We start from the raw sequence: 111,069 nt of genomic DNA, 5'->3' as shown, positions 1-111,069 counted from the left end.
GATGCAGGGAATACAGAATGGGGCAACGGAATCTCGGCCGTGCGCTGCCTACACGGCGCTGATGCACGAACGGTGGGATGTTTTTCCAAGGCAGCCGACCCCGACAAGCGTTGACGGGTGGCCACGCCAGCACCGGGCCTGTGTCTTCACGGAGTCGCCTGTCGAAAGGTCTTGTGTGCTCGCCAGGGGTGTGACGGCCACACGGGTCTCGCCCACCGCAGATCCGGCAGGTATGCCAATCAGCATGAAAGTCTCCTCACTCGAACGTTTGTTTCCAACGGTGAGGCAGCTTAACCGATCGAACGCAGCCACCCGATAGGCGTAACCCCTTGTCAGCACTGGCCTTTTCCCGAATGATCGTCCAGCCGCGCGACCCTTCGCACCGCATTTTTTTCACGATGTGGCAAAACCTCCCGTTTCAAGGAACGTCCGACCGGTTGGACGGGATAATGCCGGCATGAACACCCGATGGAAACCCAGCGTCACCGTGGCCGCGATCATCGAGCACGACGGACGCTACTTGCTGGTCGAAGAACACACCCCCGAGGGTCTGCGGCTGAACAATCCGGCCGGCCATCTGGACCCGGGCGAAAGCCCGCTGCAGGGGGTTGCGCGTGAAACGCTGGAGGAAACGGCCCACGCTTTCACGCCCACGGCCCTGGTCGGCGTGTACCTCTCGCGCTTCCAGCGCCCCGCCACCGGTGAAGACATCACCTACCTGCGTTTCGCCTACTGCGGTGAGCTGGGCAATTTCGATCCGCAACGCGAGCTGGACACCGGCATCGTGCGCACGCTGTGGATGACGCCGGACGAGATCCGCGCCAGCACCGGGCGGCACCGCAGCCCGCTGGTGCAACGCTGCATCGAAGACCACCTGACTGGGCAGCGCTTCCCCCTGGACCTGGTGTTCACCGACCCCTCCGTGTTGCATCGACCGGTCTGAGGACCGCGCCGCGCTTGGCTGCGCGCGATGGGCTGGCTATCATGCGGGGCGCCGACATGGAGCCCCACACACCGTGGAAACACCCGCCGTCCCACCGCTGCTGACACCAGACCACCTCGCCATGATGGCGCGCGGGGTGTCGGTCATCGTCAGTTCCTGCGGCCACGACCTCACACCCAGCCTGATGCGCGCGGTGGGCAGCCAGATCAGCCCGCAGGGCGACCGCATCACGGTGTTCCTCAACCGCCAGCAGTCCACCCAGCTGCTGCGCGACGTCGCCAGCACCGGGCGCGTCGCCGTCGTGTTCAGCGAACCGCACAGCCACCGCACGGTGCAGCTCAAGTCCCGCGAGGCGCGCCTGCGTGAGGTCACACCGGACGACGTGCCCGCCCTGCAGCGTTACCTGCGGGCGATGCAGGGCGAGCTGGGCCGCATCGGCCTCGCGCCCGACTTTGCCGCCGCCATGCTGGCGCATCGCTTCGACGACCTGAGCGCGATCGAGTTCACGCCAGCGCAGGCCTTCGACCAGACGCCCGGCCCGAACGCCGGCCAGCCGCTGCGGGGGAAGCCGTGAGGGCCGCATGGCCGCTCCGAAGGCGCTCGGCCCCAAGGTGCGCAGCACGGAGGGCAGCCCCATGAACGTTGTCACGCTGGGCGAGGTGCGCCCCTGCCTGGAGGGTGCCATACCGGCCATCATGGCCACCTGCGCGGCCGACGGCACGCCCAACGTGGCCTACATCTCGCAGGTGTTCTACGTGGACGAGCGGCACGTGGCACTGTCGTTCCAGTTCTTCAACAAGACACGCCAGAACATCCTGGCCCACCCGCGCGCCACCGTGCTGGTGCTGCACCCGGTGACCGCGCAGTTCTACCGCCTGCACCTGGGCTACCTGCGCACCGAAACCGGCGGCCCGGTGTTCGAGAGCATGAAGGCGCAGCTCGCGGGCATCGCCTCGCATGGCGGCATGGCCAGCGTGTTCGTGTTGCGCGGCGCCGATGTCTATGAGGTGCTCGACATCGAGCGCGTGGACGGCCAGCCCTTGCCGGCGGCCGCCCCGCGCTGCAGCCTGCTGGGCGCGCTGCGCCGCGGCAGCACGCGCCTGGCCCAGGCCACCACACTCGCCGCCGCGCTGGAGGCCACGCTGCAGACGCTGGAGCAGGACATGGAGATTCCGCACGCCATGGTGCTGATCCTCGACCCCGCCACGCAACGGCTTTACACCGTGGCCAGCCGCGGCTACGCCACCTCGGGCGTGGGTTCGGAGATCGCGCTGGGTGACGGCGTGATCGGCGTGGCCGCGCGCGAGGGAACGCCGGTGCGCATCATGCACATGACCAGCGCCTACCTCTACAGCAAGGCAGTGCGCAGCGGCCTGGAAGACCGGGGCCTGCTGGACGCACCCGCCTGCACCGAGATCCCCTACCCCGGCCTGCCCGAGCCACACAGCCAGCTCGCCGTGCCGCTGCGCTCGGCCGGCCGCGTGCTGGGCGTGCTGTTCGTGGAAAGTCCGCAGGACCTGCGCTTCAGTTTCGAGGACGAAGACCTGCTGGTCACGCTGGGCGGCCAGCTGGCCGCGGCGATCGACCTGATGCAGGAAGAGCCGGAGGCCGCCGCAGCCACCGGGGACGGCGAAGCCACACTCGCCGCCCTGCCCCAGGGACCGGTGCTGCAGGTGCGCTATTACCCGGCCAACGGCAGCGTCTTCATCGACAACGCCTACCTCATCAAGGGCGTGGCCGGCGCCATTTTGTGGAAGCTGCTGCGGGACCACCAGCGCAGCGGCCGCAGCGAGTTCAGCAACCGCGAGCTGCGGCTCGACACCTCGCTGGGCCTGCCCGACGTGGCCGACAACCTCGAAGCGCGCCTGCTGCTGCTCTCGCGCCGCCTGCAGGAGCAGTGCCCCACGCTCTGCATTGAAAAGACCGGCCGCGGGCGCTTCCGCCTGTGTGTGGGCGGTCCGGTCGAACTCCAGGCTGTGGCCTGAAGTCCGACCGCCCGCGCCTTACACCGCCGTCGCCAGCCCCGGCACCGCGGGCAGCCCCAGGCCCTGCGTGAGCTTGGCCCAGTCGCGCGGGCTCAGGTGCGGCTGAACGACATCGAGCACCGCCTGGAACACCGGCGCCGGTGCGCCCTGGCGCATGCCACCGAGCACCTGCATGCGCTCCAGCGCGTGCATCTGCGGCAGCATCCAGCGCATCACCTGCATCATGTCGGCCGGCTCGATCGTGGCCACCAGCGCGTCGTGGATGGCGCGCAGCTCGGCGTCGGTGTAGGCGGTCCATAGTGCGGCGTTGTGCCGCGTCTCCTCCACGTGCATGTGCTGCAGGTTGTCGGCGACGAAGAGCGAGAGCTCCAGGTACAGCGCGTGCAGGGCACCTGCCTGCAACGTGGCGTCAAGCCCCGGCAGTTGCTGCGCCGCCGCCCGCAGGCGCTGAATGTGGTGCAGGTGCTCGGCGTGGTCCTGCGCCACTTCGCCGCAGACGCCCGGGGTGCGCGCCTCGATCGCCGGGTGCACGAAGTTGTTCTCGTGCTGCACGTGCGCTTCGCACAGCGCCATGAGCGCGATCACGCGCCCGCTGGCGTCGGCCACATCCTGCGGGTCCGACGGATCGGCGCGACCGACCGCGAGCAGGGCGTCGGTCATCACGGCGCGCAGCGCCTTGTGGATGCCGGCGTAGAGGTTTTCGCGCGAGCTGCTGGTGCTGGCCGCGGCCAGCTGGTTCATTTCCTGATGGGTGAACTGCATGAAGACTTCCTTGGGCGGAACGGGTCCGCGTTTGCTGCCTGGCGGCAACGCCCCATGCGTCACCTGCCATGGGAGAAAGTCTAAAAATCCGGTCGCGGGTGCGCTGCTAAATAGCGCTTAAGAACATCCTAAAAAATACTTAAACGGCGCGCCGGGCATTCAATCGATGCCGCGCACCCGTCCGCGCTGCTGCTTCACCTGCGAGCGCGTGGCCTTGCCTTCGAGCCGGCGCTGTTTGGAACCGTAAGTGGGCTTGGTGGGCTTGCGCGCCTTGGGCAGCGTGGCCACGCTGTCCACCAGCGCCTGCAGCCGCTCCAGCGCCTCGACCTTGTTCTGCTCCAGGCTGCGGCTGGTCTGCGCCTTGATCACCACCACGCCCTCGGTGGTGATGCGCTGGTCGCTCAGGGCCAGCAGGCGTTCCTTGATGGCCTCGGGCAGCGACGAGGCGTGGATGGCGAAACGCAGGTGCACCGCGTTGGAGACCTTGTTGACGTTCTGCCCACCCGCGCCTTGCGCGCGGATGGCGGTGAAGTCCACTTCGGCGGGGTTGACGGTGGCGGGCATGGGGTCAGTGTGCCATGGGCCCGGCGTCCCAGGCACAGGCTGAGGTGTGAGGCTCAAGCGATCCACCGCCGGGCCGCCCCAAGGAGGATCAGCCCCCTGGGGGGCAGCGATCCGCGCAGCGGCGGAGCCCCGGTCCACGCCGATGCAGGCGTGGGAGGCAAGGGGGGCATTTCAGTACGTTTCCTTGATCCCCGTGACCATGGCCTTGACCAGGCGCGTGCGCTCCAGCCGTCCCATCACGATCGCCGCAGCACCGTGCAGACCGGCCGACAGCAGCAGCAGATCACCGGCCTGCTCGTGCAGATCCTGCAGCCATTCTTCACCCCAGAAAGCGTCGAGCGACTGCATCCAGCCCGTGACGCCCAGCGTGAGCACCAGCGCCATGAGCACCAGCATCATCACGGCGCCCAGCGGGTTGTGGCCCCAGTGCCGCTCGGGCTGACCCGAGAACATCCCGCGCAGGTGCCGCGCCAGGCGGCCCGGCGTGGGAAAAAAGTCGGCAAACCGGGCGTGCTTCGAACCGATGAAGCCCCAGACGATGCGGGTCACGACCAGCGCGCTGGCGAGATAGCCCAGCCACTGGTGCAGGTTTTCGCCGTCGTCCACCACAAAGCTGTTGAGCAGCACGCAGGACACCAGCGTCCAGTGGAAGACCCGCACGAAGCGGTCCCACACGGGGCGCGCCATGACCGGCGATGCGGGGAGGTTCATCGTTGCATGCATACGGTCTGCCTCACAGGCTTATTTGGTTTCCAGAACGGCGGCGGTGACCGGGTCGAAATAGATCTCGACCTTCTTGCCGGTCTTGTCAAAGCCGTAGATCTCGTAGCACTGGCCCTTGCTGACCTTGAAAGTCTTGATCTGGTAGCCCTGGTCTTCCAGGCCCTTTTTGAAGCTGGCTTCGGGCATCCATTTTTCCTTGGGGGCATTGCACGCAGGACCTGCCAGCGCCACACCAGAAACAGCCAGAAGAACAGCGGAGAGAACAACCGATTTCATGAAAGTGATCCTTTTTCAATAGCAACCCAGCAAGTGCTGGTGGGTGTATTGAAAGGGCTCAAGATGAAGTGGAACTTAAGAGGTCCGGTAACAGATGTGTGCGCGCGTGGACTCAGGTAACAGGGCGTTGACCACGCCCCGTTGATCGACCGGCACCGGTTCTCAGGCCAGGGGCCGACCCGTGATCAAGCTCACCTGCGGGCCATGCCCCGGCAAGGCAACCGCCTCGTCGGTTTCATCCTTGAGCGCCACACCGGTGAGGCCCTGCAGGCGCGCCTGCTGCAGCAGGGTCAGCAGTTTCACCGCCGCGCGCTCGGGCGGCAGGCCAGCGTTGCGCACGTTCGAAATGCAGTTCCGCTGCGCATCGTTCAGGCCCACGCGCGGCGCCCAGCTGAGGTAGATGCCCAGACTGTCGGGCGAGCTCAGCCCCGGCCGCTCGCCGATCAGCACCACCACGCAGCGCGCGCCCAGGACCTGCCCGATCTCGTCGCCAATGGCGACACGGCCCTGCTCCACCAGCACCAGGGGCGCGAGCGTCCAGCGCTGCCCGGCGTCCGCGTGCAGGCGCTCCAGCAGGTGCGCGAGCAAGGGCACGGCGTTCTGCATCACGCCGAGCGCCGACAGGCCATCGGCCACGACAAAGGCCAGGTCCACCGGCCCGGCCCCGGGCTGCGTCTGGCGCCAGCGGAGCAGGCGCTCGCGCGACGCGGCGTCGAGACGGCGGCCCCAGTCGGGTCGCTGCAGGTAGGCCTCGCGGTCGGGCGCTGCGCTGTGCAGCGGCAGCACGTCCATCCCCAGCGCCTGCAACTCAGGGGACAAGGTGGCCGCGTCCAGCGGCAGGTGCACGGCGTCGCGCGCTTGCGCATGCGCGAGCTGGAACGCCAGATGGGCGGCGGTGGTCTGGCTGTGGCCGGCGCGGCCGAGCGCGATGCGCGCGTCGGTGAAGCGCTTCAGGCTTTCCCACGGCGCGGGTGTGACGGGTGCAACGGGCCGATGGTTCACTGGACCACCCTCCGCGCCGCGCACTGCGGGGCTGAGCACCTTCGGAACGGCCGGACGGCGCTCACGACCCCTCCAGCCGCCGGATCGCCGGCACGAAGGCAGCGGCCAGCGCGGGCGCGAGCCGCAGGGCGCCACCCGCTTCGCTGATGCCCATACGCAGCAGCCAGGTTTCGAACTCGAGCGCGGGTTTCAGGCCCAGCAGCTGGCGCATCGCCAGCGCGTCGTGGAACGAGGTGCTCTGGTAATTGAGCATGATGTCGTCCGCGCCGGGCACGCCCATGATGAAGTTGACACCCGCGGTGCAGAGCAGCGTGAGCAGCGCATCCATGTCGTCGCTGTCGGCCTCAGCGTGGTTGGTGTAGCAGACGTCGCAACCCATGGGAAGGCCGAGCAGCTTGCCGCAAAAATGGTCTTCCAGGCCGGCGCGCAGGATCTGTTTGCCGTCGTACAAATACTCGGGGCCGATGAAGCCGACCACGGTGTTGACCAGCAACGGCTGGAAGTGGCGCGCCACCGCGTAGGCGCGTGCTTCGATGGTCTGCTGGTCGCAGCCGTGGTTCGCGTTGGCCGACAGCGCACTGCCTTGGCCGGTCTCGAAATACATCACATGCTGGCCGCGCTGGCCATCTTCAAAAAGCGCGCCTCGCTGCAGCGACAGCGCCGCCGCGCGCGCTTCGGCCAGCAGCGCGAGGTCGATGCCGAAGCTGCGGTTGGCGGCTTCGGTGCCGGCGATGGACTGGAACACCAGGTCCACTGGCGCGCCGCGTTCGATGGCCTGCAGCGTGTTGGTGACGTGGGTGAGTACGCAGCTCTGCGTGGGTATGCCGTAGTGGCCGATCACCTCGTCGAGCATGCCGAGCAGGCGCATCACCTGCGGCACGTTGTCGGTGACCGGGTTGATGCCGATCACCGCATCGCCGCTGCCCATGAGCAAGCCGTCGATCAGGCTGGCGGCGATGCCGGCGAGGTCGTCGGTCGGGTGGTTGGGCTGCAGGCGCGTGGACAACCGGCCGGGCAGACCGATGGTGTCGCGAAAGCGCGTGACCACGCGGCACTTGCTCGCGATCAGCGCGAGATCCTGCAGGCGGCAGAGCTTGCTCACCGCGGCCACCATCTCGGGCGTGAGGCCGGGCGCCAGCGCGCGCAGTGCCGCGGTGTCGGCGGCGTCGCCCAGCAGCCAGTCGCGGAAGTCGCCCACCGTCAGGTGCGCCACCGGGGCGAAGGCCGCGGCGTCGTGCGTGTCGACGATCAGGCGCGTGACCTCGTCGTTTTCATAAGGCACGACCGACTCGTTGAGAAAGTGCGCCAGCGGCAGCTCGGCCAGCGCCAGCTGCGCCGCCACGCGCTCCTGGCTGTCGGCGGCGGCCACGCCCGCGAGCCGGTCGCCCGAGCGCGCGGGCGTGGCGCGCGCCATCAGCGTGCGCAGGTCATCAAAGACGTAGCGGTGGTGGCCGACGGTGTGGCTGAAGCTCACTGGACTTCCCTGCGCGCTGCGCCCTGCGGGCTGCGGTGCGCGCTTGCTTGGCAGCGGTCCGGCGCGGCGCTCATGCATCGCCCGCGTTCTGCGGCTTGCGCCAGAGCAGCATCAGCGCCAGCAGGGCCGAGGCCACCATGAGGAAAAGACTGATCGCGTTGAGCACCGGCGTGGCGCCCTCGCGCATGCGGCTGTACATCAGCACAGTGAGCGGTGAGTCCGAGCCCACCAGCATCAGCGTGGTGTTGAAGTTCTCGAACGACATCAGGAAGGCCATGGCCGCGGCGCCGATCATGCTCGGCCGCAGGTAGGGCAAGGTGATGGTCCAGAGCACCGCGAGGCGGCTCGCGCCGAGGTTGTAGGCGGCTTCTTCGAGCGTGCGGTCGAAGCGGCGCAGGCTGGCCGAGATGGTGAGCGTGGCGATGGTCACGATGTAGCAGAACTGCCCGAGGATCACCAGCGGCAGGCCGGGTCGCAAAAAGTCCAGCTCAAGGCCCCAGGTTTCGTCGGCGAAGTTGGCGATGCGGCTGGCGAAGGCCAGGATGGAAATGCCCAGGATCACACCCGGGATCACCAGCGGCAGCATGGCCAGCAGCGCGATCGCGCTCTTGCCCGGGAACTCGAAGCGCTCCAGCAGAAAGGCGTTGCAGGTGCCGACACCGACCGACAGCAGCGTCACCCACAGCGCCACCCAGGCACTCACGCCCAGGCTGCGCAGCAGGTCGCCGTCGTGCAGCAGGCCGGTGCGGGCGTCGTTGCTGGCGGTGAACCAGTCGAGCGTGAAACCCATCCAGGGTGGCGTCGGGTAGGCGGCGTTGTTGAAGGCGAAGACAGCCACCACCAGCAACGGCACGAACAGGAACACGAAGAAGCAGGCCACGAACGTGCCGAGGCCGAAGCGCTGGATGGCCGGGCGAGGCAGTGACGGAATCATGTCTTCATCACCGCGCCAAAGCGCTGGCCCGTGAGTTTCAGCCCGGCCCACACCAGCAGGCTGGAGAGGAACAGCAGCAGGAAACCAAACGCCGCGCCCTGGTTCCAGTTGAAGCGGGTGATGAACTGGGTGTAGATCTGTTCGGTGAACCACAGCGAGTTCTTGCCGCCCAGCAGCGTCGGTGTGAGGTAGTTGCCCAGGCAGAGCATGAAGACCACGATGCTGCCAGCAGCGATGCCGGGCGCAGCGTGCGGGATGACGATGCGGCGCACGATGTTGGCCGTGCTGCCACCGAGGTCGTAAGCGGCCTCGATCAGGCTGTCGTCCAGGCTCTCCAGGCTGTTCACGAGGGGGATCACCATGAACAGCAGCGAGGCGTAGACCAGGCCGACCAGGATGGTCGCGTCGTGGTACAGCAGCTCCACCGGCTGGTCCGCCAGGCCAACCGCCTGCAGCAGGCTGGAGACCACGCCGGTCTCGCGCAGCAGGATCAGCCAGCCCAGGGTGCGCACCATTTCGCTGACCCAGAACGGCAACAGGCACAGCACCAGCAGCACCATCTTCAGCCGCCCGCGCGCCACCTTGGCGATGTACCACGCGGCGGGAAAAGCCAGCAGCAAGGTGAGTCCGGTGGCCAGCACCGAGATCACCGCTGTGCGCACAAAGGTGTTCCAGTACAGCGGCTCGTCGACGAAGGTGCGGTACTGGTCGAGGCTGGCGGCATACTCCCCCGGCCCCACGCGCGCCTGCAGCGACAGCAGCAGCAGCTCCACGTGCGGCAGGATCACCAGCCCCACCAGCCACAGCAGCGCCGGCGCCAGCAGCAGGCCCAGCATCCAGCGGCGGTGCGTGGCGACGTCGCTCATGGCCTCAAGCCGAGAAACACCAGGCCTGCGCGGGCTGGTAGCCGAAGTGCACGGTCTCGCCAGACTTCAGATCGGCCAGGCGGCCGGTGAGGGGCAGTGCGATGTGCAGCGGCGTCTGGCTCTTGTCTTCGAGCACCAGCACGGTGGAATTGCCGCCATCAAACAGCACGCTCTGCACGCTCGCGCTCCAGACGGGTTCGCCCGCGGGCAGTTCGCGCGGGCTGCGCCCGATCTCGATGGCTTCGGGCCGGATGAACAAGGTGGCCGTCTGGCCCACGTCCAGCGCGCCCACCCGCTGCGACCACAGACCCAGGCCGCTGGCCGTGCGCAGCAGCACCTGCTCGCCGTTGCGTGATTCGATGCGGCCTTCGAAGCGGTTGTTGTTGCCCACGAAACCCGCCACGAACGCGGTCTGCGGCTGGTAATACAGCTGCTGCGGGGTGCCCAGCTGCTCGAAGCGGCCGTGGTTCATCACCGCGACCTGGTCCGACATGACCAGCGCCTCGCTCTGGTCGTGCGTGATGTAGACGAAGGTGGTGCCCACCTCGGCCTGCAGTTGCTTGAGCTCCACCTTCATGTGTTCGCGCAGCTTGAGATCGAGCGCGCCCAGCGGCTCGTCCAGCAGCAGCAACGCGGGCTCCAGCACCAGCGAGCGCGCGATCGCCACGCGCTGTTTCTGGCCACCCGAGAGCTGGTCGATGCGCTTGCCTTCGCTGCCTGGCAGACCGACGCGCTGGAGCATGTCGGTGACCTTGGCCCTGGCGACGGCGCCCTTCATGCCGCGCCGCTCCAGACCGTAGGCGATGTTTTCGCCCACGCTCATCATGGGGAACAGCGCCAGGTGCTGGAACACCATGTTCACCGGGCGCTTGTTGGGCGCGACGCCGCGCATGGACGCCCCCTTGATCACGATGTCGCCGGCATCGGGGGCGATGAAGCCCGCCACCATGCGCAGCAGTGTGGTCTTGCCGCAGCCCGAGGGGCCGAGAATGGAAAAGAACGAACCCCGCCGCACCTGGAAACTCAGGTCATCCACCGCCGCGAACGCACCATAGCGTTTGCGAACGGACCGGATGTCGAGATCGTGGGTGGCGGGGCTGCCCGCGGCCGGCGTCGGCACCGCCACGGCTTACTGGGCGGCCTTGACGCGGTCGAGCACGCGGCCTTCGATGTCCTCGATGCCGGCCGGCACAGCGGGGTACCACTTGATGTTCTTCAACGCGGCTTCAGGGAAGCTGTCGGCGAACTGCTTCTTGAGCACCGGGTCCATCATCTGGTCGGCGCCCTTGCTGGCGGTGAAGTTGCCGGCCGAAGACGCCACCTTGGCGGCGATCTCGGGGCGCATGTTGAAGTTGATCCAGGCGTAGGCGGCGGCGTCGTTCTTGCCCTTGGCGGGGATGGCGAAGGTGTCCACCCAGCCCAGCGCGCCCGACTTCGGCGCCACGAACTTCACGTCGGGGTTGGCCTTGTTCAACTCCCAGCCGCCGGTGTCCCACATCATGGCCGTCGTCAGTTCACCCGAGCGGATGCCGGCGAGCAGCTGGTCCTTGCCGTCCCAGTAGAACTTCACGTTCTTCTTGCACTCGGTGAGCTTCTTGCCCATCTCGTCCATCAGCGCGCTGTAGGCCTTGGCGTCGCCGTAGAGCGCAAACGGGTCCTTGCCGGAGGCGAAGGCCATGGCGATCAGCGTGGGGCGCTTCAGGCGCATGCTGACCTTGCCGGCGTTTTCAGCCGCGCACAGGTCGGCGTAGTCGGTGGCCTTGGAGGTCTTGGTGTTGACCACCAGGCCATCGGTGCCCCAGATGTGCGGCAGGCCGTAGACCTTGCCGCCGACCGTGGTGTTTTTCTTGGTCGCGTCGAGCATGGACGGGATGAACAGGTCGGCCTTGACCTTCGAAAGATCCAGCGGCTTGTAGATCTTGAACTCGGTCTGCGGGCCGGCGATGCGGTCCTGGCTGGGCTGGGCGAGGTCAAAGCCGGCGCCCGCGGTGGCGCGCAGCTTGGAGATCATCTCTTCGTTGTTGGAGGTGGTCACCTCGACCTTGAAACCGGTCTCCTTGGTGAACTGCTCGATCACGTCCTTGGGCGCATAACCGCCCCAGGTCAGCAGGCGCAGGGTCTTGTCTTGCGCCTGCGCGGCGCCAGCGGCCAGCAACAGCGTGGCCAGAACGATACGGGACAACTTGCTCTTCATGGAGGAACTCGCTTTCAGAGTGGGTGTGACAGATCGGGGCGCCCGCTGGCCATCCCTCGGGTTTGACTGGATTCGAACCATCGCAGAATCCGGCAAAGGCCACAATAAGTCAAGACTGTGAAAGACACGTGACACCGCGCCCCGCGGCGGCCCCGCTCAAGCCGTCAGGTGAACGGCGTCGAAGCCCAGGTGGTGCAGGCACTCGCGCAGGATCAGCACCAGCGCATCCCCGGCGGGGTGCTCAAAACCACTGCCACGCGCCGATGGTGCGCCCATGGCCCGCGCGGCCAGTTGCTGGTATTCGTGTTCGATGTCCGCCAGGCCAATGGCTCCATTCACCAGGCCGCGAATGGCCCCGGCGCGTTGCAGCGGCGCCAGGGTTTCAGCGCTCACCACCAGCCGGCCACCCTTGGGCACGCGCGGCACGAGGCGCTCGATCTGGTCTTCCACCATCTGGATGGCGTTCTCGATCGCGAACGCCGAGGGCCCGGCTGCACCCGCCGGCCAGAGCACGGCCGTGCCCACGGGCAGGCTGCTGCGGCCATCGTCACCCCACTCGGCCAGGGTCTCGCGCGGCCCGACCGACAGATGCAGCGTGGCCGTGGGCGTGTTCATGCCCCGGCCCCTTCGTCCAGCGCTGCGACCAGTCGGGCCAGCGCGCGCGGGTCGATGCCATGACCCAGGCCGGGCAGCACATCGGCGCGCGCGTCCGCGCCCAGCGCCCGCAGCTGCGCCGCGGCCTGTGTGCTGTGCGCGGCGTCGATCACCGGGTCGTGGTCGCCGTGGATGAAGCGCCAGACCACACCCGCGGGCGCGTGCCGCGGCGCCACCGCAAAACGGCCCGACATCGCCACCACGCGCGCAGCCAGCGGCTCGCCCGCCTGCGTCGATTCGAGCGACATGATCGCGCCCTGCGAGAAGCCCGCGAGCACGGTGTGCGCGGCCGCCAGGCCGGTGTGCGCCTGCCAGCGCCGCACGGTCCCGGCAAAGCGCGGCATGACCTCGCCGATGCGGCCGGCGCGGTTGGTCTCGGTCACGCCCTGCACCGAAAACCACTGCCAGCCCGCCCCGACATCGGAAGCGAACGGCGAACGCACCGCGACCACCCAGCGGTCGTCGCGCGCCAGCGCCGGCCCCAGCGGCTGGAAGCCTTCCGGACCCGCGCCCACACCGTGGAACAGCAGCACCAACTGGCGCGCAGGCACCGTGGGCCGGTGCAGGACGATGTCGCCCGTGGGGGCTTCGGTACGTGGTGTGTCCATGTTCAGGCCCCCGCCGCCTCAGGAACCGCACCGAATCGGTAGGCGTCCATCGACAGCACACCGTGCGTGATGCCGCCATCGATGCGCACGCCCGTTGCGGTCTCGCCGGCCACCCCGGCCGCCACCATCAGCGGCCACAGGTGTTCGGCCGTCGGGTGGGCGCGCTGCGCGTGCGGCGCGATCGCCATGGTCTGCTGCAGGCGTGCGTGGTCGCCGCGGATCACCGCGTTGCCGACCCAGTGCGCGAACTCGATCGCGTAATCGTCGGCCGGCGCGTCGGGGTCATCGAAACGCACGTCGTGGAGGTTGTGGGTCAGGCTGCCCGAGCCGATCACCAGCACGCCTTCATCGGCCAGCGGCGCCAGCGCCTGGCCGTAGGCGTAGGCCTTTGCGCCGTCCAGGCGCGCGGGCAGCGAGACCTGGAACACGGGAATGTCGGCACCGGGGAACAGGTGCCTCAGCGGCACCCAGGCGCCGTGGTCCAGGCCCCATTGCGTATCGGCCGCGGCGGCATAGCCGGCGGCGCGCAACACCTCGATCGCCCGCTGCGCGACGTCGGGCGCGCCGGGCGCGGGGTATTCGAGCTGGTAGAGCGCGGGCGGGAAGCCGCCGAAGTCGTGGATGGTCTGCGGGCGCGGCGTGGTCGCCACGCGCGGCTCGCGCGTCATCCAGTGCGGCGACACCACCAGCACCGCCTTCGGTCGCGGCAGCGTCTGGCCCAGCGCGGTCAGCGCGGGTCCGGCCAGGCCGGGTTCGAGCGCGAACATCGGCGATCCGTGGGAAATGAACAGGGAGGGCCAGCGGGTGGACATGGTGGATTCCTTGGAAGGGGTGAAAGGCGGCGTGGGCTGCACACCCCACAAACTGTAAGAGCGGGCCCGGCGGCGACCGTTCGCCAGGCACGGTCGCCGCGGTCAAATTTCTTGAAGGGTCGGCGGGCTCACTGGCCCAGGCCGAGCTGCTTCATGGAGGTGGCGTTGTCCCGGAACAGGTACCCGGCGTCCATGGTCGCACCTGTCCAGTGGCCAATGGTGGCCAATGGTGGCCAATGGTGGCCATGGTCAGTTTGAAGGCCTTGCCCGTGGGCCGGATGAACTGGCCCTCGCCAATCGGCACGGGCTTCGTGAAGGTGCCTTCCATCACGCCGATGACACCGGTCCATTCACCCTGGTCGAACCTGACCGGGTGGGTCAGGCCTTGTGGATCCAGGTCGGGGCGATGGCGGTGCCCAGGCCGGCGCCGTAGCCGAGGTAGATGTTCAGACCGGCCAGCGGCTCCAGGTAACGGGCGTTCTTCAGCCCACCGGCGTCCACCGTGGCGAAGCCGAGGCTCTGGGCCAGGGCCGTGACGGTGGCCTTGGCGGTCGTGCTGTCGCTGGCGACGAACACGCTGGCGGTCTGGCCGTTGCCGAAATCGGCGCCACCGGCCAGCACTTGCGCGAACAGGGTGTTGAACGCCTTGACGACCAGCGCCTCGGGCACGGCCCGGGCGATCTCTTCGGACGCGGAGGTGCTGTGGCCCAGGGTCAGGCCCATGTAGTCGGCGGTCAGCGGGTTGGTGATGTCGACCACCACCTTGCCGGCCAGGCCGCCCACGCCCTGCAGCGCGGCGACCGCGTCGGCGTAGCCGGTGGCGAGGATCACCACGTCCGCGCCGGCGGCGGCACCGGCCGGTGCCACGGCTTGCACGCCGGGGTACTGGGCGGCCAGCGCGGCGGCCTTGTCGGCCTGGCGGGCGGTGACGCTGACGTCGTGGCCGGCGGCGTGCAGTTGTTTGACGAAGGCCGAGCCCATGTTGCCGGCACCGATGACGAGGGTTTTCATGACGGGACTCCTGAGGTGTGGGCCATCTGGCCCGGGGTGGGGCCCTGCAAGGTGCAGGGCATGGGTTGAACTTTATTGATCAATCAACAAAAGATAAACTGCCTGAAAGTTCATTGACTGTTCCGAAATTTGAAACAAAACCCCACTGGAGGCCGCCGTGGACAAATTCCTGGAGATGCGCACTTTTGCCGCCGTGGTGGACGCGGGCAGCTTCGTCGGTGCGGCCGACGCCCTGGCGCTGTCCAAGCCGGCGGTCTCGCGCCATGTGAACGAGCTGGAGGCGCGGTTGGGCGTGCGCCTGCTGCAGCGCACCACGCGCCGGCTCTCGCTCACCAGCGAGGGCGAGGTGTTCCATGCGCGGTGCAAGGAGCTGCTGGCGCAGGTGGACGAGGCTGAGGCCGAGGTCAGTTCGCGCAGCGGCGAGGCCACCGGCCTGCTCAAGCTCAGCGTGCCGGTCACCTTCGGCGAACGCCACCTGGCGCCGCTGTGGCCGGTGTTCATGGCGCGGCATCCGAAGGTGGCGCTGGACGTGTCGCTGTCCGACCGCACCGTGGACCTGGTCGAAGAAGGTTTTGACCTGGCCATCCGCATCGCGCGGCTCCAGGCCTCGTCCCTGGTCAGCCGCCGCATCGCCACCAGCCGGCTGCATCTCTGTGCTTCACCCGGCTACCTGGCGCGCCAGGGCACGCCGCAGCACCCGGGCGAACTGGCACGGCACGCGGTGCTGGCCTACACCCTGCTTTCCACCGGCGAACACTGGAGCTTCACCGGCCCCGAGGGCGAGGTCTCGGTGAACGTGAACCCGCGCTTCCGCAGCAACAGCGGCGAGACCTGCCGCAGCGGCGCACTGGCGCACCAGGGCATCATCCTGCAGCCCGACATCCTGGTCGGCCCAGACCTGGCGGCAGGAACCCTGGTGGAGCTGATGCCGCAGTACCGCTCGCTGGAGTTCGGCATCTACGCCGTCTACCCCACGCGCAAGCACGTCGCGCCCAAGGTGCGGCGGCTGATCGACTTCCTCGTCGAGTCGTTCGAGACACCCCACTGGCCGACCTGGGCAGGCCCGCGCGGGATAATCCCCGGATGGCCAACAAACAACGAGTCGTCGTCGGATTGAGCGGGGGTGTGGACTCCGCAGTGAGCGCGTACCTGCTCAAGCAGCAGGGTTACGAGGTCATCGGGATCTTCATGAAGAACTGGGAAGACGATGACGACAGCGAATACTGCTCGTCCAACATCGACTTCGTCGACGCGGCGTCGGTCGCCGACGTGATCGGCATCGAGATCGAACACGTCAACTTCGCCGCCGAGTACAAGGACCGCGTGTTCGCCGAGTTCCTGCGCGAATACCAGGCCGGGCGCACGCCCAATCCCGACATCCTCTGCAACGCCGAGATCAAGTTCAAGGCCTTCCTCGACCACGCCATGCGCCTGGGCGCCGAGAAGATCGCGACCGGCCACTACGCGCGCGTTCGCCTGAACGATGCGACCGGCATACACGAGCTGCTCAAGGGCCTGGACCCGCTGAAGGACCAGAGCTACTTCCTGCACCGCCTGAACCAGGCGCAATTGAGCAAGACGCTGTTCCCGGTGGGCGAGCTGCCGAAGACCGAGGTGCGCCGCATCGCCGCCGAAATCGGCCTGCCGAACGCGAAGAAGAAAGACAGCACCGGCATCTGCTTCATCGGCGAGCGGCCGTTCCGCGATTTCCTGAACCGCTACATCGCCAAAGAACCGGGCCCGATCAAGGACCCAAGCGGCCGCACCATCGGAAAACACGTGGGCCTGAGCTTCTACACGCTCGGCCAACGACAGGGTTTGGGCATCGGCGGCATCAAGGAAAAGGGCGCGCAGAAGGGTGGCAACGAACACGAGCCCTGGTTCGTCGCGCGCAAGGACATGGAAAAGAACATCCTCTGGGTGGTGCAGGGCCACGACCACCCCTGGCTGCTCTCGCCCGCTCTGCGCGCGCAGGACGCGAGCTGGGTCGCGGGCCATGCGCCCGCCGCGGGCGACCTGGCCGCGAAAACCCGCTACCGCCAGGCCGATGCGGCCTGCCGCTTCGAGGCCGAAGGCGACGCGGGCTTCACGCTGCGCTTCACCGACCCGCAATGGGCCGTGACACCCGGCCAGAGCGCTGTGGTGTACGACGGTGAGGTCTGCCTGGGCGGCGGCGTCATCACCACCGACGCCTTCAACCTGCCCTGACGGGCGCAGCCGGCCTCAATCGGCCGTGATCTTGCGTTCCTTGACGATGGCCGCCCACTGGGCGGATTCTTTCTTCATGAAGGCAACGAACTCGGCGCGCGTGGTGGGCTGGGGCGTCAGCCCGTGGTGTTTCAACGCGTCCTTCACACCCGCGTCGTTCAGCGCCTTCACGATCTCCTGGTTCCAGCGATCGAGCATCGGCACAGGGGTTTTGCCCGGCGCCACGAAGGCGTACCAGTTCAGCGCCTCGAACCCCGGGTAGCCCGCCTCGGCCACGGTGGGGATGTGGGGCAGGTAGGCCGGGCGCGTGAGGCCGGTGGTGGCCAGCGGCACCAGCTTGCCGCTCTCGATGTGCGGCATGGCCGTGGGCGGGGCCGAGAAGTACGCGGCGATGCGTTCGCCCAGCAGGTCCTGCAGCGCGGGCGCGCCGCCCTTGTAGGGCACGTGGACCATGTCGATGCCGGCGCGCTGGTTGAACAGCTCGCCCGCCAGGTGCGAGGCCGAGCCCGCACCGGTGGAAGCGAAATCCACGCTGCCGGGCTTTTTCTTCTCCAGCTGCACGAACTCGGCCAGCGTCTTCACGCCCACGCCCTTGTGCACCACGAGCACATTGGGAAAGTACACGCCGCCGGAGATGGGGGTGAGGTCCACAAAGGGGTCGTAGGGCAGCTTCATCAGGTGCGGCGCGATGGTGAGCGGGCCCACGGACCCGAACAGCAGCACCGAGCCATCGGGCGCCGCCTTGGCGACCAACTGGTGCGCGATGTTGCCGCCCGCGCCGCCCTTGTTCTCCACGATCACGGACTGGCCGATGTTCTCACCCAGCTTCTTGGCGATCAGGCGCGCGGCTGCGTCGGCCGCACCACCGGCGGCAAAGCCGACCACCAGGGTGACGGGTTTTTTGGGCGGGAAGTCCTGGGCCTGGGCTTGGGCGTGTGTCAGCCCCCCCAGAAGAAGGGTGGAAAGGGCGAGCGTGGTGGCGCGCAGGACGTGTCGTTTGTGCATGGTGATGTCTCCTCGGTGAGGTTCGTGGGGTGGAAAAAGCGGACGAGAAAAAGGACGGGGCGCGGCGCAGGCTCAGTCGGTGCCCAGGCCGATGGGGTTGGGCTGGCGCTGTTCCACCGCGTGGCGCAGCAGCGCGGCGGTGCGGAAGATGCCGTGGCCAAACTTGCCGTAGGGCATGGTGGCGAACAGCGCCATCACCGCGCCGAGGTGCAGGCACAGCGTCAGCGCCAGGGCGGGCGTGCCGCGCGCGGACCACAGGGCCAGGCCGCTGGTGGCGGTGAGGAACAGCAGCGCGATGAAGCCGCGGTCCATGGGCTTCTGCGCCACGTCGCCGTGCTGCGGGTGGCGTTTGAGGTTCAGGCGCCACAGGCCCGCCGTGCCCAGCGCCAGGCTGACGCCGCCCACCGCGCCCAGCAGCTTGGGCAGGCTGGGCAGGTCGTAGGGCGCGGGCTGGCCCAGCAGGTAGTGGTAGAGCGTGGCCACGCTGGTGGCGGCGAAACACAGCAGGAAGCCGTAGAAGGTGAGGTGGTGAAAGCGCCGGCGCGAGAGCGTGTAGGCGTCGTCTTCGTTGTGGCAGCCCTCGCCGTGGCCGCCGTCCAGGTACTTCAGGCGCAGCACGGCATCGGCCGCCTCGGCGGTGGCGGGCGCCGACAGCGCCGCACCGCTGGTGGCGGGCGTCAGGTCGCGCCAGAAGCGCCGCACGCCCAGGGCCAGCGCCAGCGTGGCGAACAGGAACACCGGCGCGAACAGGCCCACCAGCAGGTTGTGCGGAAAGATCCCGTAGAAGTTGCTACCCGGTGCGCTCCACAGCGCGCCCAGGCCCTGCCCCTGCAGCACCACGGCCAGCACCAGGAACAGCGCGAGGCCAGCGGCCAGCGCCAGCGACAGCGTGAGCCCCTGGCGCTGGTAGAGCCGGCCCAGCGCTGGCGGCCAGGCGTAGTCGACATAGGTCTGGCCGCGCACCTGCGCCATGGCCTGCGGCACGTTCACCGCGAATGCATGCGGCGGCGCGTACTGGCAGGCGTGCAAACAGGCACCGCAGTTGTGGCACAGGTTGGCCAGGAAGTGGATGTCGGCCTGGCCGAATTCGAGCCGGCGCGTCATGGCCGGAAACACGGCGCAGAAGCCTTCGCAGTAGCGGCAGGCGTTGCAGATCTGCATCTGGCGCGCCACTTCGGTTTCGGGGGCGGACAGCACGGTCTCGCCGTTGGCCAGCGCGCTGGCGTCGCGCGCGAGGGCTTCAAGCGTTTGCATGGTGGGCTCCTGATGGGGTGGCGCGGGCGGCCCTTGCCGCATTCGTGCCGGCGATGCGGCCGAATGCCGTGCCGATGCTCATGCCCACGCCCGCCGTGTAGCCCTGGCCCAGCACGTTGCCGGCCATCATTTCGCCGGCGACGAAGAGGTTGTCGCTGGGCACACCGTTGAAGCGCACGGCGGCCGTGTCGTCGGTGCGCAGGCCGAGGTAGGTGAAGGTCACGCCGGGCTTGAGGGCGTAGCCATAGAACGGCGCGGTGTCGATGGGGCGGGCCCAGTGGGTCTTGGCCGGGGTGATGCCTTCGGTGTGGCAGTCGTCGAGCGTGGTGTGGTCAAACGTGCCCACGCGGCAGGCGGCGTTGTAGCCGTCCAGCGTGCGCATGAAGGTGTCCACATCCAGGCCGAGCTTGTGCGCCAGCTCGGGCAGGCTGTCGGCTTTCACGCCCGGGAACACCGGCGGCATGAAGCGGCCGATGGCCTTGCTGTCGATGATCGAGTAGCCGATCTGCCTCGGCTGCTGCGCCACCAGGCGGCCCCAGATGGCGTAGCGCTTGGGCCAGAAGTCTTCGCCCTCGTCGTAGAAGCGCTCGGCGTCGCGGTTCACCACCACGCCCAGCGACACGCAGTCGATGCGGGTGCAGATGCCGCCGTCGTACAGCGGCGCGCGCGCGTCGATCGCCACCATGTGCGCCTGCGTCGGGTCGCCGATGCGGTCGGCGCCGTGGTCGTCGAGCAGGTGGCGCAACAGCACGCCCTGGTTGAAGGCCGTGCCGCGGATCAGGAAGTTGTCCGACGGCCATTCGCCGCGCTGGTTCTGGCCCCAGGCCTCGCGCAGCCAGTCGCGGTTGGACTCGAAGCCGCCGGCCGCCAGCACGCAGGCCCTGGCGGTGATGCGTTCGCCGTTCACGTGGGCGGCGACGAAGCGACCCTGCTCCATCTCGATGCGGTCCACCGGCGACCCGTAGCGCACCTGCACACCCAGCGCCTCGGCGCTGCGGAAGTAGGCATTCACCAGCGCCTTGCCACCCCCCATGAAGAAGGCGTTGGTGCGCGCCACATGCAGCGTGCCGGCCAGCGCGGGCTGAAAGTGCACACCATGGCGGCGCATCCAGTCGCGGCAGTTCGACGAGGCACGGATCACCAGCCGGGCCAGCGCCTCGTTGGTCTTGCCGCCGGTGACCTTCAGCAGGTCCTGCCAGAACTCTTCTTCGGGGTAGGCGTCGACCAGCACGTCCTGCGGCGCATCGTGCATGCAGCGCAGGTTGCGGGTGTGGGCGGAGTTGCCACCGCGCCACTCGCGCGGTGCGGCTTCGAGCAGCAGCACACTGGCGCCGGCCTCGCGCGCCATGAGGGCGGCGCACAGGGCGGCGTTGCCGCCACCGATCACCAGGACGTCGGGGTCCGTTGACATGGGTCTCCTTCTGCTTTCTCTCGTGGGGCGCAGGAACGCATCCGGCGCATGAGGGAATGTAGAAAGACCAGCGCCCGCTGTGCAGCGGGCTCACGTCATGGGGGTATCACGAAGTGTGATGGGTGTCGGGCACGGCGGCGAGGGCGGTGGCGCCGAACCACCGGCCGTCGCTCAGCAGCGAGCGCACGCAGTCCAGCAGCACCACGCGCGCGGCCAGCGCGGCGGGCGACAGCTCGTCGTCCGACAAGGTGCACAGCAGGTTCACGCGGCGCGCGGGGGCGTCGGTGAGGCGCGCGCACTGGAAACGCTGCGCGGCGTCCGGGTAGCGGCCCAGGGCCGCCCAGGGCTGCAGCGAGGAACCGAGGCCGGCGTCGACAGCGGCCATCACCATGGCGAGCGAGTCCACCTCCAGCACCACGCGCGGGGCGATGCCGGCGCCGGCGAATGCCGTGTCCAGCGTGCTGCGCAGACCGTGCGGCCCGGTGGGCAGGATCAGCGGCTCGTCGGCCAGGTCGGCGATGGCGATCTCGGCGGGCAGGCGCGGCGCGGCGGCGCGGTGCACGAGGAACAGGTCTTCCTCCAGCAGCGGCTGCACGCCCCAGCGCCGCCCGCCCCCGGCCTGCCGGGCCTGGTGCAGCCGGGTGTCGAAGAGCACCGCCAGGTCGAGCTGGCGGGCGTTGAGCATGGCGGTGAGGTGGCCCGACATGCTCTCCACCATGTGCAGGCGCACGTCCGGGTAACGCTCGCGCATGGCCTGCATGAGCGGCAGCCCGAGCACCGCCGAGGTGGTGGGCGCCAGCCCCACGCTGACGGTGCCCGACAGGCGCGCCTGCTGCGCGACGCGCATGGCCTGCTCGGCATGGCGCAGGGTGAGCTGCGCCTCGCGGAAGAACGCCACGCCCGCTTCGGTGGGCGACACGCCGCGCGGCGTGCGGTGGAGCAGGCGCGTGGACAGCTCGCCCTCCAGCCGCGTGATCTGCTGGCTGAGCGCGGACTGCACCATGTCAAGGTCCAGCGCTGCCCGGCTCATCGAGCCGAGCTCGACGATGCGAACGAAGTAGCGCAACTGCCGCAGTTCCATGAAGCGTCCTTGTCTCGGGTGGCACGACCGGCGCCCCGCTGCGGGGCGCCGGTCGATGTTCTACCCGGTGGATTATTGGCCGACGCCGGACACTTCGCGCAAGGGGACTCACCCGGTCATGGGTGTACCGTCAACCTTTGCGGCGCAGCAAGCGGATGTGCATGGGGCGCACAAAGTGCGCGCCGTCGGGGCCGCAGTGCGGATTGAACGCGGCGCGCACACGCGCCACCAACGCGGGTGTGATGTGGTGATCGGCGAAGCTGGGGTAGAGCATGCGCTGCTCGAACTCGTCCCAGTCCTTGAAGTGCGCGGGCTGCGCGAAACGCCGCGCATCCGAGGCCTCCCAGTGGGTGCCGGCAGCCAGCGCGCGGTCCAGTGCGGCCTGCGCGGCCCGCCGCACGGTGTTCTCGTCGTTGTAGAGGCGCACGATCTCGTTGAGCGCACCGCCGAAGATCGGCTCGCTCACGTAGAACCAGCCGCCGGTTTTGACGACGCGCGCGACCTCGACCAACGCCGCATCCATGCCGTCAAGCGGCACGTGGTGCAGGCTCTTGAGCATCATCGCGCCGTCAAAGACCGCATCGGGGAATGGCACGGCTTCGGCGCTGCCGGCCACGAACAACAGCCGCTCCTGCGGACTCGAGACGTTTTTGGTGTGCTGCACGGCATCCACCTCCAGCCCCACCACCTGGCTGCCCGCATGGCGCTGCACCAGGCTGCGCGCCAGCCGCGCGTTGCCACAGCCCAGTTCGATGATGCGTTGCCCGGCCAGCGGCACCAGGTCGCCCAGCACATCGAGTTCGTCACGCACGAGCGGCAGTTGATCGGGATCGGTTTTGTGTTCGTTCATTTGGTTGTTCTTGAATCCGCAGCATTCACAGGGGCTTGCGTTTTCTCATGGATACCCTGATGAGTATAGAAAGAAGGGCGGCATCCACTGCAGTCGCGGTGGAACACCAGTCGTATTCTCAAGGAGTTCCTGCATCAAGCACCTGATCGCCCTGCTGACCACCGGCACTGTCCACGCCGAAGAGCTGTTCGTCAACATCCACAGCGGCAGCGTCATGGCACAAGGCGCAGGCTTGGTGCTCGCCCGCCAAGCCGGCCGACGTGGCCGCCCACCTGCTCCAGCCCGGTGTGAACAGCCTGACCTCCTGATCGGCTTCGACCCGGAAGAGACGGCGCCCTGTGGGGCACCGCTTTGATTTGGTTTGCGGAGCGACGGGCCGCCACCCGGAGATGCCTCGGAACCGGCTTCGCCGGGCCGCTGGCCTCGCCTCCCTGGAGGCGGCGGGCGCGGCGCGGCGGGGGTGTCACCCGAAGCTCTCTGGCATTTGAACGGCCACCACCTCGCCACGCGCGGTGGCCACATCACCCGCATACACCGTGGTCTCGACAACCACCTTGCGGCCCTTGATCTCTTTCACGCGTCCGCGGATCACCAGCTCGCCGGCCAGGGGCGTGGGCTTCAGAAAATCCACGTGCAACGAACCCGTGACGAAGCGGAACGCGGGCAGCGAGTCCATGTCGCGCCCGGCCTGCCGGTACATGGCGGCCGCGGCGGTGCCGGTGCTGTGGCAGTCGATCAGCGAGGCGATCAGCCCGCCGTAGGCGTAGCCGGGCACCGAGGTGTGGTACGGCTCGGGCATGAACCGGGTGACGGTCTCGTCGCCGTCCCACACGGTCTTGATCTGGTGGCCGTGCGTGTTCTGGCTGCCGCAGCCGTAGCAGTGCGCGACGTTGTCGGGGTAGTGGTCCTGAAAGGCGTCGATGGCGTCCATGGGGGTCTCCTCTTGGGCTCGTTGTTGGGTGAATGGGATCAAGGCGCGAGGTCGAGCGCGGTGCGCAGCTGCGCCTCGCTGCTGGCGTACTGGAAGTGGGTCACACGCCCGGCTTCGAGGCCGATGAGGGTCACCGCGTCGGTCTGCCGCGGCCAGCCGGCGAGCAGGGTTTCATCGAGCGACACGCCCACCTCGAAGGGCTGCTCGCGCAACGAGGGCAAGGCGAAGGTGCGCGTGATGAGGCCGGGCATCTGGCTCATGTCGGCCAGGTAGACCGCGTGGCGGCTGGCCAGAAAGCCCTGGTGCAGCGGCCCGAGCACCGTCATGACCAGGTTCGAGGCCTTGCGACCGGCCGCGAACACCACGAGGCGCGTGCTGGCCGGCACCTGCCACGCCTGGCCGTGCTGGTTCTTGAGGCGCAGCGCCGGCAGGGGCCGCCCGGGTTCGATGGGGCCGGCGAGTGCGCACAGGGGCAGCGCAAAGGCCAGCGTCAGGGCGATGAGGGCCTTTTTCATGCGGTCTCGCACGGCTGGCCCTGCGCCTGACCGTGGCCGCAACCGGCGCGCTCGCCGGTGTTGACCATGTGATCGGCCATCTGCGTGAAGGCCTTGAGCAGGCCGGCACGCAGGGGCTCGTCGGCCACCTGTTCGGTCAGCACGGTCCGCATGCACAGCACCCACTCGTCGCGCTCGGTGGGGCCGATGGCGTAAGGCACGTGGCGCATGCGCAGGCGCGGATGGCCTTTCTTTTCGGTGTAGAGCGGCGGGCCGCCGAACCAGCCGGAGAGAAATTCGAACAGGGCCTCGTTGGCGCCGGCCAGACTCTCGGGGTGGATGCGGCGCGCGGCGTAAGCCTCGGGCAGCTCGTCCATCAGCGCGTAGAAACGGTCGACAAGGCGGTGCAGGCCTTCGGCGCCGCCGAGGGCGTCGTAGGGTGTGACCGCGCCACGATGGGTTGGCATGGGGTTTCCTTTCACGCGGTTTTGGAAGCCGCTGGGGGTGGCGCCACGGGTGGGGCGCCAAAGAGCTGGTCGGTGAGCTTGACGTACCAGGCGGCGGCCTGCACCTGGACGATGTAGGCGAGCGCGATCAGCAGGGCGGCGTCTGCGCCCTGCTCGCCGAACACGCCCATGGCAATCGCCAGCGCGATCGAGAGGTTGCGCATGACGGTGCCATAGACCAGAGCGATGGCGTCACCGCGCTGGAAGAAGGTCTTGCCGATCAGTGTGCTGATGGCGAAGTTGAGCGCGTAGACCAGCACCAGCGGCAGCAGCAGGCTCGGCAGCAAGGCCGGGTGGGCAAAGATGTCCCGGGACTTGAGCGCCATGGACACGAAGACGATGCCCAGCACGCCGAGGGTGGAGATCGGTGGAAACTTGGGTTTGAGTTTCTGGTTGAAGTGCGCTTCGCCGTGCTTGCCGATCAGCCAGCGCTGCGTGAGCGTGCCCAGCACCAGCGGCAGGAACACGATCAGCGCGATCTGCCCGAACACCCGCAGCACCGGAATTTCGACCACCGCGCCAAGCAGGGCTTTGAGGTAGACCGGCGCCAGCAGCGAACCGGCGATCAGGCCGACCACGGTCATCTTCACCGCCGCCGGCACATTGCCCTTGGCGAAGCCGGTCCACGAGATCGTCATGCCCGAGGTGGGCAGCAGCGCGGTCAGCAGCAGCGCCAACCGCACCATGGGCTGGTCGGCGAAAAACAGCAGGCCCATGGCGTAACCCACGGCGGGCATGAGCACGAAGTTGACGGCCAGCGTCGTGCCCTGCAGCCGGTTGCCCCCGGACTTGAGCAGATCGCGCACGTTCATCGTAACCATCATGGGATAGACCATGAGGAAGGTCAGCGGCAGGATGCCCCAGCGCAGGAAGGCCGGGTCGGCCACCTGCCCGAACAGCAGACCCACCACCATGGCGATCGGGATGCTCCAGACCAGATGCTTCTGCGCCCAGTTGAGGACTTTCCACATGATCGTTTTCCTTCGCAACCGCTCAAACGTTGCGTAAAGCCAAGGCCCAGGCCTGCATGGCGTCGTTCGCGGGTTTCATGGGCGCGTCCATGAAGCTGATGACGAAATGCTCGCCCAGGTCGGCGATGCCGATGGAGCGCGGGCGCACGGCCAGCACCTGCGGGTTGGGCAGCGCATGGCCAAAGCAGAACACCACGTTGAGCGCCGCTGCTATGCCGGGCGCGATGTCGCCGCCGATGGCCTGGGTGTGGGCCAGGTGGTCGAAGGTGGCGATGTAGCTCACGCGCGGCGTCGCGGCGATGCAGGCCTTGAAGTACTCGGCGATGGCGTCCACGGTCTTGCAGGTCGTCTCGGTCTTGGCGATGTCCACCACGGTGATGGGGTACTTTTCCTGGAAATGCAGTTGCTTCATGAAAACTCCGGAGTGAAAAAAGAGGGGCAAACAGGGCGCCGCCGCCCGTTCAGGCGGACGGGGTGTTGTGGCCGGGTGCAATGGTCGCGGCAGCGGCTGCGTGTGTTGGCAACGCGGCGACACGGGCCAGGAAGGCGTCGCGCGTCTGCCGGGCAAAGAAGGGGTGCCAGCGGCGCTGCTCCAGCACGGTGCTCACGGCACGCGCGCGCGGCTCGTGGCCGGCGAACAGCAGGGTCTCGTCGGGCAGGGTGAAGAGGCGCAGGTTGATGCTGTCCCACAGCGCCGCAGGGTCCGCCGGGTGCGGCTGGTGCGGGCAGGCGTCCACAGCCAGCAGGCCGCCGCAGAACACGCGGTCGCGCCAGGCGAAGCTCAGGCAGCCGGCGGTGTGGCCCGGCGTGGTGATCACTCGCAGGGTCTCGTGCCCCACGGGCAGGCGCTCGCCATCGGCCACGGTGTGCGTGCCCTCACGGGTTTCGCCCTGCACCACGGGCGCGCCCAGGCTGCGCAGGCGTTCGAATTCGTGGGTCAACAGGTGGTCGTGCTGGTGGGTGCGCAGCACCCAGCGCAGGCGCAGGTCGCGCTCACCCAGCAACGCCTGCAGCACCGGCAGATCGCGGCTGCGCGGATCGACCACGACGGCCTCGCGCGCATCGTTGTCGGCCAGCACATAGCTCAGCTCGCCGCTGCGTTCGTCGTGCAGGATGCGGAACAACACCTCAGGCTCCCTCTCGCAGCCGTGCACAGGACCTCATGCCGAGCTCCACTCGAAAGGCATCAGGCAGCGCCGCTGTCGTCCTCGCCGATCAGCAGGCTGCCGTCGGCGAGGTATTTGTGCGGCGGCACGACCAGGTTGGTGGGTGCGGGCTTGTTCCTGAACACGCGGCCCGCGAAATCGAAGGTGGAGCCGTGGCAGGGGCAGAAGAACCCGCCCTTCCAGTCGGCCGGCACGCTCGGGTTGACCGTGCCTTGCGGCAGGGTCACGGGCGAGCAGCCCAGGTGCGTGCAGATGCCCACCGTCACAAACAGCTCTGGCTTGATGGAGCGGTGGGTGTTGGTGGCGTAGTCGGGCTGCTGCTCTTTTTCGGAGGCCGGGTCGGCCAGGTCGGTGGTGCCCTCCAGGCTGGCGAGCATCTCCGGCGTGCGCCGCAACACCCACACCGGCTGGCCACGCCATTCGACGGTCTTCAGCTCGCCGGGTTCGACGACCGAGGGGTCCATGGTCACGGCCGCCCCCTGCGCCTTGGCCCGCTCGCTGGGGGCGAAGCTGGACACGAAGGGTACCGCGACGGCGGCGGTGGCCGCCACACCCATGGCGCTGGTGGCCAGCAGCCAGGTGCGGCGCTCCGGATTCATGCCGGGCTGGGGTGGCAGGGGGTATGCAGGGGCGTGTGACATGGTGAACTCCTCAGCCTCGCGGCGTGGCGGACGGGGTGTCCGCGGAATGGGTGTCGTCGTGCAGCTCCTCCCAGCCGGTCACCATGGACCTGATGTGCGCGGTGGGGGTGTGGCCGGTGGTGGTCAGATAGACGTGCACGATGAAGAAGCTGAGCATCAGGAAGGCCCCCGCCGTGTGCGCCCAGGCCACCCACGCCAGCGTGAGCCACTGATCGATGCCAAGCGAGGGCCAGAAGGCGCGGAACAGGTAGAGCAGGCCCGAACCCCAGATCAGCGGTGAGATCATGGCCAGCAGGCCGAGATAAGCCAGGCGCTGCAGCGGGTTGTGCTTCTTCTGCACCGTCTTGTGGAACGGGTTGGGCTCGCCTCGGAACATGCCCCAGCTGTAGTAGGTCGCCATGGCCATCACGCGCTTGTGCGTTGGCAGGTACTGGCGCCATTCGCCGGTGGTGAACTGCCAGAAGATGGTGAAGGCCCAGAGGATGAGCAGCAGCCAGGCCGCCAGCGTGTGCAGGCGCACGGCGGGCTCGAAGCCCAGCAGCGCATAGCTGCCGTGCACCTCGAAGCCGCTGATGAGCATGGTGATGATCAGCAGCGCCTGCGACCAGTGCCAGAAGCGCTCGTAGCGCTTGTAGATGTAGATGCGGGCCGGCGGTGCGTCGCCGGCGGGCTGGGCGATGGTTGCGTGTTCCATGTCAGTGGCCTCCGGTGGTTGAACGACGGCGGGTAACGATGCGAGCGATGGCGTGCACGAGCACACCACCCAGAGCGCCCGCCACGGCGAGCCAACCGAGGCGGTCGATCCAGGGCTGGCTGTCGCGCCCGGGCAGGTAGACGCCGGGCAGGTCGCCCAGGCGGCTCTTGGCTGGGCCGGTGTGGCACGAGGCGCAGGCCACGGCGTTCTTCGATGGCGCGACCATGTGGGTGATGGGCCAGAGCATCTCGGTCTTCACGAAGCCGTGCTGACCGCTGTAGGGCTGGCCGGTGGCGGTGGCGCCGGTCTGCAAGGCCTTGTTCCAGTCGAAGTTGAACCAGAACGCGGTGTCGTCGGGCACGGCGGTGTGCGGCACCAGCAGCTGCAGGTGCACCTTGTCGTAGGGCTGTTTGCCCTCGAAACGCTTGATCGGCCAGATGCGCGCCTTCGGGTCGTGGGGGCTGCCCATGAAGCTGTTGATCTTGACCACCTGGGTTGGTTCGATCTTCATGTCCTGCGTCGTGTAGTTCACCTGGCCGTTGAACCACAGGTACTCGGGCACCACGTTTTCTGCGAGCTTGAAGTCGCCCTTCTTGCTGTCGTAGATGACGTAGCCGTGCTCGTCCTTCTTCTGGATCGGCTTGCCTTCGGGCGTGAGCTGGCCGGCGGTGGACCAGTCCCAGGCCATCTTGGTGGCCACACCGCCGCGCGCGAACTCGGGGATGTGGCAGCTCTGGCAGGCGAGCTTGTTGGTGTGGTTGTTGAGCAGCTCCACGCTCAGCGAGGGCTGCTTGTGCGGCTTGTCGCCATGGCAGCTCTGGCAGGTGGCGGCGTTGCGACCGGCGTGCACCGTGTCGCCGCGCAGCATCGGGCCGTGCGGGTCGGAGGCGGTCATGCTGATGCGGCTGCCCGCAATCTGGTGGCCGTCGGACTGGTGGCAGGTGGCGCAGGTGAAGCCGGCGCCACCGCTGGCTTTGCTGGCGAGGTGAACGTCAAGTGCTTTGCTCGCCTTGTTGAGCGAGGAGTCGAGGTCGCCGTGTTTCACGCCGTCGCCGCCGCCGCCGTTGTAGTGGCAGGTGCCGCAGCTGGCGGTGCTGGTCTTGCCCACATGTTTGGCCACCATGGCCAGGTCCACCGGGTCGATGAACTTGCCCGACCCCGGCGGCAGTTCGGTGCGCTCGGTGGGCACCTCACCCGCCATGCCCGCGGGCTTCTTGTAGCCGCCGCTGTTGTGGCAGACCAGGCAGTCCACCTTGCTTTCGTTGTGGAAGTCGAACTTGTCGTCCTTCCAGCCGTAGCCGACGTGGCAGGCCTGGCAGAAGGCTTCGTTGGAGCGGTCGCCGATGCAGAAACTGTTGAGCATGGTCTTTTTGCCCAGCTTCTGCCCGGTGTCGGGGTTGGTGTATTCCCAGGTCCAGTGGCGCGTACCCATGACCTGCTTGCCGGCTTCGGTGTGGCAGCTCAGGCAGGCCTTGGTGACTTCGGAACCGCTCGCAAACGGGCCCTGCAGTTCCTTGAACTTGCTGTGGTCGGCGGTGGATCTGGACTTCTTCGGTGCCGCGGCCAGGACGGCTGCGGCGCTGGGTTCGGCCGCTGGAACGACCGGTGCCGGGTCGGCCAGCGCAGCGCTGCCGGCGAGCACCCCGCTCAACAGCGCGGCCAGCAGCCGCCAGGTGGCGCGCCGCAGTCGCGGCGGTGGAGGGTGCTTCCTGGTGGGGCTTTTCATGTCTTGTCTCCTGCTCTGGGGTGGATGGAATCAGACCCCCTCGCGTCCAAGAACCGTGCCACCCTCTGTCATTTGAAAAAACCTCTACGCATCAATGACTTAGCCGTTTCAGCCACCCGATCACAGGTTCACCATACCCCGGCGCATGCCAGAAATGACAGACAATGGCAGTTGCCACTGCCGGCGCCGTCGCGCCTGGGAGCCCACATGAAACCCCTGCCCGAACTCACGGCCTTTCTCGAAGGTCTGCCCGAGCCCCACATCCTGTTCGACGCTCAGTACCGCATCCTGGCGGCCAACGCGGCCTACCGGCGCCAGTACAGCCCGGAGCGCAGCGTGGTCGGCCGGTGTTGCTACGAGGTTTCGCACCACTTCGCCGTGCCCTGCGACCAGGCCGGGGAATCCTGCCCGCTGGCGCAATCGCGCACCTCCGGCCAGCGTGAGCGTGTGCTGCACCTGCACCACACACCCCAGGGCGAGGCGTACGTGAACATCGAGCTCTCGCCCCTGCCCGGACCGGACGGGCAACCCGCGTTTTACGTCGAGAAGATGGAGCCGCTGCGCGTGGCGCAGGGCCAGCCCTCGGCCCAGGGGCTGATCGGTCGCTCCGAAGCCTTCCAGCGCATGCTCGCGCTGGTGGCGCGGGTGGCGCCCTCGCGCGCCACGGTGCTGCTGCTGGGCGAATCGGGCACCGGCAAGGAGCTGGTGGCGCGCGCAGTGCACGAAGCCAGCCCGCGCGCGGGCAAGCCGCTGGTGGCGGTGGACTGCTCCAGCCTACCGGAAAACCTGTTCGAGTCCGAGCTGTTCGGCCACGAACGCGGTGCCTTCACGGGCGCCAGCACGGCCAAGGGCGGTCTGGTCGAGGCGGCCAGCGGCGGCACGCTGTTCCTCGACGAGGTGGGCGACATCCCCCTGCCCATGCAGGTGAAGCTGTTGCGGCTGCTGGAAACCGGTACCTACCGCCGCGTCGGCAGCACCGAGCTGCGCCACGCCGACATCCGCGTGGTCTCGGCCACGCACCGCGATCTGGAGCGCATGGTGGCCGAGGGCCGCTTCCGAGAAGACCTGTATTACCGCCTGTGCACCTTCCCGATCCAGCTGCCCTCGCTGCGCGATCGCAACGGCGACGTGGCACTGCTCGCGCCCGCCCTGCTGGAACGCGTGGCCGCGCCGCGCCGCCTGCAGCTCAGCCCGGCCGCGCTCGCCGTGCTGGAGGCGCAGGACTTCCCTGGCAACGTGCGCGAGCTGCGCAACCTGCTGGAGCGCACCGCCCTGCTCTGCGACGGCGAGCGCATCGAAGCCGAACACGTGCGCGAGGCGATCGCCACCGGGCGCCGTCCGGCGCTTCGCCCCGCCCCACCACCCGGCCTGCCGGCCCAGACCGGCGGACCGGGCGGGGCACCCGACGGACGACCCACCGATCTCAAGACGCTGGAACGCGCCGCCCTGCGCGAGATGGTGGAGCGCCACACCGGCAGCCGCTCCGAACTGGCCGAACGTCTCGGCATCAGTGAGCGCTCGCTATACCGAAAGCTCAAAACGCTCACCTGAGGGGCTGAGGGCCTTTCGCGAAGGCCCGGGTAACGCTCAGCCGCCGGGCCGGGAATCGCGCGCATGCGGGAATTTCCCCACGACAGCGGACTCAGATCTCGATACCATAACCATTCGAATATTCGGAGGCAACAATGGACAAACTTTTCCAGTTTGGCGAGGCCGTCGAGGGCTATCCGGTGCGCGTGGTCAACGAGCGCACCGTGCGCGCCGCCGCCGGCCTGCTGTTTTTCCCGGCGGTGGTGTCGTTCATGAACGCGCTGCTGACGGCCAACTACCAGCCCACGCGCCTGTTCGTGATCGTGTTCCTGATCGACATGACACTGCGCATGCTCAACCCGCGCTGGGCGCCGAGCATGATCGTCGGCGGCTGGATCGTGCGCAAGCAAACGCCCGACTGGGTGGGCGCGCCGCAAAAGCGCTTTGCCTGGGGCCTGGGCCTGCTGCTGGGCCTGGCCATGCTCTACCTGATGGTGCTCAACCGCTTCATGGGCCCGGTGAACATGCTGGTCTGCGCGAGCTGCCTGACGCTGATGTTCTTCGAGACCGCGTTCGGCATCTGCCTGGGCTGCAAGCTCTACAACGTGTTCAAACGGGAAAAGGCCCAGTTCTGCCCAGGCGGCGTGTGCGAGATGCCGGCGCAAAAAGGCTGGGGCGTTTCATTGCCGCAGACGGCCGTGCTGGTGCTGTTCGTGGGCACCCTCACCATGGCCAAAGCCTGGGTGGATGAAACCGGTCCGCTGGGTGGCTTTGACGACATGGCGACGCTGGAGGACATGGGCCTCAAGCCCACACCCGGCAAAGCCAGCGTAGCCGACGCCGAACGCTGCCAGGTGCCCGCCTTCGCCAAGGCTATCGGCCACGAAGAGACGTGGAAGCAGCACAACGGGTGCAGCTGACCCACCCCGCGTCGCTAGTTCGCTTCGCGTTACCGCTCCGCCCCTCGAGGGGCGATGCGGGTGGCCCGGCAAAGCCGCTTCCATCGCATCCTCGGAACAAGACATTTCACGCCGGAAGGGGCGTTGATTCCAGGGCACCGCGGAACCGGCACTGCCGGGCCGCCAGTGCCGTCCCCCAGAGGGGTCGCGCGCAGTGCGGCGAGGGGAAACGCATCCTGCGACGCGGAGGGGGTCACTTCATCCTGGCCAGCTCTTCCTCGGAAATGATCTCGAACAAGCGAACCACGCGTTGCGCGCCCTTGGTCGTGCGCGCCACTTCCGTGGCCTGATCGGCCTCGCGCTGGGTCACCCGGCCCATCAGGAACACCGAACCACGTTCGCTCACCACCTTGAAGGAGTTGGTCGAGAGGTTCTTGGTGTCCACCAGGCCCGCCTTCACGCGCCCGGTCAGCAGCGCGTCTTCTGCCTTTTCCTTGAGCGTGGGGCTGTTGGTGATGTCCAGTTCGTTGAACACCGACGCCACGTTGTCCGTCTTGGCGACGATCTCGTACGCCAGGGCTTTGTCGCGCTCGTTGGCCACCTCGCCGGTCAGCAACGCGCGGCGGTTGTAGCTGGTCACGCTGATGCGGGCGCGGCTGCCCATCGAATCACGCAGGCGGTTGGCGGCACGCAGTTCAATGCCCTGATCGTCCAGTTGTGCGCCCGAGCTGCGCCGGTCGGTGGCGACGACGGCACCGGTCATGGCGGCGCCACCCACCATCAGCGGTGCGCAGGCAGACACGGTGGCCGCCAGTGCAGCCACTCCCAGGATGCTGGCCGCCAGGCGGCCAGTCGACGGGAAACGTTTCATGCGAGGTTCTCCTGTTCGTTGATCAAAGTGTCGGGCAGGCCCAGCAGCTGGGCATCCACACCGTCGCAAATGCAGTGCAACACCAGGTGATGCACTTCGAGAATCCGGGCCGGCAACTCATGCGGCACGCACACGTGCACATCGGTGTCGCGCAACAGCTGCGCCAGGCGTCCGCCGCGCGCACCCGTGAGCGCCACCACCGACATGTCACGCTCGTGGGCCGCTTCGATGGCCGCGATCATGTTGGCCGAATTGCCGCTGGTGGACAGCGCCAGCAGCACGTCACCCGCCTGGCCCAGGGCCCGTACCTGGCGGGAAAAGATCGCGCGGGCATCAAAATCGTTGGCGATGCCGGTCAGCACCGCCGCGTCGGCGGACAGCGAAAACGCCGCCAGCTCAGGGCGCTCACGGTCGTAACGACCCACAAAGCTGGCCGCAAATTGCTGGGCCGCCGCGGCCGAGGGCCCGTTGCCGCAGCTCAGCACCTTGCCGCCACCGGTCACGCAGGCCAGCACCGCGCCGATCGCCGCTTCCACCACCGGCGCGAGCGACTGCGCACACTGGTACTTCAGATCGGCGCTGTCGATGAACTGTTGTTGTATCCGTTGCAAAAGCATGAGGGGATCATAGCGGTGAGAGGCGTATCAAAAAGTTGCGCTCGCATCAAATGCCGCACGCAGCCATTCGATGTGCACCGGCGCACCGCGCTCGCCTTCCGGGACACCCGTGCGCCCCTGGATCAGCACCACATCGAAGCGGCATGGGGGCTCTGAGCCGAGCCGCTGCAAAAAGTGCCGCGCTGCGAAAACGATGCGGCGCTGCTTGAACGCGGTGATGCTGCCACCGGCCCCGCCGCGGGAGGCGCTGGCGCGCTGGCGCACCTCGACAAACACCAGCGTGCCGTCACGGTCGCGCATAATCAAATCGACCTCGCCACCGCCACGCCCGGGCGTCCTGAAGTTGCGCTGCACCAGGCGCAGGCCGTGGCGCTGCAGGTGCGCAAGCGCGGCGTCCTCGGCCGCGTCGCCGCGCTGCTTGGTGGTGACGTTCGGGCCGCTTTCGGCCGCACCCGATGGCCCCTGTTTTCTGGAAAACCACATTGTCTGCAAGCACTCCATCCCTGTTGGCCGCCGCGCGCGAAGCGGCCGCTCACCAGCATTATCCGCAAGGCGCGCTCTACATGGTGGCCACACCGATCGGCAACCTGGCCGACATCGGGCTGCGTGCGTTGCAGGTGCTGTCGCTGGTCGACACCGTGGCCTGCGAGGACAAACGCCACACCGCCGCCCTGCTGCAGGGCTATGGCCTGCACAAGCCGCTGCTGGCGCTGCACGAGCACAACGAGACCGAAGCCGCGCAGACCGTGTTGCAGCGCCTGCGGGAAGGCCAGCGCGTGGCCTATGTGAGCGACGCGGGCACGCCGGGCGTGAGCGATCCCGGTGCCCGGCTGACCGCTGCCGTGACTGCGGCCGGGCTTCGCTGCGTGCCGATCCCCGGCGCCAGCAGCATCACGGCGCTGCTCAGCGTGGCGGGCTTCACCCACCAGGCGGGTGGCTGGAACGGTCGTTTCGTGTTCGCCGGTTTTCTCTCGCCCAAGGCGGCCGAACGCCAGCGCGAGGTGCAGCAGATCGGCGCCGATGCGCGCGCCTGCGTGCTGCTGGAGGCACCGCACCGCATCGAAGCCCTGGCCAAAGAATTGGCCAGCCTGGGCGAGCGTCCGCTCACCGTGGGTCGCGAGCTGACCAAACAATTTGAAGAAGTGGCGCAGTTGCCGGCGCGCGAGTTCCCCGCCTGGCTGCTGGCCGGCGCACACCGCACACGCGGCGAATTCGTGCTGATGGTGCACCCGCAAGCCGCAGCCAGCGGCGAAGAAACGACCCTGGATGCCGCGGCCTTGCGCACGCTCGACCTGCTGCTGGCCGAGCTGCCGGTGAAAACCGCCGTGCGCCTGTGCGCCGAGATCACCGGCCAGCCGCGCAACGCGCTCTACGACGCAGCCCTGGCCCGGCGCAAGACCGCCCCCGAAACCGAAACCGACACCGACTGATCCGGGCCGCGGCGCATTGCCGCCGACCGTTCAGCGCAGAACGCGATCCGGTCCCGGCGATGCCGCACCGTCCGGGTCTGGTGATCCGCCGGCCGCGGCCTCAGGTACCTCGGTGGCCTGCACATCGACCACATCGCCCGCCGGCGCGCCCGCCTGACCGGGCCAGACGCCACGGGTGTAGCGCTGCGACTGCTCGCGCATGCGGCTGAACATCACCACCGGGGCCGGTTTGCGCCCGGTGATCAGCGTCCACAGCGACACCCCCGCCACCACCACGAGGGCCGCCAGCAGGAAGCTCACCACAAACACCAGGGCGGCGAGCACCAGCACGAGCTTGAGGAGCCCACGCAGCACGCGCTCCAGAAAGTCAGAAAATCCATTCATGAGGGAAAGAGCCATCGGGCGGTTGGGAGTTCCGGGAGTATGAAGTGCTTCGGCGCGCGGGTCACGCCATGACGGTGGCCATGGAACAGCTTGGCACAAGAAAAAGGCAAATGGGGCCGCTTTCGGGTTTTGCAAGCCACGCCCCGGGGCAACCCCCTGGCGTCACACCGTTCCGCATGCCGGCTGCTATGCTGGAAACATGACGCCACCCGCCCTCCCCGAGCCCGCCATGAAGCGCCTCTCGCAGTACTTCTTTCGCGGCCTGATCACCTTTCTGCCCCTCGCCATCACGGTGTATCTGCTGGTGCTGTTCGTCACCTGGACCGAGCGCACGGCCATCTGGCTGCTGAGCCCCTTCATCGGCGACTTCTACCTGCCCGGGCTGGGCATTGCGCTCGGGGCGGCGGTGATCCTGGCACTGGGCTTTTTCATGTCGCTGAGTGCCACCGGCAAGCTGCTCTCGTACATCGAACTGCCGTTCACCAACCTGCCGGTGGTGAAAAGCATCTACTCGTCGCTGAAGAACTTCGCCGACTACTTCGCGCCGCACGAGCAGGACGCGCAGCAGGTCGTGTTGCTCAAGATGCCCGGCCACGAGCTGAGCATCGTCGGCCTGGTCACGCGCCAGAGCATGAAAGGCCTGCCCAAGGGCATCGGCGAGCTGGAAGACCAGGTCGCCGTCTACCTGCCCATGGGCTACATGATCGGCGGCTACACCGTGTTCGTGCCGCGCAGCTGGACGGTGCCGGTGGACATGTCGGTCGAAGAAGCCATGCGCATGGCGTTGATCGCGTTCATGTCCTCGAACAAGAACGGCAAAACCGAGACCTCCCCATGAGCATCCGCCACCTCGACGCGCTCTTCGCCCCCGCCTCGGTGGCGGTGTTCGGTGCATCGCAGCGCCCGTCCAGTGTGGGCGCCACGGTCTGGCGCAACCTGCACGGCAGCTTCCCCGGCCGACTCTACCCGGTCAACCCCAAACACGCGGCGCTCGATGGCGTGAAGGTCTACGCCACCGTGGCAGCCCTGCCCGAGGCGCCCGACCTCGCCGTGATCTGCACACCCGCGACCACCGTGGTGCCGCTGATCCAGGCGCTCGGCGAGCGCGGCACGCGCGCGGCCATCGTCGTCACCGCCGGGCTCGACAAGGCCACCAGGCAGGCCATGCTCGACGCTGCGAAGGTGCACACGCTGCGCATCCTCGGCCCCAACTGCATCGGTCTGCTGGTGCCGCACCTGGGCCTGAACGCCAGCTTCGCGCACATCGGCGCGCTGCCGGGCGATCTGGCTTTCGTGTCGCAGTCGGGTGCACTGGTCACCGCCATGCTCGACTGGGCCGGCTCGCGCGGCATCGGTTTCTCGAACTTCGTTTCGCTCGGCGAACGCGCCGACGTGGACTTCGGCGACATGCTGGACTACCTCGGCAGCGATCCCAAAACCCGCGCCATCCTGCTCTACATCGAAAGCGTGGACGAGGGCCACAAGTTCATGTCGGCGGCGCGCGCCGCCGCGCGCAACAAGCCGGTGATCGTGGTCAAGGCGGGTCGCTCGGCCGCTGGCCAGGCAGCCGCCGCTTCACACACCGGTGCGCTCGCGGGCTCCGACGCGGTGTTCGACGCGGCCATCGCCCGCGCCGGCATGCTGCGCGTGGACACCCTGCACGACCTGTTCCTCGCCGCCGAAACGCTGGCGCGTTTCCGCGACGGCCCTTCGGGCCCGCTCATCGTGCTCACCAACGGCGGCGGCGCCGGCGTGATGGCGGCCGACGCCGCGGCGGCCGAAGGCGTGCCGATGGCCACGCTGGACGACGCCCTGCGCGCGCGGCTCAACGCGGTGCTGCCCGCCAACTGGTCGCATGCCAACCCGGTGGACATCATCGGCGACGCACCCGCCGAGCGCTACGTGGCCGCGCTCGAAGCACTGTCGCACGACACGACCAACGCCGTGCTCTTCATCCACGCGCCGACCGCCATCGTGCCGAGCCGCGAGATCGCACAGGCCATGCTGCCGCAGGTGACGGCCGAGCCCCGGCGCGTGCTGGGCTGCTGGCTCGGCGACGGCGCCGTGGCGCAGGCGCGCCAGACCTTTCGCCAAGCCGGCGTTCCAGACTACAACACGCCCGAAGAAGCGGTGCGCGCCTTCAACTTCCTGCGCACCTACCGCCTGCACCAGGAAGAACTGTTGCAGACGCCGCCCGCGCGCGGCGCCGCGCACGCCCCCGACCTGCCCGCCATCCGCGCCATCGTGCACACCGCGCTGGCCGATGGCCGCGAGCTGCTCACCGAGCCCGAAGCCAAGGCCCTGCTCGGCGCCGCCGGCCTGCCGGTGGTGCCCACGCGCGTGGTCGGCGCCAGCGCGGACGCAGCGCAGGCCGCTGCCGATGCCCTGGGTTATCCCGTCGTGGTCAAGATCCTGTCGCACGCCATCAGCCACAAGAGCGACGTCGGCGGCGTGCGCCTCAACATCGGCAGCGCCAGCGAGCTGCGCGAGGTCTGCACCAGCATGCTGATGCGCGTGCGCGAGCTGCGGCCCGACGCCGACGTGCAGGGTTTCACCGTGCAGCCCATGGTGCGCAAGAAGCACGCGCACGAGCTCATCATCGGCGCCAGCGTCGATCCGGTGTTCGGCCCGGTCATCCTGTTCGGTGCCGGTGGCACGGCGGTGGAGGTGCTGGCGGACCGCGCGCTGTCGCTGCCGCCGCTCAACACGCCGCTGGCGCTGGCGCAGATCCAGCGCACCCGCATCGCGAAGCTGCTCAAGGGCTACCGCGACGAACCCGCCGCCGACATCGATGCCATCGCCCAGGTGCTGGTGAGCGTGTCGCAGCTGCTGGCCGACGTGCCCGAACTGGCCGAGCTCGACATCAACCCGCTGCTCGCCAACCACGAGGGCGCGGTGGCACTCGATGCGCGCGTGCGGTTGTCGGCGAGCCAGCCGGCCGGCGCGGCGAGCTTCGCCATCCGGCCCTACCCGGCCGAGCTGATCGAGACCTGGGACTGGAACGGGCAGTCGGTCACGCTGCGTCCCATCCGCCCGGAAGACGAAGCGCAACACCGCGCCTTCCTGGAAAAGCTGGACCCGGAAGACATCCGCCTGCGCGTCTTCTACAGCCGCCGCAGCATCGAACACAGCGAGCTCGCGCGGCTGACGCAGATCGACTACGCGCGCGAAATGGCCTTCATCGCCACGCGCCACATCGAAGGCGATGGCGAAGAAACCCTGGGCACCGTGCGCGCCACAGTGGACCCGGACAACCACACCGCCGAATTCGGCGTCATCGTGCGCTCCGACCTCAAGGGCTCGGGCCTGGGCCACCGGCTCATGGACCAGATGATTGAGCACCTGCGCGCGCGCGGCACGCAGCGGCTGGTGGGCACGGTGCTGGCCATCAACCGCGGCATGCTGGAACTTGCGGCCCACCTGGGCTTCCAAGAAACGGACGACCCCGGCGACCCGGACGACCACAGCCTCCGTTTCGTGTCGCTCAATCTGCAGCCCAGCCCCGACGCCCGTTCGGGCTGAGCCGGTGATGGCCCCGGCGCCAGCGGCAACCACCGGCCCAGCCCAAACGGAAACCATCCCCCCGTTCCAGGAGCCAGCCATGCCGTCGAACCGCCCACCCTCGCGCCGCGCCCTGCTCACCCGCGGCGCCGGCCTGCTCGCCGCCACCGCCGCCCCGGCCTGGCTCACGCCCGCCCTCGCGCAAACGGCCCTGCACCCCACCCCGGGCCAGACCGAAGGCCCGTTCTACCCGGTGGCCCTGCCAGCCGACACCGACTTCGACCTGCTGCGCAGCGGCAGCGTGGTCTACGGCAAGGGCCAGCCAGCCTGGGTCGAAGGCGTGGTCACCGACACACGCGGCGTGCCGGTGGCGGGCGCCGTGGTCGAAATCTGGCAATGCGACCAGGCCGGCCACTACCACCACCCAGGCGACGGCGGCAAAGCCGACCCGGCCTTCCAGGGCTTCGGCCAGGTGACCGTCGGGCGCGACGGCCGCTACCGGTTCCGCACCCTCAAGCCCGCGCCCTACAGCGGCCGCACACCGCACATCCACGTGAAGGTCAAGCTGGATCGGCAGGAATTGCTGACCACGCAGATGTACGTGGCGGGTGACCCGGGCAATGAGCGCGACTTCCTGTGGCGGCGGCTGGGTGAACAAGGGCAGGCCGCGCTGACAAGGCCTTTCGTGGCGGGCACCGACGGCCTGCGCGCCGAATTCCCCATCGTGGTGATGGCGTAACCCCCCGCGCCGCCTGCGGCGTAACCCCCCAGGGGACAACGCGAGGGGCCCGGCGAAGCCGGTTCCACCGCGTTCCGGCTTCTGACATGGCACGCCGGAAAGTTGTTTGGTCTGAGGCTCCAGCTTTTCCGTCATGTCCCTCATTCCCATCGACCTTCCGTCAACCACTAAGCTCTTTGCATGGATTCCTTGACTCAGATCGCCCTCGGCTCCGCCGTCGGCGTGGCCGTGATGGGCCGACGCACCGCTGTGTGGAAGGCCGCGCTGTGGGGCGCTGTCGCCGGCACCCTGCCCGATCTCGACGCCCTCATCGACCACGGCGACCCCATCCTCAACATGACGCGGCACCGCGCCGAGAGCCACGCGCTGTTTTTCCTGACGCTGGCCGCGCCGCTGCTCGCGGGGATCGTCTCGCGCCTGCACGGCGAGGCAACCCTGTTCAGGAGATGGTGGCTGGCGCTCTGGCTGGTGCTCATCACCCACCCGCTGCTCGACGCCATGACGGTCTACGGCACACAGCTGTTGCTGCCCTTCACCGACCACCCCTACGGGGTCGGCAGCATCTTCATCATCGACCTCGCCTACACCGTGCCGCTCGTCGTGGGCGTGGTCGCGGCGCTGCGGCTGAAAAATCCACTTGGCCAGCGCTGGAACGCTGCGGGCCTGGTGCTCAGCACGCTCTACCTCGCCTGGAGCTTCGGCGCGCAGCAACACGTGGACCGCATCGCCCGCGCTTCGTTGCAGCAGGCTGGCATCGAAACGCAAGGTCTGCTCGTCACGCCCGCGCCCTTCAACACCGTGCTCTGGCGCCTGGTGGCGACCACGCCCACGCAGTACCACGAGGGCTACTACTCGCTGCTGGACGACCAGGCCGAAGTGCGCTGGACCGCGTACCCGCGCGGTGGCGATCTCATCGAGCGACACGGCCACACCGAACCGGTGGCGCGCATCGCCGCCTTCAGCCACGGCTTCTTCAGCCTGCACAACGGCGGGGACCGCCTGCTGCTGACCGATCTGCGCATGGGCCTTGAACCCACCTACACCTTCCGCTTCGACCTCGGCTCGCCGACGGCCGTCGGCCACGTGCCGGTGACCCAGCTCGGCATGCGCCCGGACCTGGGACGGGCGCTGCCCTGGTTGTGGCAGCGGCTCCAGGGCAATACGCTCTCGACGCTCGGCGTGGCCACCCCGTAGCGGCGACGCACCGCCGGCCCGCCTTCAGTCAACCCATCGCACATCGGCCGTTGCCACGGCCGTGGTGCGCAGGCCGACGCTGCTGCTGTTGGTCAACGTGGCGTTGTGGTGGTCGATCACCAGCAAAGCCTGTGGCCCATGGAGAACTCCCAAAAAAAGCGAACCTGACCCGGACCTCGACCCGTCACCGAAGGTGTTGCCGGAAACGGCACAAAAGCGCACGATGGCGGACTTCCGCACTTTCCCCCCACCCAGCAGGAGACAAACCATGATCAAGGTCAGCGTGATGTACCCCAACACCCCCGGTACGCACTTCAACCACGACTACTACCGCGACAAACACATGCCGCTGGTGAAAGCACGGCTCGGTGCACCGCTCAAGTACTACACCGTGGACAAAGGCCTGGCGGGCGGTGCGCCCGGCTCGGCACCCACCTACGCCGCCAGCGGCCACCTGTTCTTCGACAGCGTCGAAGACTTCCAGACCTCGTTTGGGCCGCACACCACAGAGATCATGGGCGACATTCCGAACTACACCGACATCGCGCCGCTGATCCAGATCAGCGAAGTGGTGGTCGGCAAGCCTTAAGAAGGTGTGAATGAACCCGGCCAACCCGCTCGGGCTCGCCGGATTCATTCGCACCTTCTGAGGCTCAGCGCTCCTGCAGCGCCAGCTGGGCGCCCAGCCCGGCGAAAGCCGCGGCAAAGCCCCGGCGCAGCCAGGCCTGCACGCGGGCCGATTCGATCACCGCTTTGCGGAAGGCGTGGGCCAGCAGGCCATAGACCACGAACACCGCAAACGTCATGGCCATGAACACGCCGCTTAGCAGCAGCAACTGCCCCAGCGGCGATGCAGCGGCCGGGTCCACGAACTGCGGCAGAAAGGCCAGGAAGAAGATCGTCAGCTTGGGGTTGAGGATGTTCAGCAGCAGTGCCTTGACCACGATGCCGCGGCCCGAGCGCTGCGCCGCCTGGCTGTCCACCGCGAAGGCGCTGCGGTCCTTCCAGGTCGCCCAGGCCACGTAGAACAGGTAGGCCACGCCCGCGTAACGCAACACCTCGAACGCGAGCGCGCTGGTGTGCATCACCGCCGCCAGGCCGAAGATCGTCGCCAGCAGGTGTGGCACGATGCCCAGCGTGCAGCCCACCGAAGCGAGCACAGCGGCCTTTCGGCCCTGCAGCAGCGCGGTGGACACGGTGAAGATCACCCCGGTGCCGGGAATGAGCACCACGATGAGCGAGGTGACGAGGAATTCGAGGGAGAGCATGGTGGACTCCTGCGGCAATGTTCAAACCATCAGCAGCGTCAGCACGATGATCACCAACCCGATGGCGAGGTTGATGCCCACCCAGATCCGGATCGAAGCCAGCGCCGCGCCGCCGGCCGGCCAGTCGCTCGCCGCCACCGCCTGGCTCAGGCGCTTGAACAGCGCAAAGCGGATGTGGCCGAAGATGGCCATCATCACGATGCCGAGCGTGGCCATGATGGTCCAGTCCAGCGGCATGTTGAAGGCCAGGCCGGCCTGCACCGTCTCCTTGGCCAGGCGGCCGATCATCCACAGCCCCGACACGAGCACGGTGGCGATGGACACCAGCACGGCGGCAAAGAAGCGCTGCAGCGCGCCGTGCATGAGCGGCACGCGTTGCGGCGGCGGCAGCTGCAAGGCGGCCGGGCGCAGGAAGAAGTGGGCGAAGACCATGCCGCCGATCCAGACGACGATGGCAAGGATGTGCAGCAGCTTGAGGATGGCGTAGATCATGGTCGCTTTCGTGAGAGGGTCGGGTACGGAAGGTGACAGGCTATCAGTTCATTGCAACACCAGCGGCTGGCCATCGGTGGCACGCACCGAACTGAGCCGCCCCGCCAGCCGGGCTTGCAGCGAGATGGGCAGGGGCACGAAGCCGGTGTCATGCACCAGCCGGTCGCCCTGCTGGAACGCCCAGTAGGCAAAGCGCAGCGCTTCCAGGGTGCGGGTATCGCTGCGTGCCGGTGCGGCGTCGAACAGCAGGAAGGTGACCACGGTGATCGGCCAGCTGCTGCCGCCCGGCATGTTCAGCGTGGAGGCCGTGTCCTCGCCTTTGCGGTGCACGTTGCTGGCGCGCAAAGCCTCGGTGATGCTGCGTTCGTTGGCATCGGCCCACTGGCCGGCGGCGTTTTTCAGACGCGCCATGGTCAGATGGTCCTTCTTCGCCCGGTCGTAGCTGGTGTAGGTGATGCCGCCCGGGGTGGTCCCGAGCAGCTTGACCACGCCGCCGTTGCCGTCGGCCGCCAGCACCTGGCCCGGCCATTGGGGCAACTGGCTGGCGCCGACTTCGCTGGCAAAGGCCGGGCTGAGCAGCGACAGGTAGCTGCTGAACGCGTCGGTGGTGCCCGATTTGTCGGCGCGCACGATGCGGCGCACCGCCAGGTCGGGCAGGCGCAGGCCGGGGTTGAGCGCGGCCACGCGCGGATCGTTCCAGCGCCCGATGTGGCCCGCGAACAGGTCGGCCAGCACCTCGCCGGTCAACTGCAGCGGACGGTCCACCCCCGCCCCCAGGTTGACCACGGGCACCACGGCACCGGCCACGGTCGGCACCTGCAACAGGCGGCGCTTCGCCAGTTCAGCGGGCGACAGTGGCGAATCGGTGCCCGCCAGCGCCACCTTGCGCTCGCTGATCTGGCGGATGCCGTCACCCGAGCCCGTGGGCTGGTAACGCAGTTCCACGCCCCGGGCCTGCCGGTAGTGCTCGGACCACTGCAGGTAGATCTGGGCCGGGAAGGTGGCCCCGGCGCCCGCCACCAGAGGGACCGCGGCCCCCTGCGCGTGCACCAGGGGCAGGGTCAGCGGGCACAACAGCGCCGCCAGCGCCAGACGGCGCAGTGTGTTCACAACGACATTCATGTTTGGTTCTCAGCTGGGAAAAGAAAACGGACTGCAGGCGTTCCAGCGCCACCCCGGCGCATGAAACAGTGCCGCCCCCTTACGGGGTATTTCATTTCAAGCCCTGCATCGGACCTACATCGCTCAGCACGCCGTCGGCGCGGCGTTGCAGGCGGTAGGGCGGCAGGCCTTTGAGCATGCGCCGACCGTAGGACTGGCGCAGCAGGCGCGCATCGTAGCAAACCACCACCGCTTCGTCGGTCTCGCTGCGCAAGGCCCTGCCGGTCCACTGCAGCAGGCGCGCGCCGGTGGCCGGCACCACCAGTTCGCTGAACGGATCGCGCCCCTGCGCCTTCAGCCAGTCGGCGCGCGCCTGGCCCACCGGGTCGCTGGGTGAAGCAAACGGCAGCTTGGTGATGAACACCCATTCGCAGAGCTCGCCCGGCAGGTCCAGCCCTTCGCCGAACGACTGCAAACCGAACAGGATGGACGCGCCGCCGGCTTCCACGCGCTCGGCGTGCTGGCGCAGCAGCTGGGTGCGCGAGGCGTCGCCCTGCACCAGCACCTTGTCGCGCAGCTCGCGGTGCAGGCCGCGCTCCAGCAGCTCCTGCGCGCGCCGCATCAGCGCTTTCGAGGTGAACAGCACCAGTGCGCCGCGCTGCACACTGGCCAGGTCGTCCATCAGCGCGTCGAGCATCTCTCGGCTGTAGGACTCCACGTCTTTCGGATCGGCCTGCGTCTGCACGACGACCAGGCGGCCCTGGCGCGCGTGGTCGAACGGGCTCTGCACCTCGCGCGCCACCACGGCGTCGTCAAACGCCAGGCCGGACTCGTGCAGGAAATGGTCAAAGCCGCCGCAGGTGACGAGCGAGGCCGAGGTGACCACCGCCGCGCGCACCTTGCTCCAGAGCTGGTGGCGCAGCAGGCTGCCGGGCTGCAGCGGGCAGGCGTGGGCGGTGAGCGTGACCAGCCCGTGCTGGATGCCGGCTTCGAGCCACTTGGCCAGCGGCGGCTGGCCCGCGGCCGGGTCTTGCAGCCAGAGCTCGGCCGTGGCCTGCGCGTGCTGCAGGCGCGGCGCGAGCACGCCGAGGCGGCTGTAGAGCCGGGCACAGCGTGCGGCGTCGCCCGGGTTGTCGCGCGCGTTGGCCTTGAGCTGCGTGGCCATTGCTTCCATCACCTTCAGCAAGACGCTGGCGCGGCCGTGCAGCAACGACACGCTTTCCATCCATTCGGGCGGCAGTGCGCCGCCTTCGAAGCGCTCCACCACCGGCGCGCCCGCGGCGTCGAAACCGCCACGCGCCGGCGTGCGGCCGGGCGCGCGGCCGGTGAGCGCCGCCCACGCCGGCAGGGCGCCGATGCGCGCCATCGCCAGCCGCGCCAGCTCACCCTGCGCGCCCTTCATCTCGCGCGCGAGCAACGCCACATCCACGCCCGGCGTGTGCTGCAGCGCGCCGGCCACCTCGTCCACCGCGCGCGGCAGGCGGTCCAGCCACTGGCTGCGCATCAGGTCCATGCTCTCGCTGAACTGGCCTTGCGCCACCGCGCCCAGGTGGTGCGCCTCGTCGAACACGAGGTAGCAGTCTTCCGGCGCGGGCAACGCGTGCAGGCCCAGCGTGGAAAGCAGCAGGTCGTGGTTCACCACGATCACCTGCGACTGCGCCAGCTTGGCGCGCGCCTGGTAGTAGCTGCAGCTGTTGTAACTCGGGCAGTGGCGCGCGGTGCAGCTGTGGCGCTCGGCGGCCACCGGGCTCCAGAGTTCGCCTTCGGGCGGCTCGTCGAGCCGGTCGCGATCACCATCCCAGGCGCCGCCGTCCAATTGCCCGGTCCATTTCGCATAGACCTTGGCGCGTTCGCCCCAGCGTTCGGCGGCGCGCGCGCTGGCCGCGGCCGAGGCCACGGTGTGCGCCGCGATGCCGGAGGCCGAGGCGTCGGTGGTTTCGCTGGCGTCGTCGCTCTCGAACAGGTCGGCGCTCGCCGCGTCGCCGCCACTGAGCTGGTCCAGCTTCAGGCGGCAGACGTAGCGGCCGCGCCCTTTGGCGAGCGAATAGGTGAAAGGCTCGGGCAGCGCCGCGGCCAGCGCCGGCAGGTCTTTCGCGATCAGCTGCTCCTGCAGCGCCACGGTGGCGGTGGAGATGATCACGCGCTTCTGCTGCGCCAGCGCGAGCGGGATCACGGTGGACACATAGGCCGCCGACTTGCCCACGCCCGTGCCGGCCTGCACCACCGCGATGCCGCGCTCCGGCAGACCGGCCTCGCCGCTCACCGAACCATCGCCGAGCGAGACGCCGCTCAGCGTGTGCGCGATCAGCGCCGCCATTTCGCGCTGGCCGGGGCGCGAGCGAAAGCCCGGCGCGTGTGACACCACGTGGTCGAACGCGGCCAGGGCCAGCGCCTCGCGCGCCAGCGGACCCGCCGGCAGGGCACCGGCATCGGCATCGGCATCGGCTGTGGAATCGTCGGGGGTATCGGTGGGAATGGACATGCGGGACCGGAATCAAAAGACGATTGTCCCAGACAGGCACCGCCCGGCGCGGCGGCGGGCCATGCCCGGTTGCACTGCACAATGCCCGAGCCCCCGACACAGAGAGAAGATTGCATGGCCACCCGACGCACCCCCGCCGCCGCCCGGCGCCCCGCCCGCTCCACCGGCGGCCACCAGCTGATCGACCTTGCCCTGCAAGGCGGCGGCTCCCACGGTGCTTTCACCTGGGGCGTGCTCGACCGCCTGCTGGAAGACGAGACGCTGGAGATCGCCGGCATCAGCGGCACCAGCGCCGGCGCCATGAACGCGGTGGCGCTGGCCGCCGGGCTGATGGAAGGCGGCCGCGAAGGCGCCCGCACGGGCCTGCGCCGCTTCTGGAAACGGGTCGCCGAGTCCTCGCCGTTCCACGCCCTGGCGGCGGGACCGATGGGCCAGTTGCTGGGCCTGGGCCATCCGTGGCTGCAGGCGGTGGTCGCGCCCTGGCAGAACCTCGCGCAAGCCGTCGGCAGCCAGTTCTCGCCCTACCAGTTCAACCCGCTGAACCTGAACCCGCTGCGCGACATCCTGACCGAGACGGTGGACTTCGAGCGCGTGCGCGCCTGCAACCGCACCCAGCTCTTCGTCGCCGCCACGCACGTGGCCACCGGCGACCTGCGCATCTTTCGCCAGGACGAACTCACCGCCGACATGGTGCTGGCCTCGGCCTGCCTGCCGCTGCTGTTCCAGGCGGTGGAGATCGACGGCGAGGCCTACTGGGACGGTGGTTACGCCGGCAACCCCTCGCTGCTGCCGCTGATCAGCGAGACCGCGGCCGACGACCTGCTGCTGGTGCAGATCAACCCCAGCCGGCGCGAGGCCGTGCCCACCCAGGCCAGCGACATCCTCGACCGCGCCAGCGAAGTCACTTTCAACGCCAGCCTGCTCAAGGAGCTGCGCACCATCGGCCTGCTCAAGGAACTGCTGCAGGACGCCGGTCGCCCCGACAGCGCCTACCGGCGCCCGCTGTTCCAGCGCGTGGACGACCTGCGCCTGCACCGGCTCGACGCCGAAGTCCAGCTCGCGCAGTTCAGCGCCACCAGCAAGACGCAGACCGACTGGGCCTTTCTGTCCCAGTTGCACGACATCGGCCGCGCCACGACCGACGCCTGGCTGCGCACGAACCGCCAGCACCTGGGCCAGCGCTCCACCTTCGAGCTGCCACCGGCCTGCACCGGCTGAACACCCCGACCCTCCCCACACACCATGACCCTGCTGTCCCCCTGGTTCGGGCTTGCCCTGTTCGCCGCCGCACTCCTCAGTGCCCGCTACCTGCTGCACCGGGGCTTGGCCCCGGCCGCCAGCACCGATGGCCCGATCCCCGCCGAACTCGGCCTGCGCGCGCACGAGGTACAGATCCCCGGCGCCGCGGGCCAGCATCTGTTCGCCTGGTACCTGCCCGCGCCCGCATCGGCCCCGCACCCCACGCCCGCCGTCGTGCTGCTGCACGGCTGGGGCGGCAACGCCAGCACCCTGCTACCGGCCGCGCAGGCGCTGCACGCGGCGGGCTTCGCCGTGCTGCTGCCCGAATCGCGCAACCACGGCCGCAGCAGCCGCGCCGGCCACAGCTCCCTGCCCCGCTTCGCCGAAGACCTGGAGGCCGCGCTCGACTGGCTCGCCGCGCAACCCGACGTGGACCCGCAGCGCCTCGCCGCGCTCGGCCATTCGGTGGGCGCTGCGGCCGTGCTGCTGGTGGCCTCGCGCCGCCCCGGCCTGGCCGCCGCGGTGAGCGTGAGCGCCTTCGCGCACCCCGAGTGGGTCATGCGGCGCTGGCTCGCGCAACGCCATGTGCCCTACTGGCCGCTGGGCTGGCTGATCAACCGCTACGTGGAACGCGTCATCGGTGCGCGCTTCGACCACATCGCCCCGCTGGCCACGCTGGGCCAGGCCCGATGCCCGGTGCTGCTGCTGCACGGCGCGCAAGACGACACCGTGCCGCTGGCCGATGCGCAACAACTCATCCAGCACAAGGGCCGTGCGCGCGCCACCCTGCTGGCGCTGGACGGCACTCACGAAGGTTTTGCCGACCCGGCGCAGGCCAGTCGGTCCGTGCTGGACTTTCTGCGGCAGGCCTTGCGGGCCGCTCACGGCTGAACGCAAGGCCCCACGCCATCACCAGGTGGACTGGGGCGCGGCCTCCGGCGCCTCCTTGGGCAGGCTGAAATAGAACGCCGCGCCCTGCCCCACCACACCCTCGGCGCTCACCTTGCCGCCGTGGCGCTGCACCACGCGCTGCACCGTCGCCAGACCCACGCCCGTGCCTTCGAACTCGTTCTGGCCATGCAGGCGCTTGAACGGCTGGAACAGCTGGCTGGCGTAGGCCATGTCGAAACCCGCGCCGTTGTCGCGCACGCAGAAGGTCTGCAAGCCATCGGCGACGCCCGACCGCGAGAGGGAGATGCGCGCCCGCGGTTCGCGCCCGGTGTACTTGCAGGCGTTGCCCAGCAGGTTCTGCAACACCACGCGCATGAGCGTGGGATCGGCCTCGACCAGCAGATCGTCTTCGATCGCCCATTCGATCTGGCGCGTGCTTCCCCCCCGCTCCAGTTCCGCAGCGAGCCCGCGCGCCAGCTCGCTGAGGTTCACCTTCTCGTGGCGCACCGGCGCGCGCCCGTGGTGCGCCAGGGACAGCAGGTCGGTGATGAGCTCGCCCATGCGCCGCGTCGACTCCTGGATCTTGTGCAGAAACACCCGCCCTTCGACCGACAGGCGCTCCGATTCCTCGGCCAGCAGGCTGGCAAAGCCGTCGATGGCGCGCAACGGGGTTCGAAGATCGTGGGACACGCTGTAGGAAAAGGTGTCGAGCTCCCGGTTGAGCACCGCCATCTCGCGCGTGCGCTCGCTCACCCGTTTCTCCAGCTCCTCGTTGAGCTGCTGCAGCGCCAGCTCGGCCCGCCGCGTTTCGGTGATGTCCTGGATGGTGCCCTTGCTGTGCACCAGGCGGTCACCATCGAACGCGTTGATGGCCATTTCCCGCACGTGTTTGACGGCACCGCCGGGCAGCAGCAATCGGTGTTCCAGCTGGTAGGTCTGGCGGGCCTTGCGGACTTCCCCGAACGCGGCCCGCACCCGCTCGCGATCCTCCGGGTGCACCATCTGCAGAAAGCTGTCGAGCGTGGGGCTGCCTTCGCCGGGGCTGAGTTCAAAGATCCGGAACACCTCGTCCGACCAGAGCAGGCGACCGGAAGCGATGTCGAGGTCCCAGTTGCCCATCCGGGCCATGTGCTGCGCCTCTTTCAGGCGAACCTCGCTGGCGCCCACGGCCTGGCGCCCGCGCTCCACGGACCAGAGCAGACCGGCGATGGTGGCGCCCCCCGCCAGCAGCAGCAAGGACACCAGGGCGGTGAACAACTGGCCACGGTGCAGCGTCGGCTCCAGCGGCCCGAGCACCGAATCGTCCGCCAGCCCCACCAGCACCACGGAGCTGCCCCCTGGCAACCGGAACCAGCCATAGGTTCGCGACACCTGGTCCAGCGAGCCGACCGCGCGATACGTCCCCTTGCCCAAGGACGCGTCGGCCATGAAAGGCCGGGAGACCTCAACCCGTCGACCCATGGCCACCCCGTTGTCGCGGCTGCGTGCCAGGTAGGTGCCATCGCCCTGCACCAGCGCCACCACATCCAGCGCCGACAGGTGCAGCGCCGCCAGCCGCTGCGCCAACACATCCGTGGGCACCATCAGATAGACCGCCCCCACGAACCGCCCCTCGTGCTGGATCGGCCGCCCCACCGCGAACTGCCAGCGCTCGGTCACCCGCCCGAACACCGGCGCCCCGATGACCATGCGATCGACCCCGTTGCTGATATCCCGGAAAAACGCGCGGTCCCCGATGAACAGGCCTTCCCCCTTGCCCAGGCTGTTGAACACTAGGTGGCCCTGCGCATTGACCACCAGAACGTGCGACACGAAGCCCGCGGGCAGCGCCTTCAGGTGGTCATCGGCCACGGGCGAAAACCGCTCGGGCGCCTCGACCCAGCGCTGCCGCAGGTCGTGCAGGACCAGGTCCATGGCGCTGAACACGCTGCCCACCTGCCCCGCCATCGCATCGGCCAGGTGCAGGCTGCGTTGCTCGGACTGTTGCAACACCTGCTCGCGCAGCGCCGCCTGCGAGCGCAGACCCTGCCCCCACAGCACCGCCACCGCCACCACGCTGAACAACAGCACGAGGACCAGCAGAAAACGAAAACGCGCACCGTTGCCCAAAACGAACCCTTCGACATCCTGTCCATCGACCCGCCACGGCCAGCACGGCCGGGCGCACCCGACGCCAGCCATGCGCCGGGCACGAAGGCGCATTCCATACGGCGCACGCCCTCATCGGGTTGACAAAGCTCAAAAGCTCAGGGATATGGTCGCCACCGCGGCACAAAGTGTGTATTCCTGAACACAGATGCCCGCGGGCGATTGGTGCCTCACGCCCGTTTTGACCGCAGCCAGCCGCGTTCTCGCCTCAGCCGGTCAGCAACTGCGGCAGAGCACCCCGGTGTGCCGCGGGACCAACAGCACCACAACGGCGAGCACGCGGCAATTCAAAAGCCGAAGCAGGGCGCTGCGCTGCGGCGGGAAACAAAAAGCCTGTCACACCGGGCGCAAAAAATCATCGCGCAGTTGCAGCAGGATTTTCTTGCCGTTGGAGCCCTTGCCCGCGTTGACCAGACCATCGCTCAGCACACCTTCATAGCCAGGGCGATCACGCAGCGCCGCTTCATCGGGCGAAACAAAGCCCATCGCCCAGTGATCGAAGCTGAGCGTCTGCACCGGCCCTTCCCACATCGCGTACACCTGCTGGTGCCGCGGATCGCGGCAGATGGTGGCGTACAGCGCCTCCACCTCGTCGCGCTCGCCTTCCAGCAACTGCAGGAATTCCTGCCGGTGGTACATCAGCAGCCCGGTGATGCCGTGTGCCTCGTTGTGTGCGCGCGCCTGGTCCAGCAAAGCCAGCAGCTCCGCCTGCTTCATCTCGTGCGTGGCGAGACTGACGTAAATGATTTCGTGAAGTGCCATAGGGAGAGAGCAAAAAAAATGACGGCATGGCCATGCCCAGATCCTTGTACTTGCTTCTATCGGCCGGCTTTTGCCCGAGTTGAGCCCGGCCAATTCGGTACAGCACCGCGAACTGCTTGTTCAGCGGTGTTGGTCCGGCCAGGATCAGGGTGGATGCAAAGCCTCAGCCTCGCCGACCGTCGCCCACCCAGCACGTCCCGCGAGGGGCGGGCGTCAGATCGCTGCGGCCTGGCGCATCAGCCCCAGCAGCAGCTCGCTCGCCCCATCCCACACGATCTGCACCCCCAGGCACAGCAGGATGAATGCCGACAGGCGCAGAAAGATCACCGTGCCGGCTTCGCCCAGCGGCCGCAGCAGGCGCTGCGCATAGCGGAACGCCAGGTACAGCAACACGCCCACCGCCAGCAGCGCCAGCACGCCGCCGCCCATGCGCACGAGCGAGAGCAGCGCCCGGTCGTCCTGCAACGACACGCCCACCGTGATGGCCGCCGCGATCGAACCCGGCCCGCAGCTGATCGGGAAGGTGAGCGGGTAGAACGCCTGCCGCCGCGCCATCTCGGGGGTGAACGACTCGGCCAGCTCGGTGCGGCTGTCCACCGTGGCTTGGGTGGCGGTGAGCAGGCGCCAGGCCGTGGCCGCCAGGATCAGGCCGCCGCCCACCCGCACGATCGGCAGCGAAATGCCGAAGAAGCTCAGCACATACGAACCCACCAGCATCGAGCCCAGCATCAACCCGAACATGTTGCGCGCGATGCGCCGCGCCAGCAGTGCCCGGGTGCTGGCCGACGCACCCTCGGTGAGCCCGAGAAAAATCGGCGCTGTGGCCGCCGGGTTCAGGATCGGCAGCAGTGCCGCGAAGACGAAGAGAAAGCTCTTGCCCAGCGCCAGCAGCAGTTCGATCGTCATGTGTGCTGGACGCCGCGCTCAGGGGCGGGCGCGTGGTCCACCATGTCGCGCATGCGCCGGCGCATCACCCGGTCGCGCCGCTGCTCCTCGTTCCAGTCCTCGCGCACGCCGCGCCACAGCGCCAGTGCCATGAGCAGGATCACCAGCGTGAACGGCAGCGCAAACACGATCGTCGCCGTCTGCACCGCCTTCACGCCGCCGGCCAGCAGCAGGCTGATGGCAATGCCCGAGACCAGCAGACCCCAGACGATCTTCACCCGCGCACCGGGGTTTTCATGGCCACCCGTGCTCATCATGCCCAGCACCAGCGTGGCCGAGTCGCCCGAGGTCACGAAGAACACCAGCACCAGCACCGTGGCCACGCCGCTCATCAGCCCGCCCATGGGCAGGTGGTCGAACATGGCGAACAGGCCGGTGGACACATCGGCGCTCACCGCCTCGGCGATCGGCAGTCCCTGCATGATCTGCAGGTGCAGCGCCGTGCCGCCGAACACCGAGAACCACACGAACGCCGCCAGCGTGGGCGCCAGCACCGTGCCCAGCAGGAACTCGCGGATGGTCCGGCCGCGCGAGACGCGCGCGATGAACAGGCCCACGAACGGCGACCAGCTCACCCACCAGGCCCAGTAAAACACCGTCCAGCCGCCCACCCAGCCGCTGTCCCGGAAGGGCGTCATGCGCAGGCTCATGCGCACGAAGTCGCTCAGGTAGCTGCCCAGCGTGTTGGTGAACGTGTCGATGATCGCCACCGTCGGCCCGACCAGAAACACCGCCAGCGCGAGCAGGCCCGCCACGATCAGGTTGAAGGTCGAGAGCCACTTGATGCCCCTGGTCACCCCGGTCACGGCCGAGGTCAGGAACAGCACCGTCGTCACCAGGATGATCGCCACCTGCGAGGTGCTGTTCACCGGCAGCCCCATCACCGAGGCCAGACCGCTGTTGATCTGCAGCGCCCCCATGCCCAGCGACGCCGCCACGCCAAAGGCCGTGGCGATCACCGCCAGCACGTTCACCACCGGGCCCAGCTTCTTCATCGGGGCCCAGGGCAGGGCCTCCACCGCCGTGCTCACCAGCGCCGAGCCGCCCCGGCGGAACTGGAAGAACGCAATCGCCAGCGCCACGATGCTGTACACCGCCCAGGGGTGCAGCCCCCAGTGGAAAAAGCTGTAGCGCATGGCCGCGTTGGCGGCCTCCGGCGTGTGGGCGGCAATGCCCGGGGACGGCGCGCCGTAGTGCGAGATCGGCTCGGCCACGCCCCAGAACACCAGGCCAATGCCCATGCCCGCGGCAAACAGCATGGCGAACCAGGCCCCGATGGAAAACTCCGGCTCGTCGTCCTCGCCGCCGAGCTTGAGGTCGCCATAGCGGCTGACCGCCAGGATCAGCGCCATCACCACCAGGCCCAGCACCACCCACAGGTAGAACCAGCCGAAGTTGCGCGTGATGCTCGCCAGCGCGGTGTCGAAGACCACGCCCAGTGAAGCCGGGGCGACAACGCCCCACAGAACCATGGCCAGGATCAAACCGGCCGACACGATGAGTTGCATGAGATGCCTCCTCCAGGAAAAGGTCGTCCCGCTCGGCTGCGCAGGAAAAAAAAGGTACTCCGCCGCTCAGGTGCGAGCCTGGGCGATGCGGGTACCGGCGCAGCCGGGGAATCAAGCCAGAAGACGGCGGCGGCCCGGTCCGATGTAACGGTGAATCCCGGCCCGCCGGGCCCATGCAGGGCGCTTCAGGGGGTGGCAGCGGCGCCAGGAAAAGCGCGCTGTGCCGGGGCTGTCAGCAAGGACCGGCACCGCCAGCGCAAGTGTGTGCGCCGGCCATGCCGTCATGAACGAAGGCGACATTGTGCCCGCATGAGCCGCACCGTGTGAGCCCGCGCTCACATACCCAGGCGGCGGGCGCGGAGATGCTTCCCTCAACGGGCCACGGACCACCTGGCCATCTGCCGCAGCAACTGCGCTGATTCCGTCTCAGCTGGTCGTCGGCGGCTTCGGCTTCGATGCTGTCGTGGGCACTTGCATAAGGCCGTCGACCAAGGTTTGGGGGTCCGGCTTTTCAGGCCGCAGGATCGTCCGCTGGCGGGCCCACCCGACCGGGGATACCGCTGGCATGATCTTGGCGGTGAAGGACGTGCTTGCGTTCCTGCCCCGTGCCAACAGACCGTCCGATCCCATTTGCCATGAACAAGCCCCTTGTTTCCGCACCCCGTCTGCCCACCGCCATCTGGGTGCTGGGCTTCGTGAGCCTGCTGATGGACATTTCGTCCGAGATGGTGCACAGCCTGCTGCCGCTGTTCATGGTGGGCACACTGGGCGCGAGCGCCCTGGTGGTCGGGCTGGTCGAGGGGCTGGCCGAGGCGACCGCACTGATCGTCAAGGTGTTCTCGGGTGTGCTGAGCGACTGGTGGGGGAAACGCAAGTGGCTGGCGGTGTTCGGCTACGCCCTGGGCGCGCTGACCAAGCCGCTGTTCGCGCTGGCGCCGGGCATCGGCACCGTGCTGACGGCGCGCCTGCTCGACCGCGTGGGCAAGGGCGTGCGCGGTGCGCCGCGCGATGCGCTGGTGGCCGACATCGCGCCACCCGACATGCGCGGCGCGGCCTTCGGCCTGCGGCAGTCGCTCGACACGGTGGGCGCATTTCTCGGCCCGCTGCTGGCGGTGGGCCTGATGCTGCTCTGGGCCAACGACTTCCGGGCGGTGTTCTGGGTGGCGGTGGTGCCGGGGCTGCTGGCGGTGGCGCTGCTGATGGCGGGCGTGCGCGAACCCGAACGGCCCGCGGGTGAACGGCGCAGCAACCCGATCCGGCGCGAGAACCTGCGCCGCCTGGGCGGCGCCTACTGGTGGGTGGTGGGCCTGGGCGCGGTGTTCACGCTGGCGCGCTTCAGCGAAGCGTTTCTGGTGCTGCGCGCCGAGCAGAGCGGGGTGCCGCTGGCCCTGGTCCCACTGGTGATGGTGGCGATGAACCTGGTGTACGCGGCGTCGGCCTACCCCTTTGGCCGCCTGTCGGACAGCATGGACCACCGCACGTTGCTGGCGCTGGGCCTGGTGGTGCTGATCGCGGCCGATCTGGTGCTGGCGGTCAACGCCCACTGGGTCACGGTGCTGGCCGGCGTGGCCTTGTGGGGTGTGCACATGGGCATGACGCAGGGCCTGCTGGCGACCATGGTGGCCGACACGGCGCCGGCCGATCTGCGCGGCACGGCCTACGGTTTCTTCAACCTGGTCAGCGGTGTGGCCCTCCTGCTGTCCAGCGCCATCGCCGGCCTGCTGTGGGACCAGCTGGGAGCGTCGTTCACCTTCTACGCGGGGGCCGCGTTCAGCGGCCTGGCCTTGCTGGGGCTGGCACTGCGGCGGCGCTGAGCGGCGGCCCGCTCAGTGCGGGTGCCGGTGGTGCACGTCGGGCGCGTGCGGGTGGCTGTGCTGCAGCGAGCCGTGGTGGTGCGCGTGGCTGTGCGGGCCGGCCGGCATGGGACTGTGGCTGTGCAGGTGGTGGCCGTCGTCGTGGGTGTGGGCGTGTTCGTGGTCGAGCACCTCATGGCGGTGTTCGTGGGCGTGGTTTTCGGCCAGGTGCAGCACGATGCCGACGGCCATGAGCAGACCGCCCAGCAACATGAGCGCGCTGCCCGAGCGCTCGCCCAGGGCAAAGGCACCGAGGGCGCCCACGAAGGGCGCAAACGCGAACACCGAGCCGGTGCGCGCGGCGCCAAAGCGGCGCTGCGCGAGCAGGTAGAAACGCAGGCTGAGCCCGTAGCCGGTGGCGCCCACGGCCAGCAGCGCCAACGTGGCCCACAGCGTGGGCAGCGATTCGCCCCAGGCCAGCGCCAGCGCGCCGGTGACGCTGGCGCCCAGCGCGGTCTTCGCGAGCACGACCTGCCCGGGGTCGCGCTCGGCCACACCGCGCGAGAGCGTGTTGTCCACGCCCCAGGCGACGGTGGCCACGGCCACGGCGAGCAGGCCGAGCAGCTGCACCTGGCCCGAGAGGCCCTGGTCGATCACCAGCAGGGCGCCACCGGCCAGCAGCAGCGCCACGGCGGTCTTGACCCGCCCGTCCAGCACCTCGCCATACCAGCGCCAGGCCAGCACGGCCGTGAACACGGCTTCGAGCGTGAGCAGCAGCGAGGCGCTGGCACCGCTGGTGCGCTGCAGGCCCCAGGCCAGCGCCACCGGGCCGACCACCGCGCCCGCCGCCACCATGGCCAGCAGGCGCGGTGCGTCGCTGCGGCGCAGCGGCGCTTCGGATGCCGCGGCGCGGCGCTGGAACAGGGCCACCAGCGCCGCGCCGGCGTAGAGCAGCGCGGCGGTGCTGAACGGACCGAGGCCCTGGCCGAAACGCTGCACCAGCGGCGTGCTCAGGCCAAACAGGGCAGCGGCCAGCAAGGCGAGCAGGCCACCGCGGAGGGAGGGGTTCCCGGAGGTGGGGTTGTGGTGCGGCATGGCCCGGATGGTAGACGCCGGCAGCGTCGGATTCTTCGCTTGAATATAAGTAATCACTCAATTACATTAATTGCCCATGCCCACCAAACAATCCACCCACACCCGCCAGGCCGAACTGGTGGCCGCTGCGCTGGCGCTGGCCGCCGAGCGCAGCCCGGCCGAGGTGACCACCGCTGCGCTGGCGCAGGCGGTGGGCATCACGCAGGGTGCGGTGTTCCGCCATTTCGAGAGCAAGGAAGCGATCTGGCTGGCGGTGATCGACTTCGCGCACCAGGACCTGCTGGCCCGCCTGCACGCGGCGGCCGCCACGCAGACGCAGCCGCTGGCGGCGCTGCGCGCGGTGTTCATGGCGCACGTGGATTTCGTGGTCGAGCAGCCGGGCGTGCCACGGGTGATTTTTCAGGAGTTGCAGCACCCCGAGGACACGCCGCTCAAGGCGCGCGTGCGCGGGCTGATGCAGGCCTACCGCACGCTGCTCACCGGCCTGCTGCAGCGGGCGCAGACGGCGCGGCTGCTGGCGCCGGGCACCGACCTGCAGGCGGCGGCGGTGCTGTTCATCGGCTCGGTGCAGGGGCTGGTGATGCAGTCGCTGCTGAGTGGCCAGGTGGGCGCGATGCACACTTTGGCGCCGGCCGTGTTCAAACTTTTTCAACAAGCCATTGCCGCGCCGCCCACCCGGGCCCGGCGCACCCAGGAGACCACCGCATGAAGATGAACCCCCAACTCTCGCGCCGGCTGCTGCTGGGCGGTCTGGCCGTGATGCTGCTGGCGGCGCTGGCCTGGGTGGCGCTGCGCACCGGGCCGCTGGCACCCACCAAGGTGCAGGTGACCGAGGTGAAAAAAGGCAGCGTGAGCACGGCCATCTTCGGCATTGGCCAGGTGGAGGCGCAGCGCAGCTGGATGGTCGGGCCGACGGTGGCCGGGCGCGTGCGGAGCGTGCAGGTGGACGTGGGCCAGACGGTGCAACCGGGCCAGTCCCTGGCCGAGATGGACCCGGTGGACCTGGACCAGCGGCTGGCGGCACTGGACGCCTCACTCGCCCGCGCGCAGAGCACGCAGCAGGCGGCGGGCGCGCAGGTGAGCGACGCGCAGGCGCGGCGCGCGCTGGCGGCGGCGAACCTGAAACGCAACGAAGACCTGGCGCGTCAGAACTTCATCAGCGCCGGGGCGCTGGAAGCGCGCTCGCAAGAGATGGCCTCGGCCAACGCGGGCGTGGCGGCGGCGCAGGCCAACCTGGGCGGCAGCGCACAAGACATCACCCGCTTGCGCGCCGAACGTGCGGCGCTGGCGCAGCAGCGCGGCAACCTCAAGCTGGTGGCGCCCGCCGCGGCGGTGGTGACCGCGCGCGACGCCGAAGCCGGCACCACGGTGGTGGCGGGCCAGGCGGTGCTGCGGCTGATGGACCCGGCCAGCCTGTGGGTGAAGCTGCGCGTGGACCAGGGCCGGTCCGCCGGGCTGGCGCCGGGTCTGGCGGCGCGCATCACGCTGCGTTCGCGTCCCGGCGAAGCACTGGCCGGCAAGGTGGTGCGCGTGGAGCCGCTGGCCGACAGCGTGACCGAGGAGCGGCTGGCGATGGTGGCGTTTGATGCGCTGCCCGCAGGCGTGTCGGTGGGCGAGATGGCCGAGGTGACTTTGCAGTTGCCGGCCACGGCCGAGAGCCTGCTGCTGCCGAACGCGGCGGTGGTGCAGCACGAGGGCCAGACCGGCGTGTGGCGGCTGATGAACGGTGAGCTGGCCTTCGCGCCGGTGACGCTGGGCGTGCAGGGCCTGGACGGCACGGTGCAGGTAATCACCGGCCTCGATGAAGGCGACACGGTGGTGCGGTACAGCCAGACCGCGCTGAAAGCCAACGCACGCATCGCGGTGGTGGAGCAGCTGCTGCCCGCGGGAGCCAAAAAGTGATCAGCCTGGCGGGTCGCGACATCCTGCACGGCTGGAGCAAGTACGTGCTGACCGGGCTGGGCCTGGGGCTGCTGATTGGCGTGACGCTGACGATGGCCGGTGTGTACCGCGGCATGGTGGACGACGCGCACGCGCTGCTCGCCAACAGCCGCGCCGACCTGTGGGTGGTGCAGAAAGACACGCAGGGACCCTACGCCGAATCGTCGAGCATCAAGGACGACGTGGTGCGCAGCGTGCGCGGCATGCCGGGCGTGGCCGCGGCGGCCAACGTGGCCTACCTGACCATGCAGGTGCAGAAAGGCGGGCGGGACCAGCGGGTGATGGTGGTGGGCATGGAACCGGGCATGCCCGGCGCGCCGGGCTACCTGGTGGCGGGCCGTCACATCACGCGCAGCCACTACGAGGCCGTGGCCGATGTGAAGACCGGCTTTGCGCTGGGCGAGACGGTGCGCATCCGCCGCCACGACTACACCGTGGTGGGGTTGACGCGGCGCATGGTGTCGTCGGGCGGCGACCCGATGCTGTTCGTGCCGATGAAGGATGCGCAGGAAACCCAGTTCCTGAAGGACAACGACGCCATCGTCAACGACCGCGCGCGCACCGCCGCCAACCCGGCCTTCAACCGCCCGGGCAGCCCCGGCCTGCTGGAGGCGGTGCAGGCCCTGCAGACCAGCAGCCGCAATGTGAACGCGGTGCTGGTGCAGGTCGCGCCGGGGTTCAACCCCGAGCAGGTGGCCGGGCCGATCCGCCGCTGGAAGCACCTGAACGTGTTCACCCGTGACCAGATGGAGGACATCCTGGTGGTGAAGCTGATCGCCAACTCGGCGAAGCAGATCGGCATGTTCCTCGTGATCCTGGCCATCGTGAGCGCGGCCATCGTGGCCTTCATCATCTACACCATGACCATGGGCAAGCTGCGCGAGATCGCGGTGCTCAAGCTCATCGGCACGCGCGACCGCACCATCGCCGGCATGATCCTGCAACAGGCGCTGGGCCTGGGCCTGATCGGTTTTGCGGTGGGCAAGGTGGCGGCCACGGTGTGGGGACCGGCGTTCCCCAAATACGTGCTGCTGCTGCCGGGCGACGCGGTCACCGGCCTGATCGTCACCTTGATCATCTGCGCGCTGGCCAGCACGCTGGCGATCCGCGTGGCGCTCAAGGTGGACCCCGGCGCAGCGATCGGATGAACAACATGAACAACCCCATGCACACCGCAGCCCTGGGCGGCATCCTGATCGAAGGCCTGCGCAAGGTCTATGGACACGGCGACACGGCCGTGGAGGCGCTGAAACACGTGAACATGCAGGTGGCACCCGGCGAGGTGGTGGGCCTGGTCGGGCCTTCGGGCTCGGGCAAGAGCACGCTGCTCAAATGCCTGGGCGCGATCATCGAACCCACCAGCGGCAAGATGACGCTGGGCAACGAAGTGATCTACGACAACGGCTGGAAAGTGAAAGACCTGCGCGCGCTGCGGCGCGACCGCATCGGCTTCGTGTTCCAGGCGCCGTACCTCATCCCCTTTCTGGACGTGACGGACAACGTGGCGCTGCTGCCGATGCTGGCGGGTCTGCCCAACGCACCATCGCGCGAGCGGGCGCTGGAGCTGCTGACGGCGCTGGACGTGCAGCACCGCGCCAGGGCCGAGCCCTCGCAGCTCTCGGGCGGCGAGCAGCAGCGCGTGTCGATTGCGCGGGCGCTGGCCAACAAACCGCCCGTGATCCTGGCCGACGAACCCACCGCGCCGCTGGACAGCGAGCGCGCGCTCGCCGTGATGCGCATCCTCAACCAGATGGCGCGTCAGGCGCAAACAGCGATCATCGTGGTGACGCACGACGAGAAGATCATCCCGACCTTCAAACGCATTTACCACATCCGCGACGGGCAGACGGTGGAAGAAGCCGGCGAAGGCCGCGCGCTGGAAGAGGAAGGCGCCCGCGCCTGACCGGTGTGCAGGGCGCACCGATGAGCAACCCGGCCGGGCGCTACCATCGCAGCATGCAATTCTTTGATTCCAGAACCACGCGCGCTGCCCTGCCCTTTGACCGCCTGATCGCCACGCTGCGCGAGCGCTTCGCGGGCGGCAGCGAAGTGCCGCCCCGCCATGTGCACGAGATCACCAGCCCGGCCGGCGAAGGCGCGGGCGACCTCGCCAGCCGGCGCATGACCTCGCTGATCATGCCGGCCTGGCTGCCCGGCAAGTACTACGGCGTGAAGATCGTCAACATCGCGCCCGGCAACGCCAAACGCGGCCTGCCCGGCCTGCACAGCAGCTACCTGCTGTTCGACGCGCGCACCGGTGTGCCGCTGGCGCAGGTGGACGGCGACGAGATCACGCAACGCCGCACGGCGGCGGCTTCGGCGCTGGCGGCGTCCTACCTGGCGCGCGCCGACGCCAAGCACCTGCTGGTGGTGGGCGCGGGCCGCGTGGCGCAGCTGCTGCCCGCCGCCTTCCGCGCGGTGCGCCCGATCGAACGCGTGACGGTGTGGGCGCGCCGCCCCGCCGAGGCGCAGGCCATGGCCGCGCGGGTGCGCGAGGCGGGTCTGCCAGCCTTTGCCAGCACCGACCTGGCCGCCGCCTGCGGCGAGGCCGACATCGTGAGCTGCGCGACACTGTCCACCGAGCCGCTGGTGCGCGGCGCCTGGCTCGCACCGGGCTCGCACCTGGACCTGATCGGTGGTTTCACGCCCGCCATGCGCGAGGCCGACGACGCCTGCTTCGAGGACGCCCGCGTATTCGTCGACACCGACGAGGCGCTACAGAAAAGCGGCGACCTGCTGGTGCCGATGCAGCACGGCGTGTTGCGCGCCGACGATGTGCGCGGCACGCTGACCACGCTGTCCAAGGGCGTGGCCACCGGCCGCAAGACCGAGCAGGAGCGCACGGTGTTCAAGTCGGTCGGCACGGCGCTGGAAGACCTGGCCGCGGCGGTGCTGGTCTACGAATCAACGCAGGGCTGAACCTCAGTCGCCGCTGTCCAGCGGTGCCAGCGGTACTTTCGACGCCGCCAGCATGCGGCCGGCCTGCGCCTGCAAGGCCTCGATCACCTCGTCGAGTTGCTGGCGCTGCAGCGCCGTGAGGCTGGACACCAGTTCACGGTTAATCGCCATCACGCGCGGCAGGATCTGCCCGTACACGCGCCGGCCTTCGTCGGTCAGGAACACGTGCACCTCGCGCCGGTCGGACGGACGGGGCTGGCGCGTGACCAGTTTCTTGGCCGCCAGCGAGGTGAGCGCACGCGAGGTGCGGGCACGGTCCAGCATGGCGTGCTCGGCCAGCACGGAAGACAACACGCCTTCGTGCTCGTTCAGCACCGACAGCACGCGCCACTCGCGCCGCGTGATGCCGAATTCGCTCTCGCACAGCTGCACCACCAGCCGGCCGGCGGTGCTCTGGATGCGGTGGAGCCGGTACAGCAGCAGATCGCCCTGCCGCTGCGGATCGCTGACCCGGTCGGAAAGATGCATGGTCACAGTCTCAGGGAAAACACCGGGAATGATTGATTTCTGCAATTGATTGTGAATGCCTAGCATGCGGCTCTACAGCGGGAAAACACCGCCCAACCCCGGAGACAACCATGTTCAGACGCACCCTCGTGGCCAGCACGCTGGCCCTCGCCGCGACCGCCGCCCTGCTGCCCGCCCAGGCACAGACCCCCGAAAAACCCCCGTTGAAGATCGTGGTGGGCTTCCCGCCCGGCGGCTCGGCCGACCTGCTGGCGCGACTCATGGCCGAGGGGCTGAAGAACGATTTCTCTTCGGTGATCGTGGAGAACAAACCCGGCGCAGGCGGGCGCATCGCGCTCGGCCACGTCAAGCGCGCCCCGGCCGACGGCCAGACCGTGGTGCTGCTGCCGAGCGGGCCGATGGTGCTGTTCCCGCACGTCTACAAGAAGCTGGACTACGACGCGGTGACGGACTTCACGCCGATCTCGCTGCTGGCGCATTTCCAGTTCAGCGTGGTGGCCGGTCCGGCATCGGGCGCGAAGAACGTGGCCGAGATGCTGGCCAAGGCCAAGGCGGCGCCGGGCAAGAGCACCTACGGCACACCCGGCCAGGGCACGCTGCCGCACTTCATGGGCGTGATGTTCGGCCAGAAGGCGAACGCCGAGCTGACGCACGTGCCGTTCCAGGGCGGAGGCCCCGCCAACACCGCGCTGCTGGGCGGGCACATCGACTACAAGTTCGACGTGGTGACCGAAACCGCCGAGCTGCACCGCGCGGGCAAGGTGCGCATCATCGGCGTGACCGGCACCCAGCGCGATCCGCAGGTGCCCGAGGTGCCCACGCTCAAGGAACAGGGCGTGGACATGGAAGCCACCGCCTGGTTCGCCATGTACGGACCGGCCGGACTGAAGCCCGAGGTGCGCGACATGCTGAGCGCCGCCGTCGCCAAGGCCGTGCGCACGCCTGCACTGAAAGCCAGGCTGCTGGAACAGGGCTACGAACCGGTGGGCTCCACGCCCGCCGAGCTGGCCGCTGCCCAGAAAACCGACCTGCAGCGCTGGGCCGGCCCGATCAAGGCCACCGGCATCCAGCTGGACTGAACCGCCTGCAAATCTGAGAAGAGACCCGCATGACCATGAACCGCATCCGTCGCCACACCCTGGCCGCCCTGGCCTGCGCCGCCGTCGCCGCCTTCGGCACTTCCGCCGCCCTGGCCCAAACCTGGCCGTCCAGGCCCGTCACCTTCGTCAACAATTTCCCGCCCGGCGGGCCGTCGGATTTGTTGGCGCGCTCGGTGGCCGCCGTGCTGGCGGAAACGCTCAAACAGCCCTTCGTGGTGGAAAACAAGGCCGGTGCCGGTGGCAACGTCGGTGCGGCCGCCGTGGCCAAAGCCGCGCCCGATGGCCACACGGTGCTGTTCGGCATCGATACCGCGTTCACCGTGAACCCGCACCTCTACGCGAGCATGCCCTTCAAGCCCGACGATCTCAAGCCGGTGATCATCATGGCCTCTTCGGGCCTGCTGATCGGCGTCAACCCGGGCACGGGCATCAAGAGCTTTGGTGACCTGCTCGCCCAGGGGCGCGCCAGGACCCTGAACTTCAGCTCCGGCGGCAACGGCAGCCCCGGTCACCTGGCCGCCGCCGTGCTGGGCAGCAGCACACCCGTCAAGACCACCCACATTCCGTACCGTGGCAACACGCCCGCCGTGACCGCCGTGCTCAGCGGCGAGGTGGACGGCGGCATCCTGGCCACGCCGGGCATGCTGCCGCATGTGCAGAGCGGCAAGATCACGCCCCTGGCGGTGACCAGCGCCCAGCGTTCGCAACTGGCGCCGCAACTGCCCACCGTTGCCGAGCTGGGTCTGAAGGCGCTGGAAACCCAGGTGCTGTACCTCGTGATGGTGCCGGCCGCCACGCCCGACGCCGTGGTTCAGACGCTGTCCAGGGGCATCGCCGAGGCATTGCAGCGTCCCGACGTGAAGGAGCGCCTGAAAAACCTGGACCTGTTTTTCGAAGGGCTGACGGGCGCTGCCGCGACCCAGCGTCTGACCGGCATGAACGCGCGCTACGGCGAGATCGTGCGCAACACCGGCATGAAAGCGAACTGAGCGATTCATGAAACGCCCCAACATCATCTACATCGTCAGCGACGACCTGGGCTATGCCGACCTCGGCTGCTACGGCGGCCGCGAAGGGCCGGACGGCCCGGTGTCGCCGAACATCGACGCGCTCGCCGCCGGTGGCCTGAAGCTCACCGAGGGCTACGCCAACTCGCCGGTGTGTTCGCCCACGCGTTTTGCCATGATCACCATGCGCTACCAGTACCGCCTGCGCGGCGCGCTGGAAGAGCCCATCAACAGCCGCAGCAAGGGCAGCGCCACGCTGGGCCTGCCGCCCGAGATGCCCACCCTGCCCTCGTTGCTGAAGGACGCGGGCTACCGCACCGCGCTGATCGGCAAATGGCACCTGGGCTACCCGCCGCACTTCGGTCCGCTGCGCTCGGGCTACGAAGAATTTTTCGGCATCATGGCCGGCGGCGTGGACTACTTCACCCACTGCTCGTCCAGCGGCGACCACGACCTGTACATCGGCGAAGACACCCACAAGGAAGTGGGCTACCTGACCGACGTGTTCTCCAACAAGGCGGTGGAGCATGTGAAGGCCCGAGCCGACGAGGCGAGAAGCGGGACGCCCTTCTTCCTGAGCCTGCACTACACCGCGCCGCACTGGCCCTGGGAGACACGCGACGACGCGCACGTGGCGCCCGAAGTGGCGGCCAACCTGTTCCATCTGGACGGCGGCAACGTGAACGCCTACCGCCGCATGATCCACCACATGGACGAAGGCATCGGCTGGATCACGGCTGCACTGCGCGAAGAAGGCCTGCTGGAGAACACGCTGATCGTCTTCACCAGCGACAACGGCGGCGAACGCTTTTCGGACAACTGGCCGCTGGTGGGCGGCAAGATGGACCTGACCGAAGGCGGCATCCGCGTGCCCTGGGTCGCGCACTGGCCCGCGGCCATCCCCGCCGGCAGCGTGAGCGCGCAACACGCCATGACCATGGACTGGTCGGCCACCCTGCTCGCGCTCGGTGATGGCCAGCCGCACCCGGCGTACCCGCTCGACGGTGTCTCGCTCGAAGCCCTGCTGCGCGATCCGGCACAGCGTTTCGAGCGGCCGATGCACTGGCGCATGAACCACCGGGGCCAGCGCGCGCTGCGCGAGGGCGACTGGAAGTACCTGATGGTGGATGGCCACGAGTACCTGTTCAACATCCCGGCCGACGCACGCGAGCGCGCCAACCTCGCCAGGCGCGAGCCCGGGCGGCTCGCGCGCATGCGCGAACAGTGGCTGGCCTGGGACGCGACCATGCCGCCGATCCCGCCCGACGCAACGGTGAGTCTGGGCTACGGCGCGAAAGACATGCCCCAGCGCTGAGGCCCCTCCGCCAGCACGCAGTCTGCGTGCTGGCCCCGACCCGTGGCACCACGGGGAAAACCACATCACCCATATGGGCTACCCGTCATCACCCTTTGCGGTGATAGACGGGCCGAGCGTCCTCTTGAAGAATCAAGCTCCATGCGGTGCCCAAAGGCCGTCAAAAAACACTGGAGACAATGATGGATTTCAACAAGGAATTTGACGCCTCTGGCCTGGCCTGCCCGATGCCGATCGTCAAGACCAAGAAGGCGCTGGCCGACATGGTCAGCGGTCAGATCCTGCGCGTGGTGGCGACCGACCCCGGCTCGGTGTGCGACATGGCCGCGTTTGCCGAACAGACGGGCAATGCCCTGCTCGAACAGAGCAGCGAAAACAGCAAGTTCGTGTTCTACCTCAAGAAGGCCTGAACCCCTCGCGCCTTTTCACCACGCCGGAGACACGCAACGTGGCAAGCAAAAAAATGGCGTTGATCGCCACCAAGGGCACGCTGGACATGGCCTACCCGCCGTTCATCCTGGCGTCCACAGCAGCGTCGCTGGGTTGGGACGTGCAAATCTTCTTCACCTTCTACGGCCTGCAACTGCTGCGCAAGAGCCTCGATGGCGTGCAGATCAGCCCGCTGGCGAACCCCGCCATGCCGATGCCGGTGCCCATGCCGGTGATGGTGCAGATGCTGCCGGGCATGGAAGCGATGGCCACGATGATGATGAAGAAAAAGATGAAGTCCAAAGGTGTGGCTTCGCTGCAGGAGCTGCGCGACGTTTGCCTGGAGGTTGACGTCAAGTTCGTTGCCTGCCAGATGACGGTGGACCTGTTTGAGTTCGAGACCAGCGAATTCATCGACAACGTCGAATACGGCGGCGCCGCGACTTTCATGAAGTTCGCCGGTGAATCGGACGTCTGCCTGTTCATCTGACCGTCCCCTGCCGGCAAGGCGACCAACACGGCGCGGTGGTTGCCCGCTACCGCCAAGCGCTGCCGCGGCCGGTGATCTTTGCCTGAAATGGAGTCCTGCACATGAGCGAAGGAATGAACCCGTCGATGCTGGTGGTCTGGGGCGGTTTTGTCCTGGCCTTCATTTTTGGCGTGGTCGCCAACAAGACCAATTTCTGCACCATGGGCGCGATCTCGGACGTGGTCAACATGGCGCACTGGGGGCGCATGCGCATGTGGCTGCTGACCATCGCCGTGGCGATGATCGGGGCCAACCTGCTCTATTACTTCGGCCAGATCGACCTGTCCAGATCGGTCTACCAGCGGCCCATGCTGCCCTGGCTGTCGCTGCTGCTGGGCGGCGCCCTGTTCGGCGTGGGCATGACGATCGCCGCCGGCTGCACCAACAAGAACCTGGTGCGCGTGGGTGGGGGCAGCCTGCGCTCGGTGGTGGTGCTGACGGTGCTGGCGATCTCGGCCTACATGACGCTCAAGGGCCTGTTTGGCCAGTGGCGCACCAGCTTCCTCGACCCGGTCGCTGTGGACCTGTCGCAATGGGGCTTCAGCGCCCAGGGCCTGCCGCAGGTGCTGGCCAAACTGACGGGGCTGCCGGACAAGACGGCGCTGCTGGTCACGCTGAGCGTGGTGGGGCTGGGCCTGCTGGTGTTCGTGTTCAAGGACAAGCGCTTCCGCAGCAACCCGTCGCACGTGTTCGGCGCGGTGGTGCTGGGCCTGCTGGTCGTGGCGGCCTGGTACCTGACCGGCCATCTCGGCTACGGCGAAGACCCCGAAACCATGGAGACGGTGTACTTCGCCACCAACACCCGCACGCTGGAGTCCATGAGCTTCGTCGCCCCGGTGGCCTACAACCTGGAGATGCTGATGCTGTGGACCGACAAGTCGCTGCGCATGACCTTTGGCATTGCCTCGGCCATCGGCGTGGTGCTCGGCTCGTTCGCCTACGCCGTCAGCACGCGGCAGTTTCGCTGGGAAGGTTTTGCCTCGATGGAGGACCTGCGCACCCAGCTCATCGGCGCGGTGCTGATGGGCTTTGGTGGTGTCACGGCGATGGGCTGCACGATCGGGCAGGGCCTGTCGGGTATCTCCACACTGGCCATCGGGTCCTTCCTGGCGCTGACGGGCATTGTGGGCGGGGCCGTGGCCACGATGAAGTGGCAGCAGCGCTGAATCCAGCGTGCCCCCGAGCGTCCCGCGCCTCTTGAGTCAGGCGCGGACCGGGGCTCCGCCGCTGCGCGGGTCGCTGCCCCCCGAGGGGGCTGACCTTGCTCGGGGCGGCCCTTCGCTGCGGTCGTTCATCCCCACGCTCCGCCGCTTCACGCGTCTGGCGCCGAGGCGCGCCGCCGCGGTTGCCAGGCCACGATCTGCGCGACGATGTGCTCCCAGGGCAGTTGCACCAGACTGCCATGTTCCACCTGGGCCTGCATCACCAGGCGGTGCACATCGGGTTGCGGGGCGTCCAGCACCTGCTGCAGTCCTCGCAGGCCCCCGCAGTGCAGGCGCATGACGGTGCCGTGGGTGAGCGGCGCGCCCGGTGGCAGCTTCAGCGGAAAGGTGGCCCGCTCCACAAACAGGCGCTCCAGCGTTTCACAGTTCAGGTGGGCCGGGGCCTGGCCGCAAGCCAGCACCTCGCGCTCTGCCACGGAGTGCCGCACCGCCAGCTCGCACACGGCCTGACGCGCCAGCAACGCCGCCTTGAACACACAGGGCAGGCGGTTGACCTCGGCCTGGGTGCGGCGGTAGGCGGCCTCGTCGACCATGACCGGCCCCGTGTGGCTATTCTTCGCCCGGGTGCCCGGGTTCGCGCACCTGGCACAGCAGCTCTTCGGCCTGCCATTCGTTCTCCGCAAAGATCACCTTCACCTTGTCGGAGGAGTCGGTCGGCAGCGCGGCGCGCAGCGCCTTGGCCTGTCCGGAGGCTGCGGCGAAGGCGCCGTGCTCTTCCAGTTTGTCGAGCTGGCCGAAGGGTTTGACGCGGTAGATGTAGTACGGCACAGCGGTTCCTCAGACGTAGCGTTTGCTGGCGCGGCGCCGACCGGGCAGCGCCTTCTGGATGATCACGCCGCGCACGGCCGCCAGATCCGGCAACGGCCGGTCGGTGAAGGCCGGGTTCAGCGCGTGCAGCGTCCAGCCGTTCGCCCGCTGGCAAAGCTGACGGAAGATCCACTCGCCGCCGTGCTGGGCCAGCACGAAACTGCCGTCGCGCAGCAGGCCATCGGGTTCGATGAGGATGATCTCGCCCTCCATGAACTCGGGCTCCATGCTGGTGCCGAGCACGCGCAGGGCAAAGACTTCGCTTCCGCTGCAGGCGGATGCCGCGGGCATGTCATCGAGCTGAGCCGTCATGCCATCTCCCCAACCGGCTCGGCCAGCATCAGGGCATGGATCTGCGCCGCCGGCACGCCGGCAGCACGCAGCTCGGCGTCGAGCGATTGCACGAAGGCCGCCGGTCCGGCGAGGTAGAAGTCGCAGTCGATCTCGAACAGATCGGCGCGCATGGCCTGCGCCAGTTGCAGCGCGCCAAAGGTCACATCGGGCTCGGCCAGCAACTCGTATTCGAACGGGTCCAGGGCTTCCGACCAGGCGCGGCACTGGTTGGTCAGGAAGTGCCCATCGGGCCGCGTGGCGAGCCAGAACAGCGAAAGCGAGGGCGCGTTGTCGAGCGCCAGGGCGTGTTCGATCAGGCTCTTGACCGGCGCAAAGCCGGTGTCGCAGGCGGCGAAGACCAGCGGCCGGGCGCTGTCGGCCAGCACGAAGTCCCCCACCGGTCCCCACACCGTGACGCTGTCGCCGGCCTGGATGCCGTCGGAAAACAGCTGGCGCGCAAACGGGTCCTGTGCATGGCGCTCGATGAAGAAGTGCAGGTTGCGGTCATCGCACGGGCAGCTGGCGATGGGGTAGAGGGCGTGCGCGTCGCTGCCGTCCGCGCGGTTCAGGCCCAGCGTGACCGACTGGCCCGCCAGAAAGCGCAGGCGGTGACTGCGTGGCGTCTGCAGGTGCAACAGGCGCGTGCCGGGCGCGAGCTGCGTGACGGCACGCACGGTGGTCACGATCTGCTGCTGCGGGATGTCTTGCGGGCCGCTGGCCTCCAGCAGCTCCAGCGTCAGCTCGCTGCTGGCCGCGGTGTGGGCACACGCCAGCGTATAGCCCTGGGCGCGCTCGGCTTCGGACAGCGGGTAGTCACAAGGCTGGGTGCGCGTCACCTCGCCCGAGATCACGCGCACCTTGCACATGCCGCAGGTGCCGTTGCCGCAGCCGTAGTTGAGCTTGAGCCCGGCGAGCAGGCCGGCCTGCAACAGGGAGGCGTGCCCTTCGACACAGAACTGGTGGCCGCTGGGGCGCACCGTCACCTGGGCTGTCATCACTTTGAGCATGTCGTCCATCACCGTGAGCAGGTCGGCCTGTTCGGTCGCGAGCGCCTGCGCCAGACCCTGGTCGACAAAATCCTGCAGCTCCGACAGCGCCAGCGGCGTGGCACCGTCGTCCTGCAGGGCATGGATGCGCGCCTGCAACGCAATGACCAGCGCGTGGTAGCGCTGCAGCCAGCGCCGCACGTCGGCCAGCTCCTGCGTCTGGTGGAACAGCCGCTGCGCCAGCACCTCCTGGCTGGGCAGCAGGCGCTCGCGCAAGCGCCTGCCAAAGGCCTCGTCGCGGATGTGCGCCACCCGCTCCAGCAGGCCGGTCTCTTCGAGCTGCACGCCGGGGTAGAGCCGCAGCAGCTCGTCGGTGGACACCAGGCCTTCGGTCAGCACCAGCGCGCCCGAGCGCACCTGCTGCTGCAGCGTGCCCCGCGACACGCCCACGAGCTGGGCCGCCCGCCAGATGGTCAGCCAGTGGCTCACAGCTGGAGCTCCGCCAGCGCCCCTTGCGGCGCGCGGTGATCGGCCGTGGGCGGCGCGGCGACGCGGTCGAGGTAGCGCGCGCGGTACAGCAGGCGCGGGCGCTGCGGGTCGTCGGTGAAGGCGCTGCGTTCGTGCGGCACGTTGTTGCAGACCAGGCCCATGCCCGGTTGCAGCAGCAGGCGAAAGATCCACGGCGCGTCGCTGGACAGCAACTGCTCCAGGAAGGCGACCGCCGCGCGTGTGTCGGGTTCGTCCTTCCAGGCGATGCTGCGCGTGCGCGCGGTGTAGCGCATGTGCAGCGCGGGGTCGCCGTCCAGGCCCGGCAACACGCTGAACACCGGGCCGCTCTGCGCGGGGCGGGCCACGCCGTGGTCGTCGGCCCGCTCGGGGATGGTCATGGCGTCGGGCGCCATGAGCGCGTGCACCCAGGCGGGATTGGCGTCGCGCAGCGCGATGTAGAGCCGGTCATGGTCCACCAGTCCGCTGAGGCCGCCAAAGCCTGCCGCGCGCACGCAATGCAGCACCATGCCTTCGATGCGGCGCGAGAGCGGGTGGTAGTAACCGTCGGTGTGCCAGCGGATGGGTTTGTCGGTGTAGGGGATGAAGTCGGGGCGGGCGCCAGGCCGCTGTGTGGACACCGCGATCGGCGAGATGCCGTCTTCATCGGCCAGCCAGTTGGCGTCGAGCCGGTGCAGGCCGAGCTGTGCCCCGAGCAGGCGCGGCAGCGATTTGTCTTCTTCGATCACCGGACTGCGGTAGACCACCATGTTGGCGCGCGCGCAGGTGTGCAGCAGCGCCGCGCGCTCGTCCACCCTCAGGCAGCGCGGGTCGGCCACGTCGACGATCAGGTCTTCCACCCTCTGCGGCATGGCGGCCAGCCGGGCGGCGCGCCACTGCGCATACGCCTGCGGCTGGTCGAGGTCGAACGGATTGGGTGTGCTGGCTGCCATGTCTAGTCTCCGCTCATCGAGGCGCGGCGTTTGGGGCGAGGCTCGGTGGACAGCGCGCCCTGCATGCCCCGGCGCACCATCTCCAGCGCCTCCGGTACCTCATAGGCCATCAGCTGGTCCTTGACCCAGTGCCGGTCCTTCGCGGGCAGCACGGCCTCGACGCGGCTGCCCAGGTAGCGCACGAAGCCAAAGTCCGGCCCGTCGGGGCCGTGTCCGAAGTCGGCATAGGCCTCGCCAAGCTGATTGCAGAAGTCGATGAACTGGTTGCGCCAGCTGTCCGCGCCTTCGGGCGGATGGCCCAGCCATTCCTGCTCGCTCTCCTCCAGGATTTCGGCCACGCGGCGCACCAGCGCACCGGTGAATGCCGCGCGCTGTTCGGCGTCCATGCGTTCGAACGCCATGCGGTCCACCACCTGGAGCAGAAAGCCCAGGATCTCGCGCATGAAGGCGAAGTACTGCGGGCCGACGTCGATGTCGAACCGGGCCTCGCGCATCTGCTTCACCATGTTCTGCGTCACGCGCCAGACGATGAAGGCCACGACGCTCGCGGTCTCCTTCGCGGACTTCGGTCGCCCGTTGTCAAACCACTGGTTCTTGATGCGCAGGGCCATGTTCAAGCAGGCGCCAAGAGTCTCACCCGTGGTGCAGTGCCCCAGCCGGGAAACGCCGTGGAACGGGCTTTGCCCGGCCACTGGCGTTGTCCCCCTTGGGGGGAAGGCGGCGAAGCTGACGCAGGGGGGGTCATTTCAATACCCGCCCTTGCCGAGTGGCTGGGGAAGCCCGGCCACTTTCGCCGCCTGCTTGGCCGGCCCGAGCGGAAACAGGTCGTACAGGTACTTGCTGTCCACGCCCTGGCGGATCTCGCCGTAGCCCTTGAGCATGTTGCGGAAGTTGGGCGTGTGGCCGTGCTCACGGTACTGGTCGCGCATGTAGTTGATGACTTCCCAGTGCTCGGCCGTCAGCACGATGCCGTCGGCCGCCGCGATCACCTGCACCACCTCTTCGCTGTAGTCGGGTTCGAGCAGATAGCCCTCGGCATCGGTTTCGATTTCAACGCCATTGATCTGGTAGCCCATGCTGGTGTCTCCGTGTTGTGGGGGTTGAAGGAAGTGAACTATTCGCCGACCGCCGCGGCCGACTTGTGCGGCACGAAAATGCCGCAACCCAGCAGGCGGTGGCGACCGAGTCCAAGCTCCTGCAGCCGCAGCGAATCGCTCGCGGTGAGGCCGTGCAGCATCAGGCTGAAGGTGGTCAGCGCGCCCGCGGGCCAGTCGCGCTGCTGGCGCTTGCCGCAGACCACCTGCGAACGCACGGCCAGCGTCTGCAGTTCGTCGTTCATGGCCTGCATGAAGGCAATCTCGTCGTCCCCATCCGCGGCCACCGCATACGCGTACAGGGTGCGGTGCGGCAGCAGCTCGCGCGGGTGCGGGTGGCCCAGGGTCACCGTCTGTTCACCGATCTGCAGGGTGCGCCCGGCGAGTTCGGTGGCGGCGCCAATGCGCTCGCGCGGCAGCCGCAGCAGCAGGCGCGTGCGCTGCGACAGCAGGGCGTCCGGGTCGGTGCCGGGCACCAGCTTGAGCGGGTGGATGCCGGCCAGCGGCTCTTCGGCCAGCCACGTCATTTCACGCTCCAGAGCGGCCCGCAAGGCGGGCGCGGCATCGCGCGGCAGGCTGTGCCCTTCCAGCGGAAAGACCATGTCGACCAGGGTGGCCAGCAGCGGTTCGTCCGGACTCATGAGGCCTCCGCCCTGCTGGCTTGTTCCCGCGCCCAGCGCAGCAGCGCCTGGCCCCAGTGCTCGGCGGTCTGGGGGTCGATGTCGAAGATTGTGAAGCGGCTGCCTTCGCGGATGCGGGTGCGCAGCAGGCTCATGCCGCCGCCGTCGTGGTCGTGCTGCTGCAGCTCGATCTCCTGTCCACCGAGGGGCACCCGGAATCGGTCTAGCGGGGTGATCTGGCTCATGTCTCCGTCACTCTTGGGGCCGACGCCGACGGGCGGGCATCGGCCGTTTCTGGGTTCATGCGCTATTGGCGCAATTCCGGGGCCGGCAGTCTATAGCCGGGACGGGTGGGACCGCATAACCCATCTGGGTAGTCCCGCCTAGCCAACGAGGGGGATAGCAAGAAGGCCACCCCGGCTCCTACGATGCACCCCACACCGGAAGACGGGCCGAAAGAGCCCCCGCAATGCCCACGATGCGAGACCGCCGTTGTCACAAACGGCACCCCGACAGGAGACATGACATGGCCAAGAAAATGCACGACACGCCGATGCTCGACGAGCTCGAGAGCGGCCCCTGGCCCAGCTTCGTGACCGGCCTCAAGCGGCTGGCCGGCGAGAAGGACTACATGGTTGACCTCATGGGTCAGCTCGAAACCTCCTACCGCACCCGCAAGGGCTACTGGAAGGGCGGCACGGTGGGTGTGTTCGGCTATGGCGGCGGTGTGATCCCGCGCTTCACCGAACTCAAGGACGCCGACGGCAAGCCCCAGTTCCCCGACGCCGCCGAGTTCCACACGCTGCGCGTGCAGCCGCCTCCCGGCATGCACTACGACACCGACGTGCTGCGCAAGATGTGCGACATCTGGGAGCGCCACGGCTCGGGCCTGATCGCCTTCCACGGCCAGTCGGGCGACATCATGTTCCAGGGCGCCAGGACCGACAAGGTGCAGGACGCCTTCGACGAACTCAACGAACTCGGCTTCGACCTCGGCGGCGCCGGTCCGGCCGTGCGCACCTCGATGAGCTGCGTCGGCGCGGCGCGCTGCGAGCAGAGCTGCTACGACGAGGCCAAGGCCCACCGCCAGGTGCTCAACACCTTCCTGGACGACATCCACCGCCCGGCGCTGCCCTACAAGTTCAAGTTCAAGTTCTCGGGCTGCTCCAACGACTGCATGAACTCGATCCAGCGCTCCGACATGGCCGTCATCGGCACGTGGCGCGACAACATGCGCACCGACGAAACCCTGGCGCGCAAGTGGTTCGACAAACACGGCATGAACGAGCTGGTGAACGACGTCATCAACCGTTGCCCGACCAAGACCATCCTGCTCAAGGAGGTCAAGGACGTGGCCCAGGGCCCGAAGATCTCGAGCGTGAAGATCAACGACACGCAGTGCCTGGAGATCGACAACGGCAACTGCGTGCGCTGCATGCACTGCATCAACGTCATGACCGGCGCGCTGGCCCATGGCACCGACACCGGCGCCACGATCCTGGTCGGCGGCAAACGCACGCTCAAGATCGGTGACCTGATGGGCACGGTGGTGGTGCCCTTCATGCCGCTCAAGACCGAAGAGGACTACAAGGGCCTGGTCCAGCTGGCGCAGAAGATCATCGATTTCTTCGCCGAGAACGCGCTCGAACACGAGCGCACCGGCGAGATGATCGAGCGCATCGGCCTGGTCAATTTCCTCGAAGGCATCGAGCTGGAGGTGGACCCCAACATGGTGTCCACCCCGCGCACCAACCCCTACGTGCGCACCGACGACTGGGACGAAGAAGCCGCCAAGTACATGGCGCGCAAGCAGGCTGCGGCCTGAGCGGCGCAGCGCTCTCTTTTCCCGCCCGATTTCTTCTCAACCGTCCAACCCGGGAAGGCAACCCATGGCCCAAATGCGTACCCCCATCGAGAGCGGCGTGCCGGACAACAAGCAGTACCTGCATCCGACCCTGCTCAAGAATTACGGCAACTGGCGCTACCACGACCGGCCGCGGCCCGGCGTGCTGCACCACGTCTCGCACAGCGGCGACGAGGTCTGGTCGGTGCGCGCCGGCACCCAGCGCCAGATGGACGTGCACACGATCCGCAAGCTCTGCGACATCGCCGACACCTACGCCGAGGGCCATGTGCGCTTCACCATCCGCTCGAACATCGAGTTCATGGTGGCCGACCCGAACAAGGTGGCGCCGCTGATCTCGGCCCTCACCGAAAGCGGCTTCCCGGTGGGTGGCACCGGCAATTCGGTGTCGATGATCGCGCACACCCAGGGCTGGCTGCACTGCGACATCCCGGGCACCGACGCCTCGGGCGCGGTGAAGGCCCTGATGGACGAGCTCTACACCGAGTTCATCCGCGAGGACATGCCCAACCGCGTGCACCTGTCCACCAGCTGCTGCGAGATCAACTGCGGTGGCCAGGCCGACATCGCGATCGTGATCCAGCACACCAAGCCACCCAAGATCAACCACGACCTGGTGGCCAATGCCTGCGAACGCCCGGCGGTGGTGGCGCGCTGCCCGGTGGCCGCGATCCGTCCGGCGCTGGTCAACGGCAAACCTTCGCTGGAGGTGGACGAGAAGAAATGCATCTGCTGCGGCGCCTGCTTCCCGCCCTGCCCGCCGATGCAGATCAACGACCCGGAGCACTCCAAATTCGCCATCTGGGTCGGTGGCAAGAACTCCAACGCGCGCGGCAAGCCGACCTTCATGAAGATGGTCGCCTCGGGCATCCCGAACAACCCGCCGCGCTGGCCCGAGGTGTCGGAGATCGTCAAGAAGATCCTCTACACCTACAAGGCCGACGCCCGCCCTTGGGAGCGCCTGTCGGACTGGGTGGAACGCATCGGCTGGCCCAACTTCTTCGAGAAATGCGAGTTGCCGTTCACCAAGTACCTGATCGACGACTGGCGCGGTTCGCGCTCCAGCCTGAACGCATCGACCCACATCCGTTTCTGACCAACGCCCGCGGACCCAGCCCATGAAATTCGGACTACTCGTCAGCGAGGGGCCCTACACCCACCAGGCCTCCGACAGCGCCTACCAGTTCTGCCTGGCGGCGATCGCCAAGGGACATGAGATCCAGCGCGTCTTTTTCTACCACGACGGTGTCAACAACGCCACGCGGCTGACCGAGCCGCCGCAGGACGACCGCCACATCGTCAACCGCTGGTCGTCGCTGAAGGCCGAGCACAACGTCGACTTGGTGGTCTGCGTGGCGGCCGCGCTGCGCCGCGGCATCAAGGACGAGGTGCTGGCCCCGGGCTTTCGCATTTCGGGCCTGGGCCAGCTGGTGGACAGCGGCATCAAGGCCGACCGCCTCGTGACCTTCGGCGATTGAACGGAAAGCACGATGAAAAAATTCATGTTCGTCAACCGCAAGGCCCCCTACGGCACGATCTACGCGCTGGAGAGCCTGGAGGTGGTGCTGATCACCGCCACGCTCGACCAGGACGTCAGCCTGGTGTTCATGGACGACGGTGTCTACGAGCTGGTCAAGGGCCAGCAGACCAAGGACATCGGCATCAAGAACTTCTCGCCCAGCTACCGGGCGCTGGAGGGTTACGACGTGGAGAAGCTCTACGTCGACCAGGCCTCGCTGGCGCAGCGCGGCCTGAGCGAGGCCGATCTGCTGGTGCCGGTGGAGGTGCTGGACACGGCGCAGATGGCCGAGCTGATGGCGCAGCAGGACGTGGTCCTGAGTTTCTGAGGAGAACCCCATGCTGCACATCGTCAACAAATCCCCCCACCAGACCGGCTCGCTGGAGAGCTGCCTGCGCATGACCCAGCCCGGCCACGCCGTGCTGCTGATCGAAGACGGCGTCTACGCCGCCACCGCCGGCAGCCCGCTGGAAGAGCGCCTGAAAGACGCCGGCCACACGGTCCGGTTCTACGCCCTCAAACCCGACCTGGACGCGCGTGGCATGACCGCCCGGACGCTGGGCAACGTGACGCTGGTGGACTACGCCGGCTTCGTCGACCTGGTGGCCGAACACAGCGTCTCGAACAGCTGGCTCTGAAGCCGGCATTCCACCCCTTTTCATTCCGACAACCTGAGGACATCACCATGAGCATCGCAATCAATGGCGCCACCTACGAAACCGACGAAGAGGGCTACCTGATCAACCTGGCCGACTGGAACAAGGAGATCGCCGAGCACATCGCCGAAGAAGAGAAAGTCCCGCTGACCGACAACCACTGGGAAGTCATCAACTTCCTGCGCGAGTACTACAACGAGTACCAGATCGCCCCCGCCGTGCGCGTGCTCACCAAGGCCATCGGCAAGCAGTTCGGCGAAGAAAAGGGCAACAGCAAGTACCTGTACGACCTGTTCCCCTATGGCCCCGCCAAGCAGGCCTGCAAGATCGCCGGCCTGCCCAAGCCGACCGGCTGCGTCTGAAGCTGCAGCATCCACCCGGCTTGCCGGGTCGGCCCGACTTCCTGACCCCTTCGCCACCCCGACCCAGGTCCATGTGATGAGCGCTCTCTCGATCTTCTTCGCTGCGCTGTTTTACCTGGCCACCGCCATCTTCGTGGTCGGCCTGGCGATGAAGATCCGCCAGTACGCGGTCACGCCCGCGCCGCTGAAGATCGCCGTCACGCCCGCGCCGCTCACGCCCACCGGCGTGGGCTTTCGCCTGACGCGCGAGGTGGTGTTTTTCGAGAGCCTGTTCCGCTCCAGCAAATGGACCTGGTTGTTCGGTTGGATGTTCCATGCCGCGCTGCTGCTGGTGGTGCTGCGCCATGTGCGCTATTTTCAGGAGCCGGTCTGGCTGCCCATTGCGATGGTGCAACCCTTCGGCACCTACGCGGGTTTTGCCATGGTGGCCGGCCTGGCCGGTCTGTGGGCGCGGCGCTTCCTGGTGGACCGCGTGCGCTACATCTCCACCCCCTCGGACCACCTGATGCTGGCGCTGCTGATCGCCATCGGCCTGACCGGCCTGGCGATGCGCTTCGTCGCGCACACCGACATCGTGGCGGTCAAGGTGTTCATGCTGGGCCTGATGCGCCTGAGCGTGCAGCCCTTGCCCGCCGACCCGGTGCTGCTGGTGCACCTGTCGCTGGTGGCCCTGCTGATGATCATCTTTCCCATCAGCAAGCTGCTGCATGCGCCCGGCCTGTTCTTCAGCCCCACGCGCACCATGACCGACAACCCGCGTGAAGCCCGCCACCTGGCCACCTGGGCCGCGGCCCTGGACAAATAAACGGAGCACCCATCCGCCATGGCCACCGCCGCATTCACCACCCCCAAGCTGAAGCCCTACCCGGTCATCCCGCTGGTGCAGGTGGGTGCCACGTCGCACCTCAAGCCCTTCGTGGCGTCGGAGGCGATCCAGAAGAACCTGGGCTTTCCGGGTGAGCTGGTGGAGGACTGGCAAGCCAAGGCGATCGCCAAGATGGGCGAGCTGCTGGGCAAGTACCGCTCGCTGCGCGTCTACATGGACGCCTGCGTGCACTGCGGCGCCTGCTCCGACAAATGCCACTACTTCCTCGGCACCGAAGACCCGAAGAACATGCCGGTGGCGCGCCAGGACCTGATGCGGCAGGTCTACCGCCGCTACTTCACCTTTGCCGGCAAACACTTCCCCCGGCTGGTCGGCGCCAAGGACCTGACGCGCGGGGTGCTGGACGACTGGTACAGCTACTACCACCAGTGCTCCGAATGCCGCCGCTGCTCGGTGTTCTGCCCCTACGGCATCGACACCGCCGAAGTCACCATGGCCGCGCGCGAGATCATGGCTTCCATCGGCATGGGCCAGAAATATTCCAACGAGATCATCGGCAAGGTGCACCGCATCGGCAACAACCTGGGCATCCCCGGACCGGCGCTTGAAGACACCCTGCTGGGCCTCGAAGAAGACACCAAGGACGAGACCGGCGTGGATGTGCGCTTCCCGCTGAATGTGAAGGGCGCCGAGGTGCTGCTGATCACGCCCTCGGCCGATTTCTTCAGCGAGCCGCACGTGGACAGCCTGATCGGCTACGCCAAGGTGTTCCACGCCGCGGGCGTCAGCTGGACGCTCTCCAGCATGGCCAGCGAAGCGGCCAACTTCGGCTTGTTCATCGGCAACTACGAGCAGTTGCGCAAAGTCGCGTTGCGCATCCGCGAAGTCGCGCTGGAGCTGGGCGTCAAGCGCATCGTGGTGGGCGAATGCGGCCACGCCTGGCGTGTGGCCTACAGCTTCTGGAACACGCTGGTGGGCATCGGCGCCGGCGGCAAGGACCCGTTTGCCATCGAGCTGCAGAACCAGCTGGACCACCGCTACAAGCAGCCCATGCACATCTGCGAGTTCACGCACGACCTGATCGTGCGCGGCGCGCTGCGGTTCGACAAAGAGCAGAACGACAACCGCATCATCACGTTCCACGACTCGTGCAACGTGGCGCGCGCCTCCCGCATGGGGGACTTCGCCGGCGGCCAGTTCACCATCCCGCGCGACATCATCAAGGCGGTGGCCAACAACTTCCACGACATGGCGGCCGGGACCATCCATGAAAGCACCTTCTGCTGCGGCGGTGGCGGCGGCCTGCTGACCGACGACCTGCTGGAGCTGCGCATCAAGGGAGCCCTGCCGCGCATGGAGGCGCTGAAGAACGTGGTGGACGAACACGGCGTGAACTTCATGGCCACCATCTGCGCCATCTGCAAGGCGCAGTTCAGCAAGGTGCTGCCGCAGTACGGCTTTGACATGAGCATGGTCGGTGGTGTGCACCAGCTCGTGAGCAAGGCCATCCGGCTCGGCGACAAGTAGGCGCCCGCCCCGACGTCCCGCGACCACACAACGATCCCAGGAGACATCTCATGTCAGCCAACCCCGAATCCATCAGCGTCCAGCCCCTCAATTTCCGGCGCTACAAGGACGGCGACCACAAGCCGGGGCCGTGGCAGAAGCAGATTTTCAACGCCGACCACTCGCACAAGTGCCCGACCTACATCCAGAGCACACCGCCCTGCCAGGGCAGTTGCCCCTCGGGTGAAGACATCCGCGGTTACCTCAACATCGTGCGCGGCGTCGAGAAACCCCCGGCCGGCATGCCCTGGCAGGAATACGCCTTCCGCCGCCTGACCGAAGCCAACCCCTTCCCCTCCGTCATGGGCCGGGTCTGCCCGGCGCCCTGCGAGTCGGGCTGCAACCGCAACCAGGTGGAGGACTTCGTCGGCATCAATTCGGTCGAGCACTTCCTGGGCGAGTACGCCATCGCCAACAATCTGGCGTTCAAGAAGCCGGATTTTTCCAGCGGCAAAAAGGTCGCCGTGATCGGTGGCGGACCGGCCGGTTTGTCAACGGCCTACCAGCTCGCGCTGCGCGGCCACGCTGTCACGCTGTTTGACGAACGCGCCGAACTCGGCGGCATGATGCGCTACGGCATTCCGGGTTTTCGCACACCGCGCCAGGTGCTCGACGCCGAGATCCAGCGCATCCTGGACCTGGGTGTGGTGGCGCGCACGAACTGCCGCATCGGCACCGACATCACGATGGAACAGATCCGCGCCGATTTCGACGCCGTGTTCCTCGGACTCGGCGCCCAGTCCGGCCGCAGCCTGCCGGTGGAAGGGGCGGACGCACCCAACTGCGTGACGGCCACTTCGTTCCTCAAGGCTTTCAACGATGGGCGCCTGCGCCATGTGGGCAAGCGCGTGGTGGTGGTGGGTGGTGGTGACACCTCGATCGACGTCGCCACCGTGGCGCGCCGCCTCGGCCACATCGACCAGATCCACGAGAGCGACCGCCCCGAGTTCGCCATCGCCGGCCACGTGGCGCACGACGTGGCCTCGGTCTCGGCCAAGCAGGGCGCGGACGTGACGCTGACCTCGATCTTCGCGGTGGACAAGATGCAGGCCTCGAAGCACGAGGTCGAGCACGCCCTGTCCGAAGGCATCGCCATCCGCGGCGGCCTGGCGCCGGTGGGCGTGGTGCGCGGGCCGGACGGGCGCGCCACCGCGCTGCGCGTGATCCGCTGCGAGGCGAAGATCGTGGGCGGCAAGCTGGAGATCAAGAACATCGAAGGCACGGAGGAGGACCTGCCTGCCGACCTGATCGTCTCGGCGATCGGCCAGGCGGTGGACTTCACCGGGCTGGAGGAGTTCAACAACGGCAAGGGCGCGGTGCCGGCCGACAAGAACTACCAGGTGCAACCGGGCGTGTTCGCCGGCGGTGACATCATCCGCCCGCACCTGCTGACCACGGCCATCGGCCACGGCGCCATCGCGGCCGAGGGCATTGACCGATTCCTGCAGGGCGAGGCGCTGGAAAAACGGCCCAAGATCGATGTGCACGTCTTTGATCTCCAGCGCAAGATGATCGAGAAAGGGCTGAGCTTCAGCGAGGTGCACGGGCCGATCCACGGCACCGACAAAAGCAACGTGGCGATCCACAACTTCGACAACCGCTCCGACCGCTACGTGATCTCGCACAAGGAGCTGTTCCTCGGCCACTTTGCGTACACGCCACGCAACCGGCGCACCATCGTCAGCCTCACGGCAGAGGAGGCGCTGGGCAACTTCGACGAGCGCCTTCAGGCGCTCGTCGAAGCCCAGGCGCAGGCCGAGGCCAAGCGCTGCATGAGTTGCGGCCAGTGCTTCGAGTGCGACAACTGTGTGGTCTATTGCCCGCAGACCGCCGTGTTCAAGGTGCCCAAGTCCAAGTCCACCACCGGACGTTATGTGGACACCGACTACAGCAAGTGCATCGGCTGCCACATCTGCCAGGACGTCTGCCCGACCGGCTATATCCAGATGGGCCTGGGAGAGTAGAGATGGCACACCCCCAGGTTGCGCGCGCTGCGCCTCCCCCCTTGCAGGGGGCGACACCAGCGGCCAGGCAAAGCCGGTTCCGCAGTGTCCCCTGGCTTGGCGTCCTGGCACTCGCTGCTGGGTGGCTGATGGCTGGCGCTGCCCATGCGGTGGAGCCACCGTCTGGCCGCGTGCCCAAGCCCGTCATCGAGGCGGCGCGCGGTGGCCAGTGCGTGGAAGACCCGGCCACCATGCGGCGCGACCACATGAAATACCTCAAGCACCAGCGCGACGAGACCGTGCACGGCGGCCTGCGCGGTGCAAAGTACAGCCTGAAGACCTGCATCGAGTGCCATGCCAGCCAGACCACCCAGAGTGTGGCGGCCACCCAAACCAACTTCTGCGTCAGCTGCCACAGCTTTGCCGCGGTGAAGATCGACTGCTTCGAGTGCCACGCCACCCAGCCGGCGGCGGCGTCGGTCTTCCACCCGCTGGTCCATCCATCCGGCACCACCGCCCAGCTGGCCCGGCTGGTGCGCACGCTCGGCATCGAGACCCCCTCTGCGAGGTCCCAGCCATGAAGCCGGAAACCCCAATCCCTTCAAAAGACCTTGTCCAGCCCGAGCGCCGCGGCTTCTTGGGCATGGCCGCCGCGGGCCTGGCCGGCATCCTGCTGGCGCCCGGCGTGCGCCTGATCGAGATCGCGCAGGCTGCGCCCGCCACCGGCGCGCCCACGGCCGGTGCCGACCCCCAGGTGCGCTGGGGCATGCTGATCGACAGCACCAAATGCAGCAGCGGGTGCACCGACTGCGTGACCGCCTGCAAAACGGAAAACGGTTTGCCACAGAACCCCGGACCGACGGACGCGCAGTGGATCCGCAAGATCGAGATCAAGGAAATCCGCACCGGCCGCACGCAGTCGCTGCCGGTGATGTGCCAGCACTGTGCCGAGCCACCCTGCGTGGACGTGTGCCCGACCGGCGCCTCGTTCAAACGCGCCGACGGCATCGTGCTGGTGGACAAACACATCTGCATCGGTTGCCGTTATTGCGTGATGGCCTGCCCCTACAAGGCACGCTCTTTCGTCCACGAACCCCAGACGAACCAGAAGCCCGACGTGCCGCGCGGCATGGGCACGGTGGAGGGTTGCACGATGTGCGTGCACAAGGTCGACCGGGGCGAACAGCCCGCCTGCGTGCAGGCCTGCAGCGCCGCCGGACATGGCGCCATCGTCTTCGGCAACCTCAACGACCCGACCAGCGAGATTTCGAAGCGCGTGCGCGAGATCCAGACCGCGCAGCTGCGCGCCGACCTGAAGCTGGACCCGGGTGTGCGCTACCACGGCATCTCGTCCTAGAGAACCAGACCATGAGAACCCGCGAAGACACCCGCAACTTCTGGCTGGTCGCCATTCTGGCCGGTGCGATCACGGCCGTCGGCCTGGGCGCGGCGCACTACATGGAACTGCACGGCCACATCGTCACCGGCATGAACAACCAGGTCGTCTGGGGCCTGCCCCACGTGTTCGCGATCTTCATGATCGTCGCGGCCTCGGGGGTGCTCAACGTCGCTTCGATCGGATCGGTCTTCGGCCAGACGGTCTACAAGCCGCGCGCGCCGCTCTCGGGCCTGCTGTGCATCGCCCTGCTGATGGGCGGCCTGATGGTGCTGATGCTGGACCTGGGTCGGCCCGACCGCGTGATCGTCGCAGCCACCCACTACAACTTCAAATCGGTCTTCGCCTGGAACGTTTTCCTCTACTCGGGCATGACGGCCATCGTCGCGGTCTACCTGTGGACCATGTTCGAGCGGCGCATGAACGGGTATTCGAAGCCAGCCGGCCTGGCGGCCCTGGTCTGGCGCTTCGTGCTGACCACCGGCACCGGCTCGATCTTCGGCTTTCTCGTGGCACGTCAGGCCTACCAGTCGGCGCTGCTGGCGCCGCTGTTCATCGTGCTGAGCTTCGGCTGGGGCCTGGCGGTCTTTCTGGTCACCCAGTCCACCATGTATGTATGGGAGGGCCGTGTGCTCGACAGCGCGATCCGGCGCCGAATGGCCCGCCTGCTGGGGGTGTTCATCGCTGCCTCGCTGTACCTGGTGGCGGTCTACCACCTGACCAACCTGTACTACGCCAGGCAGGCCGCCTTCGAGCGCTTCCTGCTCGTCGACGGCGGCCTCTACCCGCTGCTGTTCTGGGCCGGCTATGTGCTGGTCGGCTCGGTGCTGCCGCTGGTGCTGCTGTTCCACCCGAAGCTCTCGGGCGCGCGCACCACCTTCGCCGCCTCGGTGCTGGTCGTGGCCGGTGCGTTTGCCTTCCTCTATGTCTTCATCGTCGGCGGCCAAGCCTTCCCGCTGGAGATATTCCCCGGCCACGCCGTGAGCAGCAGCTTCGGTGACGGTGTGATCGCACACTATGTGCCCTCGCTGCCGGAGTTCCTGCTCGGTGCCGGTGGTCTGGGGGCGGCCTTGCTGCTGACGGTCGTGGGCGTGCGCGCCTTCGACTTCATGCCGCAGGACGATTTTGTGTCCGCCAAGTCCTGAGAGGCCGAGCCCATGGACCGCCTGCTCATCTCCGCCGCCCACAAGTCTTCGGGCAAGACCACGGTCAGCCTGGGCTTGTGCGCTGCCTTGGCGGCGCGCGGGCTCGCGGTGCAGCCGTTCAAGAAAGGGCCTGACTACATCGACCCGATGTGGCTGGGGCGGGCCAGCGCCCGCGCCTGTCACAACCTCGACCCCTACCTCATGACGCCGGAACAGATCGGTGCCGTGTTTGCCCGGCAGGCCGCCGGGGCCGACATCAGCATCGTCGAAGGCAACAAGGGCCTGTACGACGGCCTGGCACTCGACGGCAGCAACAGCAACGCCGCGCTGGCGCAGCTGCTGGACCTGCCGGTGCTGCTGGTGATCGATGCGCGCGGCATGACCCGCGGCATCGCGCCGCTGATCCTGGGCTACCAGGCCTTTGACCGCCGCATCCGCATCGGCGGCGTCATCCTGAACCGCCTGGGCGGCAGCCGGCACGAGGCCAAGCTGCGCGCCGTGATCGAACACTACACCGACGTACCGGTGCTGGGCGCCATCGCCGAAGACACCGACCTCGCGGTGGCCGAGCGCCACCTCGGCCTGATGCCGAGCAACGAACACGCCGACGCCGCACGGCAGATCACGCTGATCGGCGAACGCATCGCGGCCCAGGTCGATCTCGCGCAAGTGCGGGCGCTGGCCGCCAGTGCGCCGGCGCTGAACCTGTCGCCCATGCCCATGGCGCCGGTGGTCGGTTCAACGCGGCCCGTGCGCATCGCCCTGGCGCAGGACCGCGCTTTCGGCTTCTACTACCCGGACGACCTGCAGGCCTTGCGCGACGCGGGCGCCGAGCTGCTGCCGTTCGACACCCTGTGCGACCCGGCGCTGCCCGAGGCCATCGACGGCCTGTTCATCGGCGGGGGGTTCCCCGAGCTGTTCATGCGCGAGCTGCAGGCCAATGTGTCGCTGCGCACCCAGATCGCTGGGTCCATCGCGGCCGGTCTGCCGACCTACGCCGAGTGCGGCGGCCTGATGTACCTCGCTCGTTCGCTGCAATGGCGCGGCGAGCGCTGCGCCATGGTGGGCGCGGTGGCGGGCGATGCCACGCTGCATCAAAAGCCGGTGGGGCGCGGTTATGTGCACCTGAGCGCCACCAGCGACATGCCCTGGGCCGGTCTGCAAGGCCAGTCCGTGCGCGGCCACGAGTTCCACTATTCCAGCCTGGACGGGCTGCCGGCGGACACACGCTACGCCTGGCGGATCACGCGCGGCCACGGCATCGATGGGCAACACGATGGCGTCGTGACGCACAACCTGCTGGCCACCTATTCCCACCTGCGCAGCGTGGCGGGAACCGACTGGGCGCGCCATTTTGTCGACTTCGTGCGCGCCCGGCGTTCGCTGTTCGCCCGCGCTGAGCCACTGCAGAGGCTCGCAGCATGAGCGCCGACCGGCCGTCCCGAAGGCGCTCAGCCCCGCAGTGCGCAGCACGGAGGGTCGTCCAGTGAGCGCTACCTTGACCTCGCCACCGGACGCGTTCACCCGCATCCTGATGGTCAACGGCCGCCCGGTCGAAACCGACTCCGAGGGCTACCTGCGCCACCTCGGCGACTGGTCGGAAGACTTCGTGCGCGCGCTGGCCACGCAGGAAGAACTGACGCTGACTGAAGAGCACTGGGAGCTGGTGCACTTCCTGCGCGCGTTTTACGCCGAGCACGGCGTGCAGGCCCAGGTGCGCGCCATGATCAAACACTTCACGGTGGTCTGGGGCCCCGAGCGCGGCAGCAACCACCACCTGCACGACCTCTTCCCCCGCGGGGGCCCGCAGAAACAGGGCAACCGGCTGGCCGGCCTGTTGCGCACCAAAGGCGAACACTGAAAGGTGGCCCGCAGCATGTTCACACTCACAGCAACCGCAGCAGAACAGATACGACAGGCGGCCCGCGAGAGCGACGCCGAACAACTGGCCTTGCGCGTGGCCGCGCGGCGCGAGCCCGACGGCTCCATCGGCTACGGCATGGGTTTTGACGATGTCGCGGACAACGACACGCGCCTGATGCTGGAGGACGTGGCGGTGGTGATCGCCGCGGCCCACGTCGACCTGCTGGAGGACACCGTGCTCGATTTCGTCGAGCTGGAGCCGGGCCAGTTCAACTTCATTTTCGTGAGCCAGCAGCTGGTGGCCCAGCCCCCCGCCGCCAGCGGCTGCAGCACCGGAAGTGGCGGTGGTGGTTGCGGCAGCGGTGGCTGTGGCACGGGTGGCGGTTGTGGAACAGGGAGCCGATACCCATGAACATCCGACCTTTCTCCAACCGGTCACGCGGCTGTGTCTACCTGGTGGGTGCCGGCCCTGGCGACCCGGAACTGCTGACGCTCAAGGCTGTGCGCCTGCTGGAGCAGGCCGACGTCATCGTCTACGACAACCTGGTGTCTTCGGGCGTGCTGGACTTCGCTTCGCCCGGTGCACAGCGCATCTTTGCCGGCAAGCGGCGCAACGAACACACCATGCGCCAGGAGCAGATCAACGGGCTGCTGGTGCAGCTGGCGCGCGAAGGCAAGCTGGTGGTCCGCCTCAAGGGGGGCGACCCCTTCGTCTTCGGTCGCGGCGGCGAAGAAATGCAGGAGCTCGCCGCTCACGGCGTGGACTTCGAGGTAATCCCCGGCGTGACCGCCGCCTGCGGCGTGGCCAGCTACGCCGGCATCCCGCTCACGCACCGCGACCACGCCCAGGGCTGCCTGTTCGTCACCGGCCACCTGAAGGACGGCAGCGCCGACCTGGACTGGGAAGCGCTGGTACGCCCGCACCAGACGGTGGTGATCTACATGGGGCTGAACGCCCTGCCCGACATCTGCCGCCAGCTGATGGCGCACGGCGCCCCCGCCACGCGACCGATCGCCGCCGTGCAGCACGGCACGCTGTCCACGCAGCAGGTGCTCACCGGCACGCTGAGCGACCTCCCGGCCAAGGTGGCGGGCAGCGGCTTCACATCGCCCAGCCTGCTGATCGTGGGCGACGTGGTGAGACTGCACGGCACGCTGCACTGGTTCGACCCGCAGACCGGGGCCGCCAGTCAGCTGTCACCCGCCCACCACGAGGTGGAGCAGCCCTTGCCGCCGCTCAACGCTTCAGCAGCCAATTGAAACGCAAGCGCTGTCAGGAAGATCGGCGTCCGGAAGGGTTCTCCGGCTCCCCGCCCTTGCCCGGATGTTCGGACGAGGTGCGGTGCTCGAACGCAAACACCGCCGCTTCCACGCGCGAACCCAGATCGAGCTTGGCCATGATGTGGCGCACGTGCAGCTTGACCGTGTTGTGGCTGATGTCCAGCGCCTGCGCGATCACCTTGTTGCTCTTGCCACGCGCCACCTGGTCCAGCACCTGGCGTTCGCGCTCGGTCAGGGTGTCCACCAGGTCGCGCTTGACCGATCCCTTCTGGCCGCTCTGCCACATCTGGGCCAGCTTGACCGCCATGGTCGGCGCCACCACCAGCTCGCCGCGCGCGGCGCGGCCGATGGACTCGATCACGTCGTCGGGGTCCATGTCCTTGAGCAGGTAGCCGCGCACGCCGGCGCGCAGCGCCGCCGACAGGTCTTCCTCGCTGTTGCTCATGGTCAGCACGACCACTGGCACCTCGATGCCTTCGGTGCGCACCATGCGCAGCACGCTCAAGCCGTCGACCGGGCCCAGGCTCAGGTCCAGGACCATCAGCTCGGGCTGAAACTCGCGCAACAGGGGAATGACCTGCTCACGATCCCCGGTGGCCGCGACCACGACCATGCCGCTGCGGTTCTGCAGCAATTCAGACAATCCGCTGCGGCACATCGCGTGGTCGTCGACCAGCATCACCCGGGTCTGCATGGCCTGCGTGGCGGGCGTCGTCATGGTGTGTGTACTGCGGTGGCGGCGGGGGGCGTGGGCAACAGCAGGCGCACACGGGTACCACCCCCCGCGTTGTCGCCGACCTCCAGGCTCGCCCCCAGGCGCTGCGCCCGGCTCTGCATGATCTCCAGCCCGAAATGGGTGGGCGCCGCGAGCTCCTTGGCCGATGTCACGATGGTGGAAACGCCCGGCGCGGCCATGCCCAGACCATCGTCCTCGACCACGAATTCGAGGCCTTCGGGTGTCCTGTTGATGATGATTGCCGCATGGCGGGCCATGGAGTGTTTGGCGATGTTGGCCAGCGCTTCCTGCACGATGAAAAACACCTGGACCTCCTGCGCATCGGGCAGGTTCAGGTGCCGGACCGTGTTCCGGATCTCCAGCGCGATGCCGTTGCGGCCGTAGAACCCGTCGGCGAGGCTCTGGAGCGCGTGCAGCAGGCCCAGCGGGTCCATGCGGGTGCGGAAATAGGTCATCACCTCGCGCAGGTTGTCGTGCACCTCCCCCACCGCCTGCTTGACGTCCAAGAAATACTTGATGGCCCTCGTGTCGTCGTGGGCCAGCATGGCGTCGTTCAGCAGGGGCAGGCGCATGCGCGCGTAGGCCAGTGTCTGCGCGATCGAGTCGTGCACTTCGTTGACCATTTCCTGGCGTTCCTTCATCACGGTCACCCGCAGACGCTCGCGCTCGATACGGGCGTTGTGCAGCGAGAGGCCCAGCAGTTGCCCGATCAGGCGCAGGATGGTCTGCGTGGCTGGCGGGATCTGGACCCTGGACTCAAAAAACAGGTTGTAGATGCCCAGCACCTGATCGGCGTGCACCAGCGATATGGCCAGCACGCCTTTGCACTGCCCGCCGAAATAGTGCCCACCGCCTTGCCGGTCACAGGACCGCAGATCGTCCACCCAGCCCAGCCCGTCGGCGCCGCCCGCGGTGCCGCACATGCCGCATCCCCGGTCCACCAGCTGCTCGGCCTCCTGCACATGGGGGGGCAGGCCCTGCTGCGCGACCAGCCGCATGTGAAGCCCGTCATCGGTCAGCACCCGCACAGCGCCCGCCTGGGCGCCGGCCAGCGCGGCAATGGACACCAGGAAGCGCTGCAGCAGCAGCTCCAGGTCGTCGTCGCCCGAAGTCCCCGGCGACGCCGCACCCCAGGTGGCGGTGGCGGCGCCATCCTGCGAAGGGTTGACTGTGAGCGTGGACATGTCGTGGGGTGGAAACCCGGTGGGGTATCGCTTTGTGGGCAAACCATGGTAGTGCACAAGCATGTACGGATACATGGCGAAAACCCCAAGTCGCCCGAGGGCGCCTCCCGGGGTTCGCCAGACGGCGGCCCAGCGCGCCCGGCACCGGCCACGCTACCCATCTGGGTGATGCCGGCTCACCCGTGTCGGTAATAGACGGGGCTGCGCCCCCTGTCTTTAATAAGACCCCACTGACAGTCCGGCCTGTGCGAAGCGAGGGTGGACGGTTGGCATGGCTCCCTCTTTAACGAAAAGACACCCACGCATGTCCGCCACCCCGCTTCACGATCCCTGCAGCCCCCCGCTGGCGGGGGCCACCACCGAGACACGCAACACCACCTGTTACATGTGCGCCTGCCGCTGCGGCATCCGGGTGCACCTGCGCAACGGCGAGGTGCGTTACATCGAAGGCAACCCCGAACACCCGCTGAACCAGGGCGTGATCTGCGCCAAAGGTTCGTCGGGCATCATGAAGCAGTACTCGCCGGCCCGCCTCACCAGGCCGCTGCTGCGCAAGCCCGGCAGCGAACGCGGCGACGGCGAGTTTGTCGAGATCGAGTGGGAAGCCGCCTTCTCGATGCTGGAGCAGCGGCTGCAGAAGATCCGCTCCACCGACCCCAGGCAGTTCGCCCTGTTCACCGGGCGTGACCAGATGCAGGCCCTGACCGGCCTGTTTGCGCGCCAGTTCGGCACCCCCAACTACGCGGCGCACGGCGGCTTCTGCTCGGTCAACATGGCCGCCGGGATGATCTACACCATCGGCGGCTCGTTCTGGGAATTCGGCGGCCCGGACCTGGAACGCGCCAAGCTGTTCGTGATGATCGGCACGGCCGAAGACCACCACTCCAACCCGATGAAGATGGCGCTGTCGAAGTTCAAGCGCAACGGCGGGCGCTTCGTGTCGATCAACCCGGTGCGCACCGGCTATTCCGCCATCGCCGACGAGTGGGTGCCCATCAAACCCGGCACCGATGGCGCCCTGTTGCTGGCGCTGATCCACGAACTCATCAAGCTCGGCCTGTACGACCGCGAGTTCCTGGCCCGTTACACCAACGCCGGCCAGCTGGTGAACCAGGACGCGGCCAGCGACGACTTCGGCATGTTCCTGCGCAAGGCCGACGGCGACACCGTCAACCCGCTGCGGCCCGCCAACTTCCACTGGTGGGACCGGCTCACCGACAGCCCGGTCGCCGATCACGCCGAGGGCGCGGACCCGGCGTTGCTGGGGCACTTCAAGATGCCCGATGGCACCGCCGCCGTGCCGGCTTTCCAGCTGCTGCAGGAGCGCGTGAAGCCCTACACACCGGAATGGGCCGAGGGCATCACCGGCATCCCGGCAGAGACCATCCGGCGCCTGGCCCATGAAATGGGCATCACCGCGCGCGACCAGAAGATCGAGCTGCCGATCGCCTGGACCGACAGCTGGGGCCAGCGGCACCCCTCGGTCAAGGGCAACCCGGTGGCCTTTCACGCCATGCGTGGTCTGGCGGCGCACTCCAACGGTTTCCAGACCATCCGCGCGCTGGCGATCCTGATGTCGCTGCTGGGCACCATCGACCGCCCGGGGGGCTTCCGGCACAAGGCGCCGTATCCGCGCGCCGTGCCGCCCAACGCCCGCCCGCCCAAGGGACCGCAGGCCGTCAAGCCCGACACCCCGCTCGATGGCGCGCCGCTGGGCTGGCCGGAGAGCCCGGACGACCTGTTCGTGGACGCCCAGGGCCAGCCGGTGCGGATCGACAAGGGCTTCTCCTGGGAACACCCGCTGTCGGCCCACGGCCTGATGCACAACGTCATCACCAACGCCTGGCGCGGTGACCCCTACCCGATCGACACCTTGCTGATCTTCATGGCGAACATGGCGTGGAACTCCACCATGAACACCGCCGAAGTGCGCCAGATGCTGAACGACAAGCACACCGAGGGCGAACACAGCGGGGAATACAAGATCCCGTTCCTGGTGGTCTGCGATGCCTTCCAGTCGGAGATGACGGCTTTTGCCGATCTCATCCTGCCCGACACCACCTACCTGGAGCGGCACGACTGCATGTCCATGCTGGACCGCCCGATCTCCGAGTTCGACGGACCGGTGGACGCGGTGCGCATCCCGGTGGTGCCGCCCAAGGGCGACTGCAAGCCCTTCCAGGAAGTGCTGGTCGAACTGGCCGGCCGCCTCAAGTTGCCCGCTTTCACGCAGGCCGACGGCACGCGCAAGTTCCGCAACTACCCGGACTTCATCGTCAACTACGAAACCGCGCCCGGCTCGGGCATCGGTTTCCTCGCGGGCTGGCGCGGCAAGGCGGGTGAGAAGTCGCTGCGCGGTGAGCCCAACCCCAAGCAGTGGGAGATGTACGAGAAGAACAACTGCGTCTTCCACCACCAGATGCCACCCGAACACCAGTACATGCGCAACTGGAACCGGGGCTACATGGAGTGGGCGCAGCAGATGGGCCTGCGACGCGACAAGGACCCGATCGTCATCCACATCTACTCGGAGTTCCTGCAGGGCTTCCGGCGCGCGGCGCAGGGCAAACGCGCGGGCAAGCAGCCGCCCGAGCACCTGCGCAAACGCGTCGAGACCTATTTCGACCCGCTGCCGTTCTACTACGTACCGCTGGAAGAGCAGGCCACCGACACCGTCAGGTACCCGCTCAACGCCATCACCCAGCGCCCGATGGCGATGTACCACTCCTGGGATTCGCAAAACGCCTGGTTGCGCCAGATCCACACGCACAACTACCTGTTCGTGAACCCCAAAACCGCCGGCGCCGAAGGCATCGCCGATGGCGGCTGGATGTGGGTGGAGTCGCAGTGGGGCAAGGTGCGCTGCATGTGCCGCTACTCGGAGGCCGTGGAGCCCGGCACGGTCTGGACCTGGAACGCCATCGGCAAGTCCGCCGGCGCCTGGAACCTGACGCCGGACGCCAACGAAGCGCAGCGCGGATTTCTGCTCAACCACCTGATCTCGGAAGAGCTGCCGCCGTCCAGCGCCGGTGCGTCCCTCTCCAACTCGGACCCGATCACCGGACAGGCCGCCTGGTACGACGTGCGCGTGCGCATCTACAAGGCGCAGGCCGGCGAGCCTGAACAGAGCTGGCCGCAGTTCAAGACCGTGCCCCGAGCGCCCGGGGTCGAGGCGGCCCCTGCCCGCTGGCAGGCCTGGTTTGCCGGCAAGGGAGGACGCAAATGACCCAGCTGGCTCTGGTGATCGACCTCAACGTGTGCGTGGGCTGCCACGCCTGCGTGACGAGTTGCAAACAGTGGAACACCTCGGGCACGGCGGGTGCGCTGACCGACCTGAACCCCTATGGGGCCGATCCGAACGGCACCTTCTTCAACCGGGTGCAGACCTTCGAAGTGGGCGAGTTTCCCATCACGCAGACGGTGCACTTCCCCAAGTCGTGCCTGCACTGCGAAGAACCACCCTGCGTGCCGGTGTGCCCCACCGGCGCCAGCTACAAGCGGGCCGAAGACGGCATCGTGCTGGTCGACTACGACAAGTGCATCGGCTGCAAATACTGCACCTGGGCCTGCCCCTACGGCGCGCGCGAGTTCGATGAACAGCGCAAGGTCATGACCAAGTGCACCCTCTGCGTGGACCGCGTCACCGACCAGGCCCTGCCCGAGCGCGAGCGCAAGCCGGCCTGCGTGCTGGCCTGTCCGTCCAACGCGCGCCTGTTCGGCGACGTGCACGACCCTGAGTCCGTGGTCTCCCAGGCCATCGCCGAGCGCGGTGGCTACCAGCTCATGCCCGAGTGGGGCACCCGCCCGGCCAACCACTACCTGCCCCGGCGCAAGACGGCGATGCGGATCCATGCCGAAGACCTGGAGCGCGTGGACAACCCGCTGAAGATCGACAGCCGGCCCGCCGACGCCGCCCACCGCGACCCGGGACACGAAGATTTCGCCACCTGAACCGCAGCACCCCCACACCATGAGACCCGCTTTTTCGGTCATTTTTTTGACGACGCTGATCGGTGCCGCGCAAGGGCTGTTTTTTGCGCTGTACGGCGCCGAGCTGACGCTCCTGTCCGATACCGACGCCGCCACCGGCCGGCATTTCCTGTTCCTGGGCAGTGGGGTGGCCCTGGTGTTGACGGGGCTGGGGCTGACCGCCTCGTTCTTCCACCTGGGACGCCCCGAGCGCGCCTGGCGCTCGGCCACGATGTGGCGCACGTCCTGGCTGTCGCGCGAGGTCATCGCCCTGCCCCTGTTCATGCTGGGGCTGTTGGTGTACGGCAGCGGCCAGTATCTGGGCTGGACCCAGACCGTGCCAATCGGCGCGCTGACCGCCCTGCTCAGCCTGGCGCTGTTCGTCTGCACCGCGATGATCTACGCCTCGGTCCGCTTCCTGCAGGAGTGGGCCAGCCCCCTGACCTTGTTGAACTACCTGCTGCTCGGTTGCGCATCGGGCCTCACCCTGGCCACGCTGCTCGCGGCCCTGCTGGACATGCCCGATCTGGTGCCCCCCTACGCGCTTGCTGCCATCGGGTTGACGCTGCTGGCCGCGATCTCGCGCGGCGCCTCGCTGGTGCGTAACGCCCGCCTCAAGCCCAAATCGTCCGTGCAAAGCGCCATCGGCATCAAGCACCCGCGCATCGTGCAGAAGGCGCAGGGTTTCATGGGCGGCTCGTTCAACACACGGGAGTTCTTCCACGGCCAGAGCGCCGCGCTGCTGCGCTCGGTGAAATGGATCTTCCTGCTGCTGGTGTTTCCCTTGCCACTGCTGTGTCTGGCGCTGGCCCTGTCCAGCGCCTCCACGGCCTGGCTGCTGGCGGCCTTTGCCCTGCAGTACCTGGGCTTGCTGGCCGAGCGCTGGTACTTTTTTGCGCAGGCGAACCACCCGCAAAACCTGTACTACCAGACCATTTCCTGAAAGCGGTCCACCATGCCCCGGTCGACCCTTGCGTCGTTGATGCCCGTTTTGAAAGCCTGCGTGGCCTGGGGTTGGTTCTTCATGCTGCCCGACCTGGCGTTCGCTGGCGACAGCGCGGTGCCCGGGAGTGCGATGCCCTGGTGGTTCTGGCCACTCGCCCTGTTCGTCACCTGCTTCCTCATCGGCATCGTGGCGGTGCCCGCCGGCATCGGTGGCGGCACGCTGTTCGTGCCCATCATCGGCGGCTTCTTTCCCTTCCATCTCGACTTTGTGCGCGGCGCCGGGTTGCTGGTGGCGCTGGCGAGTGCCCTGGCCGCCGGGCCCTTTCTGCTGCGGGGCGGCCTGGCCAGCCTGCGCCTGGCGCTGCCCCTGGCCTTGCTGGCCTGCATGAGTTCCATTGCCGGCGCGTTGCTGGGCCTGGCCCTGCCTGCCGCGGCCATCCAGACCGCACTGGGCGTGATCGTGCTGGGAATCGTGGCGCTGATGCTGGTATCGAAGAAGTCGGAATTTCCTCATGTGCCGCAACCCGACCGCCTGTCGTCCGCCCTGGGCATTCACGGCGTGTTCATCGACGGCGCATCGGGGCGCTCCATCGACTGGCAGGTCCACCGCACGCCCATGGGGCTGGTCCTGTTCCTGGCCATCGGCGTCATGGCCGGGATGTTCGGCATCGGCGCGGGCTGGGCCAATGTGCCGGCGCTCAACCTGCTGATGGGTGCGCCCCTCAAGGTGTCCGCAGGCACGTCGGGGCTGGTGCTGTCGCTGGTGGACTCGTCCGCCGCGTGGGTCTACCTGAACCGGGGCGCGGTGCTGCCGATGATCGCCGTGCCCTCGGTGGTGGGCATGATGCTCGGTGCGCGCCTGGGCGCCCGGTTGCTGCATGTGCTCAAAGCGTCGATCATCCGCAGGATGGTCATTGCCCTGCTGCTGTTTGCGGGTATCCGGGCGCTGCTCAAGGGCCTGGGCATCTGGGCCTGAAAGCGACCTCGCCATGAACACCCCACCATCCACGAACACCCTGCAACAGCAAGCCGAGGCATCGCGCTATGCGCTGTTGCTCGACTGGGGCACACGCGTCGGCGTCGTGGCGCTGTTCCTCAGCTTTGCGGCCTACCTGACCGGGCTGTTGCCGCCCCATGTCCCGCTGGAGGATCTGCCCGGCCTGTGGAACCTGCCGGTGGATGCTTATCTGCAGCGCACCGACACGCCCACGGGCTGGGGCTGGCTGGCGCTGGCCCACAAGGGCGACATGGCCAACCTCATCGGCATTGCCCTGCTGGCCGGCTGCTCGATGGCGCCCCTGCTGGGCCTGATCCCCCTGTACCTGAAGCGGCGCGACCACGCCTATGCCGTGATCTGTTGTCTGGTGGCGGCGGTGGTCCTGCTGGCCGCTTCCGGTGTGCTGACGGGAGGGCACTGAGCATGGGCCATCTCTTCACGCGTCTGCTGCTGGCCACCGAACACACGGCCTACGACACCGGCGCCGAAAACGTGGCTTTCGGCATGGCCACGCGCTGCCAGCTGCCGCTGCAAACGGTCATGCCCCTGGTCAGCAACCCGGAGTACGAGGCCCTGGCGCCCCAGATCGCGGCCCGCGCCGAGAGCGAGGCGGCGAAGCGGATCGCCGATCTGCGCGAGCTCGCCGGAGCGGCCGGTGTGACGATCGAGCTGCGCCTGCGCCGCGGGGAGGAGCCCTACCAGGAGATCGTGCAGGAAGCCCGGGAACAGGCCAGCGACCTGATCATCATCCGCCGGCGCGGCAAGCGCAGCTTCCTGGCCAATTTGCTGGTGGGCGAGATGGTCAGCAAGGTGGTGGCACACGCGCCCTGCCATGTGCTGATCGTGCCGCGCGGCGCCCGCATGTGGAGCCAGCGCGTGCTGGTGACCGCCGAACCCAGTCCACAAGGGCGCCAGGTGTTCTCCGTCGGAGTCGCGGTGGCGGCCCAGTGCAGCCTGCCGCTGCACCTGGTGACCGTGGTCGCCACGGAGGGCCTGCGTCCCCAGGCCGAGGCCTTCATCGCGGAGATGCTGGCACTGGCCGGGTCAGGCGGCGTGGCGGCCCAGGGCGAGGTGCGCTGTGGCAAGCCCTTCACCGAGATTCTGGCCTCGGCGACCGAGAGCCGGTCCGACCTGATCGTGATGGGCAGCCGGGACGACGGCCGCATTGGCCGCGCCCTGGTGGGCGGCGTGGCGCAGAAGGTGATGGGCCTGACCGAACACCCGGTGCTGGTTTTGCATTGTTGACAACCGAAAGCGATTGACCATGAGTGACGCACTGAACTACCTGCTCAAGGCCCGGCCCGACGCGCTGAGCCACTACTTTGCCTTCCTGAAGGATGCTGGCAAACACCTGGACCCCAAGACCCGGAACCTGATCTCGGTCATCACCAAGGTCGATTCACAGACCGAACGCGGCTTCAAGCAGTACCTGGGCCGCGCGCTGCGCGAGGGCTGCACACCCATGGAGGTGCTGGACGCACTGCTGATGGCCTTTCCCACGCTGGGGCTGGCCAAGATCGTCTGGGCGGTGGACATCATCCTGGCCATGAACATCCCCGAGTTCGATCCGGAGGTGCTCACCCGGGCGGCCCGGTGGCACGACGTGATCGACAGCGCCGGAATTGAAGATGGCGCGGTGGTCCGCACGGAATGCGACGGCCGGGGGCTGTTCGTCTACCGGGACCAGCAGACCTACAACGTGTTCGACAGCCGCTGCCCGCACCAGAGCACCGACATTCCCGAACTGGCCCTCCAGGACGGCACCCTGACCTGCCCCAAGCACCAGTGGGCTTTCGATGCCCACAGCGGTGCCTGCATCAAGAAAGGCAACAGCCCGCTCAAGCGCTTCGAGTCCAGGGTGGTCGAAGGACGCATCCACGCGCACTGGTAGGCCCGCGCCACTGGCGGGACAGGCGCGCTCGGGCGCCGGTGCGCCCGTGAGCCGGGCGGGCGTGTCTGCCAGCGCACCCGAGCCCGGGTAGCATCCACACATGCCCCGCCTGCACCGCCTCTTCCCCTTTCTCAACTGGCCCCGGCCCGACGCCGCGCTGCTGCGCAGCGAAGCACTGGCTGGCTTGACGGTCGGGCTGATGGTGATTCCGCAGGGCGTGGCCTACGCCGCGCTGGCAGGCATGCCACTGGTGACGGGCATCTACGCGTCCATGCTGCCGGCGCTGATCGCGGTGCTGTTCAGTTCGTCGGTGCGGCTCTCGGTCGGCCCCACCGCGCTCACCTGCCTGCTGGTGAGCGCCTCGCTCACCGGACTGGCCGAACCGGGCAGCGCGCGCTGGATCGAGCTGGCGGTGTGGCTGGCGTTGCTGAGTGGCGGCCTGCAGGTCGTGCTGGGTTTTGCGCGCTTTGGCTGGCTGCTCAACCTGGTGAACTCGCCGGTGCTGATGGCGTTCACGCAGGGCGCGGCGGTGCTGATCATCGGTTCACAACTGCCGGCGATGCTGGGTATTTCCGACGGCTGGGCCGCCCTGCTGACGCAGCCCCGGCTGCACTGGCCCACGCTGGCTTTCGGCCTCGGGGCCGCAGCAACCCTGACGCTGGCGCGGCGCTGGCGACCCGGCTTTCCCAGCGTGCTGCTGCTGGTGGTGGGCACCGCGGGCCTGAGTTACTGGACCGGCTTTCAGGCCGCGGGCGGTGGCGTGATCGGCGCCCTGCCGCAGGGGCTTCCCGCTCTTTTCGTGCCGGGCTGGCCAGGCTGGGAAACGCTGCGCCACCTGTTGCTGCCCACGCTGGTGATCACGCTGGTGAGTTTTCTGGAAACCGCGTCGAGCGCCAAGGTCGACAGCGGTGACCGCGGCCAACGCTGGGACCAGAACCAGGACCTGATCGGCCAGGGCCTGGCCAAGCTGTCGTCTGCCCTGGTGGGAGCGTTCCCCACCAGCTCCTCGTTTTCGCGTTCGGCGCTCAACCTCTATGCCGGCGCACGCACCGGCTGGGCCACGGTGTTCTCCGTGGCGGTGGTGCTGCTCACGCTGTTGCTGCTGACGCCGCTGCTGGCCTACGTGCCGCTGGCGGTGCTGGCAGCGATCGTGGTGGTGGCCGTGCTGGGGTTGATCAAGCCCAGGGCCTTCTTGCAACTGTGGCGGCTGTCGCGGGTGGAGGCGGTCACGGCAGCACTGACGTTTGCCATCACGGTGCTGGCCGCACCGCAGCTCTACTGGGGCGTGCTCGCGGGCATGCTGATGGCGCTGTCGCACTTTCTGTACCTGCGGCTGCACCCGCGCATCATCGAAGTGGGCCTGCACACCGACGGCAGCCTGCGCGACCGCCACCTCTGGCAACTGCCACCGCTGAACGAGCACACCTATGCCCTGCGCATGGACGCCGCGCTGGACTTTGCCACCGTCAACGGCTTCGAACTGGCCATCACGCAACACCTGTCCCAGCACCCGGACACGCGCCACGTGATGCTGTTCGCGCACCCGATCAACTGGGTTGACGCCACCGGCGTCGAAGCCTTCGGTCGCCTGCGCACACAGCTGGCCAGCCAGGGCATCGCACTGCACCTGGTGGGCTTGAAACTGCCGGTGGAGGCGCTGCTGCGCAAAGCCGGTGAACTGCCCGAGGGTGAACTGCTGCGGCTGTACCGCACCGAGGCCGAGGCGTTGCGATCGAACTGGGAGTCGGCGTGAACACGCGGTTGCGGGCCTACAAGCCCTGTTCAACGGTTCGACCGGGCCTCGCTGAATAACGCACGCTGCTGTCCATCGCTTCGATGTCCAGCCGCGCGCTGCGCCGACCATAGACCTCGGCCTTGAGCCATGCCAGCTCGGCCTCCAGCAGCGCCTGGCTCGCCAGCGTGCAGGTCCAGACCCTGGCGTCCGCATCCCACCGGTAGCCCCGGGCCTTCAGCTTGTCTTTGGACTCGAAGGGTGAGCCTGTCGCCCGCAGCTTGAAGCTGGGCAACGATGCGGCTGTGATCAGTTGGCTCAGGCCCGTGGTGGCGCCGGGGCCCGTGGGCTGGCTCAGCACCTGCAGCAAGGCATGGCAATCCACCTGGGCGCGGTGCGCGTCGTAGAACCAGCCCTGATCGTTGGCCAGCGCACTCAACTTGGAGGAGCCCGAACCGGCCGCCTTCCAGTCGATGTCCATGAACGAACAGGCCCAGGCTTTGGAAACGAAGCAGGGGAAACGGGCCTCCACGAAAGGCCTGTCAAACCCGGCGTTGTGCGCCACGATCAGATCGGCCTTCGACACCATGGCCGCAACCTGCTCGTCGTCCAGGCGCTGACCCCTGACCATGTCGTCGCTGATGCCCGTCACGGCCAGCGCCGTCGGCGGAATCGGCATGCCGGGGTCTTCGAAACCTTCAAAGACCTCAACCGGCCCCCACGGCAAGCCCGTGTCGGGGTCCACCTGCACCAGCAACATGGCCAGCTCGATGACCTTGTCGGTCTGGTGGGAGAGTCCGGTGGTTTCGGTGTCGAGCACCAGCACGCGCAGGCCGGCGCCCGGGTTGCCGGGATGGGGACCGTAGTCCATGCAGGGCAACAGCCGGCGCAGGACCCGGTAGTCGGCGTGTTGCTCCAGCAACTGCGCCATCTGCTCCAGATTCAGCGCCAGGGGTGCGACAACGGGTGCCGCGGCCGGTGGCTCCGTGGGCTTGGGCGGGTCAAATTCGAAACTGAACTGGGTCATCCGTGAAGGATACCTGTCGCATGCGACCGAATGAACAGCTCAAGAGGTGCATGCTGGACTGTCGCGTGGGTCACGAGGAACCCACGCAAGTCGTTGTGATGGTTGGTGCGGCTGGTGGGGATGAAACCCATGTCTCAGCCCCATTGCGAGCACCGGCGGTTGAGCCGCGCATTTAATGCCACTGCTTTGGGCCAGCGGCATTCCCCAAGGCAGGCGCACCACGACTTGTTTGAGGGCAAAGGCGATTTGCGCCTAGGTGAACTTGCTCTTCTTCACGACATGCTCCTGCCCGCTTGGGGCGTTCATCATGCCGGGTCTCTCTGTAACTGATCGGTTCGAAATCCTGGGACTGGGTCCATTCAGCGTTTTGTCAACAGCCATGCCAGGTGAGCAAGTTATTGGGCAGGCTGATCCAGTGGGGCAGACTGTGCTCACCGGCCCTTATTGGATTTGAAAGTTACTTGCTGCGCTTTGCAATCAAGGCATCCGCCTCCGCAGCCAGCTTGTCCCCATTTATGCCTCGCTTACCTACCTCCTGGTACCACATCGCACGCACACGGGAGGTGGCACGTTGCCACTGTGCGGTCTCGGCTGCATCCAGGGTAATGATCGTGTTGCCTTCCTTCTTGACAGCATCGATACCTCTCTTGTCACCCTCGTTCATTGCCTTGCCGAAGAGTGCTGCGACATTGGCACCGCTGTTGTTGTCGATGACCTTCTTGAGGTCTGCTGGGAGCTTCTCGTAGGTACCTTTGTTCATCACGAAAGCAAAGGTCCCGGTGTACAGACCCCTGTCGCCGGCCGTGATCGTGTGGTTCTTGACCATCTGCTGAATCCGCAGAGCAGGTACAACCTCCCACTGAAGCGAGGTTGCTGTGATGACACCCTTTGAAAGTGCCTCACTTACAGCAGGCGCTGGCATGCCCACGGGCACCGCCCCGAGTTGCTCGAGCGTGATGTTGACAATACGCGAGGCTCCTCGTACGCGCATCCCCTTGAGGTCATCCAGCGTTCTGACTGGCGTCTTCGTATGCAACACACCCGGACCGTTGACATGCGCAGCCAGCAGCTTGACGTCCTTGAACTCTTCCATCGCATAGGTGGTCACGTACTCATGAAAAGCCAACGATGACTTTTCAGCGTCCTTGTTCGCCATGAAGGGAAGCTCAAAGACTTCAGATCGAGGGAACCGACCAGGCGTGTAACCCAGCGCGGTCCAGATGATGTCTACGACCCCGTCACGCGCCTGATCAAACAACTGGGATGGCGTACCTCCAGCCTGCATCAGCGGGAAGTGCTGCACCTTGATGCGTCCACCACTCTCCTTTTCAACCTTCTCGATCCACGGGGTGATGGCCATGGCCGGGACGCTCGAAGTCTGAGGCAGAAACTGGTGCAGGCGCAGCGTGACCTCGCTGGCGCCTGCTCCTTGCAGTGCCAGGGACGCCAGAACACCGGCACCAATGAGCAGTTTTTTGAGATTGATCACAGCATGTCTCCATGAAAAGGGTAGGTCTCAGGACTCGTCAGGCCTGAAAGGACCGTTGATATTCTGATTTATCAACCAACCAGTTGGTTGATAAATGTAGTGTGGGGGTATCAAGGTCTCTGAACAATTAGGGTTTACGCTGACACTTCAAGCACTCCACGGCCCTCACCCCGCTTGATTTGGGTTTTCCGTGGCTGTGAATGCCTTCCGGTCCACTGGCGCGAAGTCGCCATGTGTGTTTGCAGCTGTCCGCTGTTTGCGACAGCAAGATTTGTTTGCTATTATCAACCAACCATTTGGTTGATTGGATATTTGCATGACACCCACGACTGGCGCTTTGCGCGGCTTGCGCGTTCTTGACCTTACTCACGCGCTCGCTGGTCCCTTTTGTTCACAGATCCTTGCCGACCACGGCGCGGACGTCATCAAGGTCGAACCCTTGGAAGGGGACTTCTTCCGACGGATGGGCCCGTTCAGGGACGATGACCAGCAGCGGCACTTCGGGGGCCTGTTCCAGTCCTGCAACCGCAACAAGCGCTCGATCGCCATCAATCTGAAATCAGCTGATGGTCAGTCACTCCTCAAGACTCTGGCATCACAAGCAGACGCTCTGGTAGAGAACTATCGTGCCGGCGTGATGGACAAACTGGGTCTGGGTTACGAGAGGCTGCGTGAGGTCAATCCGCGGCTGGTCTACACCTCGGTAAGAGGTTTTGGTGACCGGTCCGGGGGCACGAGTCCATACATGGATTGGCCTGCGTTTGACATTGTCGCCCAGGCCATGGGTGGCTGGATGGGTGTGACCGGCGAGGACAAGGATCATCCCGTCAAGGTGGGCGGCGGCGCCGGCGATACGGTTTCGGGACTGTTTGCTGCTTTCGGCACGATGGCGGCCATCTGGAACGCAAGGAGCAGCGGCGCCGGACAGTATGTGGATGTCGCCATGACGGACAGCATCCTCGCCTTGTCGGAACTGGTGGTCAGTACCTTCAGCTACCGCGGCGTTTCCCCCGAGCCGGTGGGCAACGGGATTCCGGGTCTTGCCCCCTTCGGCACCATCTATGTCAAGGATGGGGTGATCGCCATCGCGGCGCCACACGATCCGCAGTTCAAACTGCTGTGCCAGCTCATTGGGCAGCCCGAGCTGATGGAAGACCCGCGCTTCTCAAAAGAAGCACTTCGCTGGGAAAACCATGTTGCGCTGCGTGAGGCCATCGAGCGCTTCACCAAGACCAAGACCAAAGCGGAGCTCAAGGAGCTCTTCGGCGGCAAGGTGCCTTTCAGTCCCATCTACAACGCAGCTGAGATCTTCGCTGACCCTCACTTTTCTGTCCGGGAGATGCTTCCGCAAGTGGAGCATCCAGGGTCAGCCACTCCAGTCTGCGTACCTGGCATTCCCGTCAAACTCTCAGGTACGCCGGGCCAGGTGAGGCATCGCGCACCGCTCCTGGGCGAGCACAGCCGTGCGATTCTTGCCGAAGTCGGCTTGGACGCCACACGCATCCAGGCCCTCATCGACTCTGGCGTCGTTTCCGCACAATAATTGCACCATGCCTGACGCGATCCTCACTGAAAAGCAAACCAAGACAACAGCTCGCAAAAGGGCGGCGGTCAAAACCGCCACCTCACGCCGAAAAGCTTCGCCCGGTGCCAGGCACGAGGACAAACTCACAGCCATTCTTCGCACAGCTGCACAGCTGTTCGCTCAGAACGGATATGAGTCGACTTCGCTGGATATGATCGCGGACCGCCTTGGCATGCACAAGGCCACGCTCTACCACTACGTGAACAACAAGGAGAGCATCCTCTACCAGTGCCTGGTCAAGTCCTTCGGGAATCTGGACAGCGTCATGAAGAGCATGGAGGATCGAAAGCTACCTGTCCTTGATCGATTGCGCCTCTTTGTTCGAAGCCTTGCTGAGGCGCAGAACAACGACTTCGGGCGTTGTCTTGTGCTGGTTGGCGCAGGCCCTCTGGACAACATGACCGGTGATGACATTCGTCAGTTTCAGCGACGCCTGGACCAAACGGTGCGGGCACTGATCACCGAGGGCATTGCCTCCGGGGTGATTCGACCCTGCCACCCAGGCATGGTGTCTGCACTCCTCTTTGGAGCCCTCAACTGGGTGCCTCGCTGGCATTCAGGCAAGGGCAAGTTTTCAATCCAGGATGTGGCTGACAACTTCGTCGAGACACTGGTCAAAGGCATCGGCACAGGCGCCGCCTGACGAGTTGCGTCATCGAGGCAGATCGATACCGATCACTACAGCAAAGAAAGAAGCCCGGAAGTGATTCCGGGCTTCTTTCTTTTGGAAGGGCCAACGCCCGTCACATGGATCGAGCAATCACATCCTTGAGCGTTTCATTCGATCCGCCATAGATCTTCGCGACCCGTGCGTCCATGTAGAGCTGAGCGATCGGATACTCGGTGCAATAGCCATAACCACCAAACAGCTGCAGGCAACGATCGATGATTTCGCACTGCTTGTGCGACCCCCACCACTTGGCCATCATGGCGTCGTTGGGCTGCAAGGACTTGCCGTCGACCATATCCTTGACGACGTTGTCGATGAACACCCGGCCGATTCGTGCCTCTGTCAGGCACTCCGCAAGCGTGAACTTCGTGTTCTGAAAGTCCCAGAGGGTCTGCCCCAGCATCTTGCGGTTCTTGGCATGCTCAACCGTCAACTCGATGGCTCGCTCTGCGCAAGCGATCCCGACAATGCCGATGGACAAACGCTCCCGAGTAAACACATCCATCAGCTGGAAGAAGCCTTTGCCTTCCACGCCGCCAATGAGGTTCTCCGCCGGTACCCGAGCATCTTCCAGAAAGACCTCGGCGGTGTTGAGAGCGTTTTGTCCAATCTTGTCGATGATCTTGGACACCTTGAACCCCGGGCACTTGTCCTTTTCCACCATGAACAGCGAAATGCCCCTGGCACCGGAACCTGATTCACCTGTGCGCGCCGCCACAAGAACCATGTCCGCCTGATCGCCCAGGGTGCAGAAAATTTTGTTGCCATTGAGCACATAGTCATCGCCATCGCGTCGCGCAGATGTGCGCAGCGCCTTGACGTCGGTACCGGCATCGGGTTCGGTGATGGCCACAGCGATCATCTTCTTTCCACGAGCGATGTCGGGCATCCATCGCAGCAGCTGCTCTTGTGTGGCTGTTCCGTGGAAAAACCCTGGGCTGTTGAGTGCACCCGGAATGAAGCCGAAGGTCGTATCACAGATGCGTGCCTGCTCCTCCATAACGACCACCTCGTGCGCGAAACTGGCGCCCATGCCACCGTACTCCTCGGGAATGCTCATGCACAGCAAGCCCAGCTCACCGGCCTTCTCCCAGACCTCCCGGTCCACATGGTGTTGACGACGGAAGCGTTCTGCGTGTGGGGCCACTTCGTCCTCGAAAAAACGCCGGGCCGTCTGCCTCAGCATGTCCAGCTCCTCGGTCATCCATGGCGAGCGGTAAGTCGTTGTCAAGTTGTCTCTCCGGTTGGCAGGTTGATCTGACTTGCAGCGTGCAAGCGTTGACCCGATTCTGTGTGTGTACTGCAATTTTGTCAACCAACCGGTTGGTTGACAAATTGCATATCCACATCTACAGTCGGCCTGGCCTTGAATGAGAACGGAGCGGTGCGTCAACCGACGCAAGAACGAGCTCGCGAACAAGCAGGACACCACAGACACACCATCAGGAGATGACACATGACAACCGATTTGCTCAACACCATGGACTGGTCCGCGAAAGCATTGGCCGGAGAGTGGAAGACGCTGTCCGGCGGACAGATTGATGTGATCGAGCCCGCCACTGGGCAGGTGCTGGCCAAGGTTGCGCTGGCCAATGCCCAGGACGTGCAGGACAGCGCCATGCTGGCCAAGCAGGCGCAGAAGACTTGGGCCGCGATGCCCTATGGCGAGCGGGCCAGGATCTTCCGCAAGGCCGCTGACCTGCTCGAGGCCAACCGCCAGGCTTTCGCCACATGGATCGTCCGGGAAACCGGCGGCATCCAGCCCAAGGCGACGTTCGAGATCGATTCGGTCATCCACCATTGCCACGAAGCCGCGGCCATGCTGACCCAATCCCGAGGGCTCGTACTGCCCAGCGTGGACGGCGTCACGAGTCTGGCGCGACGTGTGCCACACGGCGTGGTCGGCGTGATCTCTCCCTTCAACTTTCCATTTCTGCTCTCCAGCCGCGCCGTTCTTCCAGCCTTGGCCACTGGTAACGCAGTGGTCCTCAAGCCGGACGCGCGCACCCCAGTCAGCGGCGGCGTGATGCTTGCTCTGATACTCGAAGCCGCAGGCCTTCCCAAGGGGGTCCTTCACATGCTGCCGGGTGCGGCAGAAGCGGGTGAAGCGTTGGTGACAGATTCCAACGTCACCATGATCTCCTTCACAGGCTCCACGGCAGTGGGCCGGCGCGTGGGTGAACTCGCGGGCAAGCACCTCAAGAAGGTGGCGCTGGAGTTGGGTGGCAAGAACTCGCTCATCATTCTGGAAGACGCTGATCTGGAAATGGCCATTTGTGGCGGCTCCTGGGCATCCTGGCTGCATCAGGGCCAGATCTGCATGAGCGCCGGTCGTCATCTGGTGCATCGCAGCCTGTATGAAACCTACGCGACCCGCATGGCTGAAAAGGCCAAGGCACTGCCTGTGGGCGACCCCCACACCCAGCCCGTGGCCCTGGGTCCCATCATCACCGTTGCTCAGGTGCAGCGGGTCGATCGCATCGTTCAGGAGTCCATTCGCATGGGCGCCAAGCTGCTGGCCGGCGGAACACCGAATGGCCAGTTCTACCCCGCTACCGTGCTGTCTGACGTGACACCTGACATGCCTGTGTTCCGGGAAGAGATCTTCGGACCGGTGGTTGCCATCAGTGCCTTCGACAGCGACAGCCAGGCTATCGCGCTGGCCAATGACAGCGAGTACGGCCTCTCCGCCGGCATTCACACGCAGAACATCGGCCGCGGAATGGCCATGGGCGAGCAACTGAACGTGGGCCTGCTGCACATCAACGATCAGACCGTCAATGATGACGGCACCATGCCCATGGGTGGCCGCGGCGCCTCAGGCAACGGTTCCCGCCATGGTGGCCCGGCCAACTGGGACGAGTTCACCCAGTGGCAGTGGACGACCATCCGCAACAGCGCCCCAGCCTATCCCCTCTGACCTTCCCGCTGCACTGCGCGGGCCCATGGCTTTGCGCAGCGCCTCTTTGCACCCATTTCCCTGATCCCACGCCATGACCAAGATTGTCAAAGTCGAATGCACCCCGGTTTCCACGCCACTGAAGAAGCCGGTGATCATGCCCAACACACGCATCACTTCCATCGATAGCGTGGTGCTCAAACTCACCTGCGATGATGGAACAGTCGGTTTCTCCGACTCGGGCGACACCTCTTCCTGGTATCGCGGCGAGCTCCAGGAATCGATCATGGCAATGATTCGCCATGTCATCGCTCCCCGAATCCTGTTGGGCGAAGACCCTCGCAGCATCGAGAAGATCGTCTCCAAGATGGATTTGCTGGTGCGTGACAACAACCAGGCCAAGGCCACCGTCGACTTCGCACTCCACGACCTCAAAGGCAAGCTGCTGGGTGTGCCTGTTTACGACCTACTCGGTGGTCGCACCATTGAGGCTGCACGGCAGGGCTGGGTTTTGTCAGCCGGCAAACCCGATGATGTCGCGGCCGAAGCCAAGCGTGCCAAGGACATCGGTTTTGCGTTGTTCAAGATGAAGATCGGCTATGGCACGATCCAAGATGACATCGACATGGTCCACGCTGTTCGTGAGACCGTCGGCCCCGATGCGTATTTGACCATCGACGCCAACGGCTTCTGGAGCTACGAAAAAGCTTTGCACATCATCCGCAGGATCGACTCTGCCGGTCTGGACCTGATTGAGCAACCTCTCGCCCACTGGGACATTGAAGGCATGGCTCGCCTTCGCGCTGCCGTCAAGACGCCGATCTATGCCGACGAGTCCGCGCAGGAGCTCTACAACCTCAAGGAAATCATTGATCGTCGTGCGGCCGACGGTCTGTTCCTGAAGCTTCAGAAAGCCGGAGGACTGGTCAAATCCCAGCGGTGGCTCACGATGGCACGGCTGGCGGGCCTGCCCGTCCACTGTGGCTGCATGATCGGCTCCGGCCTGGAGCATAGCCCCTCGGCTCATTTGTGGACGGCCAATGAATGGGCCACACAGGGTCTTAACGAGTCCATCGGACCGTTGATGATTCACGGCACCATGGAGAGCAAGAACATTGCCCCGGGCACCGACATCGCCTTGAACATTCCCAGGTTTGAGGCTGGTCTTTGCTATCCCAACGAAGGCCCCGGCTTTGGCATTGACCTCAATGAGGCCTTCCTGGTCAGCAACAAGACGGTCGACAAGGACGGCTTCGTCCTGGAGATGTGATGATGCGCGCCGGACCTCTGTCGCACCTGACCGTTGTCGAGTTTGCCGGACTCGGTCCAGCGCCTTTTGCCGCCATGATGCTTGCGGACCAAGGCGCAAGGGTGATCCGCATCGATCGTCCGGTCAAACCAGGCCAGGCTTCTGGCATGGGTGCCCTGACTGCGCGCAAGAGCGATGTATTGTCGCGAGGACGTGAATCGATAGCACTGGACCTCAAGAGTCCAGAGGGTCAGCAGACGGCCCTGGCATTGATCACTCGCGCCGACATCCTGATAGAAGGGTTCCGGCCCGGCGTGATGGAGTCGCTGGGAATCGGGCCCGAGGTCTGTCTGAAGCTGCGCCCTTCACTCGTATACGGGCGTGTGACAGGCTGGGGACAAACCGGTCCTTTGTCGCAGGCGGCCGGACATGACATCAACTATGTGGCGCTGTCAGGCGCACTGCACACCAACCGTCGCGCAGGCGAGGCGCCAACGGTTGCACCCGGCTTGATCGGAGATTTTGGTGGCGGTGGCATGCTGCTGGCCTTTGGCGTCCTGGCTGCGTTGGCCCATGCACAGCGGACAGGGGAAGGACAGGTCGTCGATGCAGCCATCACAGACGGTGCGGCCCTGTTGACCGCGCTGGTTCAAGGCTGGCACTCCGCTGGGCTCTGGAGCAACGAGGCTGGCACCAACAACGGAGATGGAGGAGCCCATTTTTACAACACGTACCAGTGCGCGGACGGCAAGTGCATTTCGATCGGGCCCATGGAACCACAGTTCTACAAGCTGCTGCGCGAGAAGTGCAATTTGCACGATCCCCTATACGACGCGCAGTGGGACAGCAGCCAGTGGCCCACCCTTAAAGCAAAGCTCTCCGACGTATTTGCGAAGAAGACACGACAAGAGTGGTGTGAGTTGCTTGAAGGCACCGATGTCTGCTTCGCACCCGTCCTTGATCTCGATGAAGCTCCCGGTCATCCGCACAACATCTCGCGAGGAACGTTTGTCACTGTCGAAGGCATCACGCAACCGGCGCCTGCACCGAAGTTCGGTCTAACGCCAGCAGCGCCGTGCCAATCTGTTGGTGAGATTGGCCGAGAGACCAACGCAATTCTCAACGAACTTCGCAGTTCAGCTTCGGAGTTTGGAAAGGGCTGAATAGAGTGAGACTCCACGGAGCGGTCCCCTGTGGAACTGGAAGAAACGGAACAGCGGGACAACACAAAGAGCAGAGCCGCTCAAGCGAGCGACAACGACGTATCCGGAACCAACCGGCGTGCGTTTGGCCATGCCCCACTGGCCAGTAGCCGTTCAAGCTCCTGTTCCACTACTTGCAGGACACGTTTGATGGCCAGCGCACCGCTGTCGCGGCGTGTACGCGCCAGGTACATTTTCCAGTTCACCAGCGGTGACGAAAATGGAACCGCGATGAGCTGTCCGGTCTCAACCGCATAGCTCCATGACGTGCTCACGCTGACTGCCACGAAGCAGCTGTTGGGTACGGCGAACAGCGCTGGCCGGAATGGCGGCTGTACGAGGTACTTCGGTTATACGGCTTCCGGGACCCGTTTGGCGCCGCGCCAATCGACCGTTTCCCCACCATCCGGATGGTGGTCTGACCCTAACCGGTCCTCGAGCCAAAGCCTCGAAAAAAGAAGTGATTTGCCAGATTTTTGAAAAGGCAAATTCCTTACACGCGTTCCATCAACTGTGGCACCGCCGTGAACAGATCGGCTTCCAGCCCGTAGTCGGCCACCGAGAAGATCGGGGCTTCCGGGTCCTTGTTGATCGCCACGATCACCTTGCTGTCCTTCATCCCGGCCAGGTGCTGGATCGCGCCCGAGATGCCGCAGGCCACGTAGAGCTGCGGCGCGACGATCTTGCCGGTCTGGCCCACCTGCCAGTCGTTCGGGGCGTAGCCCGCGTCCACCGCGGCGCGGCTCGCGCCCAGCGCGGCGCCGAGCTTGTCGGCCAGCGGGGTCATGACCTCGTTGAACTTCTCGGCGCTGCCCAGCGCGCGGCCACCCGAGACGATGATCTTGGCGGCGGTCAGTTCGGGGCGGTCGCTCTTGGCGATCTCGCTGCCCATGAAGGTGCTCTTGCCGCTGTCGGCCTGCGCTGCCTGGGTTTCCACGGCGGCCGATCCACCGGCGGCGGCGGCGGGATCAAAGCCCGTGGTGCGCACGGTGATGACCTTGGTGGCGTCGGCGCTCTGCACGGTGGCGATGGCGTTGCCGGCGTAGATCGGACGCTCGAAGGTGTCGGCGGCGATCACCTTGGTGATGTCGCTGATCTGGCCCACGTCGAGCTTGGCGGCCACGCGCGGGGCGATGTTCTTGCCGCTGGCGGTGGCAGGGAACAGGATATGGCTGTAGGCCGATGCAATGGCCAGCACCTGGGCGGCCATGTTTTCGGACAGGCCGTGCGCGAGGTACTCGGCGTCGGCGTGGATGACTTTGGCGACGCCCGCGATCTGGGCAGCGGCGGCTGCTGCGGGGCCGGCGTTGTGGCCGGCGATGAGCACGTGCACATCACCCCCGCACTGGGCGGCGGCGGTGACGGTGTTGAGCGTGGCGCCCTTGATGCTGGCGTTGTCGTGTTCGGCAATGACGAGTGCGGTCATGTTGTTTCTTCCTCAGATCACTTTGGCTTCGTTCTTGAGCTTGTCCACCAGGGCGGCCACATCGGCCACCTTGATGCCGGCACCGCGCTTGGGCGGCTCGCTGACCTTCAGGGTCTTGAGGCGAGGGCTCACGTCCACGCCGAGGTCTTCGGGCTTGACGATGTCCATCTGCTTCTTCTTGGCCTTCATGATGTTGGGCAAGGTCACGTAGCGCGGCTCGTTCAGGCGCAGGTCGGTGGTGACGATGGCCGGCAGGCTGAGGCTCAGGGTTTCCAGGCCGCCATCCACTTCACGGGTCACGTTGACCTTGCCGTCGACCACTTCGACCTTGCTGGCGAAGGTGCCCTGCGGCAGATCGGCCAGGGCGGCGAGCATCTGGCCGGTCTGATTGCAGTCGTCGTCGATGGCCTGCTTGCCCAGGATCACGAGGCCGGGCTGTTCCTTGTCCATCAGCGCCTTGAGCAGCTTGGCCACGGCCAGCGGTTGCAGTTCTTCGGCGGTTTCCACCAGGATCGCGCGGTCGGCGCCGATGGCCATGGCGGTGCGCAGGGTTTCCTGGCACTGCGTGACGCCACAGGAAACAGCGATGACCTCGGTGACGACGCCCTTTTCTTTCAGGCGCACGGCTTCTTCGACCGCGATCTCGTCAAACGGGTTCATGCTCATCTTGACGTTGGCCAGGTCCATGCCGGACTGGTCGGCCTTGACGCGCACCTTGACGTTGTAGTCCACCACGCGTTTGACGGGGACGATGACCTTCATA

114 protein-coding genes are annotated in these 111,069 nt (G+C 67.3%); 56 read left to right on the top strand and 58 right to left on the bottom strand.

Going from position 1 to position 111,069, the window contains the following annotated elements:
• The first annotated feature begins 457 nt into the window (after window positions 1-457).
• The 3 genes from ACN5W5_RS21700 (at window position 458) to ACN5W5_RS21690 (ending at window position 2,928) form a co-directional block, all read left to right on the top strand.
• Window positions 458-943 carry an NUDIX hydrolase gene (locus ACN5W5_RS21700; RefSeq protein ID WP_420050518.1) on the top strand — a complete coding sequence of 162 codons (486 nt, stop codon included), beginning with the start codon at window positions 458-460 and terminating at the stop codon, window positions 941-943.
• A gap of 73 nt (window positions 944-1,016) precedes the next feature.
• Window positions 1,017-1,517 (top strand): pyridoxamine 5'-phosphate oxidase family protein, encoded by a 501-nt coding sequence (locus ACN5W5_RS21695; RefSeq protein WP_420050517.1) that lies wholly within the window; start codon window positions 1,017-1,019, stop codon window positions 1,515-1,517.
• 61 nt (window positions 1,518-1,578) lie between these two features.
• Window positions 1,579-2,928, top strand: coding sequence for a GAF domain-containing protein (locus ACN5W5_RS21690; RefSeq protein ID WP_420050603.1), 1,350 nt, complete (start codon window positions 1,579-1,581; stop codon window positions 2,926-2,928).
• 18 nt (window positions 2,929-2,946) lie between these two features.
• Here ACN5W5_RS21690 and ACN5W5_RS21685 read toward each other — a convergent pair whose 3' ends face one another.
• The 14 genes from ACN5W5_RS21685 to ACN5W5_RS21620 form a co-directional block, all read right to left on the bottom strand.
• Entirely contained in the window at window positions 2,947-3,690 is a 744-nt protein-coding gene (locus ACN5W5_RS21685; RefSeq protein WP_420050516.1) for a hemerythrin domain-containing protein, read from the bottom strand.
• Between the two features lie 159 nt (window positions 3,691-3,849).
• Complete coding sequence (gene arfB / locus ACN5W5_RS21680; RefSeq protein ID WP_420050515.1) at window positions 3,850-4,254, bottom strand: alternative ribosome rescue aminoacyl-tRNA hydrolase ArfB; 405 nt, start codon at window positions 4,252-4,254, stop codon at window positions 3,850-3,852.
• 171 nt (window positions 4,255-4,425) lie between these two features.
• A complete protein-coding gene (locus ACN5W5_RS21675; protein WP_420050514.1) occupies window positions 4,426-4,965 on the bottom strand; it encodes a cytochrome b/b6 domain-containing protein in 540 nt (179 codons plus the stop codon).
• 30 nt (window positions 4,966-4,995) lie between these two features.
• On the bottom strand, window positions 4,996-5,253 hold the full coding sequence (locus ACN5W5_RS21670; RefSeq protein WP_177132712.1) for a PepSY domain-containing protein: 258 nt from the start codon (window positions 5,251-5,253) through the stop codon (window positions 4,996-4,998).
• A 162-nt stretch (window positions 5,254-5,415) separates the two neighbouring features.
• Complete coding sequence (gene eutC / locus ACN5W5_RS21665; protein ID WP_420050513.1) at window positions 5,416-6,255, bottom strand: ethanolamine ammonia-lyase subunit EutC; 840 nt, start codon at window positions 6,253-6,255, stop codon at window positions 5,416-5,418.
• A 61-nt stretch (window positions 6,256-6,316) separates the two neighbouring features.
• A complete protein-coding gene (locus ACN5W5_RS21660) occupies window positions 6,317-7,669 on the bottom strand; it encodes an ethanolamine ammonia-lyase subunit EutB (protein WP_420050602.1) in 1,353 nt (450 codons plus the stop codon).
• Between the two features lie 130 nt (window positions 7,670-7,799).
• Complete coding sequence (locus tag ACN5W5_RS21655; protein WP_420050512.1) at window positions 7,800-8,663, bottom strand: ABC transporter permease; 864 nt, start codon at window positions 8,661-8,663, stop codon at window positions 7,800-7,802.
• On the bottom strand, window positions 8,660-9,529 hold the full coding sequence (locus ACN5W5_RS21650) for an ABC transporter permease (RefSeq protein WP_420050511.1): 870 nt from the start codon (window positions 9,527-9,529) through the stop codon (window positions 8,660-8,662). The genes ACN5W5_RS21655 and ACN5W5_RS21650 overlap by 4 nt, the downstream gene beginning before the upstream one ends.
• 4 nt (window positions 9,530-9,533) lie before the next feature.
• Entirely contained in the window at window positions 9,534-10,655 is a 1,122-nt protein-coding gene (locus tag ACN5W5_RS21645; RefSeq protein WP_420050510.1) for an ABC transporter ATP-binding protein, read from the bottom strand.
• A 3-nt stretch (window positions 10,656-10,658) separates the two neighbouring features.
• Window positions 10,659-11,723, bottom strand: coding sequence for an extracellular solute-binding protein (locus ACN5W5_RS21640; RefSeq protein WP_420050509.1), 1,065 nt, complete (start codon window positions 11,721-11,723; stop codon window positions 10,659-10,661).
• A 156-nt stretch (window positions 11,724-11,879) separates the two neighbouring features.
• Window positions 11,880-12,338 carry a hypothetical protein gene (locus ACN5W5_RS21635; RefSeq protein ID WP_420050508.1) on the bottom strand — a complete coding sequence of 153 codons (459 nt, stop codon included), beginning with the start codon at window positions 12,336-12,338 and terminating at the stop codon, window positions 11,880-11,882.
• Window positions 12,335-12,985: an esterase gene (gene ypfH, locus ACN5W5_RS21630; protein ID WP_420050507.1), complete on the bottom strand. Its 651-nt coding sequence runs from the start codon at window positions 12,983-12,985 to the stop codon at window positions 12,335-12,337. Before ypfH ends, ACN5W5_RS21635 begins: the two co-directional genes overlap by 4 nt.
• 2 nt (window positions 12,986-12,987) lie before the next feature.
• A complete protein-coding gene (locus tag ACN5W5_RS21625) occupies window positions 12,988-13,797 on the bottom strand; it encodes a dioxygenase (protein WP_420050506.1) in 810 nt (269 codons plus the stop codon).
• A gap of 378 nt (window positions 13,798-14,175) precedes the next feature.
• Window positions 14,176-14,808, bottom strand: coding sequence for an NADPH-dependent F420 reductase (locus tag ACN5W5_RS21620; protein WP_420050505.1), 633 nt, complete (start codon window positions 14,806-14,808; stop codon window positions 14,176-14,178).
• A gap of 157 nt (window positions 14,809-14,965) precedes the next feature.
• Between ACN5W5_RS21620 and ACN5W5_RS21615 the strand changes: the two genes are divergently transcribed.
• Window positions 14,966-15,925 (top strand): LysR family transcriptional regulator, encoded by a 960-nt coding sequence (locus ACN5W5_RS21615; protein ID WP_420050504.1) that lies wholly within the window; start codon window positions 14,966-14,968, stop codon window positions 15,923-15,925.
• Window positions 15,892-17,016 carry a tRNA 2-thiouridine(34) synthase MnmA gene (gene mnmA, locus ACN5W5_RS21610; protein WP_420050503.1) on the top strand — a complete coding sequence of 375 codons (1,125 nt, stop codon included), beginning with the start codon at window positions 15,892-15,894 and terminating at the stop codon, window positions 17,014-17,016. Before ACN5W5_RS21615 ends, mnmA begins: the two co-directional genes overlap by 34 nt.
• Before the next feature lie 15 nt (window positions 17,017-17,031).
• Here the strand turns inward: mnmA and ACN5W5_RS21605 are convergent, their stop codons facing one another.
• The 14 genes from ACN5W5_RS21605 to ACN5W5_RS21540 all read right to left on the bottom strand — a co-directional run bounded on the left by ACN5W5_RS21605 (window position 17,032) and on the right by ACN5W5_RS21540 (window position 29,746).
• Window positions 17,032-18,021: a Bug family tripartite tricarboxylate transporter substrate binding protein gene (locus ACN5W5_RS21605; RefSeq protein ID WP_420050502.1), complete on the bottom strand. Its 990-nt coding sequence runs from the start codon at window positions 18,019-18,021 to the stop codon at window positions 17,032-17,034.
• 72 nt (window positions 18,022-18,093) lie between these two features.
• Window positions 18,094-19,275, bottom strand: a complete 1,182-nt coding sequence (gene tcuB / locus ACN5W5_RS21600; RefSeq protein WP_420050501.1) for a tricarballylate utilization 4Fe-4S protein TcuB — start codon at window positions 19,273-19,275, stop codon at window positions 18,094-18,096.
• Window positions 19,262-20,686 (bottom strand): FAD-dependent tricarballylate dehydrogenase TcuA, encoded by a 1,425-nt coding sequence (gene tcuA, locus ACN5W5_RS21595; protein WP_420050500.1) that lies wholly within the window; start codon window positions 20,684-20,686, stop codon window positions 19,262-19,264. The genes tcuB and tcuA overlap by 14 nt, the downstream gene beginning before the upstream one ends.
• A 106-nt stretch (window positions 20,687-20,792) precedes the next feature.
• Window positions 20,793-21,767, bottom strand: a complete 975-nt coding sequence (locus tag ACN5W5_RS21590; protein ID WP_420050499.1) for a LysR substrate-binding domain-containing protein — start codon at window positions 21,765-21,767, stop codon at window positions 20,793-20,795.
• A gap of 130 nt (window positions 21,768-21,897) precedes the next feature.
• Window positions 21,898-22,617 (bottom strand): class I SAM-dependent methyltransferase, encoded by a 720-nt coding sequence (locus tag ACN5W5_RS21585; RefSeq protein WP_420050498.1) that lies wholly within the window; start codon window positions 22,615-22,617, stop codon window positions 21,898-21,900.
• A gap of 463 nt (window positions 22,618-23,080) precedes the next feature.
• Window positions 23,081-23,548, bottom strand: coding sequence for a PaaI family thioesterase (locus tag ACN5W5_RS21580; protein WP_420050497.1), 468 nt, complete (start codon window positions 23,546-23,548; stop codon window positions 23,081-23,083).
• 38 nt (window positions 23,549-23,586) lie between these two features.
• On the bottom strand, window positions 23,587-24,063 hold the full coding sequence (locus ACN5W5_RS21575; protein ID WP_420050496.1) for a hypothetical protein: 477 nt from the start codon (window positions 24,061-24,063) through the stop codon (window positions 23,587-23,589).
• Window positions 24,060-24,509, bottom strand: coding sequence for a group II truncated hemoglobin (locus ACN5W5_RS21570; protein ID WP_420050495.1), 450 nt, complete (start codon window positions 24,507-24,509; stop codon window positions 24,060-24,062). The genes ACN5W5_RS21575 and ACN5W5_RS21570 overlap by 4 nt, the downstream gene beginning before the upstream one ends.
• Window positions 24,510-24,520: 11 nt before the next feature.
• On the bottom strand, window positions 24,521-25,519 hold the full coding sequence (locus ACN5W5_RS21565) for an arsenic resistance protein (RefSeq protein WP_420050494.1): 999 nt from the start codon (window positions 25,517-25,519) through the stop codon (window positions 24,521-24,523).
• 22 nt (window positions 25,520-25,541) lie between these two features.
• Window positions 25,542-25,931: a DUF6858 family protein gene (locus ACN5W5_RS21560; protein ID WP_420050493.1), complete on the bottom strand. Its 390-nt coding sequence runs from the start codon at window positions 25,929-25,931 to the stop codon at window positions 25,542-25,544.
• A 49-nt stretch (window positions 25,932-25,980) separates the two neighbouring features.
• Window positions 25,981-26,646: a hypothetical protein gene (locus tag ACN5W5_RS21555; RefSeq protein ID WP_420050492.1), complete on the bottom strand. Its 666-nt coding sequence runs from the start codon at window positions 26,644-26,646 to the stop codon at window positions 25,981-25,983.
• A gap of 59 nt (window positions 26,647-26,705) precedes the next feature.
• Window positions 26,706-27,326, bottom strand: coding sequence for a ubiquinol-cytochrome c reductase iron-sulfur subunit (petA, locus tag ACN5W5_RS21550; RefSeq protein WP_420050491.1), 621 nt, complete (start codon window positions 27,324-27,326; stop codon window positions 26,706-26,708).
• Window positions 27,327-27,336: 10 nt separating this feature from the next.
• Window positions 27,337-28,020, bottom strand: coding sequence for a cytochrome b/b6 domain-containing protein (locus ACN5W5_RS21545; protein ID WP_420050490.1), 684 nt, complete (start codon window positions 28,018-28,020; stop codon window positions 27,337-27,339).
• A gap of 1 nt (window position 28,021) precedes the next feature.
• Window positions 28,022-29,746 (bottom strand): tetrathionate reductase family octaheme c-type cytochrome, encoded by a 1,725-nt coding sequence (locus tag ACN5W5_RS21540; protein WP_420050489.1) that lies wholly within the window; start codon window positions 29,744-29,746, stop codon window positions 28,022-28,024.
• Between the two features lie 207 nt (window positions 29,747-29,953).
• Between ACN5W5_RS21540 and ACN5W5_RS21535 the strand changes: the two genes are divergently transcribed.
• Window positions 29,954-31,297, top strand: coding sequence for a sigma-54 interaction domain-containing protein (locus ACN5W5_RS21535; RefSeq protein ID WP_420050488.1), 1,344 nt, complete (start codon window positions 29,954-29,956; stop codon window positions 31,295-31,297).
• Window positions 31,298-31,431: 134 nt separating this feature from the next.
• The gene (locus ACN5W5_RS21530; protein ID WP_420050487.1) at window positions 31,432-32,196 is read left to right on the top strand and encodes a DUF4395 domain-containing protein; all 765 of its coding nucleotides are present in this window, start codon (window positions 31,432-31,434) and stop codon (window positions 32,194-32,196) included.
• 232 nt (window positions 32,197-32,428) lie between these two features.
• On the opposite strand, the gene ACN5W5_RS21525 is transcribed toward ACN5W5_RS21530, so the two are convergent.
• Genes ACN5W5_RS21525 through ACN5W5_RS21515 form a run of 3 tightly spaced genes read right to left on the bottom strand, consistent with a single transcriptional unit; the run spans window position 32,429 to window position 34,146 of the window.
• Window positions 32,429-33,046 (bottom strand): BON domain-containing protein, encoded by a 618-nt coding sequence (locus ACN5W5_RS21525; RefSeq protein WP_420050486.1) that lies wholly within the window; start codon window positions 33,044-33,046, stop codon window positions 32,429-32,431.
• The gene (locus ACN5W5_RS21520) at window positions 33,043-33,663 is read right to left on the bottom strand and encodes an SIS domain-containing protein (protein ID WP_420050485.1); all 621 of its coding nucleotides are present in this window, start codon (window positions 33,661-33,663) and stop codon (window positions 33,043-33,045) included. The genes ACN5W5_RS21525 and ACN5W5_RS21520 overlap by 4 nt, the downstream gene beginning before the upstream one ends.
• Before the next feature lie 27 nt (window positions 33,664-33,690).
• A complete protein-coding gene (locus tag ACN5W5_RS21515; protein ID WP_420050484.1) occupies window positions 33,691-34,146 on the bottom strand; it encodes a YraN family protein in 456 nt (151 codons plus the stop codon).
• Between ACN5W5_RS21515 and rsmI the strand changes: the two genes are divergently transcribed.
• Entirely contained in the window at window positions 34,146-35,093 is a 948-nt protein-coding gene (gene rsmI, locus ACN5W5_RS21510) for a 16S rRNA (cytidine(1402)-2'-O)-methyltransferase (RefSeq protein WP_420050483.1), read from the top strand. The two genes, ACN5W5_RS21515 and rsmI, sit on opposite strands and share 1 nt — an antisense overlap.
• A 30-nt stretch (window positions 35,094-35,123) precedes the next feature.
• Here rsmI and ACN5W5_RS21505 read toward each other — a convergent pair whose 3' ends face one another.
• Window positions 35,124-35,477: a hypothetical protein gene (locus ACN5W5_RS21505; protein ID WP_420050482.1), complete on the bottom strand. Its 354-nt coding sequence runs from the start codon at window positions 35,475-35,477 to the stop codon at window positions 35,124-35,126.
• Between the two features lie 199 nt (window positions 35,478-35,676).
• Here ACN5W5_RS21505 and ACN5W5_RS21500 point away from each other — a divergent pair, with 199 nt between their 5' ends.
• The 5 genes from ACN5W5_RS21500 to ACN5W5_RS21480 all read left to right on the top strand — a co-directional run bounded on the left by ACN5W5_RS21500 (window position 35,677) and on the right by ACN5W5_RS21480 (window position 41,500).
• Window positions 35,677-36,315 carry a DUF502 domain-containing protein gene (locus ACN5W5_RS21500; protein ID WP_420050481.1) on the top strand — a complete coding sequence of 213 codons (639 nt, stop codon included), beginning with the start codon at window positions 35,677-35,679 and terminating at the stop codon, window positions 36,313-36,315.
• Complete coding sequence (locus ACN5W5_RS21495) at window positions 36,312-38,999, top strand: GNAT family N-acetyltransferase (RefSeq protein WP_420050480.1); 2,688 nt, start codon at window positions 36,312-36,314, stop codon at window positions 38,997-38,999. The genes ACN5W5_RS21500 and ACN5W5_RS21495 overlap by 4 nt, the downstream gene beginning before the upstream one ends.
• Before the next feature lie 79 nt (window positions 39,000-39,078).
• Window positions 39,079-39,717 (top strand): intradiol ring-cleavage dioxygenase, encoded by a 639-nt coding sequence (locus ACN5W5_RS21490; protein WP_420050479.1) that lies wholly within the window; start codon window positions 39,079-39,081, stop codon window positions 39,715-39,717.
• 180 nt (window positions 39,718-39,897) lie between these two features.
• Complete coding sequence (locus ACN5W5_RS21485) at window positions 39,898-40,911, top strand: metal-dependent hydrolase (protein WP_420050478.1); 1,014 nt, start codon at window positions 39,898-39,900, stop codon at window positions 40,909-40,911.
• A 268-nt stretch (window positions 40,912-41,179) separates the two neighbouring features.
• Window positions 41,180-41,500, top strand: a complete 321-nt coding sequence (locus ACN5W5_RS21480; protein ID WP_420050477.1) for an EthD family reductase — start codon at window positions 41,180-41,182, stop codon at window positions 41,498-41,500.
• Between the two features lie 64 nt (window positions 41,501-41,564).
• On the opposite strand, the gene ACN5W5_RS21475 is transcribed toward ACN5W5_RS21480, so the two are convergent.
• From ACN5W5_RS21475 to dinG, 4 genes are all read right to left on the bottom strand, one after another.
• Window positions 41,565-42,179 carry a LysE family translocator gene (locus ACN5W5_RS21475; protein WP_420050476.1) on the bottom strand — a complete coding sequence of 205 codons (615 nt, stop codon included), beginning with the start codon at window positions 42,177-42,179 and terminating at the stop codon, window positions 41,565-41,567.
• 21 nt (window positions 42,180-42,200) lie between these two features.
• Window positions 42,201-42,671, bottom strand: coding sequence for a CopD family protein (locus tag ACN5W5_RS21470; RefSeq protein ID WP_420050475.1), 471 nt, complete (start codon window positions 42,669-42,671; stop codon window positions 42,201-42,203).
• Window positions 42,672-42,719: 48 nt separating this feature from the next.
• Window positions 42,720-43,793 (bottom strand): phosphate ABC transporter substrate-binding protein PstS, encoded by a 1,074-nt coding sequence (gene pstS / locus ACN5W5_RS21465; protein ID WP_420050474.1) that lies wholly within the window; start codon window positions 43,791-43,793, stop codon window positions 42,720-42,722.
• Window positions 43,794-43,884: 91 nt separating this feature from the next.
• Window positions 43,885-46,254, bottom strand: a complete 2,370-nt coding sequence (dinG, locus tag ACN5W5_RS21460) for an ATP-dependent DNA helicase DinG (protein WP_420050473.1) — start codon at window positions 46,252-46,254, stop codon at window positions 43,885-43,887.
• A 114-nt stretch (window positions 46,255-46,368) separates the two neighbouring features.
• On the opposite strand from dinG, the gene ACN5W5_RS21455 reads away from it, so the two are divergent.
• On the top strand, window positions 46,369-47,472 hold the full coding sequence (locus ACN5W5_RS21455) for a patatin-like phospholipase family protein (RefSeq protein ID WP_420050472.1): 1,104 nt from the start codon (window positions 46,369-46,371) through the stop codon (window positions 47,470-47,472).
• 24 nt (window positions 47,473-47,496) lie between these two features.
• On the top strand, window positions 47,497-48,384 hold the full coding sequence (locus ACN5W5_RS21450; protein ID WP_420050471.1) for an alpha/beta hydrolase family protein: 888 nt from the start codon (window positions 47,497-47,499) through the stop codon (window positions 48,382-48,384).
• 18 nt (window positions 48,385-48,402) lie between these two features.
• On the opposite strand, the gene ACN5W5_RS21445 is transcribed toward ACN5W5_RS21450, so the two are convergent.
• The 4 genes from ACN5W5_RS21445 to ACN5W5_RS21430 form a co-directional block, all read right to left on the bottom strand.
• Entirely contained in the window at window positions 48,403-50,454 is a 2,052-nt protein-coding gene (locus ACN5W5_RS21445) for an ATP-binding protein (protein ID WP_420050470.1), read from the bottom strand.
• Window positions 50,455-50,868: 414 nt separating this feature from the next.
• Entirely contained in the window at window positions 50,869-51,294 is a 426-nt protein-coding gene (locus ACN5W5_RS21440) for a BLUF domain-containing protein (protein ID WP_420050469.1), read from the bottom strand.
• A 213-nt stretch (window positions 51,295-51,507) separates the two neighbouring features.
• The gene (locus ACN5W5_RS21435) at window positions 51,508-52,200 is read right to left on the bottom strand and encodes a MarC family protein (RefSeq protein ID WP_420050468.1); all 693 of its coding nucleotides are present in this window, start codon (window positions 52,198-52,200) and stop codon (window positions 51,508-51,510) included.
• Window positions 52,197-53,747, bottom strand: a complete 1,551-nt coding sequence (locus tag ACN5W5_RS21430; RefSeq protein ID WP_420050467.1) for a BCCT family transporter — start codon at window positions 53,745-53,747, stop codon at window positions 52,197-52,199. Before ACN5W5_RS21430 ends, ACN5W5_RS21435 begins: the two co-directional genes overlap by 4 nt.
• Before the next feature lie 635 nt (window positions 53,748-54,382).
• Here ACN5W5_RS21430 and ACN5W5_RS21425 point away from each other — a divergent pair.
• Entirely contained in the window at window positions 54,383-55,561 is a 1,179-nt protein-coding gene (locus tag ACN5W5_RS21425) for an MFS transporter (protein ID WP_420050466.1), read from the top strand.
• Between the two features lie 12 nt (window positions 55,562-55,573).
• Here the strand turns inward: ACN5W5_RS21425 and ACN5W5_RS21420 are convergent, their stop codons facing one another.
• Entirely contained in the window at window positions 55,574-56,635 is a 1,062-nt protein-coding gene (locus ACN5W5_RS21420) for a DMT family transporter (protein ID WP_420050465.1), read from the bottom strand.
• Between the two features lie 76 nt (window positions 56,636-56,711).
• On the opposite strand from ACN5W5_RS21420, the gene ACN5W5_RS21415 reads away from it, so the two are divergent.
• From ACN5W5_RS21415 to ACN5W5_RS21395, 5 genes are read left to right on the top strand one after another with little or no spacing between them, the layout of a single operon-like run.
• The gene (locus ACN5W5_RS21415) at window positions 56,712-57,344 is read left to right on the top strand and encodes a TetR/AcrR family transcriptional regulator (protein ID WP_420050464.1); all 633 of its coding nucleotides are present in this window, start codon (window positions 56,712-56,714) and stop codon (window positions 57,342-57,344) included.
• Window positions 57,341-58,537: an efflux RND transporter periplasmic adaptor subunit gene (locus ACN5W5_RS21410; protein WP_420050463.1), complete on the top strand. Its 1,197-nt coding sequence runs from the start codon at window positions 57,341-57,343 to the stop codon at window positions 58,535-58,537. Before ACN5W5_RS21415 ends, ACN5W5_RS21410 begins: the two co-directional genes overlap by 4 nt.
• On the top strand, window positions 58,534-59,724 hold the full coding sequence (locus ACN5W5_RS21405; RefSeq protein WP_420050462.1) for an ABC transporter permease: 1,191 nt from the start codon (window positions 58,534-58,536) through the stop codon (window positions 59,722-59,724). The genes ACN5W5_RS21410 and ACN5W5_RS21405 overlap by 4 nt, the downstream gene beginning before the upstream one ends.
• Window positions 59,725-59,729: 5 nt before the next feature.
• On the top strand, window positions 59,730-60,479 hold the full coding sequence (locus ACN5W5_RS21400) for an ABC transporter ATP-binding protein (protein ID WP_420050461.1): 750 nt from the start codon (window positions 59,730-59,732) through the stop codon (window positions 60,477-60,479).
• A gap of 53 nt (window positions 60,480-60,532) precedes the next feature.
• Window positions 60,533-61,495, top strand: coding sequence for an ornithine cyclodeaminase family protein (locus ACN5W5_RS21395; RefSeq protein ID WP_420050460.1), 963 nt, complete (start codon window positions 60,533-60,535; stop codon window positions 61,493-61,495).
• A gap of 3 nt (window positions 61,496-61,498) precedes the next feature.
• Here ACN5W5_RS21395 and ACN5W5_RS21390 read toward each other — a convergent pair whose 3' ends face one another.
• Window positions 61,499-62,002 carry a MarR family winged helix-turn-helix transcriptional regulator gene (locus tag ACN5W5_RS21390; protein ID WP_420050459.1) on the bottom strand — a complete coding sequence of 168 codons (504 nt, stop codon included), beginning with the start codon at window positions 62,000-62,002 and terminating at the stop codon, window positions 61,499-61,501.
• Window positions 62,003-62,112: 110 nt separating this feature from the next.
• Here ACN5W5_RS21390 and ACN5W5_RS21385 point away from each other — a divergent pair, with 110 nt between their 5' ends.
• From ACN5W5_RS21385 to ACN5W5_RS21360, 6 genes are all read left to right on the top strand, one after another.
• The gene (locus tag ACN5W5_RS21385) at window positions 62,113-63,081 is read left to right on the top strand and encodes a Bug family tripartite tricarboxylate transporter substrate binding protein (protein ID WP_420050458.1); all 969 of its coding nucleotides are present in this window, start codon (window positions 62,113-62,115) and stop codon (window positions 63,079-63,081) included.
• A gap of 29 nt (window positions 63,082-63,110) precedes the next feature.
• Window positions 63,111-64,091, top strand: a complete 981-nt coding sequence (locus tag ACN5W5_RS21380; RefSeq protein ID WP_420050457.1) for a Bug family tripartite tricarboxylate transporter substrate binding protein — start codon at window positions 63,111-63,113, stop codon at window positions 64,089-64,091.
• A 7-nt stretch (window positions 64,092-64,098) separates the two neighbouring features.
• Window positions 64,099-65,424: a sulfatase gene (locus tag ACN5W5_RS21375; RefSeq protein ID WP_420050456.1), complete on the top strand. Its 1,326-nt coding sequence runs from the start codon at window positions 64,099-64,101 to the stop codon at window positions 65,422-65,424.
• A gap of 182 nt (window positions 65,425-65,606) precedes the next feature.
• Window positions 65,607-65,834: a sulfurtransferase TusA family protein gene (locus ACN5W5_RS21370; RefSeq protein ID WP_420050455.1), complete on the top strand. Its 228-nt coding sequence runs from the start codon at window positions 65,607-65,609 to the stop codon at window positions 65,832-65,834.
• A gap of 38 nt (window positions 65,835-65,872) precedes the next feature.
• Window positions 65,873-66,343, top strand: coding sequence for a sulfur carrier protein DsrE2 (gene dsrE2, locus ACN5W5_RS21365; RefSeq protein ID WP_420050454.1), 471 nt, complete (start codon window positions 65,873-65,875; stop codon window positions 66,341-66,343).
• Between the two features lie 101 nt (window positions 66,344-66,444).
• Window positions 66,445-67,548, top strand: a complete 1,104-nt coding sequence (locus tag ACN5W5_RS21360; RefSeq protein ID WP_420050453.1) for a YeeE/YedE family protein — start codon at window positions 66,445-66,447, stop codon at window positions 67,546-67,548.
• A 146-nt stretch (window positions 67,549-67,694) separates the two neighbouring features.
• On the opposite strand, the gene ACN5W5_RS21355 is transcribed toward ACN5W5_RS21360, so the two are convergent.
• From ACN5W5_RS21355 to ACN5W5_RS21315, 9 genes are all read right to left on the bottom strand, one after another.
• A complete protein-coding gene (locus ACN5W5_RS21355) occupies window positions 67,695-68,138 on the bottom strand; it encodes a hypothetical protein (RefSeq protein WP_420050452.1) in 444 nt (147 codons plus the stop codon).
• 16 nt (window positions 68,139-68,154) lie between these two features.
• On the bottom strand, window positions 68,155-68,373 hold the full coding sequence (locus tag ACN5W5_RS21350; protein WP_420050451.1) for a hypothetical protein: 219 nt from the start codon (window positions 68,371-68,373) through the stop codon (window positions 68,155-68,157).
• A 9-nt stretch (window positions 68,374-68,382) separates the two neighbouring features.
• Window positions 68,383-68,724: a S24 family peptidase gene (locus tag ACN5W5_RS21345; RefSeq protein ID WP_420050450.1), complete on the bottom strand. Its 342-nt coding sequence runs from the start codon at window positions 68,722-68,724 to the stop codon at window positions 68,383-68,385.
• Window positions 68,721-70,220 carry a 2Fe-2S iron-sulfur cluster-binding protein gene (locus ACN5W5_RS21340; RefSeq protein ID WP_420050449.1) on the bottom strand — a complete coding sequence of 500 codons (1,500 nt, stop codon included), beginning with the start codon at window positions 70,218-70,220 and terminating at the stop codon, window positions 68,721-68,723. Before ACN5W5_RS21340 ends, ACN5W5_RS21345 begins: the two co-directional genes overlap by 4 nt.
• A complete protein-coding gene (locus ACN5W5_RS21335; protein ID WP_420050448.1) occupies window positions 70,217-71,170 on the bottom strand; it encodes a TauD/TfdA family dioxygenase in 954 nt (317 codons plus the stop codon). The genes ACN5W5_RS21340 and ACN5W5_RS21335 overlap by 4 nt, the downstream gene beginning before the upstream one ends.
• A 2-nt stretch (window positions 71,171-71,172) precedes the next feature.
• Window positions 71,173-71,781 carry a hypothetical protein gene (locus ACN5W5_RS21330; RefSeq protein ID WP_420050447.1) on the bottom strand — a complete coding sequence of 203 codons (609 nt, stop codon included), beginning with the start codon at window positions 71,779-71,781 and terminating at the stop codon, window positions 71,173-71,175.
• Between the two features lie 135 nt (window positions 71,782-71,916).
• Window positions 71,917-72,246, bottom strand: a complete 330-nt coding sequence (locus ACN5W5_RS21325; protein WP_420050446.1) for a TusE/DsrC/DsvC family sulfur relay protein — start codon at window positions 72,244-72,246, stop codon at window positions 71,917-71,919.
• Between the two features lie 38 nt (window positions 72,247-72,284).
• Window positions 72,285-72,905: a type I-MYXAN CRISPR-associated protein Cas6/Cmx6 gene (gene cas6 / locus ACN5W5_RS21320; protein ID WP_420050445.1), complete on the bottom strand. Its 621-nt coding sequence runs from the start codon at window positions 72,903-72,905 to the stop codon at window positions 72,285-72,287.
• The gene (locus tag ACN5W5_RS21315) at window positions 72,902-73,129 is read right to left on the bottom strand and encodes a DUF6967 family protein (protein ID WP_420050444.1); all 228 of its coding nucleotides are present in this window, start codon (window positions 73,127-73,129) and stop codon (window positions 72,902-72,904) included. Before ACN5W5_RS21315 ends, cas6 begins: the two co-directional genes overlap by 4 nt.
• A 281-nt stretch (window positions 73,130-73,410) precedes the next feature.
• Here ACN5W5_RS21315 and dsrA point away from each other — a divergent pair, with 281 nt between their 5' ends.
• The 16 genes from dsrA to cobA all read left to right on the top strand — a co-directional run bounded on the left by dsrA (window position 73,411) and on the right by cobA (window position 87,284).
• Window positions 73,411-74,709, top strand: coding sequence for a dissimilatory-type sulfite reductase subunit alpha (gene dsrA / locus ACN5W5_RS21310; protein ID WP_420050443.1), 1,299 nt, complete (start codon window positions 73,411-73,413; stop codon window positions 74,707-74,709).
• A gap of 64 nt (window positions 74,710-74,773) precedes the next feature.
• Window positions 74,774-75,844, top strand: coding sequence for a dissimilatory-type sulfite reductase subunit beta (gene dsrB / locus ACN5W5_RS21305; RefSeq protein WP_420050442.1), 1,071 nt, complete (start codon window positions 74,774-74,776; stop codon window positions 75,842-75,844).
• A 22-nt stretch (window positions 75,845-75,866) separates the two neighbouring features.
• Complete coding sequence (gene tusD, locus ACN5W5_RS21300; protein ID WP_420050441.1) at window positions 75,867-76,226, top strand: sulfurtransferase complex subunit TusD; 360 nt, start codon at window positions 75,867-75,869, stop codon at window positions 76,224-76,226.
• 12 nt (window positions 76,227-76,238) lie between these two features.
• Complete coding sequence (tusC, locus tag ACN5W5_RS21295; RefSeq protein WP_210825991.1) at window positions 76,239-76,595, top strand: sulfurtransferase complex subunit TusC; 357 nt, start codon at window positions 76,239-76,241, stop codon at window positions 76,593-76,595.
• 10 nt (window positions 76,596-76,605) lie between these two features.
• Complete coding sequence (tusB, locus tag ACN5W5_RS21290; RefSeq protein WP_420050440.1) at window positions 76,606-76,905, top strand: sulfurtransferase complex subunit TusB; 300 nt, start codon at window positions 76,606-76,608, stop codon at window positions 76,903-76,905.
• 47 nt (window positions 76,906-76,952) lie between these two features.
• Entirely contained in the window at window positions 76,953-77,285 is a 333-nt protein-coding gene (locus ACN5W5_RS21285) for a TusE/DsrC/DsvC family sulfur relay protein (RefSeq protein ID WP_177137169.1), read from the top strand.
• Window positions 77,286-77,361: 76 nt separating this feature from the next.
• Window positions 77,362-78,090 (top strand): respiratory nitrate reductase subunit gamma, encoded by a 729-nt coding sequence (locus ACN5W5_RS21280; RefSeq protein WP_420050439.1) that lies wholly within the window; start codon window positions 77,362-77,364, stop codon window positions 78,088-78,090.
• Between the two features lie 18 nt (window positions 78,091-78,108).
• Complete coding sequence (gene dsrK, locus ACN5W5_RS21275) at window positions 78,109-79,638, top strand: sulfate reduction electron transfer complex DsrMKJOP subunit DsrK (RefSeq protein WP_420050438.1); 1,530 nt, start codon at window positions 78,109-78,111, stop codon at window positions 79,636-79,638.
• 50 nt (window positions 79,639-79,688) lie between these two features.
• On the top strand, window positions 79,689-81,641 hold the full coding sequence (locus tag ACN5W5_RS21270) for an NAD(P)-binding protein (protein WP_420050437.1): 1,953 nt from the start codon (window positions 79,689-79,691) through the stop codon (window positions 81,639-81,641).
• A gap of 170 nt (window positions 81,642-81,811) precedes the next feature.
• Window positions 81,812-82,201: a hypothetical protein gene (locus ACN5W5_RS21265; RefSeq protein WP_420050436.1), complete on the top strand. Its 390-nt coding sequence runs from the start codon at window positions 81,812-81,814 to the stop codon at window positions 82,199-82,201.
• On the top strand, window positions 82,198-82,977 hold the full coding sequence (gene dsrO, locus ACN5W5_RS21260) for a sulfate reduction electron transfer complex DsrMKJOP subunit DsrO (protein WP_420050435.1): 780 nt from the start codon (window positions 82,198-82,200) through the stop codon (window positions 82,975-82,977). The genes ACN5W5_RS21265 and dsrO overlap by 4 nt, the downstream gene beginning before the upstream one ends.
• An 11-nt stretch (window positions 82,978-82,988) precedes the next feature.
• Window positions 82,989-84,161 carry an NrfD/PsrC family molybdoenzyme membrane anchor subunit gene (gene nrfD, locus ACN5W5_RS21255; protein WP_420050434.1) on the top strand — a complete coding sequence of 391 codons (1,173 nt, stop codon included), beginning with the start codon at window positions 82,989-82,991 and terminating at the stop codon, window positions 84,159-84,161.
• A gap of 12 nt (window positions 84,162-84,173) precedes the next feature.
• Window positions 84,174-85,586: a cobyrinate a,c-diamide synthase gene (locus ACN5W5_RS21250; RefSeq protein WP_420050433.1), complete on the top strand. Its 1,413-nt coding sequence runs from the start codon at window positions 84,174-84,176 to the stop codon at window positions 85,584-85,586.
• 61 nt (window positions 85,587-85,647) lie between these two features.
• The gene (locus ACN5W5_RS21245; protein WP_420050432.1) at window positions 85,648-86,022 is read left to right on the top strand and encodes a TusE/DsrC/DsvC family sulfur relay protein; all 375 of its coding nucleotides are present in this window, start codon (window positions 85,648-85,650) and stop codon (window positions 86,020-86,022) included.
• Between the two features lie 15 nt (window positions 86,023-86,037).
• Window positions 86,038-86,436 carry a hypothetical protein gene (locus tag ACN5W5_RS21240; protein ID WP_420050431.1) on the top strand — a complete coding sequence of 133 codons (399 nt, stop codon included), beginning with the start codon at window positions 86,038-86,040 and terminating at the stop codon, window positions 86,434-86,436.
• A complete protein-coding gene (cobA, locus tag ACN5W5_RS21235; RefSeq protein ID WP_420050430.1) occupies window positions 86,433-87,284 on the top strand; it encodes a uroporphyrinogen-III C-methyltransferase in 852 nt (283 codons plus the stop codon). The genes ACN5W5_RS21240 and cobA overlap by 4 nt, the downstream gene beginning before the upstream one ends.
• A gap of 13 nt (window positions 87,285-87,297) precedes the next feature.
• Here cobA and ACN5W5_RS21230 read toward each other — a convergent pair whose 3' ends face one another.
• Window positions 87,298-88,023 carry a response regulator gene (locus ACN5W5_RS21230; RefSeq protein ID WP_177137158.1) on the bottom strand — a complete coding sequence of 242 codons (726 nt, stop codon included), beginning with the start codon at window positions 88,021-88,023 and terminating at the stop codon, window positions 87,298-87,300.
• The gene (locus tag ACN5W5_RS21225; RefSeq protein ID WP_420050429.1) at window positions 88,020-89,225 is read right to left on the bottom strand and encodes a sensor histidine kinase; all 1,206 of its coding nucleotides are present in this window, start codon (window positions 89,223-89,225) and stop codon (window positions 88,020-88,022) included. The genes ACN5W5_RS21230 and ACN5W5_RS21225 overlap by 4 nt, the downstream gene beginning before the upstream one ends.
• A 304-nt stretch (window positions 89,226-89,529) precedes the next feature.
• On the opposite strand from ACN5W5_RS21225, the gene ACN5W5_RS21220 reads away from it, so the two are divergent.
• The 8 genes from ACN5W5_RS21220 (at window position 89,530) to ACN5W5_RS21185 (ending at window position 98,780) form a co-directional block, all read left to right on the top strand.
• On the top strand, window positions 89,530-92,451 hold the full coding sequence (locus tag ACN5W5_RS21220) for a molybdopterin oxidoreductase family protein (RefSeq protein WP_420050428.1): 2,922 nt from the start codon (window positions 89,530-89,532) through the stop codon (window positions 92,449-92,451).
• Complete coding sequence (soeB, locus tag ACN5W5_RS21215; RefSeq protein ID WP_420050427.1) at window positions 92,448-93,176, top strand: sulfite dehydrogenase subunit SoeB; 729 nt, start codon at window positions 92,448-92,450, stop codon at window positions 93,174-93,176. The genes ACN5W5_RS21220 and soeB overlap by 4 nt, the downstream gene beginning before the upstream one ends.
• Window positions 93,177-93,195: 19 nt before the next feature.
• A complete protein-coding gene (locus tag ACN5W5_RS21210; protein WP_420050426.1) occupies window positions 93,196-94,137 on the top strand; it encodes a dimethyl sulfoxide reductase anchor subunit family protein in 942 nt (313 codons plus the stop codon).
• A 39-nt stretch (window positions 94,138-94,176) separates the two neighbouring features.
• Window positions 94,177-95,115 carry a sulfite exporter TauE/SafE family protein gene (locus ACN5W5_RS21205; protein WP_420050425.1) on the top strand — a complete coding sequence of 313 codons (939 nt, stop codon included), beginning with the start codon at window positions 94,177-94,179 and terminating at the stop codon, window positions 95,113-95,115.
• Between the two features lie 13 nt (window positions 95,116-95,128).
• The gene (locus tag ACN5W5_RS21200) at window positions 95,129-95,557 is read left to right on the top strand and encodes a hypothetical protein (protein WP_420050424.1); all 429 of its coding nucleotides are present in this window, start codon (window positions 95,129-95,131) and stop codon (window positions 95,555-95,557) included.
• Between the two features lie 2 nt (window positions 95,558-95,559).
• Complete coding sequence (locus ACN5W5_RS21195) at window positions 95,560-96,381, top strand: universal stress protein (RefSeq protein ID WP_420050423.1); 822 nt, start codon at window positions 95,560-95,562, stop codon at window positions 96,379-96,381.
• A 19-nt stretch (window positions 96,382-96,400) separates the two neighbouring features.
• Window positions 96,401-97,027 (top strand): Rieske 2Fe-2S domain-containing protein, encoded by a 627-nt coding sequence (locus tag ACN5W5_RS21190; RefSeq protein WP_420050422.1) that lies wholly within the window; start codon window positions 96,401-96,403, stop codon window positions 97,025-97,027.
• A gap of 100 nt (window positions 97,028-97,127) precedes the next feature.
• Complete coding sequence (locus ACN5W5_RS21185; protein ID WP_420050421.1) at window positions 97,128-98,780, top strand: SulP family inorganic anion transporter; 1,653 nt, start codon at window positions 97,128-97,130, stop codon at window positions 98,778-98,780.
• Window positions 98,781-98,796: 16 nt separating this feature from the next.
• Here ACN5W5_RS21185 and ACN5W5_RS21180 read toward each other — a convergent pair whose 3' ends face one another.
• Entirely contained in the window at window positions 98,797-99,786 is a 990-nt protein-coding gene (locus ACN5W5_RS21180) for a 3'-5' exonuclease (RefSeq protein WP_420050420.1), read from the bottom strand.
• 457 nt (window positions 99,787-100,243) lie between these two features.
• Window positions 100,244-101,275 (bottom strand): TRAP transporter substrate-binding protein, encoded by a 1,032-nt coding sequence (locus tag ACN5W5_RS21175; protein WP_420050419.1) that lies wholly within the window; start codon window positions 101,273-101,275, stop codon window positions 100,244-100,246.
• Between the two features lie 316 nt (window positions 101,276-101,591).
• On the opposite strand from ACN5W5_RS21175, the gene ACN5W5_RS21170 reads away from it, so the two are divergent.
• A complete protein-coding gene (locus ACN5W5_RS21170; protein WP_420050418.1) occupies window positions 101,592-102,818 on the top strand; it encodes a CaiB/BaiF CoA transferase family protein in 1,227 nt (408 codons plus the stop codon).
• 7 nt (window positions 102,819-102,825) lie between these two features.
• Window positions 102,826-103,503: a TetR/AcrR family transcriptional regulator gene (locus ACN5W5_RS21165; protein ID WP_420050417.1), complete on the top strand. Its 678-nt coding sequence runs from the start codon at window positions 102,826-102,828 to the stop codon at window positions 103,501-103,503.
• 100 nt (window positions 103,504-103,603) lie between these two features.
• Here the strand turns inward: ACN5W5_RS21165 and ACN5W5_RS21160 are convergent, their stop codons facing one another.
• Window positions 103,604-104,761 carry an acyl-CoA dehydrogenase family protein gene (locus ACN5W5_RS21160; RefSeq protein ID WP_420050416.1) on the bottom strand — a complete coding sequence of 386 codons (1,158 nt, stop codon included), beginning with the start codon at window positions 104,759-104,761 and terminating at the stop codon, window positions 103,604-103,606.
• A 225-nt stretch (window positions 104,762-104,986) separates the two neighbouring features.
• Here ACN5W5_RS21160 and ACN5W5_RS21155 point away from each other — a divergent pair, with 225 nt between their 5' ends.
• From ACN5W5_RS21155 to ACN5W5_RS21145, 3 genes are all read left to right on the top strand, one after another.
• Complete coding sequence (locus tag ACN5W5_RS21155; RefSeq protein WP_420050415.1) at window positions 104,987-106,450, top strand: benzaldehyde dehydrogenase; 1,464 nt, start codon at window positions 104,987-104,989, stop codon at window positions 106,448-106,450.
• A gap of 73 nt (window positions 106,451-106,523) precedes the next feature.
• The gene (locus tag ACN5W5_RS21150; RefSeq protein WP_420050414.1) at window positions 106,524-107,699 is read left to right on the top strand and encodes a mandelate racemase/muconate lactonizing enzyme family protein; all 1,176 of its coding nucleotides are present in this window, start codon (window positions 106,524-106,526) and stop codon (window positions 107,697-107,699) included.
• A 2-nt stretch (window positions 107,700-107,701) separates the two neighbouring features.
• Window positions 107,702-108,841, top strand: coding sequence for a CaiB/BaiF CoA transferase family protein (locus ACN5W5_RS21145; protein WP_420050601.1), 1,140 nt, complete (start codon window positions 107,702-107,704; stop codon window positions 108,839-108,841).
• A gap of 532 nt (window positions 108,842-109,373) precedes the next feature.
• On the opposite strand, the gene ACN5W5_RS21140 is transcribed toward ACN5W5_RS21145, so the two are convergent.
• Both ACN5W5_RS21140 and ACN5W5_RS21135 read right to left on the bottom strand, forming a co-directional pair.
• The gene (locus ACN5W5_RS21140) at window positions 109,374-110,306 is read right to left on the bottom strand and encodes an electron transfer flavoprotein subunit alpha/FixB family protein (protein ID WP_420050413.1); all 933 of its coding nucleotides are present in this window, start codon (window positions 110,304-110,306) and stop codon (window positions 109,374-109,376) included.
• A 12-nt stretch (window positions 110,307-110,318) separates the two neighbouring features.
• The gene (locus ACN5W5_RS21135) at window positions 110,319-111,068 is read right to left on the bottom strand and encodes an electron transfer flavoprotein subunit beta/FixA family protein (RefSeq protein WP_420048748.1); all 750 of its coding nucleotides are present in this window, start codon (window positions 111,066-111,068) and stop codon (window positions 110,319-110,321) included.
• Window position 111,069: the final 1 nt, after the last annotated feature.

The organism is Hydrogenophaga sp. ZJX-1 (genome assembly GCF_048590325.1).
Taxonomy (GTDB): domain Bacteria; phylum Pseudomonadota; class Gammaproteobacteria; order Burkholderiales; family Burkholderiaceae_C; genus Hydrogenophaga.
The sequence above is the reverse complement of the archived record's forward strand: the minus strand, read 5'-3'. Positions and strand labels throughout refer to the sequence as shown.

Coding starts and splice junctions, on each gene's coding strand:
- ACN5W5_RS21700 (WP_420050518.1), top strand. CDS start 458: ATGAACACCCGATGGAAACCCAGCGTCACCGTGGCCGCGATCATCGAG.
- ACN5W5_RS21690 (WP_420050603.1), top strand. CDS start 1,579: ATGAACGTTGTCACGCTGGGCGAGGTGCGCCCCTGCCTGGAGGGTGCC.
- ACN5W5_RS21685 (WP_420050516.1), bottom strand. CDS start 3,690: ATGCAGTTCACCCATCAGGAAATGAACCAGCTGGCCGCGGCCAGCACC.
- arfB (WP_420050515.1), bottom strand. CDS start 4,254: ATGCCCGCCACCGTCAACCCCGCCGAAGTGGACTTCACCGCCATCCGC.
- ACN5W5_RS21675 (WP_420050514.1), bottom strand. CDS start 4,965: ATGAACCTCCCCGCATCGCCGGTCATGGCGCGCCCCGTGTGGGACCGC.
- ACN5W5_RS21670 (WP_177132712.1), bottom strand. CDS start 5,253: ATGAAATCGGTTGTTCTCTCCGCTGTTCTTCTGGCTGTTTCTGGTGTG.
- ACN5W5_RS21660 (WP_420050602.1), bottom strand. CDS start 7,669: ATGGCGCGCGCCACGCCCGCGCGCTCGGGCGACCGGCTCGCGGGCGTG.
- ACN5W5_RS21655 (WP_420050512.1), bottom strand. CDS start 8,663: ATGATTCCGTCACTGCCTCGCCCGGCCATCCAGCGCTTCGGCCTCGGC.
- ACN5W5_RS21650 (WP_420050511.1), bottom strand. CDS start 9,529: ATGAGCGACGTCGCCACGCACCGCCGCTGGATGCTGGGCCTGCTGCTG.
- ACN5W5_RS21640 (WP_420050509.1), bottom strand. CDS start 11,723: ATGAAGAGCAAGTTGTCCCGTATCGTTCTGGCCACGCTGTTGCTGGCC.
- ACN5W5_RS21635 (WP_420050508.1), bottom strand. CDS start 12,338: ATGAACACGCCCACGGCCACGCTGCATCTGTCGGTCGGGCCGCGCGAG.
- ypfH (WP_420050507.1), bottom strand. CDS start 12,985: ATGGACACACCACGTACCGAAGCCCCCACGGGCGACATCGTCCTGCAC.
- ACN5W5_RS21625 (WP_420050506.1), bottom strand. CDS start 13,797: ATGTCCACCCGCTGGCCCTCCCTGTTCATTTCCCACGGATCGCCGATG.
- ACN5W5_RS21620 (WP_420050505.1), bottom strand. CDS start 14,808: ATGAAAACCCTCGTCATCGGTGCCGGCAACATGGGCTCGGCCTTCGTC.
- mnmA (WP_420050503.1), top strand. CDS start 15,892: ATGGCCAACAAACAACGAGTCGTCGTCGGATTGAGCGGGGGTGTGGAC.
- ACN5W5_RS21605 (WP_420050502.1), bottom strand. CDS start 18,021: ATGCACAAACGACACGTCCTGCGCGCCACCACGCTCGCCCTTTCCACC.
- tcuB (WP_420050501.1), bottom strand. CDS start 19,275: ATGCAAACGCTTGAAGCCCTCGCGCGCGACGCCAGCGCGCTGGCCAAC.
- tcuA (WP_420050500.1), bottom strand. CDS start 20,686: ATGTCAACGGACCCCGACGTCCTGGTGATCGGTGGCGGCAACGCCGCC.
- ACN5W5_RS21590 (WP_420050499.1), bottom strand. CDS start 21,767: ATGGAACTGCGGCAGTTGCGCTACTTCGTTCGCATCGTCGAGCTCGGC.
- ACN5W5_RS21585 (WP_420050498.1), bottom strand. CDS start 22,617: ATGAACGAACACAAAACCGATCCCGATCAACTGCCGCTCGTGCGTGAC.
- ACN5W5_RS21580 (WP_420050497.1), bottom strand. CDS start 23,548: ATGGACGCCATCGACGCCTTTCAGGACCACTACCCCGACAACGTCGCG.
- ACN5W5_RS21575 (WP_420050496.1), bottom strand. CDS start 24,063: ATGAAAAAGGCCCTCATCGCCCTGACGCTGGCCTTTGCGCTGCCCCTG.
- ACN5W5_RS21570 (WP_420050495.1), bottom strand. CDS start 24,509: ATGCCAACCCATCGTGGCGCGGTCACACCCTACGACGCCCTCGGCGGC.
- ACN5W5_RS21565 (WP_420050494.1), bottom strand. CDS start 25,519: ATGTGGAAAGTCCTCAACTGGGCGCAGAAGCATCTGGTCTGGAGCATC.
- ACN5W5_RS21560 (WP_420050493.1), bottom strand. CDS start 25,931: ATGAAGCAACTGCATTTCCAGGAAAAGTACCCCATCACCGTGGTGGAC.
- petA (WP_420050491.1), bottom strand. CDS start 27,326: ATGTCACACGCCCCTGCATACCCCCTGCCACCCCAGCCCGGCATGAAT.
- ACN5W5_RS21545 (WP_420050490.1), bottom strand. CDS start 28,020: ATGGAACACGCAACCATCGCCCAGCCCGCCGGCGACGCACCGCCGGCC.
- ACN5W5_RS21540 (WP_420050489.1), bottom strand. CDS start 29,746: ATGAAAAGCCCCACCAGGAAGCACCCTCCACCGCCGCGACTGCGGCGC.
- ACN5W5_RS21535 (WP_420050488.1), top strand. CDS start 29,954: ATGAAACCCCTGCCCGAACTCACGGCCTTTCTCGAAGGTCTGCCCGAG.
- ACN5W5_RS21530 (WP_420050487.1), top strand. CDS start 31,432: ATGGACAAACTTTTCCAGTTTGGCGAGGCCGTCGAGGGCTATCCGGTG.
- ACN5W5_RS21525 (WP_420050486.1), bottom strand. CDS start 33,046: ATGAAACGTTTCCCGTCGACTGGCCGCCTGGCGGCCAGCATCCTGGGA.
- ACN5W5_RS21520 (WP_420050485.1), bottom strand. CDS start 33,663: ATGCTTTTGCAACGGATACAACAACAGTTCATCGACAGCGCCGATCTG.
- ACN5W5_RS21515 (WP_420050484.1), bottom strand. CDS start 34,146: ATGTGGTTTTCCAGAAAACAGGGGCCATCGGGTGCGGCCGAAAGCGGC.
- ACN5W5_RS21505 (WP_420050482.1), bottom strand. CDS start 35,477: ATGAATGGATTTTCTGACTTTCTGGAGCGCGTGCTGCGTGGGCTCCTC.
- ACN5W5_RS21500 (WP_420050481.1), top strand. CDS start 35,677: ATGACGCCACCCGCCCTCCCCGAGCCCGCCATGAAGCGCCTCTCGCAG.
- ACN5W5_RS21495 (WP_420050480.1), top strand. CDS start 36,312: ATGAGCATCCGCCACCTCGACGCGCTCTTCGCCCCCGCCTCGGTGGCG.
- ACN5W5_RS21490 (WP_420050479.1), top strand. CDS start 39,079: ATGCCGTCGAACCGCCCACCCTCGCGCCGCGCCCTGCTCACCCGCGGC.
- ACN5W5_RS21485 (WP_420050478.1), top strand. CDS start 39,898: ATGGATTCCTTGACTCAGATCGCCCTCGGCTCCGCCGTCGGCGTGGCC.
- ACN5W5_RS21480 (WP_420050477.1), top strand. CDS start 41,180: ATGATCAAGGTCAGCGTGATGTACCCCAACACCCCCGGTACGCACTTC.
- ACN5W5_RS21475 (WP_420050476.1), bottom strand. CDS start 42,179: ATGCTCTCCCTCGAATTCCTCGTCACCTCGCTCATCGTGGTGCTCATT.
- ACN5W5_RS21470 (WP_420050475.1), bottom strand. CDS start 42,671: ATGATCTACGCCATCCTCAAGCTGCTGCACATCCTTGCCATCGTCGTC.
- pstS (WP_420050474.1), bottom strand. CDS start 43,793: ATGAATGTCGTTGTGAACACACTGCGCCGTCTGGCGCTGGCGGCGCTG.
- dinG (WP_420050473.1), bottom strand. CDS start 46,254: ATGTCCATTCCCACCGATACCCCCGACGATTCCACAGCCGATGCCGAT.
- ACN5W5_RS21455 (WP_420050472.1), top strand. CDS start 46,369: ATGGCCACCCGACGCACCCCCGCCGCCGCCCGGCGCCCCGCCCGCTCC.
- ACN5W5_RS21450 (WP_420050471.1), top strand. CDS start 47,497: ATGACCCTGCTGTCCCCCTGGTTCGGGCTTGCCCTGTTCGCCGCCGCA.
- ACN5W5_RS21440 (WP_420050469.1), bottom strand. CDS start 51,294: ATGGCACTTCACGAAATCATTTACGTCAGTCTCGCCACGCACGAGATG.
- ACN5W5_RS21435 (WP_420050468.1), bottom strand. CDS start 52,200: ATGACGATCGAACTGCTGCTGGCGCTGGGCAAGAGCTTTCTCTTCGTC.
- ACN5W5_RS21430 (WP_420050467.1), bottom strand. CDS start 53,747: ATGCAACTCATCGTGTCGGCCGGTTTGATCCTGGCCATGGTTCTGTGG.
- ACN5W5_RS21425 (WP_420050466.1), top strand. CDS start 54,383: ATGAACAAGCCCCTTGTTTCCGCACCCCGTCTGCCCACCGCCATCTGG.
- ACN5W5_RS21420 (WP_420050465.1), bottom strand. CDS start 56,635: ATGCCGCACCACAACCCCACCTCCGGGAACCCCTCCCTCCGCGGTGGC.
- ACN5W5_RS21415 (WP_420050464.1), top strand. CDS start 56,712: ATGCCCACCAAACAATCCACCCACACCCGCCAGGCCGAACTGGTGGCC.
- ACN5W5_RS21410 (WP_420050463.1), top strand. CDS start 57,341: ATGAAGATGAACCCCCAACTCTCGCGCCGGCTGCTGCTGGGCGGTCTG.
- ACN5W5_RS21400 (WP_420050461.1), top strand. CDS start 59,730: ATGAACAACCCCATGCACACCGCAGCCCTGGGCGGCATCCTGATCGAA.
- ACN5W5_RS21395 (WP_420050460.1), top strand. CDS start 60,533: ATGCAATTCTTTGATTCCAGAACCACGCGCGCTGCCCTGCCCTTTGAC.
- ACN5W5_RS21390 (WP_420050459.1), bottom strand. CDS start 62,002: ATGCATCTTTCCGACCGGGTCAGCGATCCGCAGCGGCAGGGCGATCTG.
- ACN5W5_RS21385 (WP_420050458.1), top strand. CDS start 62,113: ATGTTCAGACGCACCCTCGTGGCCAGCACGCTGGCCCTCGCCGCGACC.
- ACN5W5_RS21380 (WP_420050457.1), top strand. CDS start 63,111: ATGACCATGAACCGCATCCGTCGCCACACCCTGGCCGCCCTGGCCTGC.
- ACN5W5_RS21375 (WP_420050456.1), top strand. CDS start 64,099: ATGAAACGCCCCAACATCATCTACATCGTCAGCGACGACCTGGGCTAT.
- ACN5W5_RS21370 (WP_420050455.1), top strand. CDS start 65,607: ATGGATTTCAACAAGGAATTTGACGCCTCTGGCCTGGCCTGCCCGATG.
- ACN5W5_RS21360 (WP_420050453.1), top strand. CDS start 66,445: ATGAGCGAAGGAATGAACCCGTCGATGCTGGTGGTCTGGGGCGGTTTT.
- ACN5W5_RS21355 (WP_420050452.1), bottom strand. CDS start 68,138: ATGGTCGACGAGGCCGCCTACCGCCGCACCCAGGCCGAGGTCAACCGC.
- ACN5W5_RS21345 (WP_420050450.1), bottom strand. CDS start 68,724: ATGACGGCTCAGCTCGATGACATGCCCGCGGCATCCGCCTGCAGCGGA.
- ACN5W5_RS21335 (WP_420050448.1), bottom strand. CDS start 71,170: ATGGCAGCCAGCACACCCAATCCGTTCGACCTCGACCAGCCGCAGGCG.
- ACN5W5_RS21330 (WP_420050447.1), bottom strand. CDS start 71,781: ATGGCCCTGCGCATCAAGAACCAGTGGTTTGACAACGGGCGACCGAAG.
- ACN5W5_RS21325 (WP_420050446.1), bottom strand. CDS start 72,246: ATGGGCTACCAGATCAATGGCGTTGAAATCGAAACCGATGCCGAGGGC.
- cas6 (WP_420050445.1), bottom strand. CDS start 72,905: ATGAGTCCGGACGAACCGCTGCTGGCCACCCTGGTCGACATGGTCTTT.
- ACN5W5_RS21315 (WP_420050444.1), bottom strand. CDS start 73,129: ATGAGCCAGATCACCCCGCTAGACCGATTCCGGGTGCCCCTCGGTGGA.
- dsrA (WP_420050443.1), top strand. CDS start 73,411: ATGGCCAAGAAAATGCACGACACGCCGATGCTCGACGAGCTCGAGAGC.
- dsrB (WP_420050442.1), top strand. CDS start 74,774: ATGGCCCAAATGCGTACCCCCATCGAGAGCGGCGTGCCGGACAACAAG.
- tusD (WP_420050441.1), top strand. CDS start 75,867: ATGAAATTCGGACTACTCGTCAGCGAGGGGCCCTACACCCACCAGGCC.
- tusC (WP_210825991.1), top strand. CDS start 76,239: ATGAAAAAATTCATGTTCGTCAACCGCAAGGCCCCCTACGGCACGATC.
- tusB (WP_420050440.1), top strand. CDS start 76,606: ATGCTGCACATCGTCAACAAATCCCCCCACCAGACCGGCTCGCTGGAG.
- ACN5W5_RS21285 (WP_177137169.1), top strand. CDS start 76,953: ATGAGCATCGCAATCAATGGCGCCACCTACGAAACCGACGAAGAGGGC.
- ACN5W5_RS21280 (WP_420050439.1), top strand. CDS start 77,362: ATGAGCGCTCTCTCGATCTTCTTCGCTGCGCTGTTTTACCTGGCCACC.
- dsrK (WP_420050438.1), top strand. CDS start 78,109: ATGGCCACCGCCGCATTCACCACCCCCAAGCTGAAGCCCTACCCGGTC.
- ACN5W5_RS21270 (WP_420050437.1), top strand. CDS start 79,689: ATGTCAGCCAACCCCGAATCCATCAGCGTCCAGCCCCTCAATTTCCGG.
- dsrO (WP_420050435.1), top strand. CDS start 82,198: ATGAAGCCGGAAACCCCAATCCCTTCAAAAGACCTTGTCCAGCCCGAG.
- nrfD (WP_420050434.1), top strand. CDS start 82,989: ATGAGAACCCGCGAAGACACCCGCAACTTCTGGCTGGTCGCCATTCTG.
- ACN5W5_RS21250 (WP_420050433.1), top strand. CDS start 84,174: ATGGACCGCCTGCTCATCTCCGCCGCCCACAAGTCTTCGGGCAAGACC.
- ACN5W5_RS21240 (WP_420050431.1), top strand. CDS start 86,038: ATGTTCACACTCACAGCAACCGCAGCAGAACAGATACGACAGGCGGCC.
- cobA (WP_420050430.1), top strand. CDS start 86,433: ATGAACATCCGACCTTTCTCCAACCGGTCACGCGGCTGTGTCTACCTG.
- ACN5W5_RS21230 (WP_177137158.1), bottom strand. CDS start 88,023: ATGACGACGCCCGCCACGCAGGCCATGCAGACCCGGGTGATGCTGGTC.
- ACN5W5_RS21225 (WP_420050429.1), bottom strand. CDS start 89,225: ATGTCCACGCTCACAGTCAACCCTTCGCAGGATGGCGCCGCCACCGCC.
- ACN5W5_RS21220 (WP_420050428.1), top strand. CDS start 89,530: ATGTCCGCCACCCCGCTTCACGATCCCTGCAGCCCCCCGCTGGCGGGG.
- soeB (WP_420050427.1), top strand. CDS start 92,448: ATGACCCAGCTGGCTCTGGTGATCGACCTCAACGTGTGCGTGGGCTGC.
- ACN5W5_RS21210 (WP_420050426.1), top strand. CDS start 93,196: ATGAGACCCGCTTTTTCGGTCATTTTTTTGACGACGCTGATCGGTGCC.
- ACN5W5_RS21205 (WP_420050425.1), top strand. CDS start 94,177: ATGCCCGTTTTGAAAGCCTGCGTGGCCTGGGGTTGGTTCTTCATGCTG.
- ACN5W5_RS21200 (WP_420050424.1), top strand. CDS start 95,129: ATGAACACCCCACCATCCACGAACACCCTGCAACAGCAAGCCGAGGCA.
- ACN5W5_RS21195 (WP_420050423.1), top strand. CDS start 95,560: ATGGGCCATCTCTTCACGCGTCTGCTGCTGGCCACCGAACACACGGCC.
- ACN5W5_RS21190 (WP_420050422.1), top strand. CDS start 96,401: ATGAGTGACGCACTGAACTACCTGCTCAAGGCCCGGCCCGACGCGCTG.
- ACN5W5_RS21185 (WP_420050421.1), top strand. CDS start 97,128: ATGCCCCGCCTGCACCGCCTCTTCCCCTTTCTCAACTGGCCCCGGCCC.
- ACN5W5_RS21180 (WP_420050420.1), bottom strand. CDS start 99,786: ATGACCCAGTTCAGTTTCGAATTTGACCCGCCCAAGCCCACGGAGCCA.
- ACN5W5_RS21170 (WP_420050418.1), top strand. CDS start 101,592: ATGACACCCACGACTGGCGCTTTGCGCGGCTTGCGCGTTCTTGACCTT.
- ACN5W5_RS21165 (WP_420050417.1), top strand. CDS start 102,826: ATGCCTGACGCGATCCTCACTGAAAAGCAAACCAAGACAACAGCTCGC.
- ACN5W5_RS21155 (WP_420050415.1), top strand. CDS start 104,987: ATGACAACCGATTTGCTCAACACCATGGACTGGTCCGCGAAAGCATTG.
- ACN5W5_RS21150 (WP_420050414.1), top strand. CDS start 106,524: ATGACCAAGATTGTCAAAGTCGAATGCACCCCGGTTTCCACGCCACTG.
- ACN5W5_RS21145 (WP_420050601.1), top strand. CDS start 107,702: ATGCGCGCCGGACCTCTGTCGCACCTGACCGTTGTCGAGTTTGCCGGA.
- ACN5W5_RS21140 (WP_420050413.1), bottom strand. CDS start 110,306: ATGACCGCACTCGTCATTGCCGAACACGACAACGCCAGCATCAAGGGC.
- ACN5W5_RS21135 (WP_420048748.1), bottom strand. CDS start 111,068: ATGAAGGTCATCGTCCCCGTCAAACGCGTGGTGGACTACAACGTCAAG.